We start from the raw sequence: 105,373 nt of genomic DNA, 5'->3' as shown, positions 1-105,373 counted from the left end.
CCCTCGCCAGCGGACTCCACGGCAGGACGCCGACGTTCTCGCGGTCGCACAGCGGGAGCATCTCGCGCTCTTCCTCCCGATACACGAGGTTGTAGTGGTTCTGCATCGTCTGGAACCGCTCGAGGCCTTCGAGGTCGCTGGTCCGGAGCGCCTCGGCGAACTGGTAGGCCCACATCGAACTCGCGCCGACGTGCCGTACCTTCCCGCGCCGCACCGCGTCGTCCAACGCCCGGAGCGTCTGCTCGATGGGCGTGTCGTCGTCCCAGCGGTGAATTTGGTAGAGGTCGACGGCGTCCATCCCGAGGCGGTCGAGCGAGTTCTCGAGTTCCTGCTCGATGGCCTTCCGCGAGAGGCCGCCCGAGTTGGGGTCCTCGTCGTCCATCTGGAAGTAGCACTTCGTCGCGACCACGCTCTCGTCGCGCCGACCCTCAAGCGCGTCGCCCAGTACGCGCTCGCTCTCGCCGTTCGAGTACATGTTCGCGGTGTCGAAGAAGTTGATGCCGAGGTCGATGGCCCGGTCGATGATCTCCTCGGCCTCCTCGGCGTCGAGCACCCACGGCCGCCAGTCGCTCGACCCGAAACTCATGCAACCCAGACAGAGTCGGCTGACCTCGATGCCGGTGTCGCCGAGCGTCGTGTACTCCATGTCGAGTGGTCGCCCGGCGGGGCCAAAAAAGTGTACCGTCGGTCACCCGCCGGGCGATTCGAGCCGTCGATTCGCGGGCAGACGCGGACGGGCCAGCGAACTTTTCCCTCGGGGGTCCTACCGCGAACAGCTATGGGTACCGATTCCGAAGGCCAGTCCATCGAGGTGAACGTCAGCGACGAACCGCCGGGGATGGAGCGCGTGCGCGCCGTCGCCGACCTGCTCGACGAGGCCGTCGAAGTGCCGGTCGTCAACTACAAGATCGGCCTCGACCCCATCCTCGGACTGCTGCCGGTGGGCGGCGACGCCGTCTCGGCGGCCATCTCGCTGTACATCGTCGCCGAGGGCGCGCGGATGGGCGCCTCCCAGGACACCGTGCTCCGGATGCTCGCCAACGTCGTCTTCGACGCGGTCGGCGGGTCGATTCCGATCCTCGGTTCCATCGTCGACGCCGTCTTCAAGGCCAACCAGCGCAACGTGAAGCTCCTCGAAGAGGAGTTCGGCGAGTAACCCCGGCTTCGCGCCGCGGACCACCTGCGATTCAGTTTCAGACTCTTTCTACGCGAGTCCGAGCGCGCCGACCTGCTCGGCGAGCAACACCGCGCCCACGACCGCACTGAGGATGCCCGACCCCGCTTTCAGGTACGTTTCGAGCGACGTGCCGAGCGTCCGGCCCCAGACGGCGGCCGCCGCGGCCATCGTCGCGACCGAGAGGAGGCTGAACGTCCCCAGAAACGAAACCGCCGACTCCGGCGTCGGCGCCGTCGAGACGAGCGCGACGACCAGCGCGCCGCTCCCGGCGAAGCCGTGGACGACGCCGACGACGAACGAGTCGCCGTCGAGGTGGGAGTGGGTGAGTCCGACCGAGAGGCTTCCGATGCCGAGGTGGGAGTGGAGACCGCCGCCGCCGTGGGCGTGTTCGCGGGTGCCGACGTTCGCGTCCGTCCGGCCGACCACCCGCCACAGCGTCCGCGCACCCAGCGCGACCAGGACGACGCCGACCACCGCCTCGAACAGCGTCGTGACGGGGTCCGGAAGTCGAACGCCGAGGAGGACGAACAGGAGGCCGAGCGCCGCGATGGGGACGGAGTGGCCGACGCCCCACGACGCCCCGACCGCGCTCGCCCGCCGGTCGTCGTCCACCAGCGTCGCGACCGCCGCCAGGTGGTCGGCTTCGAGCGCGTGGCGCACGCCGAGGACCACTCCGGCGACGAGTGCCGTGCTGACTGTCATACCTCCCGTTCGATTCGGGGGCGGAAAACCGCGCGGATTCGGTCGACTGGGAGCGTCGCCCGGAACCGTCGACGGGGAGGCGGCGGTCGAGTCGTTCGCGGTCGACCGCCCCCGTCTGGCGCGAATCGGCGAGAACCGACCCGGCCGGGTCAGTTCTCGCCCACGCGAACCCAGCAGTGGCCGTAGCGCCCGAGTTCGAAGCGGTGTCCGTCGGCCGTCTCCTCGACCGTCACCTCGCCGAGGAGGCGGACCGCCACGCCGCCCAGGTCGAGGGTCGCGGTCGTCGGTTCGGTCGAGAGGTTGTGGACCGCGACGACCTCGCCGCCGGGTCGGGACATCCGGTGGGCGAAGACGGTCGGGTCGTCGGTTTCGAGGAGTTCGAAGTCGCCGGTTCCGATTTCGGGACACTCCTTGCGGACCCGAATCAGTCGCGAGAACCACCCCAGCAACGAGTCCGACTCGCCGCGCTGGTCGGCGACGTTGACGCGCTCGTACCGGAACGGTCCCTCCGAGACGACGGGCCGAACCAGGTCCTCGGGGTCGGCCGTCGAGAAGCCGGCGTTTCGCTCGGCCGACCACTGCATCGGCGTCCTGACCGCGTTCCGGCCCGGGAGCGAGAGGTCGTCGCCCATTCCGATCTCGTCGCCGTAGACGAACAGCGGCGCACCCGGGAGCGAGAACAGCAGGTTGTAGGCGAGTTCGAGGCGGTCGCGGTCGGGGTCGCCGTCGTCGGTCGCGAGCATCGGCGCGAGGCGGCGGCGGATGCCCCGGCCGAAGATGCGCATGTCCTCGTCGGGCGCGAACGTCTCGAACACCTCGCGCTGGCGCTCGGTCGGGAGGCGGCCGACGTTGAGTTCGTCGTAGTTCCGGAGGAAGTTGGCCCACTGGCCCTCGTCGGGAATCTCGGGGAGGAGTTCCTCGACCTCACGGAGGGGTTGGGCGCGCTCCTCGGCGAGCGCCGAGACGAGGTACGCCGACACCAGGAAGTTCAACAGGACGTTCATCTCGTCGCCCTCGCCGAAGGCGTCGGCGTCGGGTTCCGCGAGCGGGTCGGCGTTCTCGCCGGGCGCGGTCGGCACGTAGTCGCCGGGAGAACGCCGACCGCTCCCGTTCGTGTTGCCGAAGTAGTGGGCGAGTTTCGACGGTTCGTCGTCGGCCTCCGCCAGCAGGATGGCGTCGTCGCCCCGCCGCTCGACGAACGACCGCATGTCCCGGAGGACGCCGTGGGGGTCGTCGAGTTTCGTGGATTCGAGGCCGCCCTTGTTGTCTATCATCAGCGTCGCGGCGTCGACCCGGAAGCCCGAGACGCCCAGTTCGAGCCAGAACCCCATTATCTTGCGAATCTCCTCGCGGACGTCGGGGTTGGCCGTGTTGAGGTCGGGTTGGAAGTGGTAGAACCGGTGGTAGTAGAACGCCTCGGCCTGCTCGTCGTAGCTCCAGACGCTGTCCTCGACGTCGGGGAACACCGGGCCGCGGTGGGGGTCGGGGTTCTCGGGCGGGTCGTCGCGCCAGACGTAGTAGTCGCGGTACTCCGAGTCGGGGTCCTGGCGAGCCTTCTGGAACCACGGGTGCTGGTCGGAGGTGTGGTTGACCACCAGGTCGACGATGACCTCGATGCCGTGGTGGTCGGCCGCCCGCATGAACTCCACGAAGTCGCCGAACGTGCCGTGGCGCGGGTCGATGCCGTAGTAGTCGGTCACGTCGTAGCCGTTGTCGCGGTTCGGGGAGGGGTAGAACGGCAGGAGCCACAGGCAGTCGACGCCCAGACTGGAGAGGTAGTCGAGGCGGTTCGTCAGTCCCTCGAAGTCGCCGACGCCGTCGCCGTCGGCGTCGGCGAACGCCTCGACGTCGACGGCGTAGAAGACGGCGTTTTCGTACCAGCGGTCTTTGGTCGTCATACGAGAGCACCCACTGCCGGAGTCGTCAACGGGAAGGAGGAAAAGTCTCGGGGCGGAATCGTCGCGCCGACGACAGTATTCGCCTCTACCGGGCTGACACGATGCGGAGTCGTCCGCGCTCCGGGTCGGCTCCCAATGTCGGTGCGACCGCGGCACTCGCTCCCGTCGGAAACCGCGGGATTGCGGGACCGGCGACCGGCGGAGTCGCCCGCTCCCCGGCCGCACTCGAATTTACCGCCGGTCGGCTCGGACCGTCTGAAACCATAAGTGTCGGGCCGCCGTTCCAGTAACCGTTCCGAGTGCGGGGAGATGGACGGGAGTTCCGACGCGGCGACCGGAGGGCCGAACCGACGCGGAAACGGGGCGGAGACGAACGCGAGGGCGGTGGCGCCGGAACTCGAACGGGCCCACCCCGACCCGCCGTTCGTCTTCGGCCTGAACGTCGTCGCCGAGCACGTGGTCGGCTTCGAAGGGCTTGTCCAACTCCAGGCCCGGGCGCTGCTGCTCGGGGCGGCCATCGTGCTGGTCATCGGCACCCTCTCGGCCGTCGTCGCGGGATGGCGGACCGCGAAGACGGTCGGTATCGAGAGTCTGCCGCGGTGACCCGTCACGCCCCGGATGCGCCGACGCGAATCGGTACCACGTCCACCGGTCGGGTAAACTACAAAATCTCGGCCGCCGACGATACCGCCATGCCGGACCGAACCGTCACCACCGCCGCGACCGGCCGGACGAGCGCACCGCCCGACGAGGTGACCGTCCAACTGTCGTCGAACGCGGTCGAACCGGACGTGATGGCCGCCCGCCGCGGGGTCGCGGAGCGGGCCGCCCGACTGCGGAGCGTCCTCGCCGACGCCGGGGTTCCCGGCGACCGGGTCCGGACGATTCGATTCACCGTCACCCAGCGACCGCCCCACCGCACGCCCCACTGCACGCGGGAGTCCGAGGACGACCCCGAATCCCGACCCTACGAGGCGACCGAGACGCTGATCGTCACGCTCGGGGACCTCGACTCGGTCGGCGAGGTGCTGACGGCCGCCGTCGACGACGCGGGCGCGGAGGTCGACACCGTGAACTTCGGCTTCCGGACCGAGACGGAGCGCGAACTCGACCGGGAGGCCGTCGCCGACGCCGCCGAAACCGCCCGGAAGCGGGCCGAGGCCGCCGCCGCGGCCGAGGGCCTGCGCGTCGGCGACGTGCGCTCCATCGCCACCGACCAGGAGGCGATGAACCGACGGACCGCGTCCGGACTCGGCGAGGCGCTACAGGAGTCGGGGTCGCAGGGTCCCGAGAGCGGTCCCATGGACGTGACGGCGCGCGTCGAGGCGACCTACGAACTCTGCGAGGAGTAGCCGACCGAATCAGGGGAGCACGTCCTCGCTGGTGAACGCCCGGTCGCACTCGGTGCAGTAGTAGCGGTCGAGGCCGCGCTTCTCGACCGTCCGCTTCCGACCGCAGTCCGGACAGCCGATGTCGACGAGGAGCGTCATCGGAGGACGGGACGGGCGCGAGCGACTTGAGTCGTGCGCCGGGCGAGCCCGGTCGCCTTCGGCCCAATCGTTAAATGCGGAACGGAACCCGCCTACTCGTTGCTCGTGACGTTTCCCGGTCGGATTCGCACCTCCCTGTTCGCGTGTGTCGGCGACTCTATCTCCGTGTTATCTTACGCCCCCGATTCGACTCTCCGTCCGTTCCAAGGCCGCTTGGGCAGCCTCTTGAACCGACAGGGCGGGGTCGTTCATCGCCGCGTCGCTGAGTCACCCCAGGTCGGAATTCTCGAACCACCAGTAGCCAACGAGGACAGGGACAAGTCCCCAGAGGAGCAGGACGACGACCGAGAACCAGTCCGTGAGGTAGATGGGTACATCGCCTCCGAGCCGGTCCGCGAGCGCCAGTCTCTCGGACGAAATCCCTGCGGGGATGTCTTCGATAGGAAGTTCGGGGACCTCGCTCACCGGGCGGTCGAGGGCAGCGCTCGCAATTACGCGGTACGCCTCCAGCGGATTGAGTCGCTGCAGGAAGACGTACCACCGTTCGACTTCCACCCCCGGAAGCGAGCCGGTAACCGCGTAATAGAGGCCGACGACCACCGGTTTCCAGAAGAACACCATGCCTACGAACGACCCTATCGTGAACGCCATCGCTCGCCCGCGGGTTGCCGCAGCGGCCGAGCCGCCGACTGCTAATCCCGTGAACGTCAGCCCGACCAGCACGCTCGCGGCGATGAACCCGGCAAACGATGTGAGGTTCGGGAACCCGTACAGCACCACGACGAAGACGGTGGCGATAGTGAGTCCCACGGTCAATGCCACGCCGGTAACCAACGTCCGTCCGACGAGTTTGCCTGCCACGATGTCGAACCTGGAGAACGGATAGCTCAATAGTACGCGCAGGCTGCCCGAGCGGCGCTCACTGACGACAGAAAGATAGCTGGCGACCAACGCGACGCCCGGGACGAACAGTTGGGCAAGCATCGCCACGCCTGCCAGCGCCATCGAGGCATCGACGGTTACGGTAGCCGGAAATAGCTGTTCGGCCGATAGCAGGGACATCACCAGAAAGGCCACGAACACGGAACTGATGCCCCACAGCATCCTAGAACGCACGGCGTCCTCGAAGTCTTTCCGGGCAACGTCCATCCAGTTCACCGTCATGGTTTCACCGTTTGGGTTTGACGGAAGTCGTTACGGTCCGCGTCGGAACGACCACCCGTCGTGTACGCTGTGAACACGTCTTCCAACGATGCCTGCTCGGAGTCTACGTCGAGGATTTCGATACCGTCGTTCGTGAGTTTCGTAATGACTCGTGCTTTCGCACGTGAGTCCCCACATCCGATTCGGAGGATGCCGTCCGCAAACTGCGTGGAATCGACACCATCGATGTCGGCCACACTACTATCGAAATCACCGGCTATGCGCAGGTGAAGTTCGGAGCCAGCCCCGACAGTTTTCCGTAGTCCCTCGACGGTATCGACGGCCACTAAGTCGCCCTCGGACAGAATGGCGACGCGATCACACACTGCTTCGACTTGGCCGAGGATGTGGCTAGAGAAGAAGACGGTCGTCCCGTCGGCAGCCTCTTCGCGGACAAGGTCGCGCATCTCCCGGATGCCGTGGGGGTCGAAACCAGACGAGGGTTCGTCGAGGACGAGGAGATCGGGATCACCGACCAGCGCCATTCCTAGCGCCAACCGTTGTTGCATTCCTTTCGAGTAATCGCCGACGGGTCGGGCAGCGTCACCCTCGGCCAGACCGACGCGGTCGAGGACTGCGTCGGAAGTGGTAGTGGCGTCCGTCCAATTGGCGGCGAGTTCGAGGTGACGCCGCCCTGTCAGCCGTTCGTAGAGGCCGAGTCCCTCAGGGAGGACGCCGATGCGCTCTCGAAGCGCCTCCGACTCCTCGTGAACGTTCATCTCCAGTACTGTCGCGGTCCCCTCGGTGGGGCGAACGTAGTCCAGTAGCATGTCGATGGTGGTGGACTTGCCTGCACCGTTCGGCCCGAGGAAGCCGAATACCTCACCTTTCTCGACGGATAAGTCGAGGTCGTCAACGGCTACGACGTCGCCGAAGCGCTTGGTGAGGCCGTGTGTTTCGATGGCTGTCATCGTCGTAGCGTACCAGAAACAGGACAAAAGATTGTCCTCCGGAAATGCTAGGACGCTTTATCTCCGGGAGGTAGTGTCCATTTCGGTCGTGGTCACTGCCCAATATGTTGGGCGCTACGTTTTATTAAATGGCCAGTGGATACCGAGTCGTGCCATGCGCGAGGCCCGCATAACGATCAGCGATTCAGAATACGAAACGATGGGCATCGAGGGGCTCGTTTCGCTCTGCCAAGAGGCGGGACTACAGGACTTCGAGGAACTCGTCTGTCGTGGGTTCGGTGCAGTAGTGCAGGTAGAAGTTGAAACGCGCCTCGATGAGAAACGACTGTCGTCGCTTGAGTGCGTTGATCAGTGGGAACACGTTGCGGAGATAGACGATATACAACTGTATGTCATCGCATTCACTGCGCCGGGACTCCCGGAGAGCCTCGCCGGCGAGATGGAGGACCTTGTCGGCACCTGTAATCCGGTCGTAAACGAGCACGGGGCAACTCTGTCACTCGTCGGCCCACAAGAGGCCATTGCAGGGACCGTCGACAGGTATGAGACTGCCGGGGTATCGCCGGATCTCCGGAAACTTGACGTGTACGAGGGACGTGAGCGACCGATAGACGACCTCACGAATCGTCAGCGTGAGGTGATTCAGACGGCCTACGACAACGGGTACTACGAGGTGCCTCGCGAGGTGACGACTGATGACATTGCTGGAGAATTAGATATTGATTCATCGACGGTCGCCGAACATCTGCAGCGCGCCGAACGAAACCTGTTGCGTCACCACCTCGGACGATGAACTGGCCCGGGGGGTGCTTTCGAAGTACTCGACCAGCCTTTTCTAAAATTACTCGATGAGGCCGGCTGCGATGTCCGTAGCGCCCGGGAGTGGCAACGCAACGGTCGCTGCAGGAACCGTCTTTTCCCAGCGTTCGTATGCTTCTCTATTAGGAAATGCCCTGACGTAGGGACAGACTGCCGCGTAGATGTCTTCGTGCGATAGCGTGCCGTCTACGGGCGAGTCGACTAAATCCTCAATGCCGAACGAGAATACCGCCGTTTCGGGCGTGACCGTCAGGTCAGTCGTTCCGTTTGCGCGCGCTTTAATCACAGTACCGTCTGGACTCTCGGTCCGAATATCGACCGGCGTCTCTGTGAGGGCTGACAGGGCCACCGCATCGTAGAAACAACGGAAGTAGTACGTTTCTCCGTCTAACTCACCTCGGTGGTCCGTCTTCTCGTCTGCGTGGCAGAGGTCATCGATCTGTATGGCTCTACCGACGGTCCGGCGACGGACCTCGATAATCCAGTCGCCCAGCGTCTCTACCGTGTCCACCCCGATCAGTCGTGCCAGTGATGACCGAACGTCAGCGGGGAGTTCCGCAGTAAGAACGGAGTCGTCGGCGAACCATCGCTCAGTCGTCGCGTTGGCGTTCGATCCCTGTCGGTCGCTGCGACAGCCGCACGCACATTCGTGGTCGGACATACACCGGGATACAGCCAGATATCCTATCGGTGTGACTCCCAACTTAGGGGGAATGTTGAAAACACAGTGTTGATTCGTCTGTTTGACTTGCTCCACTTTCTGTTTTCGGCTAGTACCGACTCGACATACAACGGCTCAGTAGTTTGGTGTCTGATATTCCATGCGACCTTCTTCTTTGACCCGATTCGTAAGTCAGTCTGTGATACCGTCCGTGGGAGGACGGTAGCGAGCCACATCTGACATCGCAGGGATTTCGGTCCCGGCGCGCGAACTCGGCCCCATGGGGGAGTACGCACGCGTTCCGGAACTCGACGTGGCGGACGCAGAGACGCTACTCGAACCCGACGATTCGGGTGAGGGCAACTGGGTGGGCGCGCCGTGCGTCCACCGCTACGACGGCGACGCGTACCTCGCCGTGCGAGAGCGCACGTCCGAAGCGCGGGGGAGCGGGGTCAGAATCTTCGAATACGAAGCCGGAAACGGCGGCGACCTCCGAGAGGTCGCCGCCGTCTCCGCCGACGAGTTGGGGGTCGAGAGCGTCGAACGCCCCGCGATGGCGACCGACCCCGGAACGGGGGACCTGCGACTCTACCTGCCGGTGGACCGCGGGACGGGCGACTGGCGCATCGTCTCGCTCGCGCCCGCGGCCGACCCCACGGAGTTCGACTCAACCACGGCCCGGACGGTGCTCGCGCCCCGCGAGGGGACCACCGACCGCGCGACGGTGAAGGACCCGCACGTGGTGGCGCTCGGCGGGCGACTCCACATGTTCTACTCGGGCCACGACGGGGCGTCCGAGCAGGCCCACCTCGCCACCAGCACCGACGGCGAAACCTGGACTCGCTCGCCCGCGAATCCGGTGTTCGAGCGCGGCGGGTGGCACGACCACCACACCAGAGTTTCCTGTGTCTTGCCGGCGCCCGACGCCCCCGTTTGGCAGGTGTTCTACGAGGGGAGCGGCCGGGCCGACTACGGCCGGACCTGGAACCTCCGGACCGGGATGGCGGTCGCCCGCGACTTCGAGACGATTCGGGAGGCGAGCGCGCGGGGGCCTACCTACTGGGCCGACACGACCGACCGACGGGTCGGCGTCGACACCCTCACCGCGTGCCGGTATCTGGACGCGCTCGACCGGGGCGACGAGTGGGAACTGTTCTTCGAGGTCGCCCGCGACGACGGCGCGTTCGAGTTGCGGCGGGCGAGGGTGGACGTCGGGACGAAGAGGTAGCCGAGCGAAAGGAGGATAGGGACGGAGGAGGGCCAAGACGGACGAGAGCAGGGACGGGAGGACAAGGACAGAGGAAGTCGACGGGTGGAGCGACCGTGCCAGCCCGCCGACCTGTCTAACTTGAATTACGGTCCTTTTTTGAACCTCGCCCGAACGCCGACTACCATGAGACGATGGGCCGCGCTCGCGGGACGGTCCCGCGGGGGAGAAACCGACGAGGAGGGAACGGGCGGGCGAGGCGACCGCCCGCCGACGCTGGAGGAGTTCATCGAGGACAACTACCGGCTGTTCACCGTCATCAGCGTCTTCGGGACGCTGGCGGTGTACCTCACCCAGTTCCAGCGGTCGTCGACCGCCGCCACGAAGGGCGGCGTCGGCGCGGTGCTGGTGCTGTTCATGCTCACGGCGGTCGTGGCGCTGCGGAACTCCTACCGGGCCACCGAGCGCGCGCGGGCACACGGGGCGTACGCGTTGCTGTTCGGCTACGCCGTCTTCATGTACGCCTTCGTCACGCTGGTCGTCTCCGTGGTGCTGGTCATCGTCGGCCGGTACGCCCAGGGGGCCGAGAGCGTCCTCGGGTCCAGCGTCGTCTACGCGCTCGTGTTCGTCTACGTTCCGTTCATCGCGCGGGCCGACGCCTTCGCCGAGTTCGACGGCGGACCGCTCACGGCCCGAGCGGTCAGGCGGACCCCGCACCTCGCCGCGCTACTGCTCGCGTCGTGGTACGCGGTGCAGTGGTACCGCGACGCCCTGCCGACCGTCGAGTTCGGGAGCGCGGCCTACTCCATCGGCATCGTGCTCAGCCTGGTGGGCCACCACTTCCTCATCACGGTCGCGGTGTTCGCCGCGCTCCGGGCGCTCGACAGAATCGGTCGGGTCGTCGCCGGCGCGCTCGGGGCCGGCGGCGCTCGGTAGGTCCGGCGCGTCGGGACTCTCTCAGTAGCTTCCGGCCATCCGGTCTATCTTCGGGTCGGTGAACACGTCCTTCTCGTCGAAACTCGGCGAGGAGAACTCCGAGATGACCGCGCCGTCCTCGCCGGCGACGAACCAGTGGCGGGTGTCGGGCGGGATGGTGTACTGCTCGCCGGGTTCGAGGTGGATTTCCTCGCTCGCGGTGTAGTGCTCTTCGCGCATCGGTGGGTCGACCGACCGCGGGGAGTCGGAGTCGGCCGACGATTCGACCGAATCGTCGGCCGACTCGTCCTCGACGTAGAGGTACACCTCGCCCCACCGGACCCGGAACGTTTCGCGCTTGCCGGGGTAGTCGTCGAACGGCGGGTGGCGGTGTTCGGGGCAGGTCTGGCCGCCGAACAGCACCAGTTCCTTCGCGCAGTAGCGGTCGTTGTTCTCGTAGACGACGATTTCGGTGCCGACCCGGTCGAGGTCGCCGAGGCCGTAGTCGACGACCTCCATCTCCTCGCGCTCGGCGTCGGTGAGCACCACGCCCGCCTCCGCGAGCAGGTCTGCGGCGCGCTCGCGGGCGCGTTCGCGTTCCGCCTTCGAGGTGGTCCCGGTTTCGCCGGTCGTCTCGGTCCCGGCCGCGTCGTCGGCGTCGTCGGTCATGCGTCGACGTTCGACGCGGGCGGAAAACCCTTGGCGGTCCCGGAACCTCGGGCCGCGCGAACCCGTCGCGAGTGGCCGTCGCGCCGTCCACTACTTAAGCCGCGTACCCGTAAGGCCGCGCCCTTTTTCTCGCGGACAGAATACCGGACTTCGGAAAACGGGACGACGGCCGAACCGTCGCCCACGTTCCGGGAAGACACAATGGACGCGACGATACGCGACGGGGACGAGAGGGGTACCGAGACGGTGGGCCGGCGACCCGCGGCGGAGGACGGGCGCGCCGACGACGCGCGTTCGACCGACGCGGTGGCGCGGGCGCTCTCGAACGAGCGGCGGCGGTTCGTCTGCCGGCACCTCCTGGAGTCCGACGAACCGACGACGGTGATGGAACTGGCGACGCTCGTCGCCGCCTCGCAGCGCGGCGTCGCGCCCCGGGCGCTGACGACCGACGAAATCGCGCGCGAGCGGGCGGAGTTGACCCACACGCACCTCCCGACGCTCAAGGAAGCGGGCATCGTCGCGGGCGACGAAACCGGACTCGAACTGGCCGAGGACGCGCCGAACGCGCGGACGCTTCGAACCGAGTCGTCGACCGACGACCCCTCGGAAAAGAGTGCCCGACGGCGCTCGGGCGGGCGGTAATCGTGAGACGCTCGCCGCTGCCGTGGATTCGGCGGGACGCCGCGCGCCGGACCGAGCGGGCCGAGCGCGGGACCGCCGCGGACGAACCCCGACGGCGAATCCTGGAGGCGGTGGCCGCCTCCAGTCGACCGGTCCACCTCTCGGAACTGGTCGACGACCTCCTGGTCGGCGTCGAGCGACCGATTTCGCGCGACGAGACGGCCGAGGAGCGCCGGCGCGCGTACGCGGCGCTCCGCACCGAGTACCTCCCGCCGCTCGTCGAAGCGGGCGTGCTCTCGTTCGACCGGGTCGACGACACGGTCGAACTGACGCCGTACGGCGCCCGCGTCGCGAGGAAGCGGGCACAACGACGGTGACGGCCGGCCACTGGCCGGCCGTCACCGTCTACCGCTTTTCGGGTACGCACGCGAACCGGTAGCGGCGTCGTCGCGTGCCTGACTCGTCACGTGGTCAGACTCGCCGCGTGCCCGACGTCGGCGTCGCGGGTCCGTCACTGGTACATCGACGACTCGGCGGTCGAGTGGTCCGGGTCGGACTGTAACTGCTCGAAGTAGCGGGCGACCTGTTCCATCTCGTTCCGGATGGCCTCGGCCTCCTCCTCCAGTTCGCGGGTGTCGATGTCGAACTCGACGAGCGGTTCCAGCGCCTTCTCGATGAGCGCCCGCGCGGCGTTCGGGTCGGGGAGGAACGGGTGGGCCTTCACCACGAGCGCTATCGTGGGGACGTTCGCGTGATAGCAGTCGTTCACCACGGCGCCGCTCGTGCCGCCGATGAAGCCGACGCCGGATTCCAGGGGGACGCCGATCGCTTCGACCTCGCTCGCCATCTCCTCGGAGGTCACGACGGCGGTGACCTCGCCGACCGCCTCCTCGTTCTGGGCCGGGACGCCGGCCAGGACGATGGCCCGCTCGAAGTCGGCCGCCAGGTCGTTGACGATGCAGGCCGCCAGGTCGGCGCTCGCCTCCGGGGGCATGGCGACGTCGCACTGCGGAACCACGACCGACGGGTCGGTGCCGGCGTACACGCGCACCAGGTCGCGAACCCGGCCCTCGCCGAACGTCGTCACCGGCGGGAACGACTCGGAGACGATGTGGCCCTGTCGTTCGAGGTCGAGTTGTTCGGTTACCTGGTTGACCGCGATACTTCCGACCACCCCGTTCTCGGGCATCCCGACCAGGAGCGTCGGCGCCTCGGGCGAGAGTTCGGCGCGTCGTTCGAATCGGGCGGTTGCGTCCGTTCTGGGCATCCCGTACCTGTGCGACTCGTCGGACCGTAACTCTGATTGCCGGGGCCTCGGCCGTCCGGTCGGTCGTCGGCGGGCCGCGCCGACCCCGAACCACCGACAATCATTTCCCGTTCGCCGTCGCCCTATTTCCGTGATGTACAAAGCCCAACTCACCGACGGCGAGCAGATAGAGTGCGAGGAGTACGAGCGCCAGGACGCCGGCATCGAACTGTACGACGGGAGCGGCGAGTTCCTCGCGTTCGTCCCCTACCCCAACCTCCTCTGGGTCGGCAACGTGGACGACGACGGGAAGACCCGCTGGTAGCCGACCGGTTCGGGAGCGCGAAATCGCCACATCCTTGCTCGCGGCCGCCGTGGCCCCGCGCATGGAGTTCACCGTCGTCCGGGGGGATATCGCCGACCAACGCGCGGACGTGGTCGTCAACGCCGCGGGGACAAGCCTGGAGATGGGTAGCGGCGTCGCCGGCGCGCTCCGCCGGAAGGCCGGCCCCGAGTTGAACGAGGCGGCCACCGCGAAGGGACCGGTCGACCTCGGCGAGGTGGCGGTCACCGACGCCTACGACCTCGACGCCGAGCACGTCGTCCACGCCGCCGCGATGCCCCACTACGGGGACGGGAAGGCCACCGAGCGAAGCGTCCGGGACGCGACCCGCAACGCGCTCGCCGCGGCCGACGACCTCGGCGCGACATCGGTGGTGCTCCCGGCGCTCGGATGCGGCGTCGCGGGGTTCGACCTCCGGGAGGGCGCGCGAATCATCTGCGAGGAAATCGCGGCGTTCGAACCGACGTCGCTCGAAGACGTTCGGTTCGTCGGTTACGGCGATGAGTACGAGACGATACGCGACGTCGCCGAGGGCGTTCGGTGAGAGACGGGAGCACGGAGCACTACGCTTAAGTCGGGCGAATCGTATCTGCGTTCAAGGAAAGCGACACGAACGCGTCCGACCGGAGCGCCGGGGCGGCCGCGCCGATTCCAGTCGACGCGGCCGCCGTCGACGTGGCGACCGACCGTTCGTCGGCGAATCGCCCGAGTCGCGCCCGAACGACAGCCCATGAGCGACCAGTTACGAGAGGAAAAGCGAAAGATCGAGGAACTCCACGAGGTCGCCGCCGAGATGGAGGCGTGCACCGCCGAGGACGAGGTGTACCGCCGCGGCGTCGACGCCGCCGAGAGCATTCTGGAGTTCGACATCTGCGGCATCGACGCGGCCGAGGACGGCTACCTAGTCCCGAAGGCGACGTCGACCGAGATGCCCGCCGACGGCTACGACGCCGTCGCGGTCGACGAGGGCATCGCGGGTCGGACCTACCGTGAGGGCGAGTCGTTCGTAATTCCGGACGTCCGGGCGACCGACGCGGCCGAACCGGTCGACACGGAGTACCGGTCCGTCCTCAGCGTCCCGCTCGGCGACCACGGCGTCTTCCAGGCGGGGTCGCGCGAGACGGGCGCGTTCGACGAGGAGGACCTCGAACTCGCGGAACTGCTGCTGTCACACGTCACGCAGGTGCTCGCCCGCATCGACTCCCAGTCGGCGCTCCGGGAGAGCGAGCAGAAGTACCGGACGCTGGTCGAGGGGAGCCACGACGCCATCTTCATCCACAGCGACAGGCGGTTCCGGTTCGTCAACGACCGCGTCGCCGACCTCACCGGCTACGACCGCGAGGAACTGCTCGGGATGGACGTTCGAGAACTCATCCACGAAGGCGACCGCGAGTTCGTCAGGGAACTGGTCGAGCGCCGCGAGCGCGACGAGGGCGCGCCCCACTACGAACTCCGCATCCGCACGAAGGACGGCGAGGTCCGGTACCTGGAGATGAGCGTGCAGGTCATCTCCTACGAGGGCGAAATCGCCCACCTCGGCTCGGCCCGCGACGTGACCGAGCGCCGCGAGCGCAAGCGGACGGTCGAGCGCCAGAACGAGCGTCTGAAGGAGTTCGCCAGCGTGGTCTCCCACGACCTGCGCAACCCGCTGAACGTCGCGCGCGGCCACCTCGAACTCGCCCGCGACACCGGCGGCGACCACCACTTCGAGAAGACCGAGCGCGCGCTCGACCGGATGGAGACGCTCATCGGCGACCTGCTGAGCCTCGCCAGACAGGGCCAGGACGTCCGCGAAACCGAGCGCCTGGACCTCGAAACCGTGGTCGCCCGGGCGTGGTCGACGGTGTCGACCGGCGACGCGACGCTCGTCGTCGACGGCGACCTCGGCGAAATCGAGGCCGACGGCGGCCGACTGCGCGAACTGTTCGAGAACCTGTTTCGGAACAGCGTCGAACACGCCGGCGCCGACGCGACCGTCACCGTCGCCGGGACGCCCGATGGCTTCGCCGTCGCAGACGACGGGCCGGGCGTCCCCGCGGACGAGCGCGAGCGCGTCTTCGACCACGGCTACTCCACCGCCGCCGACGGGTCGGGGCTCGGCCTCACCATCGTCGAGAACATCGTCGACGCCCACGACTGGGAGATACGCGTCGGCGAGAGCGACGCGGGCGGCGCGCGCTTCGAGGTGGACCGGGGGTTCTGAGGGCTTCGTTCCTGGCCGGGGGAATTCCGTTCTCGAACGGAGACGAGGACGACCGGGAATTGTGATGCCGATGGAGGGGGATTTACGCTACAGATGAATCGGGCCAGAGAAACCGTTGCCGACCACCCCAGTAGTTGAGCAAAGGATTCTTCCGAATCAAGACGAGAACCGCCGCCGAGAGCTAGCCTTCCATCCCGCCGAACGAGAGGCCGCCCTCGATGTAGCGCTGGGCGAACAGGTAGACCAGCATGATGGGCGAGGCGAACGTCAGCGCGAACGCCGAGAACCGCGCCCACGGCACCGAGTACTCCGAGACGAGCGAGAACAGCCCGACCGGGAGCGTGTAGTTCTCGGTGCCCAGCAGCGTCTGGGCGACCACGAACTCGGTCCACCCCGTGAGGAAGGTGAAGATGAGCACGGTCGCCAGCCCCGCCTTCGACAGCGGCAGGATGACCTCGACGACCACCCGCCAGGCCGGCGCGCCGTCGACCACCGCGGCCTCCTCGTAGGAGACGGGGATGCCGTCCATGTAGGTTTTCAGCAGCCAGGTGTTGAACGGAACCGCCGTCGCCGCGTAGTAGACCGACAGCGCGAGCTTCGAGTCGTTCAACCCGATCTGGACGAAGACCGTGTAGAGGCCGATGAGCAGCGCGATGCCGAGGCCGCCGCCGACCTGCGTCAACAGCACGTAGCCGAACAGAATCTGGCGGCGGCCGATGAACTTCCGGCGCGAGAGCGCGTACGCGCCCGGGACGACAAGGCACATCGACAGGATGACCGTCGGAATCGCGACGGTGAGGCTGTTCCAGAAGAACCGCTTGAAGCCCGACGGACTGGTGACGCCGTAGTCGGAGGCGTCGAGGAACTCCAGTCGAGGCGTGCCGAACACCAGCGCCGAGTCGGTGAACGGGATGGCAAGCCCGACGCGGTAGCTCGGGACGATGAGGTCGCCGAGCACCCAGACGAACGGCTGGACCGACGGGTTCTCGGGCAGGAGTCGCAGTCCGTTGACGGAGTAGATGGAGCCGCCGGAGCCCGACAGCGCCGAGATGAGGATCCAGTAGATGGGGAACAGCAGCGCGAGCACGACGACGAGCGCGCCCAGCGTGATGCCGAGGGTCTTGAGCGGCCGCACCGGCGATATCTCGCCCTTCCGGACGCCCTCGGCGGTGTAGCGCATCTCCCGGTAGGTGTCGACCGGCGTCGTCGCCAGGCCGACCGCGTCGTCCTTGAGTTCCCGGGCGACGGAGCGAAGCAGGCTCACGCCTCGTTCACCCCGTCTGCGAGCCGTCCCTTCTTGACGTTCAGCCACATGAACGCGCCGATGAACGCGACGGCGATCAGGCTGATGGCGGCGCCCTGACCGTACTCGAAGTAGGTGAACGCCTCGCGGTAGCCGTAGACGACGATGAGTTCGTTCGCCCGCGCGGGTCCGCCCTGATTGAACACGTAGGGGATGAGGAACTGCTGGAACGAGGCGGCCGCGGTCAGTATCGAGGCGAACAGCACCGGTCGCTTGATCGACGGCAGCGTGACGTGGAGGAACCGCGCGACGTAGCCCGCGCCGTCGACCTTCGCGGCCTCGTGGAGCTCTTCGGACACGTCCTGAAGCGCGCTCACGGTGATGATGACCATGAACGGGTAGGCCAACCACGCCTCGGTGACGTTGTACGCGAGGAACGCCATCCAGCGGTCGTTCAGCCACGACACCGACGCGAAGCCCAGCATTCCGAGGACCTGGTTGGCCAGTCCGAACTCGGCCGAACTGAAGATGCCCCGCCACACCGTGATGGTGAAGATGGCGGGCAGGCCCATCGGGATGATGATGAGCGAGCGCATGACGCGCTTGCCTCGGACCCTATCGCCGGTGACGATGAGCGCGACGCCGATGCTCAATGCGATCTTCAGCGTCACGCTGGTGGCGACGAACAGCCACGTGATGCCGAAGGAGTTCCAGAACTGCGGGTCGGTCAGGACCGCGACGTAGTTCCGCAACCCGACGAACGTCGCCTCGCCGAAGGTCAACACCGACAGCGCGCCGTCGCCCGCGAACAGGTTCGAGGGCTCGGCGTTCGTGAAGGAGATGCCGAGCAGGTACAGTATCGGGAACAGCATGAACGCCGAGAAGACGAACAGGCCCGGCAGCACCAGCAACAGCGAGGCGTCGCCCCGTTCGAGGAAGGGGACGTCTTCGATCCGGCGGGTGACGCGAGAGACGGTGCTCATTGGTTCGGTCTACTCCCAGTTCTTCCGGACGGTCTTTTCGGCCTGCTTCATGGCCTTCTCGACGCCGACGTTGCCGTTGAACATCTTCGTCACGGCGTCGGTGAGCGGCTGCCACACCTTCCCCATCTTGGGGTCGGTCGGCATCGGCACGCCCTGCTGGACCGTCTCGGAGAACGCCCTGACGTTCTCGGGCAGCGCGTCGCTCCCGGCCAGACTCTCCAGCACCGGGATGGACCCCTGCTCCTGGGCGGCCGACTTCAGCATCTTCTCGTCGGTGACGTACCACTCGGCGAACGACTGGGCGGCCGCGGCGCTCGCGTCGTCGTTCTGCATCGCCTTCGCGAAGTACCACATCTGGATGCCGGTGTACGGCCGGGGCTGGCCGCCGTCGGGCGTCGGCAGTTTCGTCACGCCGAAGTCGACGCCCTTCTCGTTGAGCGTGGCGAGGTACCACGGTCCGTTGATGGCGAACGCGGCGTTGCCCGACGCGAACGGCGCGGCCTGGGTCTCGTAGCTGGGGTCCTTCGGCATGTAGGGCTTGAACGTGTCGAGCGCGAACTGGAAGCCCTCCAGCGTCTTCGACTGGGTCAGCCCGAGCATCGGGTCCTTCTCGGGGTCGAAGTAGTAGCCGCCGAACGCCTGGCCCCACGCGCTGACGAAGTAGGGGTCGAAGGGGTAGCTGAGCCCGTAGGTGTTGTTGTTCGGGTCGTGGTGCTCTTTCATCGCCGACTTCATGTCGGCGACGGTCTTCGGCGGTTCGTCGACCATCGACTTGTTGTAGATGAGCGACACCGTCTCGGCCGCGTACGGGAGGCCGACGACCTTCCCGTCGAACTGGACCGCCTCCGCGGCGGTGTCGGTGAAGGTGTCGAGCGAGACGTTCAACTGGTCGCTCCGGTCGGCGACGAACCCGCGCTGGTAGTAGTCGCCGACCCAGTCGTGGGCCCAGTCGAACAGTTGCGGTCCCTGGCCGGCCGGAATCGCGCTCGTGGTCTTCTTCTTCAGGTCGGAGATGTCGGCGCCCTCGACGGTGTGCTTCGAGTTACCGTTGAACCGCTTCAGCGCCTGCTTGCGGGCCTGTAGCTCCGTGTCCTGGAGACTGTACCACGCCTTCGCGGTGCCGGCCGGGCCGGACTCGGTGGTCCCGGCCTGCCCGGAGTCCTCGCCGGACGTGGTCCCCCCGCCGCCGTCTCCGCCGTCGCCGCCCTCGGTCGTCCCGCCCTGTTTCTGGACGCTCGCGCAGCCCGCCAGTCCGACGATGCCAGCCACGCCGATGCTCTCGAGAGCTTTTCTGCGATTCACTGTCATGGGGTGAATATGTGTTGAATTAGTTGTTCACAACTTAAATCCTCGGGTTCCAACACGGTCTTTCACGCGGAATAGAAGTCTTCGTTCGGACCGAAAACCGGACGAAACGGCGTTTCGTAGCTCCAGTTCGTCGAATTGGCATAAACGTGTCGGCCTTTGGGCCGACGCCGACCGACGGAACTCGGCGAACGGAGAAAAAAGAGCGACGAAATAATGCATCACATATTCGACGAAGAGGGCAAGAACTAAAGCGTGGGAGACGTACTCACGGGAAAGATGGCGACAGTAACGCTGGACGCGCTCAGGAAGGAGTATACCAACGGTCGGATCGTGGCCGTCGACGACATCCACCTGGACGTCGAAGACGGGGAGTTCATCACCGTCGTCGGACCGTCGGGCTGTGGAAAGTCCACCACGCTCCGGATGATCGCAGGTCTCGAGCGACCGACCGCCGGGCGAATCTTCGTCGACGGCGAGGACGTGACCGCCGTCCACGCCCGCGAGCGCGACGTGGCGATGGTGTTCCAAAACTACGCGCTCTACCCCCACAAGACAGTCGCGCAGAACATGGCGTTCGGCCTGCGGATGTCCACCGACCTCTCGAAGGACGAGCGCCGCGAGAAGGTCCGCGAAACCGCCGAAATGATGGGCATCGAGGACCTGCTCGACCAGAAGCCCGACGAACTCTCTGGCGGCCAGAAACAGCGGGTGGCGCTCGGCCGCGCCATCGTCCGGGACCCCGACGTCTTCCTGTTCGACGAACCGCTCTCGAACCTCGACGCGAAGCTCCGGACCACGATGCGAACCGAGATTCAGCGGCTTCAGGACGAACTCGGCACCACCTCCATCTACGTGACCCACGACCAGGAGGAGGCGATGACGATGGGCGACCGCATCGTCATCCTGGACGGCGGCGAACTCCAGCAGACCGGCGTGCCCACGGAAGTGTACGACGACCCGGCCAACGAGTTCGTCGCCGGGTTCGTCGGCTCGCCGAGCATGAACTTCCTGACGGTGGCCGTCGAGCAGGAGGGCGGGACGACACGGCTCGTCGGCGCGGACGGCTTCGACTACGAACTCGCCGACGAGCGACTCCGGAGCGCCGTCCGGGGCCGCGACCGGGTCCGACTCGGCGTCCGGCCCGAGGACGTCTCGGTCGCCGGACCGGGGCGCGAGGCCGTCGAAACCACCGTCGAGGTCGTCGAACCGGTCGGCTCTGACAACTACCTCCACCTCGGCCTGGGCGAGGACTTCATCGCGCGGGTCGACTCGGGCGTCCAGCCGACGCGGGGCGAGACGGTCCACGTCGCGTTCGACGCGAACGACGTCCACCTCTTCGACGCCGAAGACGGCGAATCGCTGCTGTACGAACCCGAGCGGTCGGCGGCCCCGACCGTCTGAGCGCGGGCGTTTCGAGAAAGGAATTCGGTCGAACGACTCGCTGTTTTCGCTTCGTGAGAGGACGAGCGGCCGAATAGCACCGAGCAGGACCGCGACGACGATTACCCATAGCGTCCGTGTGACGGCGACCGAGGGTGCGGTCCCGAACGCAGAGCGTTCAGCCAGGACTTTGTCGAACGCGGCCGGGTCGGCACTAATCTTCGGCGACCGCCGCCGGCTCCTCGTGTAACATCCCCTCGCGGTCCAGCAGCGCCAGCGTCGCCGTCCGAAGCGCGTGTGGCCACCCCAGCGGCGTGGCGCTGTCGGGCGTCCCGTCGTCGAACACCTGCTCGGGGAGCAGCGCGCCGTTCGGACAGAGCGGCCCGTCGGGCATGACGAGACTCAGCAGGTCCCGCGATTTCTCCGCGAACTCCCCGGCGCGCCGGTCGCCGCGGTCCGAGAGCAGCGCCGCGAGGTTCGCGCACGCGAACGCGCCCCACGCGGTCGAAACCGTCCAGATTTTCTCGCCGTCCTGCGAGCGGGTCCGCCAGTCGTCGCCCTCGTAGCGCGCGAGGCCCCGGACCGGACTCCCCGCGGGGTCGCGGTGGAGTGCGTCCACGACGGTCCGGACGTGCGAAACCAGTCTGTCGAGGCGGCGGTCGTCGACCTCGCTCACCCGGTCGTACGCGAGGTGGGCGCTCGCCAGCGCCAGCGAGGCCGAGTCGCACCGGGGGTCGACGTCGCCGACTTCCCCCTCCTCGCCCTCCACGGTTTCCGCGACGATTCGGTAGCCGTAGACGCCCCTATCGGGGACCCAGAGGTCGTCGAGTGCGTCGTAGACGCGGTCGGCCCCCTCGGCGGCGCGGTCGGCGAACGCCGCGTCGGTCGCGGCCGCCGTCGCGTAGGCTTCGAGGAACGTCGCGGCGGTGTGGCAGAACCGGCCGACGGCGTCCTCCCAGGCGTTCTGGCAGGCCACCGGGAGGCCGTCTCCCTCGACGGTGCGGTCGAGTCCGTCGAGCGCGGCCGCGAGCGTCTCGCGCGCCCGGTCGGCGCGGTCGGCGTCGAGGTCGGCGAGCGCGTCGGCGAGGAACGCGGCGACGCTCGCGGTCTGGTCGGCCTGGTACTCGCTGTAGTCGGTCCCCTCGCCGGCCGCGAGGTGGCTGTTCGCCCACCCGGGCGCGAGCGTCCGGTTGCGCGGCCACACGCGGTGGGGCCACGCCCCGTCGGCGAGTTGGGTCGCGCAGTAGCTGTCGGCGCTCCGGGCGTGCCAGTCGCCGAGGCCGAGGTCGAACCGGCGGTCGGCGCGCAGGAGGAACCGGGCGATCTCGGCGTCGTCGCGGAACCAGGTGTAGCCGTAGCCGCCCGAGTGGGCGTAGTAGGCGTCGAACTCCGGGCCGGCGATGCGGAGGCCGGTGGAAGCCGACAGCGCGCCGACGGCCCGGAGGTCGGCCGTCACCGCGTCGGACTCGGGGAGGCCGTCGGGAACCGCGGGCGCGCGCTCAGCGGCGGCCCGCTTCAGAGAGTCGACGTCGACGTAGTCGTCCAGCACCGCCGCGAGGCGGTCGAGTGCGGCCTCGCGGTCGGTTTCGGTGGCGTCGGTCAACAAGGTCGCGAACGTTGCCGCGCCGTCGGCGAAGCGGAGTTCGCAGAGAACGTCGCCGCTCAGACTGGCCTCCTCCCGGCGGCCGCCCTCGTCGGTCCGGGGGCGCTCGACCGGGTCGGCGTCGAGCAATCGCGCGAAGTCGGCCGGAACGCATCCGCGAGCGTCGAACCCGGCCGCGCCGGCGACGAAGTCGTGTTCGTCGTCGTGGTACACCTCGACGGCGTCGGCGTGGTGGAGTTGTCCGATTCCCGTGTCGCGGCCGTCCGGACCGAAGCCGAGGAAGGCGACGAGTTCGAACTCGTCGCCTTCCTCGACGTCTCGTCCGACCTCTCCACGCTCGACGCGGGTCACGTGCGCGGGTCCGAGCGTGAGGTCGTACTGGACGAGCGTCTCGCCGTCGGGGAGTCGGTGCTCGGTGACGACGAGCGTCGTCGCGCCGTCGTAACGCTGGTCGACTGTCTCGCAGTCGTCGAACCAGGTCACCTCGCCGCCGCGTCGCACGCCCAGTCGGGAGACGTCGAGGCCGTTGCGACCGGTGAGCGGCGACCCGAAGTCTCGGAGTCGGCCGCCGCGGCCGACGTGGACGAGTCTGGCGTCGTCGGCGGCGGGCGTGTATCCGGAGAACAGTCCTGCGGTGGTCCGGCGCTCGCCGGGAAAGCGCGTCTCGTGGCCCTCGTGTCGTTTGAAGTCGTCGAGGGCGTCGCGGAGTTGCATTGGCGGAACGGACGCGGCGCCCCGGTTAATAACCTTTGGTGTAATAGTTGTTCACACGTACACGAATTGCGGAACAGTGAAGTGTGTCGCCACGCCCCGTGGGAGTATGCACGAACCCGGTCCGCCCAGATTCGTCGCCGTCGGCGAATCGGTCGAACTCGCGCCCCGACGTCCGAATCCCGACGCGACGTTCGCCTGGACGCTCGTCGATAGCCCGGAGGACAGCGCGCTGGACGACCGCGCAGTCAGCGACGGCGCGGTCGTCCACCTCGAACCCGACGCGCCCGGCGCGTACGCGCTCGAACTCGACGCTCCCGACGGGACCCACCGCCAGACCGTCCGGGCGTTCCCCGACCCTCGCCGGGAGACTCAGTTCAGTCTCCCCGTCTCGGACCTGCCCCTGCCGGAGGACGAGGTCGGCGACGTCTCTCTTATCGGTCCGTTCAACGAGTACACGCTCGGCCGCGACGCGATGGTCCGTGAGGGCGACGCGTACGTCGCCGACCTCGACCTGCCGCCGGGCGACCACGAGGGCATCTGCGTCTTCGACGACGACTTCGAGCACACCCGGACGGTCGAGGTCTCGGTTCCCGGGACGGGGCGGCCCCGCGTCCACCTGGAGGGTCACGTCGAAGGCGAGACGCTGGTCGTGACCGCACAGGCCGAGGCCGCGCCCGACGGGAGCGACCCGGACGTGGAGTTCTGGCTGGACGACCGCGACGACCTCGCGGAGTCGGCCGTCACCGAGGACGGCGACGAACTCCGCGTCCCGGTCGCCGACCTCCCCGAACTGGCGCGCGTCCACGCCGTCCCGGTCGCCGAGCGCCACGGCGTCGCCGACACCCTGGTCGTCTCCGCCGACGGCGACGTGGCCGTCTCCCGGCCCAACGACCCGCCCGAGTGGGCGCGCCACGCCACCGTCTACCAGATATTCGTCCGGCGGTTCGCGGGCGAGACCGTCGAGACGACCTTCGAGGAGATAGAGCGTCGAGTGCCGTACCTCGAATCGCTCGGCGTCGACTGCCTGTGGCTCACGCCGGTCGTCGAGAGCCCCACCGACCACGGCTACCACGTCACCGACTACTTCGACACCGCGAGCGACCTCGGTACCCGCGAGAAATTCGAATCGCTGGTCGGGCGACTCCGCGAGGCCGGTATCCGGGTCGTCTTCGACCTCGTCGTCAACCACACCTCCCGGGACCACCCCGCGTTCCAGATGCACTCGGCGGGCGTCCCCGAGTACGCCGACCACTACGAGCGGGTGCCTGCCGACCCCGCGGAAGCCGACCGCGACTTCGTCGACACCGACGACGTCGACTGGGCGGGCACGGGCGCGCCGGGCTACTACTTCAACTGGACCCGCATCCCCAACCTAAACTACGACTCGCTAGCGGTGCGGTCGTGGATGCTCGACGTGGTCGACGAGTGGGCGCCGCTCGTCGACGGGTTCCGGGCCGACGTGGCGTGGGGCGTCCCCCACGGCTTCTGGAAGGAGGTCCGCGAGCGAGTGAAGGCCGAGGATTCGGAGTTCTTCCTGCTCGACGAGACCATCCCGCGGGACCCCCAGTTCCACGAGAACGAGTTCGACGCCCACTACGACACCGCGCTCTACGGTGCGCTCCGCGATATCGGCAACGGTGAGGCCCCCGCCGCCGCGCTGTTCGACGCGCTGGACGCCAACCACCGAGAGGGCTTCCCCGAGTCGTCGCTGCTGCTCCGGTACGTCGAGAACCACGACGAGACGCGCTACCTCGAAGAGTGCGGCCGGGCTGCGCTCCCGGCGGCCGCCGCCGCGACGTTCACCCTGCCGGGCGCGCCGATGATCTACTACGGCCAGGAGCGGGGCGTCTCCGAACAGCGCGGCGAGATGAAGTGGCACGACGGCGACGACGCGCTCACCGCGTTTCACCGGCGGCTCTCGCGCCTGCGGCGTCGCCGGTCGGTCCTGCGGACGGGCGACGTCGAGCGCGTCGAGTGGGCGTGTCCGGATAGCTCTGGCGACGACCGAACGGTCGCCTACGCCCGCGACGACGGCGACTCCCGACTCGTGGTCGTCCTCAACTTCGGCGCGGAACCCCGAGACGTGGCGGTCGGCGAACCCGTCGGGACGACCGACCTGCTGACCGGCGAGTCGGTCGCCGCCGGGGCGGGCGCGGGCGGGTCCGACGAAACCGTCGTCGAGGTCGCCGACGCGGTCGTCCTCGAAGGCGAGGTGTGAGCGCGATGCGCGACCGGTCGACCCCGCCGCGCGAATCCTATCGGACTCGCGAGTTGCGCGATACACGGTCCTTAAGTGCCGTCCCGGGCCATCTGTGAACGATGGACGACCCGATGCTCTCTCGACTGCTGCGGGAGTTCGGCTTCTCGGACAAGGAGATAGACATCTATCTGACGGTACTCGACCACGGCGAAGCGAAGGCAAGCGTCGTCGCCGACGACGCCGGCGTCTCCAAGCGGTACGTCTACAGCGTCAGCGAGGAACTGGAGGAACGGGGGTTCGTCTCGGTCAACGACCACGCGGTGCCCGCGACCATCAGGGCCGTCCCGCCCGAGCAGGTCGTCGCTTCGCTCACCGACCACGCCGAGCAGATGCGGCCCGCGCTCGAAGCCCGCTACTCCCGGGTCGCGCCCCAGTCCGACGAGTTCGAGGTCATCAAAGCCCGCGTGACGGTGCTCAAGCGCGTGACCGCGCTCATCCGCGAGGCCGAACAGGAGGTGGCGCTGTCGCTGCCGTACGACCGCCTCTCGGAGGTGGCCGACGAACTGCGCGACGCGGTCGACCGCGGCGTCCTCGTTCTGCTGGTCGTCACCGGCGCCGACCCCGCCGCCGACCTCGGTCTCGACGGGGTCGCCACCGTCGCCCGCGCCTGGCGGGAGTCGATGCCGACGATGATAACCGCCGACCGGACCCGGAGCATCGTCGCCCCGCCCGCGATGATCGCACGGTCGAACAGCGGCGAGCGCGCCATCGCGTTCACCCAGCGCCAGCTCGCCCCGGTCATGATCGGCTCCTTTTTCGGTAACTACTGGCCGATGGCCCAGGAAGTGTACGTCGCCGACCCCCACGACCTGCCCGAGACGTACGACGACTTCCGGCAGGCGGTCCTGCAGGCGACCCTCCACCTCCGGGCGGGCGCCGACGTCGTCGCTACCGTCCGGGGGCGTCCGGTCGACGAGGACGACGACGGCCCCGACGAAATCGAGGGTCGGGTCGTGGCAGTCCGGCAGGGACTGGTCGAACCCGCGAACAACTCGTTTCCGGTCGAAGCGGCGCTCGTCGTCGAGACGGGCGCCGGCCGGTACCTCGTCGGCGGCGAGGGCGCGTTCGTCGAGGACTTCGAAGCGGAGGCGGTCGACCTGGCGTTCGCGGAGTGACCGGGGTCGGCGCTCCCGCTACAGTCGGAGGTCCCCCTTTACGATGCTGTGGGCGAGCATCGACGCGTAGTCGACGTACGGCTCCCAGTCGGACGCCGCGCCCGCTTCCAGTCGGTGGCGGTGGAGGTCCTCCCAGACCGTCGCGAGGAGGAACGCCGCTTGCGCCCGGTAGAACCGCTCGTTCGAGAACGAGCGACCAGTTCGCCGCTCGTACCGAGCGACCAGTTCGCGTCTTCTGGGGCTACCGGCTCTCGCCGTGAACGGGGCGAGTCCCTCTTCGTTCCTCTCCTCCAGGTCCCGTATCGCGTCCTCGTTATCGTACCGCGCCCGGAGTTCGGCCAGCGACGGCGTCAGGTCGCCGTCGTCGCGCCACCGGAGCAGGAGGTAGCCGAGTTCGGTCAGCGGGTCTCCGAGCATCGCCGTCTCCCAGTCGAGTACGCCGGTTATCTCGGGGCGGTCGGCCCCTGCGAACAGCACGTTGCCCGGCCGGAAGTCCCCGTGAACCAGGGTGATTTCCGGGTCGGACGGGGCGTTTTCTAGGAGCCAGTCCCCCACCGAGCGGAGCGTCGGGAGTTCCCGGCCCGTCACGCCCGTCGTCTCGTCGAGTCGCTCCGTCGCGCGAACGACCTGTTCGCGCGGGGTGACGCGGTCGCAGACGCCCTCGAACGGGTCGACGTCCACGGAGTGAATCTCGGCCAGCGTATCGACCAGCAGATCGGCCACGCGACCGCGCGCTTCGGGGTTCTGAAATCGCTCGGGCAGGTCCGAGCCGAGCGGAACCGCCGCGCCGTCGAGGCGGGTGATGACGAAGAAGGGGCCGCCGAGAACCGACTCGTCGGTGCAGAACGCCACCGGCTCCGGGGTTGGAACCTCGGTTTCGGCGAGTCGTTCCAGCACTCGGTACTCCCGCTCTATTCCGTTCATGTAACTGGCGTCTCGCAGCTTCTTCGGCCGTCGAAGGACGTACGCGTCGCCGTCCGCGACGGTCGAGACGGCGACGACGAGGTTGAGTCCGTCGTGGAGCACCTCGGTTCCGTTCACGGCCGCGCCCAGTTCCGCGGAGAGGTACGATTCGAGCGCGGCGGCGTCCACGTCCGTCCCGGTCGCGGTCATAGTCCGACGGAACGCGGGGTGCTCAAAAAAGACTCCCGGAGGTGTGGGATGGTCACCCAAACGGTGCGCGCCGACGCGCGCTTCGCCGGGTTGGATTTATGACAACTCGCCGCGACCGTTCGGTAACATGCCCTCGGAACCGATAGACTACGCCCGACTCGAGGAGGGCCGCGACTGCAACTACTGGGAGATGGACCCGACGCTCCGGTTCGAAGCGCGGCGCGTCTACCCCGACGACGAGTTCGAGTGGGCCGAACCGGTCCTCTCGGCGTTCGGCGAGGCGCTGGGCCACCGGATGGCCGACGCCGCCGACCGCATCGACGAGGCGGGCCACGAACTCCGGTCGTTCGACAAGTACGGCGAGCGACTGAACGAGGTCGAGTACCACCCGCTCCTGCGCGAGCAGGAGGAGATAGCCTACGAGGAGTTCGGGCTGACCCACGACCCCTTCCACGCGCCGCCGGGTCGGGACGAACCCGTCGGCCTGACCCACGCGCTGACGATGCAGGCGCTGCTGTGCTACGTCGACATCGGGTTCTGCTGTCCGGTTTCGATGACGACCGGCGTCGCCATCATCCTGGAGAAGTTCGACGACGGCGCGCTCGCGGAGTACTTCGAGCGCCTGACGTCCCGCAGTCTCGACGACCACATCGAAGGGGCGATGTTCCTCACCGAGGAGCAGGGCGGGTCCGACGTGGGGACCAACGAGGTGCGCGCCGAACCCACCGACGAGGCGGGCGTCTACCGACTGTACGGCGAGAAGTGGTTCTGCTCGAATATCGACGCCGAGGGCGCGCTGGCGCTGGCGCGCACGCCGGACGCTCCCGACGGCGTCGCCGGCCTGTCGCTGTTCCTCGTGCCGCGCACCGGACCCGACGGCGAGGTCAACGAGGCCCACTTCCGGCGACTGAAGGACAAACTCGGGACCGTCTCGGTTCCGACGGGCGAAATCGAGTTCGAGGGCGCCGAGGCGTACCTCGTCGGCGAGCCGGAGTCGGGGTTCCGGTACATGGCCGAGATGATGAACTTCGAGCGGTTGACGAACGCGGCGGGCGCGGTGGGCGTGATGGGCCGGGCGCTCCTGGAGGCGAAGGTGCGGGCCGCCCGGCGGGAGGCGTTCGGCAAGCCCCTCGACGAACACCCGCTGATGCGCCGGGACCTCGTGGACATGACCGTCGACTACGAGGCCGCGGCCGCCTTCACGTTCGAAGCGGCGCGACTGCTCGACGTGCGCGAGCGGGTCGGCGACGACTCCGACGCCTATCGGCTGATGCGACTGTTCGTCCCCGTCGCGAAGTACAGGACCGCGCGGACGGCCGTCGACGCGACCTCCTACGCGATGGAGGTGCTGGGCGGCAACGGCTACGTCCGGGAACACACCGTCGAGCGCCTGCACCGCGACGCCCAGGTGCTGCCCATCTGGGAGGGGCCGTCGAACGTCCTCGCGCTCGACGTGCTCCGCGCGTTGAACCGCGAGGACGCCTACGAGGCGCTGATTCCGTACGTCCGGGAGAAACTCGACGCCGTCGACCTCGACCACTCGCTTCTCGAGGACCTCGCCGCCGACGCCGACGAGAAGTTCCGCGAACTCCAGGCCGGCCTGGGGACGCTGGCGACCGAGGACGCCGACTACGCCCAGTACCACGCGAAACGACTCGCCGACCTGATATTCGACGTCGTCTCGGCCGCGCTGTTGCTCGAGGAAGCGCAACGGCAACTGGACGAGCGAGAGGACGCCCGGAAGGCGCTCGTCGCCCGACGGTTCGTCGAGACGCGGTTCGGCGACGCGGAGGCCTACGGCGTCGCGTCGGGCGACCGCTTCGCGGCGGACGACGACGTCTTCGCGTCTGTCTCTCGGTACGCGTCGGTCGCCCCCGACGCGCTGGTCGAGGTCGGGGCGGCCGACGACTGACGAACCCCAGCGCGGGACGCCCTACCCGTCGCCGGCGTCGCCGAGGAACTCGCGGAGCAGTTCGTTCGTCCGGGACGGACGCTCCAGTTGGACCCAGTGGCCGGCGTCGGGGAAGCGTTCGAGTCGCAGGTCCTCGACCCACCGGTCGACGCCGTCGAACATCGCCGCCGCGTCGAAGTGGTCCCGTTCGCCGTAGAGTATCATCGTGGGAGCCGTAATCCGGCCGGCCTCGAACCCCGTCGACGAGACGCGTCGCCCGAACCGGGGCAACACGAGTTTGCGGAGGAAGCGCTTGCCGAGGTTCGCGCGGTAGTAGTTCACCATCGCGGTGAGCGCCCCGGGTTCGGCGAGCGCGTCTCGATAGCGCTCGAAGTCGGCGGCGTCGAAGGCGTCGTCGCGTCCGACTCCGTCCGAAACCATCCGCTCGTGGGCCGCGTAGTCGTTCGCGCGAAGCGCCCGCTCGGGAAGCCCCGGGAGTCGGAAGAAGTACGTGTACCACGCCCGCCGGAACTGGTCGAATCGGTCGAGTCCGCGGTCGAACGCGACGGGATGGGTGACGCCGACGGAGACGAGTCGGTCCACCACTTCGGGCCGCCGACTCGCCGTCTCCCAGGCGAGGAAACCGCCCCAGTCGTGTCCGACGAGGTGGGCCGTCTCGTGGTCGAGCGCCTCGACGAGTTCCGCCACGTCGGCGACGAGTTCGTCGACGGCGTACCGTTCGACGCCGGTCGGCTTCTCGGTCCCGTTGTAGCCCCGAAGGTCCGGCGCGACGGCCCGATAGCCGGCGTCGGCGAGCGGAGTGAGTTGTTCGCGCCACGAATACCAGAACTCCGGGAAACCGTGGAGTAACAGCACGAGCGGGCCGCGACCCGCTTCGACGTAGTGGAACGAGAGTCCGTTGGCCGCGACGGTGTCGTGGTTCCACGTCGTCCGGTCGTCCATGCGTCGAACGTCTCCTCCGAATCGAATGAGTTCGCTGCCCCGCCACCGGGGTTGCTTTATAACGTCACCGTCCTTCGTGCGGAGGTTTCGACGCCTGCGGCGGGTCGCGCCGGGCGACGTTCGACTCCGGACGCATACGAAGAGTAATTACTTCGTTCGGCAATAAATTTTATATTCCGTAGCTGTCAACCGGTTCGTGGAATGGCGAGCGACCCAGACGAAAACGGGCGAACCGGGCGAGGCGAATCGGGCGGCGCGGAATCGAACGACGACGAGTCGCGGCCGGCCGAGACGCTCGGTCGGCGGGGATTCCTCGGCGGCGCGGCCGGACTGCTTGCCGCCGCGGCCTACTCCGCGTCGGTGCCCGAGACGGTTTCGGGGCGAATCGCGAACGAGCGCGACGGCGACACTCAGCGCGTCACGTCGCCCGACGGCGCCGTCGAGGTGACCGTCGACGCCGCCGACGGCGTGCCGACGTACGCGGTTTCGTTCGACGGGACGACGTACCTCGAGCCGTCGGCGCTGGGCTTCGAGTTCCGTAACCAGTCGACGTTCGGCGCGGCGTCGGACGGCGCCGACGGCGCCGACGTCACGATAACCGGCACCGAGCGCGGCACCGAAACCGAGCGCTGGGAGCCGATATGGGACCAGTACGACCGCATCGAGGCGGAGTACAGCTACCTCCGGGTCGGACTGGCCGAGACGGCCGGCCCGGGCCGGTCGGCGAACCTCGAATTCCGCGTGTTCGACGACGGACTCGGCTTCCGGTTCGTCCTCGGCGAGGACTTCGCGAGCAACGCCGGACGGACCGTCGTCACCGCCGAGAACACGCGGTTCGCGTTCGACGACGACTACGACGCCTGGTGGATTCCGAACGAGTTCGTCAACCCGCGGTTCGAACAGGAGTACCAGCGGACGAAACTCAGCGAGGTCGAGTCGGGCACCCGGACGACCCGCCCGAACGGGAACGCCGTCCGGAACGGCGCCCACACCCCGTTCACGGTCAGGGCCGGCGAGGACGCGTACCTGAGCGTCCACGAGGCCGACCTCACCGACTACGCCACGATGTCGCTCGCACCCCGGTCGACGGAGGGCGGAACCGACTTCTCGGCGGAACTCGCGCCGCTCCCCGACGGGACGAAGGTGTCGGCCGAACCCCCGCTGGCGACGCCCTGGCGGACCGTCCAACTCGGGCGCAACCCCGGCGACCTGATGGAGTCGTCGCTGATTCCGCTACTCAACGACGACCTCGACGAGTCGGTGCTGCCGACCGTCGGCGGCGAACCCGACACGAGTTGGATGACGCCCCGGACGTACGTCGGCATCTGGTGGACGATGATCGCGGGCAACGCCAACTGGGAGTACAAGTCCGACGCCGACATCGAGGCGAACGGCGGCGACCCGGCGGCGTACATCCACGGCGCCCGCACCGAGCGCATGAAGCGGTACATGCGGTTCGCCAGCGAGAACGGCGTCGAGAGCGTGCTCGTCGAGGGCTGGAATCGGGGATGGGATAGCTACCCCGGGTCCGGAGTGTCGATGGACTTCGACGAGTCGTATCCCGACTTCGACCTGCCAGCGGTCACCGACTACGGCCAGTCGCTCGACCCGAGCGTCGAGATGACCGCTCACAACGAAACCGCGGGGAACCTCCCCAACTACGAGGACCAGATACTGAACGACGACATCTTCGCGTTCTACGAGGACAACCACATCCGGAGCATCAAGAACGGCTACGTCAACGACAACGGCCTGGGCCACGAGGGTGACGGCGGGACGGCGACGACCAACCACCACAGCCAGATCGCGGTGAACCACCACGAACTGGTCGCGCGGCGCGCCGCCGGCAACCGGCAGTTGCTCGAACGCCACGAGGCCGACAAGCCCACCGGCAAGCGCCGCACCTACCCCAACCTCGCGTCGACGGAGACGGTCAAGGCCCAGGAGTACGACGGCTTCACCGCGCTCGGGTCGGACGTCGGCACGGACCACCACGTCACGCTGCCGTTCACCCGGATGCTCGCCGGCCCGGCGAGCTATCAGCCCGGCATCTTCGACATCACGTTCCACGACGACACCGGCGGGCAGATACAGACGACGCGGGCGAAACAGCTCGCGATGTACCCCAACTACAACGCCGGATTGCAGATGGCCGCCGACCGCATCGAGGCCTACGTGAACCCCGAGCTTTCGGTCGGCGAACTCCTCCAGGCGGCCAGCGGCGACCTCGGCGCGTTCGTCACCGCCGACAACTGGCGGAACGCCTTCGGGACCAACTACGTCGCGGTCGACCCCAACCGGGTGCCGTCAGGGTCGTCGGCGTCGTGGGCGGTGACCGACGTGCCGGCCGACGGGACCTACGACCTCCACCTCCGGTACGCCAGCGCGCCCAATGAGAACTCCCAGCGCGTCATCGACGCCGGCGGGCCGCGGGCCACGCTCCGGGTCAACGGCGAGACCGGACCCTCGAACCGCCGTTCACCGAGTACTGGGACGACTGGCGGGTGTTCACGACCTCGGTCGAACTCACAGCGGGCGACAACACCGTCGCCGTCGAACTCCACTACGACGATTCGGGCGAGATGTTCACCGGCGACGTCGGCGGGTTCAACCTCAACACGGTCGCGGTCACCGAGCACGGCGCGGAGTCGCCGATTCCCGAGGCGTACGAGGGCTACGCCCCCGAGGCCGAGAACTTCGAAACCGAGCGCGAGTTCGACTTCCTCGCCGTGGTCCCGGCCGGCGGGTGGGACGACACGACCGTCGTCGACGCCGAAATCGGCGAGTACGTCGTCACCGCCCGCCGGAAGGGCGAGGAGTGGTACGTCGGCGCGATGACGAACGGGGCGGGCCGCGCCGTCGACGTCCCGCTCTCGTTCCTCAGCCCCCGTGACGAGAACGCCGACGGCCGCGGCGCGCCGCGAGGCCCGAAGTACGTCGCGGAGATTTACTCGGACGCGGCCGGCACCCGCTACGACGAGAACCCCACCGACGTCCGGGTCGACGAACTGCTGGTCGACCCCGGGACGACCGCCGTCGCCTCGATGGCCGCCAGCGGCGGTCAGGCGATTCGACTCCGGCCCGCCGACGGGGGCGACCGGCGGGACGTCCCCGCCTACGAGGCGCCGGACCAGACCTACACCGGCTTCGAGGCGCCCGACGTCGCCGTCTCCGGCGGGTCGATACGCCTCACGATTTCGGGGCGGAACGCCGGGTCGGTCGTCGGCGGCGAGCGCCTGGGGGTGTTCGTCGACGGCGAGGAGGTGGCCAGCGCGTTCGTCCGGTTGGCCCCCGGCGAGGGCGAGGCCACCGCGCAGGTCGAGTTACCCTACCTCTCGGCGGGCGACCACGAGATACGGGTCGGCCGGTCGGCGGCGGAGGCGCTTCCCGCCCAGACGGTCGAGGTGCTGCCGGCGATGGAACTCTCGCCGACGTGGCTGTTCGAACCCGGCGACGACCCGGCCCGGGCGGCCCCGAACTACGACGATAGCGGCTGGGAGCGGGTCGAACTGCCCGCCAACTGGGAGGACCACTCGGGGTACACCGAGAGCAACGTCTTCGGGTGGTACCGCAAGACCATCACCGTCCCCGAGTCCTGGGCGCAGTACGACGCCGACCTGCTGGTCCCGCTGGGGAAGATAGACGACGTCGACCGGACCTTCTTCAACGGGGAGACGGTCGGCCAGAGCGGAAGCTTCCCCGACGACGGCTTCGCCACCGCGTGGCAGGTCGAGCGGAAGTACCGGGTGCCCTCGGAGAGCGTCAACTACGGCGGCGAGAACGTCATCGCGATTCGGGTCTACGACGCCGGCGGCGGCGGCGGCCTCTACGCGGGACCCATCGGCCCCGTCCGGCCCGATTACGACGTCTGAGCCGAATCGGGCGGCCCGGCCGGTCGCCCGACCGGCCGGGCCGCCGAGAGATAGAGGGACGATTAGAGAACGACGGAAAGCGGGGACGGTCCGCGCCGCGCGGCGCGGACCGTTCCCGTCGGTCGGCGGACTCACGAGTCGGAACAGTGAAGCGACTACGGCGTCGGTCCGATAAACGAGAAAGTTCGTTCGTGCGCCGACCTCAGAGGTCGCGGGGCTGAACGGTCTTGCGGTCGTTCGCACCCGCTCGGGTTCCGGCTTCCTCGAGGAGTTCCGCGACGCGCTCGTCGAGCGCGTCGTAGAAGTCCGAGGAGACGTTCTTGCCTTCGAGTGCGTCCTTGACGGCCGCTTTGACGATTAGGTCTGCCATGCAGAAGATACTCTCAGCTTCGACTAGATAAAACCATCCGTTTCGCGGCCGCGTCCTGCGCTTTGACGGTTCGTACGCGACCGCGCTCCGTTACCGTCGACGAACGCGACCTCGCTGCTTACACCGAACTTCCGACTGAACGCCGTCACGAGGCCGAAAGCGTCCGATTCCGGCCGAGCGCACATCGTCCCGGTCATGGTCGGGAGTGGTTATTACGGCGTCCGATACGAGGTCGAAGATACGATGTCGTTCCACCGAAACCTCGAGTTAGACCGACGGTGTCCGCGCTGCGACGCGGAGACGCGCTGGGTGAACGGTGTCGAGCGCTGTAACGACTGTGCGTGGTGCTACCCGCGGGGGACCGACTGATCGAACCGATGGAACGACGCCTGCTCGAACTGCTGTACCGTCGCGGTCCGGTGCACATCGACGACGTCGTCGCCGAACTCGACGGACATCCCTTCGAGGTGGAGCGGTGCTGTACGCGGTTGTTCCGGGAGGGTCACCTCACGACGACGAGTTGCGGCGTGTACCGCCTCTCTTCGAGGGGGCTACGACGGTGCCGGAGCGACGACGCCGATGCCGATGCCGATGCCGACGCCGACGTCGCTTCAGGCGACTGATTTCGTTCTAATGCGTCGACGGTGCTCGCCCGAGGGCGGACTCGTTCAGACGCCCGCGATGGCGCGCAGCGCGAACAGCGCGTTCTCCTTGCGCTCTCGAATTCGACGGTAGAAGTACAGCATCCACTTGTCGCCGTACGGGACGTACTGGTTGACCTCGCACCCCTCGTCGGCGAGCGTGAACTGAGCGTCGTCGCGCACGCCCATCAGCATCTGCACCTCGAACGGCGTCCCGTACTCGTCGTGAAGCCGCTTCGCGTGGCCGATCATCGCGGGGTCGTGGCTTCCCACGGCGACGCCGTCGTCGAACTCCTCGAACATGAACTCGAGGTGGTCCCTGTACGCCTCGTCGACGCGTTCCTTCTGCTGGTACGCGACCGACTCCGGTTCGTCGTACGCGCCCTTCACGAGGCGGACGCTCCCCGGGAGTTCCGCGAGGCGTTCGAGGTCGTCGCGCGTCCGCTTGAGGTTCGCCTGGATGGCGAGGCCGACGCCGCCGCGGTGCTCGGTCGCGGCCCGTTCGAACGCGTCGAGGGTCGCGTCGGTCGTCGTGTGGTCCTCCATGTCGACCCAGACGAAGACGTCGCGGTCGGCCGCGGCGTCGACGATACGGGCTAGATTTTGGCTGAACGTCTCCGCCCCGACGTCGATTCCGATCTGAGACGGTTTCACGGAGATGCTCGCGTCGACGCCGCTGTCGTCCACCGCTCGAATCAGCTCCCGATAGACCCGCGCGTCTTCGACTGCCGATTCGGCGTCGTGGTAGTGCTCGCCCAGTAGGTTCAGAATTCCACCGACGCCCCGGTCGTTGAGCATCGAGACGTGGTCGATCGCTCCGGCCATCGTCGTTCCAGCCACGAATCGATTCGCGATCGGCGGGATCATCGTTCGACAGTTCGACTGTACCCCCCTATAGCAACACCCTACCAAACGAATCACTGTAGATAGCTATGAAACAAACGGGCGGGACGGACGGTCCCCGTCCCGCCCGTCGCATTCTTACCGCCGCCTCCGCCCGCCGCATCCGACCACCGCCTCCGACCGCCGCGTCGCACCGTCCCCCGACCATATGAGGGAGTGTCTATTACCGCGGTCCGCCGGGACGATAACGCATGAGTCAGCAGACTGGGACTCGACTCGGTCGTCACTACATCGACGGCGAGTGGACCGAAGGAACCGGCGAGAACGAGTTCACGAGCGAGAACCCCGCGACGGGCGATTCGCTGAAGACGTTCTGTCGCAGCACCGAAGACGACGTCGCACGCGCCGTGTCGGCGGCCGAAGACGCGCAAGCGGAGTGGCGTGAACTCTCGTACATCGACCGCGCGGAGTACCTCTGGGACATCTATCACGAACTCAAAGAGCGCACGGACGAACTCGGAGAAATCGTCACCAAGGAGTGCGGCAAGGAGATCTCGGAAGGGAAGGCCGACGTGGTCGAGGCCGCCCACATGGTCGAGTGGGCCGCGGGCAACGCCCGCCACCCCCACGGCGACATCGTCCCCTCCGAAATCGGGAGCAAGGACGCCTACATGCGCCGGCAACCCCGGGGCGTCATCGGCTGTATCACGCCGTGGAACTTCCCGGTCGCCATCCCGTTCTGGCACATGGCCGTCGCGCTGGTCGAGGGCAACACCGTCGTCTGGAAACCCGCCGAACAGACCCCCTGGTGCGGCCAGATTATCGCCGAGATGTTCGACGACGCCGGCATCCCAGAGGGTGTGTTCAACATGGTCCAGGGCTTCGGCGACGTCGGTAACGCAATCGTCGAGGACGACCGCGTCGACACCGTCCTCTTCACGGGGTCGGCGGAGGTCGGCCACCAGGTCGCCCAGAAGGTCGCGGCCCAACCGGGCAAGCTGGCGGCGTGCGAGATGGGCGGCAAGAACGCCGTCGTCGTCACCGAGGAGGCCGACCTCGACGTCGCGGTCCACTCGGCCATCATGTCATCGTTCAAGACGACGGGTCAGCGCTGCGTCTCCTCCGAGCGTCTCATCGTCCACGAGGACGTCTACGACGAGTTCAAGCGACGGTTCGTCGAAACCGCGGAGAACGTCTCGGTCGGCGACCCGCTCGACGAGGAGACGTTCATGGGCCCGCTCATCGAAGCCGAGCACGAAGAGAAGTTCCGCCGGTACAACGAACTGGCGCGCGAGGAGGGCGTCGACGTGCTGGTCGACCGCGAGGAACTCGACGACGACGAGATTCCCGAGGGTCACGAGGGCGGCCACTGGGTCGGTCCGTTCGTCTACGAGACGGAGTACGACGAGGACCTCCGCTGCATCCACGAGGAGGTGTTCGCCCCGCACGTCGCCCTCATCGAGTACTCCGGTAGCATCGAAGACGCCGTCACCCTCCAGAACGACACCGACTACGGACTCGCCGGCGCGATCGTCAGCGAGGACTACCGCCAGATCAACTACTACCGCGACCACGCCGAAATCGGACTCGCGTACGCCAACCTGCCGTGCATCGGCGCAGAGGTCCACCTCCCGTTCGGCGGGGTCAAGAAGTCCGGCAACGGCTATCCGAGCGGGCGCGAGGTCATCGAAGCCGTCACCGAGCGTACGGCGTGGACGCTGAACAACTCCAGGGACATCGAGATGGCTCAGGGGCTGTCGGCCGATATCAAAACGCAGGACGACTGACGGTTTCTTCCCCCGCTCGGTCGTCCGGCGGAACTACTCGGGGTTCAGCAACTTCGCTTCGGCTTTGCGCAGGTGTTCAAGGAGCGTCGTCTTCGAGATGTCGAGTTCGTCGGCGAGTTCCCTGGTGGAGATCTCCCTGGGCCACGTGTAGTAGTCGAGTTCGCACGCCAACTCGAAGACCTCCCGTTGCCGGTCGGACAGCTTGTACAGCCGAGATTCGACGTTCCGTTCCTCGGTTTCGAGCGACGTGATCTTCGTCACTTCGACGTCGGCGTCCTTCTCCTCGCGCAGCGCGTCGATTCGCGGTTGTAGCCCGTCCCGACCCTCGTCGGTGAACACGGGCCAGTACTCCCGGCCGTCGTCGATTCGAACCGGCGCGTAGTGGACGAACCCCTGCGTGACCAGCGCGTCGCTCATGCTGTTCTGCAGGTCGTACTCGACGAACAGTTCGCGCGTCGTGTTCCCCAGCGACGGCACGTTCTGGCGGAAATCGTGGCGCCGTTCCATCACCGCCACGCTGTCCGTTAGCTCGGAGGCCCGCGCCGCCTCGATCAGCGCCTCTACGTCGTCGGTCGTGTCGCCGTACACCGTGAAGTTCGCCTTGACCGTGTCGCCGGTCGTGTTGTACACCGTGTGGGCGAGCAGTCCCGCGTCGGTTTCCTCGGTGACCCTGAGCGTCCAGCAGTGCGGATGCCAGACCTTCAGCGTGATCTTCGAGCCGACTCCCGGCTCCGCCGATAGTTCACTCATAGTATCACGAACACCCCACGTTTGCCACAAGTTAGCAAACAATTCATAAACATCTTCCTATCTCGGTTCGGTTCTCTCGGGAAAGTTGTCCGAATTCCGATGATCGTGAGGCGACGGCCGGTCCTCTGTGAGGTGGCGTCGACCGGTCCCCTCGTCTATCCGTCGGCCTGCCGGAACCGGTTCCGGACGACGCGCCGGAACACGGTTTCCGCGCGGTCGGAAGTCAGTCGGCCGACACGCTGAACCCGTCGAGGGAATCGTGGGGCTGTTTGATGAACGTGTGCTTCCCGATGATTCTCGCCGACCCGGACACCTCCGGCGTCACGACCGTCGTCCCGCGACGGTCCCGAGCGTCCACGAGTCGCCCTTCGAATCGCGTTCCGATGATGCTCTCGTGCAGGTAGGGTTCGCCGACGTCGAGTCGGTCCTTCTCGTGCAGCAGCGTCATCTTCGCGCAGGTGCCGGTGCCGCACGGGGAGCGGTCGACCGACCCTTCGCCGAAGACGACGACGTTCCGGTCGGCCTCCGCGGTGGACTGGTAGAACTCCGCGATGGACACGGAGTCGGCCTCACCGGTGAACGGATCGACGACGTCGAGTTCGTCGTTGACCCGCTCTCGAATCCGGAGACCGTACTCGACGAACCGGTCGGTGTTCGCCGTGTCGACGGCGATTCCGAGTTCGTCGCCGTCGACGAGCGCGAAGAAGTTCCCCGCGTAGACGACGTCGACCGGAATCGCCGTCGGGCCCGCCGGCCCGTCGACGGTGACCGTCGTCCGGTCGTACACGAACGACTCGACGTTCCGTAGCGCGACCGACGTCACGATTCCGTCTTCGACTTCGGGGTGCGTTTCGACCAGCCCTGCCGGCGTCTCGAGGTAGATCGGCGACCGGGGTTCGACCTCCCCGAGTTCGACGAGCGCCGTGACCAGCCCGATGGTCCCGTGTCCGCACATGTCGAGGTAGCCGCCGCTGTCCATGAAGAACGCCCCGACGTCGGCCTTCTCGTGTCGCGGTTCGGCGAGGACCGCGCCGAACATGTCGTCGTGACCGCGAGGCTCCTTCATCAGGAACTCCCGCACCCAGTCGAGCGAGTCGGCGAAGGCGTCGCGCTGGTCGGCGACGGTTCCGCCGGCGAAGGCCGACCGGTCGAGGCCGTCGGTCACGATTCGTGTCGGTTCGCCCTGCGTGTGAGTGTCGACCGTTTCGATGCGAACGTCGGCGTTCATGTTTCGTTGAAGGTTTCGAGGGATTCGATTTCGTCGTCGCTCCAGTCGTAGAACGGTTCGTCGAGTTGGCGGAGCGTCTCGACGCACTCGTCGTGACGTTCCTTCGCCTCGTCGGCGTACGGGTCCGCGGGGTGCTCCTCGACCCACGTTCGGAGGTCGGCGAGCGCTTTCGGTGAGTAGGTGTCGATTTCACCCTGTCGCTGCACGAGCCGGAGTTTTCGCTCCTCGTCGGCGAGCGAGCGCCGAATCGCCACCGAAGCGCTCCCCCACACGACGGTGACGACGACGAGCATCACGACCCAGGTAGCCGTCGTGAGCGCCATCGTCAGTCACCCCGCTGGACGGTCGACGAAGTCGATTCGGTCGGCGTCGGTTCCGAGACGAACTTCATCACGAGGACGCTCCCGAGAGAGAGAACGACCATCAGGGCGATGCCGCCCATCATGAGCGTCTGGTTCTCCGTTCCGATGCTGTTTATCGCGCCGTACCCGAGGATGAAGGCGATCACGACCGGGATGACGTACTTGACGATGCCGTTCCACCACCGGCCCACGTAGAGGTCGGTGCTCCGGTTCACGTCGATGACTCGCGCGCGTTCGGGACCGAACTTCCAGCCCACGAGCAGGATGATCGTCAGCGTCGCGAACGGGAATCCGAAGTTCCCGAACACGTAGTCCATCGCGCCGAGGAACTCCGACGAGTACGCGCTCGGGAGTCCGATCAGCCAGATGGTGGCCACGACGGCCGCCACGGACTGCGTTCGGCTCAGCCGCGTCTCCTCGGCGACCGTCGTCACGCCGACCTCGGTGATCGCGATACCGGACGTGAACGTCGCGGCGAAGAACCCGAGGAAGAACACGATAGCCCACGCCTGTCCGCCCAGGAGCTTCGGGAACACCTTCACCAGCGAGACGAACGTGAGCTGCGCACCCGACGCGGGTTCGAGTCCGAACGCGAACACGACCGGGAACACCGCGAAGATAGCGAGCAGTCCGATGCTCGTGTTCCCGACGGCGGTGAACACGCCGCCGCCGAGCGGAACGTCGTCGTACTTGCGGAGGTAGCTTCCGTACGTCAGCGCGATTCCCCAGCCCAAGCCGGTCGAGAACAGCGCCTGTCCGAGGGCCGCGACCCACGTGTCGCCGCGGAGGAGGTGACTCCAGTCGGGCGTGAACACGAACGCGAGTCCCTTCATCCCGCCGGGAAGCGTGAGTCCGCGGATGGAGACGGCGACGAGCGCGACGATGAGGAACGGAATCAGGTACTTCACGACCCGTTCGATCCCCCGGCGGATGCCGAACGCCAGGACGACCGCGATAGCCGCCATCGTGACCGGGTGCGTCCCGACCGTCAGCACCGGCGAACCCGTGAACGAGTTCCAGAACGCCGCCGCCTCGAACCCGGACTGGAAGAACGTGAGCAGCAGCGAGTTGGCCGCGTAGTACATCGTCCAGCCGATGACGGGTGCGTAGTAGGACATGACCCCGACGTTGACCAGAACGACGACGAGCGAGAGTCCGCTATAGAGGTCGTCTCCGACTATCTCCCTGAACGACCCGACGACACCCTTCTGGGTGTACCGCCCGAGCATCGTCTCGGCCATGAGCCCCGGGATGGCGATCAGGAACAGGAGGAGCACGTACGCGAGCAGAAACACGCCACCTCCGTTCTGCCCGGTGGTGTACGGGAGTCGCCAAATGTTTCCGGCCCCGACCATCGCACCGAGCATGGCCATGAGGAACCCGAACCGGGTGCCCCACTCTTCTCGGGCCGTTCTCGCCTCTGAGTCTGGCATGCTATTACATACACACCATGTTCTGACGGCCGCCTAAAGCCACGGGCTACCATGGTCGGCCCGCGTCGCTCGACGCGGAGTCGCCCGAACCTCCGCACCGAGCCTGCCGGTTGCTGAACCCTTTTCAGCGGGACCTCCGAACACCCATCCGTCAATGAGCGATCTCGAAGCACTCGACCTCGATTTCGTCCAGTTTGGTTCGACCGGCATCCGGACCAGCGAACTCCAGTTCGGCACCTGGCGGTTCGGCAAGGAAACCGAAGAGGGGAACGTCGAAATCGACGAGGAGCGCGCCCACAAACTGCTCGACGCCTACGAGGCGGCCGGCGGCCGGTACATCGACACTGCCGACGTGTACGGCGGCGGCAAGAGCGAGGAGTGGATCGGCGATTGGCTGGCCGAGCGCGACCGCGAACGGTTCACCGTCGCCTCGAAGATATACTGGCAGATTCGCGACGGCGACCCGAACAGTCGCGGGACCAACCGCAAGAACCTCCGGCATCGCACCGACGAGATTCTGGAGCGACTCGGCACCGACTACGTCGACGTGCTCTACATCCACCGCTGGGACGACCGGACGTCGGCCCGCGAGATGATGAAGACGCTCAACGGCCTCGTCGAGGACGGCAAGGTCAACTACCTCGGCGCCTCGACCCTGCGACCCAACGCCTGGAAGGTCGCGAAGGCCAACGAGATCGCCCGCGCGGAGGGCTGGGAGCCGTTCACCGTGCTCCAGCCGCGCTACAACCTCGTCGACCGCGAGATAGAGGGCAACTACCTGGAGATGGCCCGCTCGGAGGGACTCGCGGTCTGCCCGTGGAGTCCGCTGGGCCAGGGCTTCCTGACCGGCAAGTACTCCCGCGAGGACGGCCTGACCGGCGAGTCGCGGGCCGCCGAGTCGAGTCGGTTCGAGGAGGGCTACCTGACCGAGGAGAACTTCGACGTCCACGACGAACTCGACGCGGTGGCCGAGGAGGTCGGCGCCTCGCCCGCCCAGACCGCGCTCGCGTGGGTCGCCCACCGCGAGGGCGTCACCGCGCCCATCGTCGGCGCGCGCACGGTCGACCAACTCGAAGAGAACCTCGCGGCCGCCGAAATCGACCTCACCGACGAGCAGGTCGACCGGCTCACCGAGGCGAAGGGCGGCCCCTACGCCGGACTCTAAGTCCCACGTCGCGGACCGAACTCTCGAAGCGAGAATCAGCGGGGATGTCCCCGTAGCACAACAGACCGAGCGGTCCACGTTTCGCGAACCGCGGCCGATTCCGGCGAGGCGAAAATCGGGCGGTGAAGCCCGGCGACCTGCGTCGGCGCCGTCCGACTCGACCGGTCCTGACCCACCTACCGCACCATTACGGACGGGACGCCCGTCCGTTCGTTACATCCGGCGGATTACACTTGAATCCCGGGAAGCCGCCTGACCGTTCCGAACGTTTCGATTTAAGTCACTGTCGTCACACCGGTCGTCGGGGACGAAGTCGTCACGGCCGGACCGGGGCGTCAGAGGACGCGGAACACTCGGACCGTGTCGCGCTTGCCCGGTTCGCGGAGGAGTTGGGCGAGTCCCAGGTCCGAGAACACCGCCATCCAGTTGCGGTGGTAGAGCGGGAAGTCGTCGCGGACGCAACTCACCTCGGCGCCTTCGCGGCCGCGTTCGGGACTGTTGCCTTCATTCTCGGCGGTTATCACCAGGTCGGAGCTGACGCGGGCGAGTTCCTCGAACACCCAGTCGTTGTCTGGGTGGACGTGCTGGAGCGTCTCGACGGAGTAGACGACGTCGAACGCGTCGTCGGGGAACTCCGGGACGAGGTCCTCTATGGCGCCCGCGTGGAAGGTTCCCGTCTCGGCGAGTCGGGGGTAGTGGTCGGCCATCACGTCGAAGGAGTCGTCGTTGATGTCGATTCCGGTGAGGTTCTCGTACCCGGCGTCCAGCAGGCCGGCGAGGTGCCGGCCGGAGCTACAGCCGACTTCGAGAATTGCGGCGTCGTCGTCGACGTAGTGGTCGAAGACGGCGGCGAGGGTCTCGGTGACCTCGTTCTCGCCGATGTTCGCGTAGTACGCGGGCGAGAACTCCTCGGAGCGCTCGGCCCAGTACCGGTGGTTGTCCGCCGAGTACTGTCGGTCGTCCTCCGGTTCCATGCCCGGCGGTAGGGAGTCGACGGATAAAGGGACCGCGAAGTCCTCGGACGGACCGGCGGTGTCGACCGCACGACCGAGCAACCGCCGACCACACGACCGAATGACCCGTCGTGGGAATCGCCGAAACCCCACTAGTTGAAGTGGGGCGGTGGTAATCGGTCGAACTGTAGACGATGGCTCAACTGATACAGTTCTCCACCCCCTCGTGCGGACAGTGTCCTCAGCAGGAAGAGATTCTCCGGGCGTTCGCGAGCGAGCGGACCGACGTCGAGTTCCAGAAGGTCGACGCGACGACCTCCCCGGAGGAGGCGAACAAGTACGGCGTTCGGTCGGTCCCCTCGACGATAGTCCTCGGCGACGACGAGCGAGTGCTCGCGAAGTTCGACGGCCTCACCCAGTCGTCCGAGATAGAACAGGCGCTGTAGGCGGTGGGTTCTCGGCGGTCCGCGACTCCGTACCCCGACGGGACCGGCGTCGGTCGCGTCGACCGGGCGACGGAGTCCCGGAGCGCCCGCCGACTTTGTTCTCGAAAAGGTGAGTTTCCGCCGCGCCGCCGGGTCGCCGAGCGTGGTATGCCGGATTACTCCGCGTTCGGCGTCCGACGCCCGACGAAACGACGCCGACGGTCGCGAAGTAGTCGACTCGCGCGCCGCCCCGAAACGCCGGCGCGCGCCGACACGCGGCGCCGCGCGTCGGCGCGCGGTTCGTCTCACCGACAGAAATCCGCGATACCCCGGGACCCGGCCGCGCCCGCGTCGAGTGAACGGTGGAAACGCTCTACGGGGTTTATTCACCGACTCGGAGTAGAGTGACCGCGCTTCCCATCGACAGATGAGAGACGACACGGCGAACTCGGTTCGCGACGAGACGCCGCTCGGACCGGCGCTCGAAGCGACCGAGCGCGAACTGGAGTGGTTGGACGAGGAGGTCGAGGCGTTCGAGGCGTTCCTCGACAGCGTGGAGACGATTCGAACGCGGGCCGGCGACGCGGACGGGACGTCCCGCCCGTCTTCGCTGCCGGCCGCCGGCCAGGAGTTCTCCGCCGACCCGGCCCCCTTCGAGGCGGTCCGCGACGCGTTCGAGGAGACGGTGTTCGCGGTCGACCACTGGGAGTCGGCGTACTCGGAGCGAACGGTGCCCGAGGCGATGGAGAGCGAGTTCTCGGCGGAACTCGCCGAGGTGCTCCGTCGCCCGCGCGGGACGGAGTTCTCGCCGTTCGTCGCGAACAAACTCCGGGCGGAGGTCGAGGAGGCGGTGCACGACCGGACCCGGTCGCGCGACTTCGTCGCCGAGGAGGCGACCCACCTGCGGACGCTCGCGGCCGAACTCGGGGAGGTACTCGAACTCGTCCGGTTCGTCGTCGACGGCGACGGGTCGTTCGAGGACCGCCGAGCGGCGGTCGAAACCGCCTACGAGACGCTGGAGGAACTCGCCGAAACCCACCAGGCGTACCTCGCGGGGTGCGAGGACGCCGCCGAGCGCCTCCTCACCGGGATGGTGTACGCCGACCTCGAAACCGAGTATCCGGGGCTGTCCGCCGTCGCGAGCGTGCGACGAACCGTCGACCGGGCGAACGGCCACTTCTGGGCGGGGTTGCTGTAGCGGGCGGACCGACGGTCGGGTGGCCGGACGTCACCGCGTCGCCGCGCCACCGCGTCTCGGCGGCGCGTCCGCCGTTCCTACCGGAAACCGCGCACCTCGCCCATCGACAGCGGACTCGACGGCAGGTCGTCGGCGGGCGTCGCGTCGTTGTACCCCGTCGGCGCCACGTCGTTCGGCGAGTCCGGGTAGAACAGCGAGGCGAGCAACTGGATCTGGCGGCGACCCGGGCCGAGTTCGAACTGGCCGCCGCCGTACATGGAGATGTCCCGTTCCTCGCAGTGCTCGACGGTGTCGAGCAGCGACTCGACCGACCCGAAGCGCGAGGGTTTGACGTTGAGCCAGTCGGGTTCGAACGGCCGGTCGTCGACGCTCTCGACGCCGGTTATCGGGACGTCCCACGAGATTCGGTCGCGGGCGTCGGCCAGGGCGGCCCGCGTCTCGTCGGTCCAGGCCGGGTCTTCGAGGATGGCGTCGGGCAGTTCCGCGACGACGCGCTCGTAGAGGTCCGGACCCGCGTTTCCGGCCACCTCGGGGTCGTCGTAGAGCGCCTTGAAGTCGACCACGCGGACGCCGAAGTCGGCGAGTTCGGCGACCAGGTCGGGCGTCCAGCCCCCGCCGGCGTCGAGTTTGAACTCCAGGTCGGCGTTCCGGTCGCGCCACGTCCGGAGGACGTCGGCGCTCGGCGGGTCGCCCAGCGTCGGACTGACGACGAACCGGACCGGGTCGTACGACCGGTCGAGCGCGGCCCCGAGGTGGGTGTCGGCCCGCCGAAGTGCCAGGTCGAGCGCGGCGCTCTCGAACGCCCACCGGCGGTAGTTGCGCGCGATTTCGTGGTCCGGGTCGGCGTCCGGGAAGAGGTCCAACTCGCCGAGTTCCCGCGAGAACTCCTCGAGCGTGTACTCGCCGGCGAGGTCGAACTCGGGCGCGGGGTGGCGGTCTTCGGCGTAGGTCACGTCCTCGCCGACGCCGACGACCGCGTCGTCGGCGTCGGCGGCGCTCCCGCCGGTTCCCCCGCCGCCCGACGACCCGCCGGACAGCGTGACGACGGTCGTCGCGCGGGTGAACTTCGGCGTCTCGCGCTCGCGGCGCTCGCACTCGACCGACTCCACGGTCAGCGGAAGGTCGGCAACCTGCTCGTAGAGGCCCATGGCGGCGATACGGTCGCGGGGAAGGAAAAGCTACGGCGCGGCGGACGACCGCGACGCGGTCGCCCGCCGCGCGCTCGAAGGTGCCCGGGCGGCGTCTGTCGCGCGTCCGAGGACTACTCGGTGACGACCGTCACCGGGCCGTCGAAGTTGAGGACGATCGACTGGGTGAGGTCGCCGAAGATGGCCTTGCCGGCCGGCGAGCGCTTCTTGCCGGCGATGAACAGGTGGTCGCACTCGCGCTCGTCGGCCACCTGGAGTATCTTGCTCTGCTCGTCGCCGAGCGCGCCGACCGCTTCGTACTCCACGTCGACGCCGTCGAGCGCGTCCCGCCCGACGTCCGCGGCGAACTGCTCCGCTCCCGAGAGCGCCCGGTCGCTAGAGTAGTTCGCCTGGACGGCCGGGACCTTCTCCATCGCCCTGCGCTTGCTGTCGTACTCCTCGTCGGTCGTCACGTGCAACAGTACGAGTTCGGCGTCGACCGCGGCGGCGAGTTCCCCCGCCTCGCGGACGAGCGCTTTCGTCGATTCGTCGGCGTCGACGACTGCGAGTCCTCTGTCCATGCCGAACGTATGACGGATGCGCGCCATAAATGAACCGGCCGGGGACGGAAGGAAAACCGACGGCGAGGGGAAAACGAGACGAACGCGGTCAGCCGTCGAGGACGGGGTCGTCGACGCCGCGGGGGAGCATGTGCCAGACGCCGCTGGCGAACAGCGCCACTCCCACGGCGAGGACGGCCAGCGTGAGTTCGCGGGGAACTACGAGTTGTTCGGAGACGAGCGCGCAGGTCAACATGAGCGAAAAGCCGGAGACGCCCTGGAAGACGGGCGAGCCCAGGGGTCCGGAGAGCGAATCGTCGTCGGCCATCGGTGGGGCCGAGACGCCCATCCGTTATGTAGTTTCCCGTTCGTCGCGAGCGCGGCGGGTCGCCCGGCGCTCACCGCATCTGCGAAACCGTGACGAACGACCCCGACTCGGCGGTTATCCACTCGGTCAGGGGCCGGGACGCCGCGGCGTCCTCGGGGTAGAGCGTGCACTCCTCGCCGCGGGTGCCGGCGAAGGTGGCGAGCAGTTCTTCGGGTCCGGTCAGTCGGTCGTCGACGTCTTCGGAGTTCTGGGATGGCACGGGCTAAATTCGGGGCGGGTCGCGGGGGTCGGTTCCGGTCCGTCGTCCGGGACGCGAGCGCGGCCGCGGAGGGGAGGGCGACGGACGGTTACGGTCGCGTGGTTTCAGAGGTGGCGCTCGACCGTCGCCCGGAGGTCCTCGGCGATTCGGTCGGCGTCGGCGTCGGTCACGCTCAGGGTCGCGCGGCGCTCGTCGGTGTCGGTCATCTCCGAGAGCAGGCCGCCGCGGCGGTCGATCTCGACGTAGATCGTCAGTTCGTCCTCGGTCGGACGAGCGACGAGTTCGAGTTCGTCGAGTTTACCGGCGAACGGCCCCGACCGCGGGCGGAACTCGAACTCCTGGACGAACGACCGCCGGGAGGTGAAGGTGCCGTGGGGGTCGGCCTGACACTCCGCACTGTGCAGCGAGAGGCCGAGCGACTCGGCGGCGTCGAACACCGCCTGAAGCCGGGGTTCGGGTTCTATCTCGACGTAGTCGGTGTCGTCGGGGTCGAGCGCCCAGTCGACGTCGAGACCGGTTTCGACCCAGACGTCGGTGCGGCCGACGGTCACCGGCGTCTCTAAGGGAATCTCGATTTCGACGTCGAACGACCGCTCCTCGTCGGGTTCGATGGTGAACGACTCGGCGAGTTTGAACTTGTCGACGACCGCCGTCTTCCGGCCGTCGTCGGTCCGATAGCTCGTCTCGAGCGCGAAGTATATCTGGTCGACCTCCTGGTCGGTCGATCCGCCGCGGACCTCGACGGTGGCCTGGACGGTTTCGCCCGCTTTCAGGGTGGTCTTGGGGAGGACTGTGTCGACTTCGGCCGCGCCGATGCCGACCCTTGACAGGAATCGTTTCATCTCGGCCGGAGGTGCGCAGTCGGCAATTATATCTTTTGTGGCACAAGCGACACGTCGTCACTCGTCGAGGCGGCGACCCGTCAGGGAGTCGGCCCCCGCCCGCGCCCGTTCGAACGTCTCCTCGGCCCACGCGACCGCGGCGGCGGTGTCGTTGCGGACGAACCCGAGTATCGAACCCCCGACGTGGAGCGCCACCCCGACCTCGGTTCCCTCGCGACCGTCGACGAGGACGAGGCTGAACGGCCGCTCTGTCGGGGTCACGGCCGCGGTGACGCCGTCGGTTTCGAGGAACGCCCTGAACTGCTCGCGCCAGCGCGAAACCAGCCACTCGACGACGCCCTCGGTGAGGACGAACTCGGCGGTCATCCCGCCGTCGAGGACCCGCTCGCTGTAGGCGTCGGCGAACTCGGGGACGACGACGCCGCCGAGCGTCCGCGCCCGGTCGGCGTCGGCGAGCACCGCGTCTATCGCGCCGACCGGTTCACGGGGCGAGTGCGGCGTCGGCAGGACGACCTCCGGGTCCTCGAAGAGCGACCCGTCGAGGGATGCGTCGGCCGGGAGTTCCGCGAGCAGGTCCCGGAAGGACGCGAGTCCCCGCACGCGGTCGGCGTGGCGGTCGTGTTCGGTCAGCGCGAGTTCACCCGCGAGCGTCGTCCGGTAGCCGTCGTCGCCGCGTTCGACGAAGCCGGCGCGTTCGAGTTCCCGCACCGCGCGGTCGATGGTCGAGCGCGACTCGTCGAGTTCGCAGACCAGGTCGCGCTTCTGGCGGGGTTGGCGAAGGTGGCGGAGGTAGTGGCTCCGCCGACGGAGAATCTTCTGGAGGTCGGAGGGCGGACGCATGCGTCAACGTATTCGGCCGCCGCACAAGAGTTTGTATACGCTTTACAGTATAAATGAACGCCAGCTATTTGTGTGAGTAATCAGGCGGCGGGCGGATGCGCCAACGGGTGAGAAAAAGAGGAAGGCCGACCAACGTCGAGTCGCTGGTGTACGGACCGGCTGCGTGCCTCTGACACCGGCATACCATTGTCGAACCGGGGACCCACCCGTCCCCGACCTCTCCGCGCACCGCTGAAGCGACGCGGTCGACGGGGCACCCGCCCCGTCGACCGCGGAACAGCGCCGTTTCCGGCGGCCGAGCGAACCGACTTCGTTCCGTTACTCGATGCCGGTCGTGTGGAACATCTGGCGGCTCGGTCCGGCCGCGCCGAACGTCGGCGGGTTGACGTTGTCGTACCAGAACCGCTGGTCCATCTCGTGGTACGTCGGCAGGAAGCAGACGTCCTCCCAGTTGGCCTCCTCGATCGTGACGTACGCCTCGTTGCGCGCCTGCTGGGCCTGGTCGGTCGGCGCGGTGTTGTTCTGGACCTGCCGCCACGCGTTGATCGCCTGCTGGGCCGCCTCGGTCCCCGACCAGTTGACGTACGACAACGGCGCGGGCTTCGAGGTGTCGGTCTGAGGCGGGTACAGCAGCTGCAGGAAGTTGTCGGGCGCGGGCCAGTCCATGATCCAGCCCAGCGAGTAGGCTTCGAGGTTGCCGTTCCGGCCGCGCTTGAGCAACGTCGAGAACGGCGCCTGCTCGACCGTCATGTCGATGTAGGCGCTGGTTAGCTGGTCGCGCAGGAGCTTCGCCACCTCGACCCAGGTCGGCGAGGACTGGTAGGCCGTGAACGTGAACTGCGCCCGGTTGTTCGGGCCGTACCCGGCGTCCTTCATCACCTGCCGAGCCTTGTCGAGTTGGGTCTGGTTGTACCCGTAGGGGTAGTTCTGCCTGGCGTGTTGCGTGTAGGCCTGCGGCCCACCCGGGTAGATGTTCGGCGGCGTGAAGTGGTACGACGCCTGCCCCCGGCCTTTGAAGATCTGTTCGACTACCTGCTGTTGGTTCATCGCGTAGGCGGCGGCCTGTCGAATCGGCTTGTCGACCGCGCTCGTGTTGAACCCGACGTAGAAGGCGTTGATGGTCGCGACGCCGAGGTAGTTCAGCGTCTCGCCGTTGCGAACCGGCCCGTACTTCCCGCTCTCGCGACCCTGGTCGTCCTCCTGGACGTTCTGGAGCTTGTTCGGGTCGTAGAAGTTCGTCGGGATTGAGAAGTAGTCGGCGTTCTTGTTCATCGCGTACGTCCAGTGGGCGTTGGCGTCCTCGATGATGGCCCAGTTAACGACCGCCGGATTCGCGGTCTGGCCGTGGTAGTCCTCGAACCGCGACACCTGCGCCTCGGTGTTACTCTCCCACCTGTCGAACTTGAACGGCCCCGCGCCGATGGGGTTGCTCGTGGCGAACCGGTTGTAGGGCATCCGGCCCTGATACCCGTCGATGTCGCCGACGATGCCCTCGGGAAGCGCCGCGAACGAGGTGTACGCGAGCATCGGGAGCGTCGCGTGGAACGGCTCCTGCAGCGTCATCTCCAGCGTGTACTTGTCCGGCGCGCGAACCGCCATCGACCCCGGCTTGTACACCTGCTCGCCGTTCTGTTGCTGGGTCTGGTGCTGGATGCCGATGGATTCGAGGATGAAGTAGCTCCGTCGGGAGTTCTCGGAGGCCGCCAGGCGCTCCCAGGAGTAGACGAAGTCCTGGGCGGTGACCTCCTTGCCGTTGTGGAACTTCGCGCCCTGCTTGAGGTTGAACGTGTACGTCTTGAAGTCGTCGGAGACCTGGTAGTCCTTCGCCAGCAGGGTCTTGACCTCGACTTCCCCGAACGGATAGTTCATCAGCGCGTCGAACACCTGCTGAATCACGGTCCCCGAGGCGGTGTCGGTCGCCCTGATAGGGTCCATCGTCGTCATCGAACGGTTGATGAGATTCAGCGTGCCGCCGCCACCCCCCTGTTGACCGGTTGTCGTTCCCTGTCCGGTCGTCGTGCCCTGTCCACCGTCCTGGGCCGCTCCGGTACCCGTAAGCGCTACAGCCGACGCGGTCGCACCGGTGGCCTTGAGGAAGGACCGACGCGACATGTTGGATTTCTCTGACATCCAAATAGGAGGGACTACGGAGAGGCATATGTATCTAATTATTGTTAGTTAGGAATACGCGAGTTGGTAAAAGCGGCCCGCTCGGCACGTGTTTCCACGGCCGGCACCTAAAACAATCGGGGTGGGACGGAATTCCGAAACCGCGGTCGGGCGACGGTCGGATTCGAAACGGCCGAGAGCGGAGTCCGAAGCACTCGGAACGTCGCGGCAGAACGCCGAGTACGGAGTCCGTACCGACCGTCCGGGAGGCCCATCGCGTACGAAGCGTCGGCCTTCTCGAACGCACCTCGTGCATAACGAAGTGAACGAACGCCGTCAGTTCGGCCGAAGCGAATCCCCCATGAAACGGAGCCTCGAACGACTCGCGGCCGGCGTGCGGAGCGAACGCGCCACGTCACCGACCATCGGTTCCGTACTGTTGGTCGGCGTGACGGTGCTGCTGGCGACGACGGCGGGAGCCGGGATGTTCAGCCTCGCCGAGCAAGGTACCCAGGGCGCGTTCGCCACCGCGACGGTCAGCACCGCGCCGAGCGAAGACCGAGTGACGGCGACGTGGGTGGCGAACGCCAACGCCGAGCGACTCCAGGTGACGATCCGGGTCGGCGACCGGAGTCGGACGGTCACCCTACAGTCCGTCGGCGACCGGGTGGTCGCCGACCCCGACGGTGTGTCGGTCCAGACGGGCGACGTCGTCCGCTGGGACCGGCCCGCGATTTCGGACGGCGACCGGATTTCGGTGACCGTCGTGGCCGTGAAGAACGGCGAGAGCGTCGTGGTCGCAGAACAGAGCGCCGCGGTCTGACCTCTCGGCGACGGCGTCGCGGTTGCCGACCGCCGCGGCGGTCGGCAACCGCGTCGGTCGGCCTACTCGACGTACAGCGAGTAGGTGATGACCGCGAACCCGGTCGCGGTCAGCGCGCTCTCGATGATGAGGACGGCCGACCGGTCGATGCCGAGTCCCTGGTCGGCGACGCCCGCCAGGAACGCGCCGAGCGTCACGACGCCGAACCCGACCGAGAGCGCCCGGAGCGACCGCGACCCCGTCCGCCGGTAGGCCTTGTACGTGAAGTAACTGATGAGTCCGCCGAGCAGTAGCGTTATCGTCTTCAGGATGACGACGAGGGTCGTAACGTAATTCATGTTTCTTTGCGCACCTCCGACCACATGTCGGCCAAGCGCTCCTCGGTGCTTCGGGGTGGCCGGTCGATGGCGACGGCGAACTCCCGGTCGTCGGTGAGCGCGAGCGTGACCGACTCGAAGTCGAGCGTGTAGCGGGTCGTGTGGTGACCGTCGCTTCGCACCTCGGTCAGTTCCGCGAGCAGCGACGCCTCGCTGAGCAGGTCCACCTTGCGGTAGACCGTCGAGAGCGGAATGTCGGTCGCGTCGGCGAGTTCGCTCGCCGTCATGGGTTCGTCGAGTTGTCGCACGATGGCTCGACAGTTCGGGTCGTCCAGCGCATCGAGGACGTCCTGCAGGTCGGGTGCGTCCTCGACGATCGCCGGGTCGCGCACCATTCGTCCGTTGGTTTCCGAAGCCGACACATAACTCGTTCGACTCGGATCCGAACCGGCCGGAGTCGGCCCGAAACCCCACCGCGGCGACCGCCGCTGCGTCCGCGACGGTCGACGTGACGACCGCGAACGGTGGTGGTGACCTCGACATCTGGTTCGAGAACACCACCAACTACGACGGCGTCGTCGACGAAACCGGCAAGTCCGAAGTGACGGTGACTGTCGGTGTGACGGCGGTAACGGCGGGTCGTTCGCGTTCGAACCTGCGGCCGTACGCGTCGACCCCGAGACGACGGTCATCTGGAAGTGGTCCGGCGAAGGTGGTAGTCACAACGTCGCCGTCGAAGACGGGTCGTTCGGGAGCGAGATGACCGGCGACGCAGGCCACACCCTCGAGCAGACGTTCGAGGCGGACGGGGTGGCCAAGTACGCCTGCGTCCTCCACGAACCGATGGGGATGAAGGGCGCGGTGGTCGTCGGCGACGTCGGTCGGGAGGCGCAGCCGGATTGCGTTTCGGCGGAACCTCTCGCCCGGGACGGCCGCCGTCGGCGGGAGCGTCCTGCTCGGGGTGCTCTCACCGCTCGCGTTCGTCGCGTTCCTGTTCGGTCGGCGCAGTGGAAAGTCCGACGCCGCGGCCGAGCGACCCGCCGGACACGCGCCCGGACGGGGTGAGGGGACGTCTTTTCGGCGCGCACGGTCGGTTTCGAATCGAGGGCCGAGACGCCGCGCTAGCCGACCGACTCGGATACCGGCGTTCGAACGTGCGTCGAGGCGCCGTCGGTCGCCGTCCGAGACGGTCGACCGACGGTTACGCGGGCCATCACGACCGAGCGAAAGCGCCGATGGAACGCCGCCAACGCACGGTTGCCGGTTCTCGCGTTTCGTCGCAGTCGTCGGCTCGGAGAGCGATCGCTCGTCGAGTCCGTACTGGCGGTCGAGGCGAGCGCGGCGGCGCGTCAGCGCCGGCGCGCGAGCCGTCGGCTCTCCGATATAAATGCAGAAAGCCCCACAGAGCACGGGCTCTGTGGGGCTTTTGATGAAGTATGAGTGGTAGGCGGCGAACCGAATTTCCCAGAGGCTCGCGCACTCCAGTACTCGCCGGAACGCTGGCGGGCTTATCTTCCGTGTTCGGGATGGGTACGGGAGTGACCCCGCCGCTATGGCCGCCTTAACGCCGACATGCGGAATCGAACCGCATTACAGGTACCAACCGTCGGTAGTTCGACGAACGACCGTAATGTAAGTGCAATCCAGTTAACGCCTGGACCCGATTCAATCGGGCGCAGTGCGGTATGAATGTGTGGCGTCGATCGGTTAGTACTCGCGGACTGAACGCCTCGTTGCCTCGGCGCGTACATCCCGAGCCTATCGAACTCGTCTTCTACGAGTGATCTATAGCGGTATCTCTTTTCCAGGTGGGTTTCGAGCTTAGATGCATTCAGCTCTTACCCCGTGTTGCGTGGCTGCCCGGCACATGCCCTCTCGGACAACCGGTACACCAGTGGCAACCAATCGTAGTTCCTCTCGTACTATACGATCGTTCCCGTCAGATACCATGACACCCCCAATAGATAGCAGCCGACCTGTCTCACGACGGTCTAAACCCAGCTCACGACCTCCTTTAATAGGCGAACAACCTCACCCTTGCCCGCTTCTGCACGGGCAGGATGGAGGGAACCGACATCGAGGTAGCAAGCCACCGGGTCGATATGTGCTCTTGCCGGTGACGACTCTGTTATCCCTAAGGTAGCTTTTCTGTCATCTATCGCCCGCATCAAGCGGGCTGATAGGTTCGCTAGACCACGCTTTCGCGTCAGCGTCCCTCGTTGTGTAGGACACTGTCAGACTTCCTTATGCTCTTGCGCTCTGGTCCGGGTTCCCGACCCGGATGAGGAAATCTTGGGGCACGCTCGATATCTTTTCGAGCGTGTACCGCCCCAGTCAAACTGCCCGGCTACCGGTGTCCTCCTCCCGGAGTGAGAGTCACAGTCACTAACGGGTAGTATTTCAATGATGCCTCGGCGGCCCGCTGGCGCGGGTGCCTGCGTAACGGCTCCTACCTATGCTGCACATTAGCGACCGTGTCTCAGCGACAGCCTGCAGTAAAGCTCTATAGGGTCTTCGCTTCCCCTTGGGGGTCTCCAGACTCCGCACTGGAACGTACAGTTCACCGGGCCCAACGTTGGGACAGTGACGCTCTCGTTGATCCATTCATGCAAGCCGCTACTGAAGCGGCAAGGTACTACGCTACCTTAAGAGGGTCATAGTTACCCCCGCCGTTAACGGGTCCTTCGCCTCGTTGTACCGAGTGTTCAGATACCCGCACTGGGCAGGATTCAGTGACCGTACGAGTCCTTTCGGATTTGCGGTCACCTATGTTGTTACTAGACAGTCGGAGCGTCCGAGTCACTGCGACCTGCTCCTCTCCGGAGCAGGCATCCCTTATCGCGAACTTACGGGACTAACTTGCCGAATTCCCTAACGTCGGTTGCTCCCGACAGACCTTGGCTTTCTCCGCCTGAGCACCTGTGTCGGATCTTGGTACGAACTTCATGCTCACCTTTTCACGGGCCCCAGGTTGGGTCGACTTTCGCTGTTCCGCCGTTCGTCCGCTTCGTGCCATTACGGCTTCCACGGATTTGGACGGTTCGACCGGGCGATGGCCCGGCTCGACTTACCCCGAGGCGTCGGCTTTGAGTGCATGAAGGCACTGGAATATTAACCAGTTTCCCTTTTGTCCTGCTCGAATTGCGACAGGACTTAGGATCGGCTAACCCTCGGCTGTTCAGCATTGCCGAGGAACCCTTGCTCGTAAGGTCGTCGGGGGTCTAACCCGACTAACGCTGCTACTATGGCCAGGATTTTCGTCCCCACTCGGTCCACGCGAGCTCTCGCCCGAGCTTCCATCCAAGTGGAGTGCCAGTCTACTGAATCACGGTCTGAACCGTGCCGCCAGGTCTCGGTAATAGGCTTGAGCCCCGATCATTTTCGGCGCCCCGAACCTCGGCCGGTAAGCTGTTACGCTTTTCTTAGAGGGTAGCTGCTTCTAAGCTCACCTCCCGGCTGTCTAGGGCTCGGGACCACCTTCAATCGCACTTAGCCTATATTTTGGGACCTTAACCCGGCTCTGGGTTGTTCCCCTCCTGGTGCACAGGCTTACCCCGCACACCGGATTCCCTGCGTCGACGGCGTTCGTAAGTTCGGAGTTTGACAGAGGGGCCGACTCCTCTCGGAGTCGGCTCCCTCAATCGGTCGCTCTACCTCACGAACTACCTCGACAGAGGTCATGCTTCGACATGTTTCGACTGGAACCAGCTGTTGCCGGATTCGATGGGCCTTTCACCCCTACACATAGGTTACGAGAGGGTATTGTAGGACACCAACTCTAACAGGCCTCCACGTGGCTTTCGCCACGCTTCACCTTACCCATGCGTAGATCATCCGGTTTCGGGTCGCATCCGATTGACTCCCCGCGCTTGAACACGGCGGCCCTCGCACATAGTGCTGCGGCCATGTCGCTTTCGCTATGCCTTCCCCGATGCTCGGGTTAGACTCGCCAATCAAATGCACTCCCTGGCTCGTTTTTCAAAACGTACGACGGAACACCGGCTTCCTGTGAGTCCTACTGCGGGATTGCTCCCGGGTCGTTTATCACAGGACCTTTTGTGCCCCGTCGCTCCATCGCCAACTGATTTCAGGCTCTATTGCACCTCCCTTCTCGGGGTGCTTTTCAGCGTTCGCTCACGCTACTTGTTCGCTATCGGTCTCGAGACGTGTTTAGTCTTGGCCATCGATGCTGGCCGTCTTCACGAGGGATTTCCAACCCCCGATACTCTGGAGCTGACGCACATCGTACTGATTCATGTTACGGGGTTGTCACCCTGTTTCACGCTCCATTCCAGGAGACTTCACATGAACGGTCGGATGCTGAGTGTCAGTCCGAACACCACATTGCCCGTGAGGGCTTCGGTTTGGACTGTGTCGCGTTTACTCGCCGTTACTAACGACATCCCATTCGGTTTCTTTTCCTGTCGATACTAAGATGTTTCAATTCTCGACGTTCCCCATTGCGCAAGGCAATTGCGAGAGGATTCCTATTCGGAGATCCTGAGTTCTTCGCCTCCGTGCGGCTCCCTCAGGCTTATCGCAGCTTGGCACGTCCGTCTTCGGCGCTCGAGCCGAGCCATCCACCAGCTGGCACAGTAGCCACGCTGTTGGAATCACACTGTGACCCGATGAATCGAGTCCAGTGGACGTCTGGATTGCACTTACACACGGTCGTCATCGCCACGTCCCGGAGGTGGCCGGGAGCGTGCGTCGAACCCTTCCCACCCACGCTTTCACGAGGTGGTGCATCGGTTAGTCCGGAACGGCCGTCCCGTCCCGAGTTACGGACCTCTCAGGAGTCGAACCTGAAATCACTGCGTAGCAGCGACGCTCCCGCCGAGCGAGGTCTGTCCTCCCCTTGGGGGAGGAACGTAGCCCTGGTAGTTCAAAGGTGCCTGGTCGGCACCGAATGGGTGTCGTCGAAGTCACCCGGCCGTCGCGAAAGCGACGGCCATTGTGAGCCGGGCGCGTCGGCCCGGTCTCGGTCTTTAGGAGGTGATCCAGCCGCAGATTCCCCTACGGCTACCTTGTTACGACTTAAGCCCCCTTGCGAAGCCCAGATTCGACCACCGGATGGTGGCCTCATCCGGACCTCACTCGGGTGCTTTGACGGGCGGTGTGTGCAAGGAGCAGGGACGTATTCACCGCGCTCTTCTGAAGCGCGATTACTACCGAATCCAGCTTCATGAGGGTGAGTTTCAACCCTCAATCCGAACTACGATCGAGTTTAAGAGATTAGCGCCCTCTTTCGAGGTTGCAACCCGTTGTCTCGACCATTGTAGCCCGCGTGTAGCCCAGCTCATTCGGGGCATGCTGACCTACCGTTGCCCGTTCCTTCCTCCACGTTAGCCGTGGCGGTCTCCGTAATGTACCCAACTACCGCAAGGGTATTGCTGGCAATTACGGATACGGGTCTCGCTCGTTGCCTGACTTAACAGGATGCCTCACGGTACGAGCTGACGGCGGCCATGCACCTCCTCTCAGTAGGTCTGGTAAGCTCATCACACTGACCATCACTCCTACTGTCGGAGCTGGTGAGATGTCCGGCGTTGAGTCCAATTAAACCGCAGGCTCCTCCGGTTGTAGTGCTCCCCCGCCAATTCCTTTAAGTTTCATCCTTGCGGACGTACTTCCCAGGCGGCCCGCTTCACGTCTTCACTGCAGCACAGCGCAGACTCGTAGTCTGCGCCAAACTTAGCGGGCATCGTTTACAGCTAGGACTACCCGGGTATCTAATCCGGTTCGTGACCCTAGCTTTCGTCCCTCACCGTCGGGTCCGTCCTTCTGAGGCGCTTTCGCCACCGGTGGTCCGTCCAGGATTACAGGATTTCACTCCTACCCCGGACGTACCCCTCAGATCTTCCGGCCCCAAGCCAGACAGTTTTCGCCGGACGCCCACTCGTTAAGCGAGTGGATTTCCCGACGAACTTGGCTGGCCGGCTACGGACGCTTTAGGCCCAATAATAGCGGCCATCACTCGAGCTGCCGGTATTACCGCGGCGGCTGGCACCGGTCTTGCCCAGCTCTTGTTCCTGAACCACCTTACGGTTCAGAAAAGCGAGGACTATATGCCCTCGCACTCGGAGTCCCCTTATCGCACTGTCGTGCAGTGTAAAGTTTTCGCGCCTGCTGCGCCCCGTAGGGCCCGGAATCTTGTCTCAGATTCCGTCTCCGGGCTCTTGCTCTCACAACCCGTACCAATTATCGGCACGGTGGGCCGTTACCCCACCGTCTACCTAATCGGCCGCAGCCACATCCTCTAGCGCCGTAGCGTTTGTAGCTCGAACCACTCCAGGTATCGAGCCGTATCCAGCATTAGCCTCAGTTTCCCGAGGTTATTCTGGTCTAGAGGGCAGTTTGGCCACGTGTTACTGAGCTTTCCGCCACGAGTGTGAACTCGTGCGACTAGCATGGCTAAATCGGACTCCGATAGCAATGGCCTCCGGCAGGATCAACCGGAATGGTTGCCGAGCACGTAATGGCTCGGTGGGTTTCTGGCGGAAGGTATAATGCTAATGTCCGTCAGTTCGACGACACCGATCGGAACCGACCAGGTGTCACCGAACTACCAGGGCTAACATCAGATCCCATCGTGTACGGCTGACCGCAGGGGTGGAATCCTCATGTCCTGTCATCGCCGACGACCGGCGATGACTCGTGCGGATATGATCGTAAGGGACGATTCCTACATAAGGCCTTCGAACCGGCCTCGATATCCGCCCACCGTCGCCGACCGACGGTGGTTCTTCGGATATAGTCGTAGGAGACGACCTTACTTAAGGGCGTCGAAGCCCGCCGAGGATGTGCGAGATTCGCACGCCCCGGGCAACTCCGTCCCTTGTCCACTCCGTGGGGGAACGCCCCCGGAGCGCCGCATCCATTCTATCCGATGCACCCGACTAATTAAAGCCTGACGATTGCGAGGCTCATCGACAGCCCTTCTCACCCACGTTACGGCGATGCACGGCGCCGGCATCGAAGCGGTTCGGTACCGAACGGTCCAGACGACGGAAACCGTCTCGAACGAACACACCTGGAACGTCATCGGGAGCAGTTCGTCTTCGGGATACGAACGCTACCGTCGGACGAAGAGTGCCGAATCCGACGGTGGGTATCGCCCGTACCGTACTCGTGAGGTCGAAATCGTAACCACGATGAAACCGATTATTGTGTACGCATTGAATGGAAATCGTGGATAAGTTATTTATGACTGTTTCACATGCGTTCACGTATGACAGCGGGACCACCCATCGACGAACTGCACTACGACGAAGCGCCGAGCGTGGACGCCGTCCCGGGACCGAACTCCCGACGGCTCCTCGAAAAACAGCGCGAAATCGACAGCAGCGCCGTCGCGTACCCGGAGGACATCCCGGTCGCTTTCGACGAGGGGAAGGGAGCGACAGTACGGGACGTCGACGGGAACACGTTCATCGACATGTTCGCCGGCATCGGCGTACTGAACGTGGGTCACGCCAACCCGTACGTGATGGAGGCGGTCCACGAGCAGGCCGACAAACTCGTCCACACCGTCGACTTCCCGACGGAGGCCAGACTCGAACTCATCGAGAAGCTCGACGATATCGCGCCCGAGGGCCTCCGGGGGAACAACAAGGTCGTGTTCGGCGGTCCGACCGGGAGCGACGCCATCGAGGCGGCCATCAAGCTCTCGAAGTACAATTCGGGCGGCGACGGACTCATCGCCTTCCGCGGGGCCTACCACGGCGCGACCAGCGGCGCGATGAGCCTCACCGGCAACAAGAAGTTCAAGGGCCACTACACCCCGCTGCTGTCGGACGTGACCCACGCGCCGTATCCCGATCCCTTCCGTCAGGACAAGAGTCCCCAGGAGGCGGTCGACCGCGCGCTCGAAGAGGTCCAGGCCATCCTCGAAGACCCGTACGGCGGCCTCGCCAACCCGGCGGGCATCGTCGTCGAACCCATCCAGGGCGAGGGCGGCATCGTCACGCCCCCGGAGGGATTCCTCTCGGGCCTGCGCGACCTGGCCGACGACAACGACGTGACGCTGGTCTTCGACGAGATACAGAGCGGATTCGGTCGCACCGGCGAGTGGTGGGCCAGCGAGTGGTACGACGTCACGCCCGACGCGATGACTTCGGCGAAGGCGCTGGGCGGCGTCGGCTTCCCGCTGTCGGCGACGATGTACCACGAGGACCTCGACACGTGGGGGTCGGGCGACCACGCGGGCACGTACCGCGGGCACGTGGTCGCGATGCGCGCGGGGTCGCACGCAATCGAGTACATACAGGACCACGACCTGCTGGCCCACGGCCGGGAACTGGGCGAGTACATCCGCGACCGCCTACGCGAGGTGGGTGAGGAAACCGGCCGAATCGGCGAGGTCCGGGGCAAGGGCTTGTTCGTCGGCGCCGAGTTCGTCGACGAGAACGGCGACCCCGACGGCGACACCGTCGACGAGATCCAGGACTACTGCTTCGAACACGGCGTCCTCGTCTGGAAGGCGGGCCGCCACGGCAACGTCCTGCGACTCCTCCCGCCGCTGGTCATCACCCGCGAACTGACCGAAACCGCGATGGAGGTCATCGCGGAGGCCGTCCGCGAAGCCGGGGCGAGACGGAGCCAGACCGCCTGACCGACGAACGAACGACTCGCGACGAACGACCCACCGACTCACCTTCTATGAGCGAAACCGACAGAATCGTCACGGACGACGCACCGCGCAACGACAACCCCTACTCGCAGGGCGTCCGGGCCGGCGACACCCTCTACGTCTCGGGCTACGGCCCCGTCGACCCCGAGACCGGCGAGGAGGTCGAGGGCGACGTGCGGGCCCAGACCGACCGCGTACTCGACAACGTGGCCGCCGTGGTCTCGGAGGCCGGCGGCGACGGACTCGAGGACGTGGTGAAGGTGAGCGTCTACATCACCGACCTGGACGACTACGACCGGGTCAACGACGCCTACGGCGCGCGGTTCGACGACGACCCGCCCGCCCGGGTCTGCGTCGAGGTTTCGCGGCTTCCTGGCGACGTGCGGGTCGAGATGGACGCCGTGGCCTATCTGGGCTGACGGTCGGCGACCCGGGCTTTTCACACAGTCTTTTCTGCACGGCCGAGTTAGACGGCCCGCGAGCGCCCGTGCGGACCGGGGTGTCGGTCGTTTCGAGTTCCAAAGTTATGGGACGGGGGTCCGTAGGCCACGTATGCGACTCGATGGCAAGACGGTGCTCGTCACGGGTGCCGGCTCGGGAATCGGCGAAGCGACCGCCAAACGCTGCGGCGAGTACGGCGCGCGAGTGATCGTCACGGACGTCGACGCGCCCGGTGCGGAGGAAGTCGCGGAGACGGTCCGCGCCGACGGCGGCGACGCGGAGGCGCACGAACTCGACGTGACTGACCCCGAGCAGGTGGCGAGCGTCGTCGAGGCCGCCCACGAGGAGTACGGACTGGACGGACTCTTCAACAACGCCGGCGTAGGTCACCCCGGCGAGTTCATCGAGGACGTCGACGAGAGCGTCCGCGACTTCGTGGTGGACGTCAACGTCAACGGCGTGTGGAACTGCTGTCACGCCGCCCTGCCGCTACTGAAGGAGCAGGGTCACGGCTCCATCGTCAACATGTCCTCGATAGCGGGCAAACTCGGCCTGCCCCGCCAGTCGGTGTACTCGCTGACGAAGGGCGCGGTGCTGAACTTCACGCGCGCGGCCGCCCAGGAGGCCGGGCCGCGCGGCGTCCGGGTGAACGCCGTCTGTCCGGGCTTCGTGGACACGCCGTTGACCGACCGGTACTTCGCGGAGCGGGAGGACCCCGAGCGGGCCCGCGAGCAGATGGAGAAACAGTACCCGCTCAAGCGACTGGGCGAACCGGAGGAGGTCGCCGACTGCGTCGCCTTCCTCCTCTCGGACCACGCGTCGTGGGTGACCGGCCACGGGCTGGTGGTCGACGGCGGCTACGAGAGCGGGTGAGCCTCGCGACCGAATTTCCGGACTCGGACGGTGGTGAACTGCGACCACGCCTCAGTCGTTGAGTTCCTCGATGCGCTGGTCGCGTTGTTCGGTCGCGGCGTTGACCCGCTCGATGAACTCGGTCATCTGTTCTTTCATCTCCGAGCGGATGGAGGTCGCCGAGAACTCCTCGGACTCCGAGAGCAGGCGGACGAACGCCCGGAGTTCCTCGTCGGTGACCTCCTCGTAGTCGCCGAACTCCAGTTTGTCTATCACCGCGTCGACGTCGATCTGACCGACGGGGTCGACGTTGAAGTCGACGGTCACCATCCGATAGTCCGACCCCGCCAGTTCCTGTTCGGCCTTGTTGACCCCCTGGGCGAGCATGTCCTTGAACGGGGTGTAGTAGCCCATCGTCCCGAGGTGGAGGAACGCGAGCATGTCGGTGATACCCTGGGTGTAGGCGTCCCGGGCGTCGTCATCGGGGTTGAACACGGTTTCGCGGTCCCGGTCCTCCAGATGCTCGAAGATGATCGAGAAGTCGAGGATGGCGTTCCGGATGCGCCGCCGGATTCGGTTTCGCTTCTGCTTCTTGGAGTGTTCGGTGTAGTCGGTCTTGCGTTCGAGGAGGAACTCGCGGTCGCTCGGGGTGAGGATGCCCCTGCCCCGGTCGGGGGAGTAGGTGAGGCTTCGCTCGGATTCGGTGTCGTCACTGGGACTCGCCATACACAGATTGTGTGTACTAAAACGATTAAGAGTTACGGAAGGACACCGTTCGAAAAGAGCGGCCGTCCTCGGAGGCCCCGAGAGTGTCAAAATCCACGTTTCTCTGTATCCGAGACGGTTTCCGCGAAACGACCCATTTACAGATAACGTTGACAGACTATAATTCAAAACGAAATCGGTTATTTTCTCTCGGTATCGTCAGATACGAGACGAGTCCGGCGCTCGACGCGGCCGCGCCCTCCGGCGACTCGCCGACGCGTATTCGTTTTGACCGTACACAGATTACGTACTCGACTCGGTTCTGTAAACGTATTCCGTATCCACCGATTCCAATAATCGTAACGTTTATCACGATATTTCACGACATGCGTGATGTACGACACCGCGAGTCATGGTCAGTGAGGGACTATCCCATGGAATGTAACTCGAACGGCCGTCGTCGGCAAGCACAGACCGCAACGCGAGCGAACGAGCGACTCGGGATGAAGGGTGGGCGGTGGGCGAATCCCGACATGTCGGCCGGGGTGAACAGAAGTGCGACGACTCCGCGGAGCGTCGCGCGCGGTCGCAACGGAGGTGAGCAGGCGTGAGCAACGCCGACCAGGGCGCCGTCGAGGAGTTCCTCGACGAGATAGAGCCGACCATCTTCGCGTTCGGCGCGGGCATCACGCTGTTGTTCGTGGCGGCGTTCGCGCTGAGCCCGGACGCGGCCTACAAGTTCGTCGACAACATCCGCATCTGGATTCTGGCGCACTTCAACTGGTTCTTCCTCCTCGTGATGCTCGGCTTCGTCCTCTTCCTCGCGTTCCTCATCTTCGGTCCGTGGGGACGGCTCAGACTCGGCGACGAGGACCCCGAGTACAGCTTCTTCTCGTACTTCGCGATGATGTACTCGGCCGGACTGGCCGCGGGCATCGTCTTCTGGGGCCCCGCCGAGGCGCTGTTCCACTACTCGACGGTGCCCCCGCTGTACGACGTGCAGGCCAAGACCGCCGCGGCGATGCCCGTCGCGGTGCAGTACTCCATCTTCCACTGGAGTCTGACCCAGTGGTCCTGCTTCACCGTGATGGGGCTGGCCATCGGCTACTTCGTGTACAACTACGACGCGCCGCTGCGCGTCTCGGCAGTGCTGACGCCCATCCTCGGCGCCGACAACGTCGACGGCGCGATCGGCAAGATCGTCGACATCATGGCGGTGTTCGCGACCCTGGGCGGGGTCGCCACCTCGCTGGGCTTCATCGGGAGCCAGTTCATCACCGGCCTGAACTTCCAGTGGGGCATCCAACTGGGCGACATCGGGACCATCCTCGTCATCACCGGGATGACGGTCATCTTCACCGTCTCGCTGGTGCTGGGCGTCGACAAGGGCATCCGTCGGCTGTCGAACTTCAACATGACCGTCTTCCTGTTGCTGATGGTCGCCACGCTGATATTCGGCCCGACGTTCCGCATCCTCGAACTCGCGACCCAGGCGACCGGCCGGTTCGTCTCCGACTTCTTCGTGACGAGCCTGTACGCGCAGGCGACCGCCACCGAGGCGAACAAGTGGGTCAACATCTGGACCGTCTTCTACTGGCTCTGGCCGCTGGCGTGGTCGCCGTTCGCCGGCCTGTTCATCGCCCGCATCTCGCGGGGTCGAAGCGTCCGCGAGGTGGCGTTCGCCGGCATCGGCGCGACGTCGCTGGCGACCATCCCGTGGTTCGCCATCGTCGGCGGGTCGGCGGTGCTGATGCAGAACTCGGGCGCCGCGAACATCCTCGGCCCCATCAACCAGTACAGCGAAGCGGTGTCGGGCTACGTGCTGTTCGGCGCGCTCCCCATCGTCGGCACCGTCCTGCTGTTCGCGTTCCTGGTGCTCGTGACGACGTTCTTCGTCACGTCGGCCGACTCCTCGACGCTGGCCGTCTCGATGATGACGACCGGCGGCAAGGAACATCCCTCCTCGCTCAACCGCGTCTTCTGGGCGGTGCTCCAGGGCGCGGTCGCGTCCATCCTGATGGTGGTCGGCGGGGTGAACGCGCTCCAGTCGGCGGCCATCATCACCGGCGCGCCGTTCGCCATCGTCTGTCTGGTCGCGATGCTGGGCCTCATCAGGACGTTCCAGTCCGAAACCGGCGGAGTCCTCCTCCAGGACCGGACGACGATATTCGGCAAGCCGAGCGAACCCGACGGCGCGGCCGGTCGCGCGAAGATCGCCCAGGACGACGACTGAACGTCGGAGGGCGACGCGTCGTTCGGACGACTCGTCCGAACGGCCGACCGACCCGACTTCCACCCGGCGGGCGGCTCCACGCCACCCGTTTGATAACAAGTTTTAATTGACGGTGCATACATTTTCTGTGTATGGACAGGGATACCGCGGAGCCCGACGTGGGCGCGTTTCCCGGCCCGAACGCCAAAAAGTGGATTTCGTTTCACAAGGAGCACGCCGCCCCGAGCGAGTACTCCCACGAGTTCGTCTGGGACGTGACAGGCGACGCCGACGGCCCGTTCGTCACCGACGTGGACGGCAACGTCCTGCTTGATTTCACCTGCCACATCGGCGCCGCCCCGCTCGGTTACGACAACGAGAAGGTGCTCTCGAAGCTCCGGGAGTTCGACCTGGTCGAACCGATGAAGATCGCGGGCCAGGACATGTACTTCGGCGCGGGCGCCGACCCCGAGGAGACCGAGTTCCCGGGGTCGAGCCACCTGATGGAGAAACTGGTCGACGTCTCGAGTCAGTACGGGATGGACACCGTCTTCCTCAGCAACTCCGGCGCGGAGGCGGTCGAGAACTCGATGAAGATCACCTACGACCGCAACCCGGCCGCCAAGTACGGCTTCGCGTTCACCGGGAGTTTCCACGGCCGGACGCTCGGCACCCTCTCGGTCACCCGGTCGAGCGAGGTCTACACCCGCCACTACCCCGAAATCGGCGGCGTCCGGACGGTGCCGTTCTGCGACGACCGCGAGTACGACCCCGCGAGCGCCGACGGCTCCTGCGACTGCGGCTTCTTCACCGCCGACGGCTCGCAACTCAGGAACGCCCTCTCGCCCGAGGGCGGCCACATCAACCCCGAGGAGGTCGGCTTCCTCGTGGTCGAGCCGATTCAGGGCGTCGGCGGCTACCGCTTCCCGAACGAGGCGTTCGCGACCGAGGTCAACGACGTCTGTGAGGAGTACGACATCCCGCTGGTCGTCGACGAGATTCAGTCGGGGATCGGCCGGACCGGCGAGATGTGGGCGTCGGACCACTACGACTTCGAACCCGACGTCATCGCCAGCGCGAAGGCGCTCCGGGTCGGCGCGACCATCTCCCGGTCGGACGTGTTCCCCGAGGAGAAGAACCGCCTCGGCTCGACGTTCGGCGGCGGCGACCTGCTCTCGTCGATGCAGGGCGCGTTCACCCTGGAAGCCATTGAGGAGCACGACCTGCTCGACAACGCCACGGGACGGGGCCGCCAGGCCAGGGAGCTGCTCGCCGACGGCGCGCCCGACCACGTCGAGGACGTCCGGGGCAAGGGCCTGATGCTCGCGGTGGAGTTCGACACCAAGGAGCGCCGCGACGCGGTGGTCGCGGAGGCGCTGAAGCGCGGCCTGCTCACCCTGGGCTGTGGCGCCAAGACCATCCGCCTGCTCCCGCCGCTCGACTCGACCGAGCGCGAGATCGAACTCGGCGTCGGTATCTTCAACGAGGCCGTCGAGGCGGCCGGCAAGACGCCGTCGGTGGTGTAGGGGCACCGTTCTCTCGCCGTCCCTCCTCGCGAACTGCTGGGGAAGTGAGAGCGAGCAGCCGGAGGTTACCGCGCGAGGTCGTCGTCGACGACCGCCACGCCGTCGAGGTCGTCCAGGGCGGCTATCGCCCCGGCGAGGTGGTCCGGCCCGCTCCCCGCCAGACTGGCGGTCACGGGCGTGCGATTGGGGTCGTCGGCTGCGGTCCGGCGGGCGCGTTCCACCGCGTCCAACTGCGCGCCCTCGTCTTCGAGCGTCTCGGTGACCGCCGCGAGGTCCCCCGGCCAGCCCTCAACCGCCAGCCGAACCGTCGCGTACCGGCCGAGTTCCGCGAGGCCGGCGCGCGCGAGTTCGCCGTGTTCGGTGAGGTCGACGTTTCCTCCCGAGACGACGACGCCGACGCGCTCTCCTTCGACGTCCACCTCGCCCGAGAGGAGCGCGGCGAGCGGGGCCGCGCCGGCCGACTCGGCGACGGTCTTGGCGCGTTCCGCGAGGAGCGCGACGGCCGCGGCGATGTCGCGGTCGCTCACCGCGACGGCGTCGTCGACGCGCTCGCGGACGACCGCGAACGTCTTCGGGAGTAGACGGGTGTCGGCGATGCCCTCCGCCACCGTGTCGACGCCCGGCAGTTCGTGGATCTCGTCGCGGTCGAGCGACGGTTTGGCGTGGGCCGCGCCCTCTGGCTGGACGCCCACGACCCGGACGTCCGGGTCGTGGGCCTTCAGCGCGGTGGCGACACCCGAGATGAGGCCGCCGCCGCCGATGGCGACCAGCACGGTGTCGAGGTCGGGCAGCTGTTCGCGGAGTTCGAGGCCGACCGTCCCCTGGCCCGCGACGATGGCCTCGTCGTCGAAGGGGTGGACGAACGTCAGACCCGTCTCGTCGGCGAGTTCGAGCGCGTACTGGTAAGATTTCTCGTAGATGTCGCCCTCGACGACGACCTCCGCACTGTACCCCCGGGTGGCCTCGATCTTCGCCGCAGGGGTGACCTCCGGCACCACGATGGTGGTCTCGATGTCCAGCAGGTCGCCCGCGAGCGCGACCCCCTGGGCGTGGTTGCCGGCGCTGGACGCGACGACCCCGCGCTCGCGCTCGGCGTCCGAAAGCTGGGCCATCTTGTTGTACGCGCCGCGAATCTTGAACGACCCCGTCCGCTGGACGTTCTCCAGTTTGAGGCCGACCGCGGCCGCGCCGCTCAGTTCGGCGAAGGTGGACGAGCGGTCGAGCGGCGTCCGGTGGACCACGTCGGCGAGGCGCTCGCGGGCGTCCTCCACGTCCGCGAGCGCGACCACCTCGTCGGCGCTCGGGACGGCGTCGGCTTCCCCCGATTCGGAGCTCATGGCTCGCTTCCCGCGCCGGCGTCCGTCTCCGCGGTCGGGTCGTCTCGGGCGGCCGACCCGCCGCCGTCGGTCGCGCGGGACGACCTGACCGCGTCGTCCCGCGCGACGGGGCCGTCCTCGGCCACCCGTAGAATCGAGTCGGTCAGCACCTCGACGCCGATTTCGAGGCTCCGCTCGTCGACGTCGAACGTCGGCGTGTGGTGGCTCGTCGGGTGGTCGGTGCCGACGATGAGGTAGGACGCCAGCCCACCCTCCTCCTGGACGCGCTCCATCAGGAAGGTGGCGTCCTCGCTCGCGCCGAAGTCGGCGGTCGGCACCACCGTCTCGACGCCCGAGACGCCGCGGGCCGCGTCGGCGACGACCTCGACGAGTTCGGGGTCGCTGTCGGCGCGGGGCGACTCGCTCACCACGTCGACGTCGGCGGTACAGCCGTGCATCTCCGCGGCGTTCTCGAACACACGCAGGAGCCTGTCCTTCACGTACTCCTTGAGTTCGGTCGTCTCGCCGCGGGCCTCCGCCACCACGTCCGCGTGCTCGGCGATGATGTTGCTCGAAGTGCCGGCCTCGGCCTTTCCGACGTTGACCCGGGTCATCCCGTCCTCGTGGCGGGGGATGCCGTAGGCGTTCTCGATGAGCGTCCCGAGCGCCTGCATCGCGTTGTTCCCGTCCTGGGGCGCCTTGCCCGCGTGCGAGGAGGTCCCCCGGATGGTGGCGTCGACGTGGCACATCGCCAGCGGTTTCTCGATGCCCGCAACCACCTCGCCGGTCGGGTGGTCGAGGCCGACGTGGACCGCGAAGAGGTAGTCGAGGTCGTCGGCGTACCGGCTCTCGGCCATCGGGTGGCCGCCGCCGGAGGTCTCCTCGGCCGGCTGGAAGAAGACGACGAGCCGACCCGAGAAGTTGCTGTCCTTGATCGCTTCGAGCGTCGCGAGCCCCCAGGTCATGTGGGCGTCGTGGCCGCAGGCGTGCATCGTCTCGCCGGACTCCGACCGGAAGCCCTCGGCCGTGGGCGCGTGGTCGTCGTCCTCCGACTCCTCGATGAACAGACCGTCGATGTCGACCCGCAGACCGACGGCGGGACCGTCGGTCCCGCCGTCGGGGTCTGCACCCCCGGCGTCCGCGTCGGCGGCGTCAGTGCGGTCGAGCACGGCGACGACGCCCGTGTTCCCACCGTCCATCTTCTCCAGCAGGTCGGGGTCGGCGCCGCGGTCGCGCGCCCGTTCGCGCCACTCGTCTACGCTCTCGGCCTTCGGGACGGCCATCCGGTCGTCGGGGTCGTAGACCTCGGTGCCGACGGCGAGTTCGTCCACGCCGATGGCCCGCAGTTCCTCGACCAGTCGGTGGGTGGTGTAGAACTCGCGCCAGGCGGGTTCGGGGTAGCGGTGGAACTCGCGTCGCACGTCTGAGAGTCTCTGGCGTATCGGTTCCGGCATGAGCGACCCTAACGCGCTCCAGCCACTTATTAGTAAACGGTTTTCGTTGATAGCGACTACACAAAAGGACTAAGTTAGATTGTCGCAATACGTAGCTTAACGGACCGCAGTCACACAGAAGTTACTATGAGCGACCATTCGGACATCGTCGTCCTCCGCGAGGGGACCGAAGGGCTGTCGATGGAATCGTACGCCGAGGAGTTGCGCGAGCGCCTGCCCGACCGGTCGGTCGCGCTCGCCCGGACGCCGGGCCAGGAGCGCGAACTCGTCGCCGGCGCGCGAATCGTCACCGGCATCACCGTCGACGCCGACCTCCTCGACCGGGCCGACCGCCTCGAACTGTTCGCCTGCACGTTCGCGGGCACCGACCACGTCCCGATGGACGCGCTGGCCGAGCGCGGCGTCGGCGTCACGAACGCGGGCGGTATCCACGCACCGGGCATCGCCGAGCAGGCCGTCGGCAACATCCTGACGTTCTCCCGGCGACTCCACGAGGGGTGGCGGCGCAAGCAGAACCGCGAGTGGCGACACTTCCAGTCGGGCGAACTCACCGACAAGACCGTCACCGTCGTCGGCCTCGGCTCCATCGGCCAAGAGGTCGTCGAGCGTCTGCAGGGCTTCGGCGTCGACACCATAGGCGTGCGCTACACCCCCGAGAAGGGCGGGCCGACCGACGAGGTGGTCGGCTTCGAGGAGGAGGCCATCCACGACGCCTTCTCCCGGAGCGAGTACGTCGTCGTCGCCTGCCCTCTCAACGACATGACCCGCGGCCTCGTCGGCGAAGAGGAGTTCAAGACCCTGCCGCCGGAGGCGGTCGTGGTCAACACCGCCCGCGGCCCCATCGTCGACACCGACGCGCTGGTCGCGGCGCTGCGCTCGAACAAGATTCGCGGGGCGGCCCTGGACGTGACCGACCCCGAACCGCTCCCGGAGGACCACCCGCTCTGGAACCTCGAAAACTGCCTCATCACGCCCCACACCGGCGGTCACACGCCCAAGCACTGGGAGCGACTCGCCGACATCGTGGCGACCAACGTCGAACGCCTCGACACCGGCGAGCGACTGGAGAACGAGGTGCTCGCGCCGGAACCGTCGACGTCGGAGTCGCACTGAACGACGATGGCCACGAACGACACCACCGACGACGCGTCACGCGACGCCGTCGACGGCGCGTCCCGAAACCCCGACGAATCGACCCGTGACCCGGCCGCCGACCCCCGCGCCGACTACGACTACGTCGGCGGCGACGAGGTCCGAACGGACCTCGTCGCCGACCTCGTCGAGCGCGTCGACGGCGAAGTCCGGTTCGACGAGTACAGCAGACAGCTGTACGCGACCGACGCCAGCGCCTACGAGGTCACGCCGGTCGGCGTCGTGATGCCGGAATCGACCGACGACGTGGCGGCGGTGATGGCCTACTGCGCCGACCGCGGGATTCCGGTGCTACCGCGGGGCGGCGGCACCAGCCTCGCCGGCCAGGCCGTCAACGAGGCAGTCGTCCTCGACTTCACGGCACACATGGGCGACCTGCTGGAGGTCGACCCCGAGGACCGCCGGGCGCGCGCGCAGGCCGGCGCGGTCCTCGCCGACCTCAACGCCGAACTCGCGCCCCACGACCTGAAGTTCGCGCCCGACCCCGCCGCCGGCAACCGAAGTACCATCGGCGGGGCCATCGGGAACAACTCGACGGGCGCTCACTCGCTGAAGTACGGCAAGACCGACGCCTACGTCGAGGAGGTCGAAGTCGTCCTCGCCGACGGCACCGTGACGACCTTCGGCGCGGTGACGCTCGACGAACTCCGGGACGGCGCCGACCCCGACGGCGACCTCGAAGCGCGAATCTACGCCGAGGTTCGCCGAATCGTCGAGGAGGAAGCCGACGCCGTCGAGGAGGTCTACCCGCAGCTCAAGCGCAACGTCTCGGGATACAACCTCGACAGGCTCGTAACCGAGGCCCGCGAGGCGCAGGGCGCCGCGGAGGGCGCGAGCGGCTCGGGGACCGTCAACCTCGCGCGCCTGTTCGCCGGGAGCGAGGGGACGCTCGGCATCGTCACCGAGGCGACCGTCTCGCTCGAACCCGTCCCCGAAACCAAGTCGGTCGCGCTGTTGACCTACCGCGACCTGCTCGACGCGATGGCCGACGTCGACGCCATCGTCACTCGTCACGACCCCGCCGCGGTCGAGGCCATCGACGACGTCCTGCTCGACCTCGCGCGCGATACCGAGGAGTTCGCCGACGTGGTCGCGATGCTCCCCGAGGGCACCGAAACCGCCCTACTGGTGGAGTTCTACGCCGAGGACGACGCCCACGGCCGCGAGCAGGTCGCGGCTCTGCTCGAAGACCGGGTGGGCGAGGCGACCGGCGAAGCCGGCGCGGCCGCGCCGGACGCCGAGGGAGGCGACGAATCGGACGCCCAGCCCCGCCGCGCGTTCGACGCGCTGGAGGCCTACGACGACGCCGACCGTGCGAAGCTCTGGAAGCTCCGGAAGTCCGGGATGCCCATCCTGCTGTCGCGGACCTCTGACGCCAAGCACATCTCGTTCATCGAGGACACCGCGGTGCCGACCGAGAACCTCGCCGACTACGTCGCCGACTTCCAGCGGGTGTTAGAGGACAACGACACCTTCGCCAGCTTCTACGCCCACGCCGGGCCCGGCTGTATGCACATGCGCCCGCTGGTCGACACCAAGAGCCCCGCGGGCGTCAACCAGATGGAATCCATCTCGGACGCGGTGACCGACCTGGTGGTCGAGTACGGCGGGTCGGTGTCTGGCGAACACGGCGACGGCCGGGCGCGCACCCAGTGGAACCGCAAACTGTACGGCGAGCACGTCTGGCAGGTGTTCCGCGACCTCAAGACCGCGTTCGACCCCGACTGGCTGCTGAATCCGGGGCAGGTCTGCGGCGACGTCGACATGACCGAGAACCTCCGGTTCGACCCCGACTACGAGTTCGACGCGGGCCTCGACCCCGCGCTGAACTGGGAGAACGAGAACGGCTTCCAGGGCATGGTCGAACTCTGTCACGGCTGCGGGGGCTGTCGCGGCCAGCAGGACACCACCGGCGGAGTGATGTGTCCGACCTACCGCGCCGCCGACGAGGAGATCACCGCGACCCGCGGCCGGGCGAACGCGCTTCGACAGGCGATGTCGGGCGACCTGCCCGACGACGAGCAACTCGACACCGAGTTCATGGCCGAGGTGATGGACCTCTGCATCGGCTGCAAGGGCTGTGCCCGCGACTGTCCCTCGGAGGTCGACATGGCGAAACTGAAGGCCGAGGTCGAGCACGCCCACCACGAGGAGCACGGCGCCAGCCTCCGCGACCACGTGTTCGCGCACGTCGACCGTCTCAACGCCGCGGGGTCGGCGCTCGCGCCGGTGTCGAACTTGGCGGAGAAGGTGCCCGGCGCCCGGACCGTCATGGAGAAGACGCTGGGCATCGCCCGCGAGCGCAGTCTCCCCAACTTCCACCGCGAGAGCTTCGTCGACTGGTTCGAGGCCCGCGGCGGCCCGCAGGTCCCCGCCGACGAAGCGACCCGGAAGGTCGCGTTGCTCCCCGACACCTACACCAACTACAACCACCCCGAGGCCGGCAAGGCCGCGGTCCGGGTCCTCGAAGCCGCGGGGGTGCGGGTCCGCATCCCGGCCGACGTGACCGCCACGGGCCGGTCGGCCCACTCGAAGGGCTTTCTCGACGTCTCGCGGGCGTGCGCCGAGACGAACGTGCGGGCGCTCGCGCCGAAGGTCCGCGACGGCTGGGACGTGGTCGTGGTCGAACCCTCCGACGCCGTGATGGTCCAGTCGGACTACCTCGACCTCCTGGCCGACGACGAGACTCCGGAGGCCAGTCGCTCGGGCGAGCAGTACACCGAACCCCGGACCGCCGACCCCGAGGCCGGACTGGAAGCGTCGGACTCGGCGGGCGAGGGCGGAGCGCCGAACTCGGCGCCCGAGGGTCGCCCGCGGGCGACCCTCGGGCGCGAAACCGAACGGGTCGCCGCCAACACCTACGGCGTGATGGAGTACCTCGACGCCTTCGACCTGACCGACGCGCTCGCGCCGTCCGATTCGGACGACTCCGCGGGCGACGCGCCCGCGGAGTCGCTGACCTACCACGGCCACTGCCACCAGAAGGCCACCAAGAAGGACGGCCACGCCGCCGTCGTCCTGCGGGCCGTCGGCTACGAGGTCGACAGGCTCGATTCGGGCTGTTGCGGGATGGCGGGAAGCTTCGGCTACGAGGCCGAACACTACTCGATGAGCCGAGCCATCGGCGATATCCTCTTCGAGCAGGTCGAGGAGAGCGACGGCGAGACGGTGGTCGCGCCCGGCGCGTCCTGCCGGACCCAACTCGGCGACTGGGAGGGGACCGACGACGAACCGCCCCACCCCGTCGAGAAGGTCGCCGAAGCGCTCGACCGGTAGCGAGTCGCGCCGTTGGCACTCTTCTAAAACCGATTTCCGATTCTCGTTTTCGGTCGCGCTCTCGCACGGACTACGCGTCGCAGAAAAGCGAAATCGACGGGCGTCGGCGGGGCCGACCCTACGGCCAGAGGCCGCGGGTCGCCTTCGCCTCGGCGATGCGCGAGAGCGCGACGACGTAGGCGGCGTCGCGCCAGCCCAGGTCGCGCGCCTCGACCTCCTCGCGGACGGCGTTCCAGGCCTTGAGCATCTCCTCTTCGAGTTCGGTGTTGACGCGCTCGAGCGACCACGACCGGCGGTTGATGTCCTGAAGCCACTCGAAGTACGACACCGTCACCCCGCCCGCGTTCGCCAGGATGTCCGGAATCACCGGAATCCCGCGCTCCTCCAGGGCCGCGTCGGCGGCGAAGGTGGTCGGGCCGTTCGCGCCCTCGACCACGACATCGGCCTGGATGTCGTGGGCGTTGTCGGCGGTGATGACGTTGCCGATGGCGGCCGGAATCAAGACGTCGACGTCGAGTTCGAGAATCTCCTCGTTCGAGAGCTTCTCGGGCGCGTCGTGGGTCATCACGGCCTCGGGCTCTTCCTCGTGAGTCGGCACGTCGCGGGTGTCCAGACCCGAGGGGTCGTAGATGGCGCCGTTGACGTCCGAAACCGCCACCACGGTCGCGCCCCAGTCGTCGAGAAGTCGGGCGGCGTTCGCGCCCACGCTCCCGTAGCCCTGCACCGCGACGCTGGTGTTCCCGATGTCCCAGTCGTAGTAGTCGATGGCCTCACGGGTGATGATGGCCACCGACCGGCCGGGGGCCTCCTCGCGGCCCTCGCTCCCGCCGACGACCGGCGGTTTGCCCGTCACGACGCCGGGGACCGTCTCGCCTTCCTGCATCGAGTAGGCGTCCATGAACCACGCCATCGTCTGGGCGTCGGTCCCCATGTCGGGGGCCGGCACGTCCTTCTTCGGGCCGATGGCGTTGCGGAGTTCCTCGGCGAACCGGCGAGTGAGTCGCTCACGCTCGCCTTCGCTCAGTTCCTTGGGGTTGACCGCGACGCCGCCCTTGCCGCCGCCGAACGGGAGGTCCATCACCGCGCACTTCCAGGTCATCCACATCGACAGCCCGATGCACTCCTCGGTGTCGACCTCGGGGTGGTAGCGCAGGCCGCCCTTGTACGGTCCCCGCACGTCGTCGTGCTGGGCGCGGAAGCCCGCGAACACCTCGACTTCGCCGCTGTCGCGCTTCAGCGGCACGGCGACCCGCTGGACCCGCGTCGGGTGTTTGAGCCGCTCGATGACGCCGGGGTCGACGTCGACGTGGGCGGCCGCCTGCTCCAGTTGCCGCCGCGCGGTCACCAGCGCGGAGGCCGGTTCGGTCGACCCGCCGTCGGCGACCGTCCGGTCTTGCCGATTCGCTTCGATTTCGGTTCGATCTGATTCGTCCGTTCCCATGTTACGCGGTAAAGAGTTCGCGCGGGAAGTTTGCCAGGGTTTCGGCTCCGGTCGAGGTCACCCGGAACGTCTCGCTCAACTCGACGCCGAAGTCGTCGAACCAGAGGCCCGGAATCATGTGGAAGGTCATGTTCTCCTCCAGGACGGTCTCGTCGCCGGGTCGGATGCTGGCGGTGTGCTCGCCCCAGTCCGGCGGGTAGCCCAGTCCCATCGAGTAGCCGATGCGGTCCTCCTTCTCGACGTCGTACTTCGCGATGGTGTCGCGCCAGGCCTTCTCGACCGACTCGGCGGTGACGCCCGGTTCCGCGGCGTCGAGCGCCGCCTCGATGCCCTCGACCACGATGTCGGCGGTCTCCCGAATCTCCTCGGGCGGGTCGCCGACGAACGTCGTCCGGGCGAGCGGCGAGTGGTAGCGGTGCCGACAGCCCGACAGTTCGATGATGACCGGGTCGCCGTCCTCGAACGGTCGGTCGGTCCAGGTGAGGTGGGGCGTGCCGGTGTGGTCGCCAGAGGGCATCAGCGGGACGATGGAGGGGTAGTCGCCACCGTAGTCATCGGTGCCGTCGATGAGCGCCGAGTAGATGGCCTCGGCGGCCTCGTACTCGGGGACGCCCTCGCCGATAGCATCCAGGCCCGCCTCCATCGCGTTCTCGGAGATGCGGGCGGCCTGCTCCATGTACTCCAACTCCCGGTCGGACTTCTTGACCCGGACCCAGTTGACCAGCAGGGTGTGGTCCTCGAAGGACGCCTCGGGGAGGTTCTCCTGCAGTCGGGTGTAGGACTTGGCGGTGAAGTAGTAGGCGTCCATCTCCAGGCCGATTCGGCCGTCGTCGACGCCGAGGTCCTCGATGACGCCCGCGACGAAGTCCATCGGGTGGAGGTCGTACGGCGAGTGGACGTGGTCGTCGCTGTAGGCGCGGATGCTTTCCTCGGCGAGCGTCGTGGTGGCTCGCGCGCCGTTGGCGTCCATCTCGCGGCCGACCCACACCGGTTCGTCGCGGTCCGGCGTGACGACGACGCCCTGGTGGACGTAGAACGACCACCCGTCGTACCCGGTGAGGTAGTTCATGTTCGACGGGTCGGTGACGACGAGGGCGTCGAGTTCCTCCTCGCGCATCCGCTCTTTCGTTCGGGCTATGCGGCGGTCGTACTCGCTCTGGTCGAAGACAGCTTGTGACATGGCAACGCAGTTCGTCAAGGGGTTCACCGAGGAGCCGTTTAACTTTTTTGTGTACATTGGAAACGGATTGTGTGTATAGCCCGGGCGACGACCGCCGCGAAGACGCCCGGGTCCCGGTCCTCCGAAGGGTCGCCGCGAGCGACGGTGTTCGCCGTCGCTCGCGGCGATTACTCCCGAATCAGCGAAGCGGTGAACAGCGCGAGAAAGGCGAGTCCCGACAGCGTTTCCAGGTCGGCGAGGTAGGTGCTCGCCCCGACCGGCGCGAGATTCGTCGGGCCGCCCAACGCGAAGGTCTGAACGCTCAAATGCAGGCTTTTCTGCCAGACGATAATCAAGTACCACTCCGGATGCGCGATGGGGTCCGAAAGCTGATACGTGATGGTGTTCCCCCCGACCGTCGAGGTGAACCCCGTGAACGGGTACACGAGTGAGAACAGCAGTATCGTGGCGACCGCTCCGCCGGCGAGGATGAGCGGACTCGCCACCGAGCGTCGTCGAACGTCCATGGAAGAACGTTCCTCGTCCGCCCACTTTAAATTCAACTCAGTGGCGGCTTCTATCGCAGGCGGAGGACGAGCGCACGGGAGTGCGCTCAGAGGGGACCGCCCCGGACGCACTCGGCGAACACCGGCACCGTCCGGGAGAACTCGTCTCCCGCCAGCGAGACGGTCGCGTCGACCGACCGGGGCGCGGCTTCGACCAGCCGCGAGAGTTCCACCGCGTCCGTCTCGACCGTCGTCCCGTCTTCGACGCGGACCGGCGCTACCAGCCGAACGACGAGCGAGTTCCGCAGCGAGAGTCCCGGCGGTTGACCGACGCCCGAGCCGAACCGGTCGGTGCCGAGGCGGGCTTCGGTGACCTCGCGCACGCGCTCGACGGCCGCCTCGGCCGCTTCCATCGACGCCCACTTCCGGAAGCGGAACGTCCCGAACGAAACCGGGCCGTCGGCGTTCTCCATCGCGACGTACCGAACCGTCGCGTTCCTCGGAAAGTACTCGATGCCGTCGTCGTACCCCGGTTCGTCGGCGAGCGTCCGTTCGACCGCGACCGGGTCGCCGCGACAGCGAACCGACTTCGAGGGTGGCGATTCGGTCGACGGGGTCGTTCGCCCGAGGACGGTTCCGGAGGTGAGACGGTCGAGACAGCCGGCGGTGCCGGCGGTCGTCGCCGCCAGCGTCGCGAGGAGGGCGCGTCGGCGCATCGGTCGGAGTCGTCGCCGAAACGACAAAAGTCTCGCGGTGGGGCCGGTCGGTCGGGCTACTCGTCGGCGCGACCAGACCGCTCGCCGGTGACGTCGCAGTCGACGTTCGTGAACTCGAAGCGCGCGCCGCCCGACTCGCTCTCGGTCACCCGACAGTCCCACCCGTACACCCCGGCCAACTTCTCGATGAACGCGAGTCCCAGGCCGGTGCCGCCGTTCCCCGCCGCGGTCGTGTAGCCCGCCTCGAAGACGGTTTCGCGCTCGTCCGCAGGGATGCCGGGACCGTCGTCGGCGACGTAGAAGCCGTCAGGCAGGTCGCCGACCGTGACGTCGACCCCGGGGCCGCCGTGTTCCACCGCGTTCTCCAGCAGGTTTCGGAACAGGTGGCGGACGTACGTCCCGTCGGCCCGAATCGTCCGGTCGACCGCGATGGAGACGGTCGCATCCGGGGCTTCGACGTCGGCCCAGGCTTCGCGGGCCGCGTCGGCGAGGACGACCGGCGCTCGCTCGCTGACCACGTCGCGGCCGCGGGTCAACACCAGCATCACGTCGATCATGTCCTCGATGCGGTCGAACGACTCGGTGACGTACTCGACCGCGTCGGGGGCCACCTCGGCCGGGAGTTGGCGCCCGTATATCTGGCCGATGGCGACGGGGTTGCGGAGTTCGTGGGCGAGCATGCTCGCGAACGATTCGAGGCGCTCGTTGGACTCTTCGAGTTTCTCGACCGTGCGTTCGAGTTTGCGCTCGCGCTCGACGTGTCGGGTGACGTCCTGGGTGAAACTCAGTCCGGCGAAGACGTCGCCGTCGGCGTCGCGCAGCGGCGTCGCCCAGACGCGCCAGTGCCGGCCGGCGAACGCCGTGTCGATGCTCGCCGTCTCGCCGTCCTCGACCGCCGCCCGGAACAGCGGTTCGATGTCGTCGACCGGTCCCTCGGGGAACACCTCGCGGAGCCGACTGTCTTCGAGTCGGTCCCGACCGGGGAGTTTCTCGCCCAGGACCGCGCCCCGGGTCAGCGTGAACCGGAGGTCGGGGTCGTAGACGCCGACCGCACCGTTCGGGAAGTGCTCTGCCAGCGTCCGGTAGCGCCGTTCGGACGCCTCCAGTTGGCGCTGGTACTCCCGGCGCTCGGTGATGTCGGTCAGCGTGGCGACGCCGCGGGTGACCTCACCGGACTCGCCGTAAATCGGCATCCCGTGGACCATGATTACCCTGCGCTCGCCGTCGGCGGTTTCGATCTCGAAGACGTCGGGGTCGGTCACCTCCTCGCCCCGGAGAACGCGGGCCAGCGTCCACTCGTCGGGGGCGACGGCCTCGCCGGTGTCGGCCCACCACCCGCGGTACCGCTCGTAGTCGGCGACGCCCGTCGCGTCGAACGTGTCGACGTCCCAGACGTCCTTGGCGGCCTCGTTCGCCTCGATGACGGTGCCGTCGGCGTCCGTGACCACCACGCCGACCGGGAGCACCTCGAACAGCGTTTCGAGCTGTCTCCGGTGTTCCTGAAGCTCCTGCTCGGCCCGCTTTCGCTCCGTGATGTCGGCGAGCGCGCCGGGGAAGTTGACGGGGTCGCCCGCCTCGTCGCTCTCGACGTGGCCGCGGGCGACGACCCACCGCAGTTCGCCGTCGGCGTTCCAGACGCGGTACTCCTCCTCGTACTCGCCGCAGGTTTCGATTGCCGCCTCTATCTCGCGTTCGACTCGCTCGCGGTCGGCCTCGTGGATGGCCGAGACGATTCGGTCGAGTTCCACGCCCTCCCGGGCCGCCTCGGGGTCGACGCCGAACGTCTTGGCGAACGACGCGCCGGTGACGAACCGGTCGTCGGGGATGTTCCACTCCCAGGTTCCGACGGCGCCGGCCTCGGTCGCCGCCTCGAGTTGAGACTTGGCGTCGTCGAGGTACCGCTCGCGCTCCTTCTGCTCGGTGACGTCCTGGGACATGCCGAACGCGGCGAAGATGTCGCCGTCCTCGTCCCGGACCGGCAGAACCCAGATTCGGTAGGACGACCCCTCGTACTCGATTTCGAACGTGCTCGATTCGCCTTCGAACGCGGCCTCGTAGCGCGGGGCGAGTTCGTCCGCCAGTTCCGACGGCAGGGCGTCCGTGAGCCGACGCCCCTCCGGTTCATCGGTGGTGCTCCCGAGGGGATTACCGCCGACGGTCCGGTACCGGAGGTCCTCGTCGACCAGCGCGACGGCGCCGTTCGGGAAGTGTTCGACCAGCGTCCGGTACCGGCGCTCCGATTCGACGAGTTCGCGCTCGCGGTCGCGGCGCTCGGTCACGTCCTGGAAGTAGACCGACAGCCCCGACTCGGAGGGGTAGGCGTGGACCTCGTACCACGCGTCGAGCGGTTCGGGGTAGTAGAACTCGAAGGCGGTCGGCTCGCCGGTTTCCATCGCTTCGCGGTACTCCTCGCCCAGTTTCGAGTCGGTCGCCCACTCGAAGGTCTCCCAGAGGTTCTCGCCGACGAGGCCCTCACCGCGGTAGTCGATGAGTTCCTCGGCGCGCTCGTTGACGTGCGTGAACCGCCACTCGTCGTCGAGCGCGTAGAACGCGTCCGAGATACGTCCGAACACCTCCGCCAGTTCGGTTTCGAACTGCTCGCGCGCCGCCTCGTCGGCGAACGCGCCGTCGAGCGCCACCTCGTCCGCTAACGCGTCGGCGACTGGAGTTCGGTCCTCGGGAGACGCGCGGTCGGCGGGGAGCCACCACACGCGACTCCGCGCGCCGACCTTCTTGGACCGAACCTCGTCCCGGTCGGCCAGTTCGGCGAGCTTGTTATAGGCGGTTCGCCGACTGCAGTCGAGCTCCGCCGCGACTTCGCTCGCCGTCACGGGTTCGTGGGCCGTCGGCGTCCCGCCGCAGGCGGCGAGCACGTCGTCGGGCGAGATTCGGCCAGCGTCCATTGGCGGTTACTCCACAGGAGCGAGCCAAAAGGATTTCCCTCGAAGGAAAGAGTGGGGCCGGTTCGGGACGGCCGTCCCGAACCGGCCCCCGACCGCAGAAACGATACTTTGACCGCAGAAGCGACACTCCGACCGCAGAAACGACGCTCCGGCGGTAGACGGGCGGACCGGGCCGCCAGCGACCGCGACCGCCTCAGGCGGCGGCGCGGTCGCGGCGGGCGCGGTCGTCGGCTTCGAGTTCCCGCAGGCGGGCGATGCGCTCCTCTGTCGGCGGGTGAGTTTCGACGGCCAGCGGGACGGTCGCGCCCGGCGGCGCCGCGTCCTCGGCTTCGGCCTCGCCGCCGGCCAGTCCGTGTGGGAGGAAGCAGAGTTCGCGGACGCCGCCGACGCGCGCGTCGGCGGCCGGCGTCGGGGGCGCCCCGGCGTCGAGCGTTTCGAGCGCGCCGGCCATCGCCGCGGGCGACCCCGCCAACAGCGCGCCCGCGCGGTCGGCGACGAACTCCCGGTCGCGCGAGAGACGGGCGCTCAGGTAGACGACCGGGGTCGCCAGCGCGCCGACGGCGACCCCGCCGAACAGGACAGTGAACGCCACGAATCCGCCGAACGCGACGAACGACGCGGGGCTGAACGGCGCGACGCCCGCGAGCGCGGTGCTGACGCCGTAGCCGACGACGGCCGCGAGGCCGACGAGGAGCGGCCGGGCGCTCCCGAGCGAGAGCACCGAGTAGTCGTCGCTGGCCAGCGCCGGGAGGAAGGTCGCGAGGGTCAGTACCGTGGCGTCGCGGTTCTTGACGTGCGCGAGTTCATGGGCGAGGACCGCGTCGAGTTCCTCGCCGTCCAGCGCGTCGAGCAGGCCCGTCGAGACGACCACCGTCGCGTCCCGGACGCCGCCGACGGTGAAGCAGTTGGCGCGGTCGGTCTCGACCACCGCGAGGTCGGGTTTCGCGAGGTCGGCCGCCTGGGCGAGGCGTGAGAGGCGGGCGTGGAGGTCGGAGTACTCGGCGGCGTCGGCGGGCCGGGCGTCGGTCTCGGCCAGCGTCTCGCGGCGGGTGTAGCGCAGTTGCGCCCACGCGAGGGCGAGCGTGACCGCGCCGACGAGGGCGAACCAGCCGATTCCGGGCGTGCCGGACGCGGTCGGTGCGAGCGCGCCGGGCGCGAGCGGCGCGAGCCACGGTCGGAGCAGTGACGCGACGACGCCGACGAGCAGGGCGTCGAGCGCGAGCACGACCGCGAGCGTCGCGGCGATGCGAGCGGTGAGGTCTGTATCTCGTATCATCGTGGAGGTCGTGTCGGGGACCGGTCGTCTACACCTTGGCGGAGAGGGAAAATATATTTGACTGAAAGGATTACGGTTTCTTGACGTGGGACACAATCGCCGCCACGCCGCCCTCGCCGCCCTCTGCGTCCTCGCAGTACTGCTGGCCGCGTCGCTGCTCCCCGCGAGCGGCTTCGGAACCTACCCCGCCGGGTTCTGGAGCGACCGGGGAGCCGGCGCGCCCGGCGGTACCGCCGGTTCGGGAGCCGGGTTCGACGGCCCCGACCGACCGGTCCCGACTTCGACACGGACGACGCAGGAGACGACGGACGGCACGACGACGGAGACGACGACCGCCCGGGAAACCGAAACGACCACCGCGACGACCGCCGCGAGCGACGGAGACGATGGCGGCGGAGACGCGTCGGGCGCCGCGTTCGCGGTCCTCGGACTGTTCGCCGCCGTCGTCATCGCCGGCCTCGGCTTCGGCACGGGGATGCTCTCGGTCGCGGCGGCGGCCGGCGCGCTCCCGTTCACCATCACGGTCCGGGGGACGCCCATCGGGAAACTGGTCGGCGGCCTCCCCGAGCGCACGATGACGCTCGTCGTCGGCTTCTCGTCGGCCGCGCCGCAGTTGCTCGACGACGCCGGCACCCTCCTCCGCGAGGTCGGCGGCGGCCTCTCGATGGTCGTCGGCGGCCTGGGCACCGCGCTCGGTCGGACCGCCCGCTTCGGCTTCGGCGGTCTCGGCGCGGCGTTCGTCGCCGTGCCGCGCGCGCTCTCGGGACTCGGGTCCGGACCGGGCCTGCTCTCGGGGGTCACGAACAACCTGAGCGTGCCGAGTTTCGGCGGGAAGTCGAACTCCCGCCGGAGTTCGGGCGGCGGCGGGTCGAGCGCCGACGCCGACCCGACCGAACCCGCCCCGCCCTCCGTCGAGGAGGCCTGGGAGACGCTGGCCGACCGCGTCCCCGGCCGTCGCCGCCGGTCGCGCACCCCGGGCGAAATCGCCCGCGCGGCCGTCGAGCGGGGCTATCCCGACGACGCGGTCCGACAGTTGACCCGGGCGTTCGAGGAGGTCCGCTACGGCGGGAAACCCCGCGACGACCGCACATCGGTCGCGCGGTCGGCGCTCGACCGCCTCCGGCGCTACTGGGAGGGCGACGAATGATTCGCGTCCTCCTCGAGACGGTCCGCGGCCTGCTGACCGACCGGAATCTCGCGCTCGTCGGATCGACCGCGCTCGTCCTCGCGCTGGGCGTCGCGCTCTCGCCGACCGTCGCGGCCGTCCTCCGACCGGCGGCCGGTTTCGCGGGACCGGGGACGGTCCTGCTGTTCGGCGGCCTCGCGGGACTACTCGGCCTCTGGTCGCTCAAGCGGACCGTGGGCGAGGGCTCCGAGGACGCGGGACTGTGGACGCCCGCGACGACCCCCGAGCGCGCCCACTACGACGAACAGCGGACGACGGGCACCGCGGTGGACGCGGTCCTCGACGGCGAGGACGACGAGCAGGGCGTGCGCCAGCGCGCCTGGAAACGGATTCGTCGAACCGCGGTGACGGTCCTGGCCGACGCCGAGAACTGCAGCCGTCAGGTCGCCCGCGGGAGAATCGACGACGGGTCGTGGACCGACGACCCCCGGGCGGCCGCGTTCCTCGCGAGGAGTCCGTCGCTCCTCCCGCTTCGAACCCGGGTCCGCGACTGGGCCAGCGGCGAGGCCTACGAGCGCCGGGCGCGGCGCGCGGTCGCCGAAATCGAGGTGCTGACGTCGACCGACCCGACCCCCGCGACGGCGGGCGCGAGCGAGCGCGGCGACTCGCCGCGCTCGCTCGCCGACGCGGCCGGCCTGGACGGCGCCGACGAGTCCGACCCGACGATTGCGAAGGGCGAGACGTCCGGACAGCGAGCGCGCGAGGACCGCCGCGCCGGCGTCGAAACCGACGCTGACGCCGAAACCGACGTCGGTGCAGCGGCCGACGCCGACGCGGCGGCCGATACCGACTCGGAGGGAGATGCCGAGGCAGAGCGCGCGAAAACCGTCCCCGCCGAAGCGGACGGCAGTCCGACCGCCGTCCCGCACTACACGGCCGACGAACTGGAGGGCCACCGATGAACGAACAGACGACCGCCGCCCTCCTCGGCGGCCTGCTCGTCGCGGCGCTCTACCTCGTCGTCTTCCGCGAAACCGCGTCGAGCAGGGGTGCGGCCGACCGCCGCCGCCGGACCGACGACTCGCTCTCGGACGTCCTCGACGCGGGACCGCGCTGGGACGCCGGCCTCACCGTCGCGCTGCTCTGTGGCGCCGCGGGCATCCTGCTGGAGAACGCCGCGGTGTTCCTCGCGGCGGTCGTCGGGTTCTGCTACGCCGCCTACCGTTACGGGGCGCGACCGCCGGACCTCGACGTGTCGGTCGAGCGCGCCGTCGCCGACCGCTCGCCCGCGCCGAGCGACGAGTTCGAGGTGGCGGTGACCGTGACCAACGAGGGCGACCGGTCGCTCGCCGACCTCCGGGTGGTCGACGGCGTCCCCGAGCGTCTCGCGGTCGCCTCGGGGTCGCCCCGCCACTGTACGGGACTCCGACCCGGCGAGAGCGAGACGTACACCTACACCCTGCGGGCGCGCCGGGGAACCCACGAGTTCGGCGAGACGACGCTGATAGCGCGCAACGTCAGCGGGTCGGTCGAGCGCCGCGAGGCGGTTTCCCTCGACGCGACCGTGACCTGCGAGACGCACGCCGACGAGGTCCCCCTGCCCGCCCGGACCTCAGCGTACCCGGGCCACGTCACGACCGACTCGGGCGGCGAGGGCGTGGAGTTCTACGCCACTCGGGGGTACCAGCCAGGCGACCCGCTCTCGCGGGTCGACTGGAAGCGCTACGCCCGGACCCGCGAACTCACGACCGTCGAATTCCGCGAAACTCGGGCCGCGACGGTGGTCGTCGTCGTGGACGTGCGCGCGCCCTCCCACGTCGCCCGGCGCGAGGGTGAACCCGACGCGGTGGAACTCGGCGGATACGCCGCCGAGCGCCTCGCCGACGCGCTGCTGGGGCGGAACAACCGGGTCGGCCTCTCGATATTCGGCCCGCCCGAGGAGTACCTCGCACCCGCCGGCGGCGACGAACAGGCCGCCCGCATCAGGGCCGCGCTCGAAGCGGCCCCCGGCGCGCCCGAGGGCGCGACGAACCTGTTCAGCGACCGCCGGCGCAACCGCGCGACCGAGTCGCGCTTCGACACGCTCCGCAAGCGCCTGCCCGACGCGGCCCAGGTGCTGTTCCTCTCGCCGATGCTCGACGAGATGGCGGTCGAACTCGTCCGGCGGTTCGCGGCCTACGGCCACCCGGTCACGGTCGTGAGCCCGGACGTCACCGGCACGGGAACGCCCGGCGGCACCGTCGAGGGAATCGAGCGCGCCGACCGCCTCGCCGAGGTCCGGGGCGGCGGCGTCGAGGTGATAGACTGGTCGCCCGACGAACCCATCCGGGCGGCCGTCGACGCGGCCGCGGCGGCAAGGAGGTCACGATGACGACGAACGGATTCGACGCCGACGGCACGAGCAGAACCGAGAACGAAGGCGAGTTCGAGCGGGGCGCGACGCGGTTCAGCGCGACGCTCGCGGCGACCGTCGCGGTGGCGGCCGCGCTCGCGCTGGGCGTCGCCGCCGGCGACGCCCTCGGCGTCGTCGCCACCCTCGCCGGCGCGGTCGCGGTGGCGCTCGGCGTCCGGGCGCTGACGATCGAGACGAACGACCGCCGGGCGGCCGGCAGCGTCGGCGTCGTCCTCGGCACCGTCGCGTTCGCGGCCGCCGCGCTGTTCGGACGCTACCTCGCGTTCGTCGTGGGACTGGCGGCGACCGCCGCCATCGTCAACGCCGTGGTCGACTTCGACGACGACCTGGCGTGGCCGGTCGCCAGGGCGACCTGGCGCTCGGCGACCGTGCTCGGGGTCGCGTCCGTCCTCGCGGTCTGTCTCCACGCCGACGTGTTCGTCGGCACCGCCCGCGTGACGGCGGACGGACTGGTCGCCGTCGCCACCGCCCACGACCTCGCGCGCCTCATCGCGCTCCAGGTCGAGGTGCTCGCGGTCGCCGAACTCCTCTACTGGGCGGTGCCGGTGCTCGACCGCTGGCTCCCCGCCGACCGCGACGTGCGGGCGTCGATACTCGGCTACGTCGACTTCCGACTCGAAGACGTGCCCCGCACGTACTGGGCGTTCCTCGGCGGGCAACTGCTGTTCGCGCTCACGGGCGGGGGACCGCGGTGGTTCGCGGGCCTGCTCGCGTCGATGTCTGCCTTCGGCGACGCCGTGGCGCTGTTGTTGCGCTCGGGCGTCCTCCACCTGCCGCTGGCGGCGGTCGCGGGCTTCCTGTTGGTCGTCCTGGTCGGTCGCGCAATCCAGTTGACGTTCGTGAGCTGGGCCGGGACGAATCCCCCGCGGTCGCTCGCGTTCGCGGCGGGCGGCCTGGTGACGGTCGCCGCGACCGCGCTGCTGGCGGCGTCGCCGCTCGGCGACGCCTTCGTCGCCGCGGCCGCCGAGACGGTCTGGAAGGAAGAGATCGCGCTGTTCGGCGTCGTGGGGACGCTGCTGGGCTCGGTGGCGCTGACGCTGCTGGCGGCGGCCGCGCTCCGGGAGTTCGGCTTCGCGTTCGTCGAACCGTTCGTCACGACCGACACCGCGGGCGGGTTCGCGCTCTCGGCCGGCCTCCTGCTCGCCGGGTCGATCGCCGCCGCCGAACTGGGGGCCGCGCCGCTCGCTGTGTTCGCCGGTGTCGCCGGGGCGCTGGTCGTCCACGACCTCGGGTCGAACGCGTCCGAACTGGGGACCCAGGTCGGCCGGTTCGCCGAAACCCGAACCGGCGAGGTCGCCCACGCCGTCGGCGGTCTACTGGTCGCGGGCGTCGGCGTGGCGCTCGCGGCCGCCAGCGCCTACGTCCTCGGACCGATAACCACGTCGGTGCCGGCGTGGCGGGCGCGACTGGCGCTGGCGCTGGTGCTGCTGGCGGTGTTGTCGTTCGTGGCGTTGATTCGGGAGACGTAGCGGTCGGCGCGGCGAGTCGTCAGTCGGCCCCCAGCACCATCACGGTCACCCGGGCCACCGCGTCGAAGTCCCGAAGGCGGTACACCAGTTCTCTGACTTCCTCGGCCGGCCCCTGACAGAAGGCCGTCTCCAGGCACCACTCGCCGCGGTGGACGTGGCTGGTCGCCGTGATGACGTCCTCGAAGTCGTGCTGGACGTGGTGGAGGTCGCCGATGACGGCGTCGTGTTCGTAGTCGTAGGCCAGCACCGCGACCACCTCGCCCGCGGCGGATTCGAGTTCGGCGTGGGACTCGACGTACTCGGCCATCGCCTCCCGGACCGCCCGCGACCGGGAGTCCAGACCCTCTGCCTGCCACGTGGCGTCGAACTCTGCGAGCACGTCCTCGGGGACGTTGAGGCTCGTTCGCATGTCCCCGTGGTTGTCCGCGCCGGGGGATGGCTGTTGCGGGTTCGGACGGCGTCGGGGTGGCGTCGAAGCGCGGGACGGGGGAGAGGAGAGGAGAGGAGAGGAGAGGAGAGGAGAGGAGAGGACACGGCCAGGTCGGCCACCGCCATCGGGACGTCCGCCGCTTCGAGACGGCCGAGGACGTGTCGGCGGCGCGAGTGCGAGAGGGCGTCGAATACTGCGTCGGCGACTCCGGCAGTCTGCGTACCTGTTGCCATTATCGGAGGATAGTCGCTTGTCGGGTATGAGTCGTAGGGTTGTATATTCCACTGGCGGGCGGAGCGGTCGTCACTCGTCGGGTTGGCCGACGCTCAGCGTGCTGGTGACGAGGTTGTGGTGGCCGTGGTGCAACCGCTTCGAGAGCGCCTGCTGGGAGACGCCGAGGTCCTCCGCGAGTTCGCGCATGGTGACCTTCTGCGGGACGCTGTAGTAGCCCGCGTCGCGCGCGGCCACGAGCGTCTCGCGCTGTTTCGGCGTCAGTCCGTACTGGGTGCTCGCCATCGGTTGGTCCTGTTCGGAGAGACGGACGAGTTCGAAGGAGACGTCGTTGTCGTCGCAGTACTCCCGAAAGTCGGCGAGTTTGTCGTGGTCGTCGAAGCGCATCTTCAGTTCCCACCGGTCGTCCTGCCCGGTCGCCTGGAGGATCGTCGCGCCGATGGTCACGTAGGCGTAGACGACCGTCTGGATGTTCTCGGTCCACTCGGCGCGGTAGAGCACGGCGTTTTCGAGTTCGTCGACCTGCGTGACGTTCCGGACGGACACGTCGTCGTTCAGCGCGGCCTCGAACGCCGACTGGTCGCCGCCGCTGACCCAGAAGTACGGCATGACCCTATCCTCCTGGGTCGCGACGACCTCCTCGACCTCGACCACCATCTCGGGTGCGGCCGTCAGCGCGTCGCTCAATGCAAAATCGTCGGCCTCGACGGTGAACTCCGCGATCAGACTCACGTCTCGCTCCTTGACGTTCGACGCGGAATAACCTCGCGGTGGAGACGCAAGGTGCACCCGACGGCTGGGCGGTCGTTATTACGCGACCTCGAAATCGGTAATAACAACCCGTTTAGGTGTCCTCCGACAATCGGAGGACGACCACGGATGATACCAAGCGACGCGGTCGGGTTGTTCGCCGGGGCGGTCGTGCTCGGACTCGTCCACGGCGTCGAACCGGGCCACGGCTGGCCGGTCGCTGCCAGCTACGCGCTCGACCGGTCGAACAAGTGGCTCTCGGGCTTCGCCGCCAGCTTCCTGCTCGGGGTCGGCCACCTCGTCAGCAGCATCGCGATGGTGGTCGCGTTCTTCTTCTTCAAGCGGTACTTCGAACTCGCGCGAATCAACGAACCGCTGTCGGTCGCGGGGTTCGAAATCGGCGGCCCGGTGGGAATCGCCGCGGGGGTCCTGCTGATACTGCTCGGCGTGCGAGAGTACGTCCACGGGCACGACCACGACCACGGCGGGCACGAGCACGGACACGGCCACGACGAACACCACACGCACGGCCACAGCCACGAACACACGGAGGACGACGGCCACGACCACCACGGCCACGACGAACACCACGACCATCACCACCACGACGAAAGCGACGGCCTCCTCGGAAAAATGAAACTGGCCCTCCCATTCGTCGGCGGCCACAGCCACGGGTCGGCCGACGACGCGGCCGAACGCGGCCTCTGGGGTATCGCGGGGTTCGCGTTCGTCCTCGGGTTCGCCCACGAGGAGGAGTTCGAGATCATCGCCATGTGCGCCGGGTCCGAGCACTGCCTGTCGCTGATGACCACCTACGCGGTCACCGTCGTCGCGAGCATCGTCGCACTCACGCTCTTGCTCATCGCGGGGTACGAGCGCTACGAGGAGCGCGTGGAGCGCTACACCGACTACCTCCCGGCGTTCTCGGCCGCCGTGCTGGTGCTGATGGGCGTTGGGTTCGTGACGGGGCTGTTCTGACCCGTCTCACCGGGACCGCTGGCTCAGACGCCGCGAGAGGAGACGGACGACCCGCCAGCACGCCATAACCGCGAGGAGGACCGCCAGTGACCAGCGAAGGGAGAGCGAACCGCCGTCGGGAACGAAGAGCGGAACTGACAGCACGACGGGCGGTGGGACGCGTCGGATTGTCAACTTTTCCGGACGGCCGCGTGTCCGCAGGTCGAACCGCCTCGGACTCCGGTTCGACCGCCTCAGACCGTCCCTGCCTCGCGCTCCTCGGCCCCGCGGCGGAACTCGACCTCCAGCACGTCGAGGCGTTCGCCGACCAGCAGTCGGAGTTCGTCGCCGTCGCACTCGACGCACGCCCGGACGCGCCACGGGTCGCGAGACTCGACGGTCAACCGGTCGTTGTTGACGACGAAGCGGTGCGACCAGAACGGCCGGTCCCGAACGTCAACGCCTCGCTCGTAGAAGAACGCGACCACGGCGGCGTGGTCGAGCAGGGAGACGCCGAGCGTCGTCCAGAACTGGTTCTCACAGCTCCGACACCGGTAGTGGGCGAGCACCTCGTGACCTTGGTACTCCCAATGGTCGGGCGAGTCGCCGGTGAGTTCGGCGTCCATCTCTCCGCGACACTCCGGACAGACGCCGGCGTCGAGGAGCGCGAACTTCGCCCGGACGTGGCGGTCGACCGTGCGCTCTATCTCGACCGGCGAACGGCCCGCCAACCCGTTCGGCGGGAACGGGGCGTACAGGCCGGTTTCGTCGCACTCGGTGCATTCGATTGCGACGCGCTCGCGGTCGTCGTAGCCGATTTCGACGGGCGCGCCGCAAGCCGGGCAGGGGTCCCGGGCCTCGAACGGGTCGAGGTCGGCGCGGTCGGTGAGCGCGCCCTCCACGACCGCCCGGACGACCTTCCGGCCCGCGTACCGGAGTTGATAGCCCTCGTCGGTCTTGCGGACGAACCGCCCGGTCAGTTTCTTCAGGTGGTAGTTGAACAGGCCGCTGTCGTCGGTCGCGACCCGGTCGAACAGCGACGAGAACGACACGGGGTTGCGTGCGCTCGCCTCCCGTTCGGTCGCCGCGAGCGCCCGGAGGATGTCGATTCGCGTCTCGTCGGCGACGACCGAGAACGCCTCCCCGGGCGTGAGTCGGCCGTCGGTTCCACCGCCCGTCGCCCCGGTGGGTCCGGTCCCGTCGTCCGTTTCGTCGGGAGTTCCGGGACCGACACCGGTTTCGTCGTCGGTCATGCGAGTCGCTACGCGGTCCGGCCCAAAGGTGCCGGGGGTCGGCGCCCGCATAAAGGTAAATTATTCTACATAACTGTCGTTCTGCGAGCGTTTTAGTCGGAGCCGACCGACCGGAACACTGACGCGATTCGGCCCTCCGAGCCGGCGAGTCAGAGAGAAAGAGATGACGACGTCGAACGACACGGATTCGAGCGCGAGCGTGGTCCTCAAGTACTACCTCTACCGGGCGGTCGGCAACCCCGGGTTCATCATGCCGATATACACGCTGTACCTGCTGGCCAACGGCGTCAGCTTCGCCCAGATCGGCGTCATCGGCACGATTCAGGCCGTAATCGTCGTCGGCGGGGAACTGCCGACCGGCTACGTCGGCGACCGCATCGGCCGGCGCAACAGTCTGCTCGTCGCCCAGGTGCTGTTCACGGGGTCGAACGTCTGTATGGTGCTGGCCGAGGGGTTCGTCGGCTTCACCGTCGCGTTCTCGATGCTGTCGTTCGCCAACACGTTCGTCTCGGGGAGCGCCGACGCCTGGCTGTACGACATCCTCGAAGAGCGCCTCGGCGAGGACACGTTCACCTACGTCAAGGGTCGGGGCACCGCGGTCGGCCAGTGGGTGATGGCCGGAACGATGATCGCCGGCAGTCTACTCTACGTGGTCGACCACCTCTACCCCTACTACGCCGCGCTGGCGATGAACGTCGTCTCGTTCGCTATCGTCGCCTCGCTGCCCAAGACCGCCCAGTACGCCGGTTCCGGCGGTGACGGCGAGGAGGACGAAGAGGACGAAGACGGAAACGACCGCCTGACGGTGCTCGAAGCCTGGCCCATCGTCCGCGACCAGCTATCCTCGCCGACGCTCCGGCCGTTCGTCGTCTACGTGGCGCTGTTCTTCGGCACCACGCTCACCGTGAGCGCCTACGTCCAACCGGTGGCCGTCGACGCGCTGGAGGCGAGCGCGGGGCCGTTCCTCGCCGAAATCGGCGTGCCGGAGGCCGCCTCGCTCGGGGTGCTGTACGCCTCGTTCACCGTCGTCTCGGCGGTCGCCAGCGACCGGGCGAGCGACCTCGAAGCCGCCCTCGGGGTTCGGGGCGCGCTGCTGGTCGTCCCGTTCGTCGCGGCCGCCGCATTCGTGGTCCCGGCGTTCGTCGCCGTCGCGGCGTTCCCGATGTTCTTCGTGATGCGGGCCGCCCGGTCGGTGCTGAGTCCCATCGTGGGCCAGTACCTGAACGACCGCATCGAGTCGGTCGGCCGGGCGACGGTGCTGAGCGCCGTCTCGATGGTGTACGCCGTCGCCCGGATTCCGTTCGCGCTCGCCAGCGGCTTCGTCGCCGACTGGTTCACGCCGATGGTCTCGGTGGCCGCACTCGGGGCCGCGTTCGCCGTCGCCGGCGCGGCGATGCAGGTCTGGCGGCCGCCGGTCGCGCGGGAAACCGATTCCTCGGTGCCCGAGAACGCGACACCGGAGTGAGACGAGCGCGGAAGATGACGTCTCGGTAGATAGCAGCGCGATTTCTCTGTTCTGAGCATCCGAGGGAATCCCGAAGAGTACCGAGCGCGTCCGCAACGAGTCCCCGTTCTGGGCTACGGGCGAAGGCTTCAAAAGAAACCGCGCTCTCGACGACCGCTAACGAAGCGCGATAGCCAGCAGGAGGACGCTCACGACGGCGCCGGGGAGCGCGACGGCGAGCGCCGACCCCGCGGCGAGTCCGGCCGAGGGAATCGCGACGGTTCCGAGCGCGCCCGCGGTCAGCGCCGCCAGGACGCCGACGCCGAGCGTCCCGGCGGCGTGGAGGAGTTCGACCCGGCGCGTCGGCGCGACCCGTCCGACTTCGCGACCCATCGTCGCCGCGAACTCCCCCGTATCCCAGACCAGCAGACTCGCGACGAGGCCGCCGAGGACGACCGGCAGCGGAGCGCCGACCGTCCCGGCGAACGCGACGGCGACGAAGAGCCCGCCGCTCGCGATGGACGCGCCCGCAACCCGGTCGGAGACGAACCCGAGGGCGAACGCGAGCCAGAGGACCAGCAGCGCGGCCGCCGTCAGGACCAGCACGCCGGCCAGGAGGCCGAGGACCACGGTGTGGGAGCCGTAGAACTCGACGACCGAGCCGGCAAGCCGGTCGAAGCGCCCGGAGAGCGGTGAGGAGAGTCGACCGACGACGAAGGAGACGAGAGCCCGGAGGACGGGTCGGTGGACCGCGAATGCGGCCGCGACGATAGCCAGGCCGGCGAGCAACGGCGCGTAGCCGACGAGAACGGTTTCGGCGTCGGTCCGCGCCGACGTCCGTACCCCACGGACGACCAGGAGCGCGCCCGCGGCGACGACCGCGAGCCAGACGAAGACGTGGCGAATCGCCGACGCCGTGGTGACCGCCACGAGGACGCCGTAGAGCGAAGCGGGCAGCGTCGCCCGCAGGAGGCCGGCCGGGAGCACGAACGCCACGAAGAGCGCGACCGGCACGCCGAGGAGTCCGACCGCCGCGGCGGCGTCGAAGCCGCGTTCGACGCGCCGCCGGAGTCGGTCGAGCGAGACGTCGCCGACCGTCGCGCCGCCGGCGAGTTCCGCGGTCGGGAGCGCGCCGAGCGCCCGGTTGATCAGGTAGGCCGCGGCGAACCCGAGCAGCCAGAACGTGAGGAGTCGCGGACGCTCGGGCGTCGGGGACGTCACGAAGAGCCAGTCGCGGGCCGCCGCGACGGCCCTCGCGACGAGCGAGTCGACGCCCGAGAGCCCCGGACCGAAGTTCGTCACGAGCGCGTACAGGAGGAAGACGACGGCGAACCCGACGGGGAGCGCCGCGGCCCGGGCGAGAACGTCGAAGCCGTCCTCGACCGTCGCCTGCGTCACGACGTTCCGAACGGCCATCAGCGCGCCGAACAGCGAGGCGGTCACGCCGCCGGCGACCGTCACGACTCCCAGGATGCGGAGCGTCTGGCCGACGACCTGCGTCGAGTTCGCGGCGGGGAACGAGGCGGCGAACTCCACGAGAAGCACGTAGCCCAGGCCGACGGTGACGCCGACGCCCGCCGGGACGAACAGGAGACTCGCCGCGACCGTCGCCGGAACCCGCCAGCGCTCCCAAGTCAGTAGCCAGAACGCGCCCGCGAGACAGCCCGCCCCGAGCGCGCTCGCGACGAGGCCCTTCCCCACGCTCGCGCCGAGCAGACCCGCCAGCGGAAGGCTCACCGCGAGCGTCCCGAGGACGACGAGGAGCGTGCTGACTCGCGCCGGACTCCACGTTCTCGCGTCGATTCGTGAGCGTTCGGCGGTCGGGGAGTGGTCGTCGGTCGTCATGCGTTCGAGAGCAGCGTTCGGAGCGAGCGGTTCAGCGCGAGTTCGAGCGGGTCGTCGAGGGTCCAGTCGACGACGCTCGCGCCGGTCAGTTCGACGTCCCGGAGTCGCAGTTCCCGGCGAGTCCCCGCGACGAACTGGCCGGGCGAGTCGCCGGGCGCGACGTCGGGGCTCAGGAGGAGGAACTCGCGGTCGCGGGCCGCCAGCGTCCGGGCGAACGCCACCGGCCAGCCGTCGAGCGCCGGCGAGACGAGTATCACGTGGGCGTCCTGCGGGAGTCGCGCGAGCAGCGTCTCGGTCAGTTCGCCGGTACTGCTCGTCACCCCATCGATTGCGTCGGTCGTCTCGCCCGCGTCTTCCGTCGACTCGTCGGGTTCTCCGGACGACTCGGCGATGCCGCCGTCGGTCTTCGCCCGCGGCGGGGCGTTCGACTCGGGCGGTGCGGTTCCCGGGGCGTCCGCGTCGGCGGCACGCTGGGCGGCGTCGAAGACCGCGCTCGCGGCCGCGACCGTCCCCGTGCCGGACGCCGACGCCCACGGCAGTCCGTCGACGACTCCGGCGTCGGCTCTGTCTGTCGCGTCTAGGCCGACGGCGGTGACGCTCGTTTCGACGTTCGCGTCGACGAGCGCGTCGTAGAGTCGTTCGCCGGCGTAGGTGCAACTGCTCGCGCCGTTCGGATAGCCGGGCCGGGGCGCGACGCGCGTCGGCGGTCGAACGTCGACGACCACCACGGCGCTGGTCGCTCGTTCCTCCCGGAACCGGACGGTCGTGAGTTCGCCGGTCTTCGCCAGACGGCGCCAGTCGAGTCGGCTGAGCGGGTCGCCCGGTCGGTACTCGCGGGTCGAGTGGAACTCCACCCCGCTCCCGCCCGAGTCGGTCGGCGTCGGCCCGACCCGGTAGTTCGACGGCCGGTTCGCCGGCGCGTCGGCGACGGCCCGGGCACACGAGAGGGTTTCCTCGCCGTCGGGGGCGACGACGGTCGTCTGCTCGCGGGTCGCGCCGAGCGAGCGGAGTCGGACGACGGGGTCGTCGAACGCGAAGTCGCCGCGCTTGGCGACGACGGCGTAGGTGACGGCGCGGGACTCGCCGGGCCGCAGGGCGACCGCGGCGCGCGGGGACCCCTCGACGACCGCGAGCGGGTCGGGGACGCCGTCGACGAGTCGCAGGTCCGTCAGCGCGACGTCGCCCGCGTTGCGCACCGCGAGCGTCACCGTCACCCGGTCGCCCGGCGCGGGGTCGGTCGGCTCGAGCGACCGTTCGAGTTCGACGGCCGCCGCCGGCGACAGTCGGGAGACGCTACCGACGACGACGTACGCGAGGGGGACGAGCGCCGCCGCGAACAGCGTCGGCTCCGCGTAGAGCAACCCGAGCGTCACGAGCGCGAGCGTTCCTGCGAGCGCACCGTTCCAGCGGCGGACGCGCCGGGTCATCGCGACTCGCCCTCCGGCGTCCGGAGCGGTCGAAGCGCGGCTATCGTCCGACGAATCCGTCGGTCGCGCTCGGCCGACGGGTCGAGCCAACCCCGGAGCCGCGCCCACAGCGGGTACCGCGGCCCCTCCTCACCGCCGAGGAACGCGGCGGCCACGGGGTCGTCGGTCCACGCGCCGGCGGTGATCGACCGCCGGGCAGTTTCGGGCGAGCACTCCTCGGCGCGGGCGTACGCTTCCACGGCCGTCTCGACCAACTCCTCGGAGACGCGTTCGAGGGCGGGTTCGCGGCCCGCGACGGCGGCCTCGACCGTCGCGTCGAAGTCGGCGCCGGTCAGCGTCCCCGCCGCGAGGGTGACGGTCTCGGGCGGCCGTCTGCGCGCCCGCTCGAACCGTTTCGCGGCCGCGTCTTCGGGCGCCGCGGGCGAGCGGCGGCGCCGGGCCGACCAGACGGCGTACGCGCCGACGAGGCCGCCGAGGAGGAGCAGTTGCCGTTCGGGGTCGCGCTGTCCGAGCGCGGCGACGAGGGGCGCGAAGCGGTCGGGCGCCAGCAGGACGCCGGCCGTCGCGATAGTGAAGACGACGCCGACGCCGCCGACGACCGTGGTTCTGAACCGCATTAGTCGTCACCTCCGGCGTCCGGCCGGGAACCGCCGGCACTGTCGACACCGTCGACATCGGACGCCCCATCGGGGTCGAGCGTGTCGACCGCCCGCTCGACGTACGGAAGCCGCTCCGTCGGGTCGCGGGCGCCGTACTCGACGTCCCGGAAGACGTCGCGGAGCGTGCGAACCGGCTTCGGGGGCAGGCCGTCCTCCTCGATGGCGTGCGCGGCGAGTTCGCCGGGCGTCTTTGCCGACGGGTCGCGAACCGAGGTCCGACCGAGGAACCGCTCCCAGGCGTCCCGAACCGTCAGGTACGACTCGTCGGGGACGTGCTCGGATTCGGCCGGCGCGTCGGCGGCCGCCGACGCGCCGGGCGAACGCGTCACGGCGAGTCGCGCCCGAATCCAGTCGAAACGGGAGGCGAACCACTCGCGGAGGCGCTCGAGCGCCTCCGCGCGCGTCAGGTCACCGCAGTAGAGCGCGGCGAGCGACGCGAGCACCGCTCTGAGCCGTCGGTCGGCTCGTATCAGCGCGCGCTCGACCAGGTCGACGGCCGCGAACAGCCCCGCGACCAAGAGCGCCGGCGCTCGGCGGAGAACGCTCGCGACACGGGCCGCGAGCGAGCGAAGCGAGATTCCGCGCCGGCGGGCGACGACGACGATACCGCCGACGACGACGCCCAGACCGACGAGGACGCCGCCGAGGTTGACGAGGAGGCCCGAGACGGTCGTACGTCGGGTCTGGCCGTCTCGCGCGACCTCGATTCGAGCGTCGTTGGCGAACGGTAGCGACGCCGTGAGCGTCCCGTCGACGCCCGTCGTCCCGACGCGTCGGCCGGCGACCCGGACCGGCACGCCGGCGACGGGGTCGTCGCCGTAGGAGGCGGAAACTTCGACCGACCCGCCGGGGAGCGCGAGCGGGAGGGTCGGCTCCGCGGAGACGGCAAGGGTCGGCAGCGTGAGCGTCCGCTCGCCCGTCGCGGGGCCGCGGCTCGCAGTCAGCGACACGTTGCCGGGCGACTCCGGAAGCCGAACGCGGATTCGCCCCCGGGCGTCGGTACGCCCGACCCTCCGGTCGTTCAGTCGAACGAGCGCGTCTCGCACGGGGACGCCTCGTATCGTCGCCGTGACGACGACGGTGTTCCCGGTGACGGCGTCGCCGGAGACGGTGAGCGTGACGTTCGTCGCGAGCGAGTACGACGCCGAGCCGTTCGCGGAACGGTTCGCGCTCGCGTCCTGGATCAGAAGCGGCGGCGGGTCGGCCGCCGCCGCGACGATGCCGGAGCCCAGCGGCGGAAGACCGACGCGCGCGTTCGTCGGCGACGTCGCGGTCCCGCCCACGGTGATGGTGAGGTTCCGCGCGTACGGAACGCGCGCGACGACTCGGCCGTCCGCGTCGGTAGTCCCCACCGCCCGCCCGTTGAACCGGACCGTCTCGCCCGTCACCGGCGACCCGCTCCGGACGACCGAGACGGTCACCGTCGCACCGGGAACCGGCGTTCGGTTCAGTTCGATTCTCGTGGAAGGCGTCGACCGGTCGGTCGTCTCGTCCCGCGACGCGTTCGGGGTCGTAGTGGACGGCGACGAGCGCGTGCTGGTCGTGGTCGAGAGCGTCGTCGCGGTCGTCGCGGGCGACGTCTCCGGACCGGTCGCGGATGTCGTCGCGTCCCGGGGCCGAGAAGTGCCGCTCGCGGTCGGCCGGGGTCCGGAGGTGGACGGCGTTCCGGACGCAGACGGGGTCCCTGACACGGACGAAGTTCCGGAGGTTCCGGGCGCCGAAGGGGACTCGACGCTCCCGTTCGCCGAGAACGTCTCGTTCGGACTCCCCCGCTCGGTCGGCGAGTACGTGCCGCGGTCGCGCTGGCGTTCGAAGGCTCGCCGTTCGGACCGGAGGCGTTCCGCGCCGGGGGTCGGGTCGAAGCGGACCCAGCCGACGTCGGGGAAGTACACTTCGACCCAGGCGTGGGCGTTCAGCCCCCGAACGCGGTAGGCGTTCTCGCCGACCCGCTGGCCGGTCGAGTAGCCGACGACGTAGCGCGCGGGCACCCCCTGCGACCGCAGCATCGCGGTCATCGCGGTCGCGAAGTACTCGCAGTAGCCCGCGTCCATCTCGAAGACGAACTGGGAGGCGACGTCGCCGTCCGGCGGTTGGCTCACGTTCAGCGAGTAGCGCTTGTTCGATTCGAGCCACGACTCGACCCGGACGGCCGTCTCGTACGGGGAGGTCGCGTCGCGGGTGAGGTTTCGGGTGAACCGGCCGAGGCGTCGGTCCGTCTCCGCCGGCAGTTGCGTGTACTCGGACCGGATTCGGTCGGGGTAGTCCCGCCCCGCGGCGCGCAGAACGGCGGGGTCGCGGGGCGGGACGTGGCTGACGCCGGTGTAGGTCGTCCCGGCCGGGACCGACTCGTCCGTCTCGAAGGCTCGCTGGTCGGTGACGTACAGGTCGGCCGAACTCGGCCGGGAGAGGCTCGTGGCCCGCCAGACGCTCGGGAGCGCGGTGGCGGGGCGGTCGAGCGTCACTCGGTAGCGGACCCGCCGACCCGGGATGCCGCCGTCCGTCAGCGGTCCCGCGTACGGTTTCCGACCGCCGGTCCGTTTCCATCCGTCGCCGGTGTACGTGTCATACGCGCCGGTGCGCCAGTACGAGGCGACGGAACTCCGGACGGTGAAGTGGGTTTCGGCGTTCCGGGACCGGAAGGCCGACGAATCGTTCGCGCCGGCGAGCGACCCGCCGACACCGGTCCGACTGCCGGGGTTCAACGCACCGAGTCGGCCACCATCCCCGAGTCCGCCGCTCTGACCGCCGTCCCCGGACTGGCCGAACGGCTGGACGCTCGGTTGCGGGACAAGAGAGCCGAGCGGCGAGCGGCCGAGGTCGGCGGTGGAGACGGCGGGAACGAGGGTCGCCGCAAGCAGAATCGCGAGCGCACAGCAGACGGTCAGGAGCAACCGGAGGCGGTCGCGAGACTGTTCTTCGGGCGAGACGAGCGGCGTAGATTTATCGGACATCGATGAGCGGGTCGTGGGTCGGTGACTGCTTGCGGCGGCGAACGCACGCGGAGACGTTTGACTGATAACTGAGAGGATACCTATAAAAAGATTGGCGTGCGGGAGCCGAGGTCGAGACGTCCGGCGGTCGTCCGTCCCTTCGGTCGCGTTGCGGTTCGGGAAGAACGCGGGTTACTCGGCGTCGACGGACGAAGACGTGAGTCAGCGCAAGAACGCAGTCCGAGAACGAGCAACCGTCGGAAGAGCCCTGCAGTTTCCGATAGGAAACGTTACATGATGTGAATACGAAACATTCATTTATCGCGTTCGAATAGAGGAATGTAATGGTGTCTCACGACGAGGGGAGCGGACTCACCGACACCGAGCGCCAGCGATTCGTCTCGACGCTTCAGAATCTGAAGCAGAACGGGTCCTCCCTCCTCGTCGTGGGCAGCGTCCCCGACTCCGCCGCAACGCAGGCGTGCCACCGGATGCTCGGTGACGTCACCGCGAGAGACAGACGCCGACTGTTCGTCTCGACGGACCCCGCCCTCCCGACGGTCACCGACCGCCTCTCGGCGTCCCACGAGCGGCTTCGGTCCGACAGGACGACGCTCGTCACCTGGACCGCCAAATCGCGGAGCGCCGCGACGGCGTCGCCGTCCCACCAATCGAGTGACGGAATCCCGACGGTGAGCGTCGAGAGCGACCGGTTGGCCGACCTCGGCATCGCCATCTCCCGCGAGATCGAAGCGTTCGAGGAGATCGCCGTGGAGCTCGCGCCCTCCGAGCTTCGCGTCTGCTTCGACTCGCTCTCGGCGCTGGTCGCGGATTACGAGCGCGAGGAGGTGTTCCGTTTCCTCCACGTCCTCGTCGGCCGCATCCGGAGCGTGCAGGCGATGGCCCACTTCCACCTGCCCGTCGACTACGATTCGGAACTGGTCGCGCAGTTCGCCCCGCTGTTCGACGCGATCATCGAACTCCGCATCGTCGACGACCGGGCCCAACAGCGGTGGCACCTGCGAGACGAGAACATCACGTCTCAGTGGCTCACCCCCTCGACAGTATGATGACGCACCGACAGTCACGTGACGAGTCGCGTACCGGTATCCGCGGTGTTTTTCCCCACTATCCGATGGGTTTTTGCCGCTGCTTCGAGAGGGGACAGCTACTATGAACAGTCTGGGTACCGAACCGGCCGAGTACGCCGACGACCGGCGAGTCGGCAACATCTCGTTCGAGGCCGCCGCCGACGGCGACGGTGTCACCGTCATCGATTCCATCGAGCGACACCGGTACTCGGTCGCTACCTCCCGCCCGGTCACCCCCACGCCGGTGGACACCGGCGAGTTTCTCTTCCCCGCCGACGCGGGCGTCGCGGTCACCACGGAGACGCTGACGCTCCCGACGGTCGTCGCGGTCTACGTCCGCGACCGGACGGGCGAGATGCTCGCCGAGGCCGAGCACTTCGCCTACGAGGAGTTCCCAGACGGAGTCTACAGCATCGAACTCAGCGCCCCCATCAAGCTCTATCTGCAGGTACGCGGCTCGCTGACCGTCGCGTCCGACGCCGAACGGACCCGCCTCGAATTCGACGGGGAGACGGAGGTGCTCCTGGGTGCCCGCTCGCACCACGAACATCCGGCGGCGACCGTCACGACGACGACCGACCCGACCGACATGATGGCCGCCGTCTCGACGTTCGGCTCCGCGCTCAAGACGACGACCTGCGAGCGGTCCTTCCCGTCGCTGCGCGGCCATCCGCCGACCATCGAACTCGGAGATACCCTCGACATCCCCGACGGGTTGGCGGCTCCCGACACCGGCGTCCGCATCGAGATTCCGCCGACGTACCACGCGGTCTACGTCGCCGCGCCGCTGGCCTACTACCTCGGTGCCACGCTGGTCGAGGGCGACCGCCCGCGAATCGTCACCGACGCCGAATTCGAGTATCCGCTCGCCGCGGGCCGTCGGTTCGAGGAGGACGTCGAACGCGTCCTCAAGCAGACGTTCTTCCTCGACTGCCTGACGCGGACGGAAGGGTACTATCAGGTCGAACTCCACGAGCGGCAGGCCGTCGAATCGAAGGTCGACCTCGACTTCGCGGCGCTGTACGACGCGCCGCTGGCCGAGCAACTCGAAGCGTACCTCGCGGTGCCGTTCGCCGTCGTCGAGGACGAGATTCCGGAGTGGAAGCTGACCTCCCACGTCGAACCGACTCCGACGAGCATCGAGACGCTGCCGTTCATCGTCGAGGACCTGGCGGTCGTCCGGACCCCGGAGGCGACGACGGTGACCGGCGGGACCGAGGAGGCGGACGCCGTCGGGGAGTTCCTTCGGACCCAGACAGAGGTGGAGGCGGACGCGGAGACGTTCACGCGCAGCACCAGTCAGGCACCGGCGACCGAGGAGACGTTCGTACAGCCGACGTCGGCGAACTCTCGCGAGCAGACGTGGATCGGCGAGGGGACGCCCGTCGGCGCGAACAAGGTGACGACCACGGCGTTCCGCAACCGCCTGGGTCGGACACCGACGGAGGGCGACATCGACATCACGGTCGTCTGCAACGACGCCCAGATGGGCGAGGAGAGCGACGCGGTGTACGCCGACTACGGCTCTCGCGAGGAACTCCCGTTCGACGTCACGGTCCACCACGATTTGACCACCGACGAACTCCGGGATGTCCTGACCTCCCCGACAGATTTCCTCCACTACATCGGGCACATCGACCGCGAGGGGTTCGAGTGCGCCGACGGGAAGTTCGACGCGACGAGCCTCGACGCGGTGGCCGTCGACGCGTTCCTGCTCAACGCGTGTCAGTCGTACACCCAGGGGATGGAACTGCTCGAAGCGGGGAGCATCGGCGGCGTCGTCACGCTGAGCGACGTCATCAACAGCGGCGCGGTGCGCATCGGCCGGACGATGGCCCGACTCCTCAACGCCGGGTTCCCGCTCCAGGCGGCGCTCAACATCGCCCGCGGGGAGAGTATCGTCGGCGGTCAGTACATCGTGGTCGGCGACGGCGGGTTGTCCATCGCCCAACCGGAGAGCGGGACGCCGAACCTCTGTGAGATCGAGCGCGAGGGGGACGGATTCGTGCTTCGGATGAATACCTATCCTACGAGTCAGTGTGGGCTGGGAAGTTTAGTGATGCCCCATATCGAGCAGAATAACTCTTATTTCCTGAGCGCGGGAGTCAATAAGGAGTTCTCGATGCAGAAGGACGAACTCACTCGTTTCCTGAATCTTGAAGAGATTCCAGTCCGGCTCAACGGAGAACTACGTTGGAGCACGGAACTTGCCGTCGAAGACTTATAGTTAGGGGCCAGCGTTCGTCGAAAGATTCGCAGCGGCCGCATTACTAGCTTGGGTGAGGAGCAAGCAGATGGTGAAGAGGACGCCGGCCATTCTCGGATTCTGTGCGATGTAGTCTGCGACGGTGGTGTCGGACATTTCGCTTCATCCTTTCACTGCCAACATCGTGAAACTTTTCGAAGGATATTGACAGTAATTATAGGTATTTTAGTTGGTAACTGAACTAATCTAAGTCGGAGTCGGAACTGGTTTCTGAGCGACGGGGTGGCCCTAGGTGCAAGAATTACGAATCGGAGCTTCGACGGACCGGCGAGAAGACGAATCCGACGAGATGCTCGGTCGCGTTCGGCCGGGCGCGGTCGCCGCGGCGACCGCGCCCGGCCGAACGCGCTCCCGCGGGCGGTTTCAGTACTGTTCGGCTTCGAGGTCTTCGAGGTGCTCGCGGAGGTCGGGGTACTCGTCGAGGACGACGAAGCCGTAGTCGCCGCCGCCGTAGAACGACTCCGGAATCTCGCGTTCGACCAGCATCAGGTCGGGGTCGGCGTCGACGTGGTTCACCTTGTCGAGCGGAATCACGCGGGCGCTGTCGGTGCCGTCGAGGCAGACGACGGTGCGCTCACGCACGAGCACGGCGTCGAACGCCATCGACTCGTATTCGTCCACCGCGAAGACCGTCGGGCGCGACGATGCCATATTGGATGACTCGGTCCGGACGGGAAGAGACTGTCGGCCGCCGCCGTCGGAGCGATACCCCCGTAGCGAATCCGCTGGAATCGCCCGTATATCGACGTCTCGACGCGCTGTTCGGGACTCGTCGAAGGGTCGTGCAGAAATTGCCGGTACTCTCCGAGGGTTTATCTACCAATGACTCCTACTATCTCAAACTTATGACTGGGTCCACTCGCCAGCGCGAGCGTGAACAGACCGAAGAGACCGGGGCGTCCGAAGGCGAGCGGATGTGTCCCGAGTGCGAATCCGAGGCGGTCGTCTCCGACGCTGGCGGGAGCGAACTCGTGTGCGAGGAGTGCGGACTGGTGGTCGAGGAACGCAACGTGGACCGCGGACCCGAGTGGCGCGCGTTCAACACGGCCGAGCGCAACAAGAAGTCCCGGGTGGGCGCGCCGACCACGAACACGATGCACGACAAGGGGCTGACCACGACCATCGACTGGAAGGACAAGGACGCCTACGGCCGTTCTATCTCCTCGAAGAAGCGGAGCCAGATGCACCGTCTGCGCAAATGGCAGGAGCGCATCCGGACGAAGGACGCGGGCGAGCGCAATCTCCAGTTCGCGCTCAGCGAACTCAACCGGATGGCCTCGGCGCTCGGCGTCCCCCGGTCTGTACAGGAGATAGCCAGCGTCATCTACCGGCGGGCGCTCAAGGAGGACCTCATCCGGGGGCGCTCCATCGAGGGCGTCGCCACCAGCGCGCTCTACGCCGCCTGTCGGAAGGAGGGCATCCCGCGAAGCCTCGAAGAGGTCGCGGAAGTCAGCCGGGTCGAGCGCAAGGAGATCGGCCGGACGTATCGGTACGTCTCCCAGCAACTCGGCCTGGAGATGGAACCGGTCGACCCGAAGAAGTACGTCCCGCGGTTCAGTTCCGAACTCGACCTCTCCGAGGAGGTACAGTCGAAGGCCAACGAGATCATCGACGTGACCACCGAGCAGGGCCTGTTGTCGGGCAAGTCGCCGACGGGGTACGCGGCGGCGGCCATCTACGCCGCATCGCTACTCTGCAACGAGAAGAAGACCCAGCGCGAGGTCGCCGACGTCGCGCAGGTCACCGAGGTCACCATCCGCAACCGCTACCAGGAGCAGATCAAGGCCATCGGACTTTACAACTGAGCGCCCGTAGGGTATCCCGTGACGTCGTCGGAGGTCGACCGGGCGTTTCGTCGACCTCCGGCGAGCGGGGGAAAAACGACGGCACGACACCTCGCGAGACGCGCGTGCCGTCCGAGAACCGAAGCGACGCGGGACCGAGGGACAATACAAGATGATGGCCGACCAGCAATTCGAGCGGAAACTCGGCGACGAGTTCGACGGGGACGCCGGGGCGCGGCGCGTCGTCGCGCGACAGGCGCGCGACCTCGCGGATTCGGGACAGTTCGAAACCGACATGGGCCGGGAGCTAACGGTTTCGGTCGTCCTCGAGAACCTCGAAGCCGCGCCGGAGCACCTGGCGCTCCCCGAGAAGTGGAACTGGTGGATAGGCGCGCTCGAACTCGCCTACGGGGGGTACGACCGCTTTCGGGTGCTTCGGTGGTCGCGTTCCGAGTGAGCGGGTGAGCGCTCTAGGGAATTTTTCGGCGAAGTTCAGACGCCGGCCGACGGGAGTCCGCCCGTCGCGGTCAGGTACGCGACGTAGAACTGGACGGCGTTGAACGCGCCGTGTATCAGCGACGGCACGACGAGGTTGTCGGTTCGCTCGTAGGCGAACCCGAGGATCGGCGAGAGGACGAACAGGATGGCGAGGTAGGTGAGTTTCCCCGCGCCCTGGAGCGAGAAGACGTGGATCACCGCGAAGATGAAACTCGCGAGTAGAATCGCGACGGTCGGGGTGAACCGCTCGCGGAGGCGCCCCTGAACGACGCCGCGGTACAGCAGTTCCTCGCCGGGACCGATGAACAGGAACGACAGCGGTATCAACAGCAGGAACACCGTCGGGTCCTGTTCGCCGAACTG

At 67.7% G+C, this 105,373-nt stretch carries 87 protein-coding genes, 3 rRNA genes and 3 pseudogenes (1 of these 93 running past the window's edge); 40 read left to right on the top strand and 53 right to left on the bottom strand.

Annotated features, from left to right (window positions below):
* Position 1 precedes the first annotated feature (1 nt).
* Positions 2–646 (bottom strand): annotated as a pseudogene (locus NGM07_RS20160) (aldo/keto reductase); the annotation flags it as partial.
* A gap of 132 nt (positions 647–778) precedes the next feature.
* Between NGM07_RS20160 and NGM07_RS22680 the strand changes: the two are divergent.
* Positions 779–1,156 (top strand): DUF4112 domain-containing protein, encoded by a 378-nt coding sequence (locus NGM07_RS22680; protein ID WP_253520717.1) that lies wholly within the window; start codon positions 779–781, stop codon positions 1,154–1,156.
* A 48-nt stretch (positions 1,157–1,204) separates the two neighbouring features.
* Here NGM07_RS22680 and NGM07_RS22675 read toward each other — a convergent pair whose 3' ends face one another.
* Both NGM07_RS22675 and NGM07_RS22670 read right to left on the bottom strand, forming a co-directional pair.
* Positions 1,205–1,879 (bottom strand): HoxN/HupN/NixA family nickel/cobalt transporter, encoded by a 675-nt coding sequence (locus NGM07_RS22675; RefSeq protein WP_253520715.1) that lies wholly within the window; start codon positions 1,877–1,879, stop codon positions 1,205–1,207.
* Positions 1,880–2,028: 149 nt separating this feature from the next.
* Positions 2,029–3,777 carry an alpha-amylase family protein gene (locus NGM07_RS22670; RefSeq protein ID WP_253520713.1) on the bottom strand — a complete coding sequence of 583 codons (1,749 nt, stop codon included), beginning with the start codon at positions 3,775–3,777 and terminating at the stop codon, positions 2,029–2,031.
* 309 nt (positions 3,778–4,086) lie between these two features.
* Between NGM07_RS22670 and NGM07_RS22665 the strand changes: the two genes are divergently transcribed.
* Together NGM07_RS22665 and NGM07_RS22660 are read left to right on the top strand one after the other, a co-directional pair.
* Positions 4,087–4,380, top strand: a complete 294-nt coding sequence (locus NGM07_RS22665; protein ID WP_253520711.1) for a hypothetical protein — start codon at positions 4,087–4,089, stop codon at positions 4,378–4,380.
* An 89-nt stretch (positions 4,381–4,469) separates the two neighbouring features.
* Positions 4,470–5,129: an SIMPL domain-containing protein gene (locus tag NGM07_RS22660; RefSeq protein WP_253520710.1), complete on the top strand. Its 660-nt coding sequence runs from the start codon at positions 4,470–4,472 to the stop codon at positions 5,127–5,129.
* A 9-nt stretch (positions 5,130–5,138) separates the two neighbouring features.
* Here NGM07_RS22660 and NGM07_RS25400 read toward each other — a convergent pair whose 3' ends face one another.
* The 3 genes from NGM07_RS25400 to NGM07_RS22650 all read right to left on the bottom strand — a co-directional run bounded on the left by NGM07_RS25400 (position 5,139) and on the right by NGM07_RS22650 (position 7,381).
* Positions 5,139–5,267: a hypothetical protein gene (locus tag NGM07_RS25400; protein WP_256525454.1), complete on the bottom strand. Its 129-nt coding sequence runs from the start codon at positions 5,265–5,267 to the stop codon at positions 5,139–5,141.
* 267 nt (positions 5,268–5,534) lie between these two features.
* The gene (locus NGM07_RS22655) at positions 5,535–6,431 is read right to left on the bottom strand and encodes an ABC transporter permease subunit (protein WP_253520708.1); all 897 of its coding nucleotides are present in this window, start codon (positions 6,429–6,431) and stop codon (positions 5,535–5,537) included.
* Positions 6,428–7,381 (bottom strand): ABC transporter ATP-binding protein, encoded by a 954-nt coding sequence (locus tag NGM07_RS22650; protein WP_253520706.1) that lies wholly within the window; start codon positions 7,379–7,381, stop codon positions 6,428–6,430. The genes NGM07_RS22655 and NGM07_RS22650 overlap by 4 nt, the downstream gene beginning before the upstream one ends.
* A gap of 154 nt (positions 7,382–7,535) precedes the next feature.
* On the opposite strand from NGM07_RS22650, the gene NGM07_RS22645 reads away from it, so the two are divergent.
* The gene (locus tag NGM07_RS22645; RefSeq protein ID WP_253520704.1) at positions 7,536–8,174 is read left to right on the top strand and encodes a helix-turn-helix domain-containing protein; all 639 of its coding nucleotides are present in this window, start codon (positions 7,536–7,538) and stop codon (positions 8,172–8,174) included.
* A 48-nt stretch (positions 8,175–8,222) separates the two neighbouring features.
* Here the strand turns inward: NGM07_RS22645 and merB are convergent, their stop codons facing one another.
* Positions 8,223–8,861, bottom strand: coding sequence for an organomercurial lyase (gene merB, locus NGM07_RS22640; protein WP_253520702.1), 639 nt, complete (start codon positions 8,859–8,861; stop codon positions 8,223–8,225).
* A gap of 280 nt (positions 8,862–9,141) precedes the next feature.
* Between merB and NGM07_RS22635 the strand changes: the two genes are divergently transcribed.
* Both NGM07_RS22635 and NGM07_RS22630 read left to right on the top strand, forming a co-directional pair.
* Positions 9,142–10,089, top strand: coding sequence for a hypothetical protein (locus NGM07_RS22635; RefSeq protein ID WP_253520701.1), 948 nt, complete (start codon positions 9,142–9,144; stop codon positions 10,087–10,089).
* A gap of 165 nt (positions 10,090–10,254) precedes the next feature.
* The gene (locus NGM07_RS22630) at positions 10,255–11,004 is read left to right on the top strand and encodes a hypothetical protein (RefSeq protein ID WP_253520699.1); all 750 of its coding nucleotides are present in this window, start codon (positions 10,255–10,257) and stop codon (positions 11,002–11,004) included.
* 21 nt (positions 11,005–11,025) lie between these two features.
* On the opposite strand, the gene NGM07_RS22625 is transcribed toward NGM07_RS22630, so the two are convergent.
* Positions 11,026–11,502, bottom strand: a complete 477-nt coding sequence (locus NGM07_RS22625; RefSeq protein WP_253521182.1) for a D-lyxose/D-mannose family sugar isomerase — start codon at positions 11,500–11,502, stop codon at positions 11,026–11,028.
* 351 nt (positions 11,503–11,853) lie between these two features.
* Here NGM07_RS22625 and NGM07_RS22620 point away from each other — a divergent pair, with 351 nt between their 5' ends.
* Entirely contained in the window at positions 11,854–12,294 is a 441-nt protein-coding gene (locus tag NGM07_RS22620) for a DUF7344 domain-containing protein (protein ID WP_253520697.1), read from the top strand.
* A 2-nt stretch (positions 12,295–12,296) separates the two neighbouring features.
* Positions 12,297–12,650 carry a DUF7344 domain-containing protein gene (locus NGM07_RS22615; RefSeq protein ID WP_253520695.1) on the top strand — a complete coding sequence of 118 codons (354 nt, stop codon included), beginning with the start codon at positions 12,297–12,299 and terminating at the stop codon, positions 12,648–12,650.
* A 134-nt stretch (positions 12,651–12,784) separates the two neighbouring features.
* On the opposite strand, the gene NGM07_RS22610 is transcribed toward NGM07_RS22615, so the two are convergent.
* Positions 12,785–13,540: a proteasome assembly chaperone family protein gene (locus tag NGM07_RS22610; RefSeq protein WP_253520693.1), complete on the bottom strand. Its 756-nt coding sequence runs from the start codon at positions 13,538–13,540 to the stop codon at positions 12,785–12,787.
* 133 nt (positions 13,541–13,673) lie between these two features.
* On the opposite strand from NGM07_RS22610, the gene NGM07_RS22605 reads away from it, so the two are divergent.
* The 3 genes from NGM07_RS22605 (at position 13,674) to NGM07_RS22595 (ending at position 16,065) form a co-directional block, all read left to right on the top strand.
* The gene (locus tag NGM07_RS22605) at positions 13,674–13,844 is read left to right on the top strand and encodes a hypothetical protein (protein WP_253520691.1); all 171 of its coding nucleotides are present in this window, start codon (positions 13,674–13,676) and stop codon (positions 13,842–13,844) included.
* A 61-nt stretch (positions 13,845–13,905) separates the two neighbouring features.
* A complete protein-coding gene (locus NGM07_RS22600; protein WP_253520690.1) occupies positions 13,906–14,406 on the top strand; it encodes a macro domain-containing protein in 501 nt (166 codons plus the stop codon).
* Between the two features lie 186 nt (positions 14,407–14,592).
* Positions 14,593–16,065 (top strand): PAS domain S-box protein, encoded by a 1,473-nt coding sequence (locus NGM07_RS22595; protein WP_253520688.1) that lies wholly within the window; start codon positions 14,593–14,595, stop codon positions 16,063–16,065.
* Between the two features lie 181 nt (positions 16,066–16,246).
* Here the strand turns inward: NGM07_RS22595 and NGM07_RS22590 are convergent, their stop codons facing one another.
* Genes NGM07_RS22590 through NGM07_RS22580 form a run of 3 tightly spaced genes read right to left on the bottom strand, consistent with a single transcriptional unit; the run spans position 16,247 to position 19,599 of the window.
* A complete protein-coding gene (locus NGM07_RS22590) occupies positions 16,247–17,329 on the bottom strand; it encodes a sugar ABC transporter permease (protein WP_253520686.1) in 1,083 nt (360 codons plus the stop codon).
* Positions 17,326–18,291, bottom strand: coding sequence for a carbohydrate ABC transporter permease (locus NGM07_RS22585; RefSeq protein ID WP_253520684.1), 966 nt, complete (start codon positions 18,289–18,291; stop codon positions 17,326–17,328). Before NGM07_RS22585 ends, NGM07_RS22590 begins: the two co-directional genes overlap by 4 nt.
* 9 nt (positions 18,292–18,300) lie before the next feature.
* Positions 18,301–19,599: an extracellular solute-binding protein gene (locus NGM07_RS22580; protein WP_253520682.1), complete on the bottom strand. Its 1,299-nt coding sequence runs from the start codon at positions 19,597–19,599 to the stop codon at positions 18,301–18,303.
* Positions 19,600–19,875: 276 nt separating this feature from the next.
* On the opposite strand from NGM07_RS22580, the gene NGM07_RS22575 reads away from it, so the two are divergent.
* Positions 19,876–21,000, top strand: coding sequence for an ABC transporter ATP-binding protein (locus NGM07_RS22575; protein WP_253520680.1), 1,125 nt, complete (start codon positions 19,876–19,878; stop codon positions 20,998–21,000).
* Positions 21,001–21,193: 193 nt separating this feature from the next.
* On the opposite strand, the gene NGM07_RS22570 is transcribed toward NGM07_RS22575, so the two are convergent.
* The gene (locus NGM07_RS22570) at positions 21,194–23,296 is read right to left on the bottom strand and encodes a DUF7997 domain-containing protein (protein ID WP_253520679.1); all 2,103 of its coding nucleotides are present in this window, start codon (positions 23,294–23,296) and stop codon (positions 21,194–21,196) included.
* A 106-nt stretch (positions 23,297–23,402) separates the two neighbouring features.
* Here NGM07_RS22570 and NGM07_RS22565 point away from each other — a divergent pair, with 106 nt between their 5' ends.
* Positions 23,403–25,514 carry an alpha-amylase family glycosyl hydrolase gene (locus NGM07_RS22565; RefSeq protein WP_253520677.1) on the top strand — a complete coding sequence of 704 codons (2,112 nt, stop codon included), beginning with the start codon at positions 23,403–23,405 and terminating at the stop codon, positions 25,512–25,514.
* A gap of 101 nt (positions 25,515–25,615) precedes the next feature.
* Positions 25,616–26,671 (top strand): TrmB family transcriptional regulator, encoded by a 1,056-nt coding sequence (locus NGM07_RS22560; RefSeq protein ID WP_253520675.1) that lies wholly within the window; start codon positions 25,616–25,618, stop codon positions 26,669–26,671.
* Between the two features lie 18 nt (positions 26,672–26,689).
* On the opposite strand, the gene NGM07_RS22555 is transcribed toward NGM07_RS22560, so the two are convergent.
* Positions 26,690–27,784 (bottom strand): phosphotransferase family protein, encoded by a 1,095-nt coding sequence (locus tag NGM07_RS22555; RefSeq protein WP_253520673.1) that lies wholly within the window; start codon positions 27,782–27,784, stop codon positions 26,690–26,692.
* Positions 27,785–27,911: 127 nt separating this feature from the next.
* Here NGM07_RS22555 and NGM07_RS22550 point away from each other — a divergent pair, with 127 nt between their 5' ends.
* Positions 27,912–29,696 carry an acyl-CoA dehydrogenase family protein gene (locus NGM07_RS22550; RefSeq protein WP_253520671.1) on the top strand — a complete coding sequence of 595 codons (1,785 nt, stop codon included), beginning with the start codon at positions 27,912–27,914 and terminating at the stop codon, positions 29,694–29,696.
* A gap of 21 nt (positions 29,697–29,717) precedes the next feature.
* Here NGM07_RS22550 and NGM07_RS22545 read toward each other — a convergent pair whose 3' ends face one another.
* Positions 29,718–30,638 carry an alpha/beta fold hydrolase gene (locus NGM07_RS22545; RefSeq protein ID WP_253520670.1) on the bottom strand — a complete coding sequence of 307 codons (921 nt, stop codon included), beginning with the start codon at positions 30,636–30,638 and terminating at the stop codon, positions 29,718–29,720.
* Between the two features lie 201 nt (positions 30,639–30,839).
* Between NGM07_RS22545 and NGM07_RS22540 the strand changes: the two are divergent.
* Positions 30,840–33,779 (top strand): annotated as a pseudogene (locus NGM07_RS22540) (glycoside hydrolase family 97 N-terminal domain-containing protein); the annotation flags it as partial.
* Between the two features lie 933 nt (positions 33,780–34,712).
* Here the strand turns inward: NGM07_RS22540 and NGM07_RS22535 are convergent.
* Positions 34,713–34,880 (bottom strand): DUF1931 domain-containing protein, encoded by a 168-nt coding sequence (locus NGM07_RS22535; RefSeq protein ID WP_253520668.1) that lies wholly within the window; start codon positions 34,878–34,880, stop codon positions 34,713–34,715.
* A gap of 377 nt (positions 34,881–35,257) precedes the next feature.
* On the opposite strand from NGM07_RS22535, the gene NGM07_RS22530 reads away from it, so the two are divergent.
* Entirely contained in the window at positions 35,258–35,503 is a 246-nt protein-coding gene (locus NGM07_RS22530; protein ID WP_253520666.1) for a hypothetical protein, read from the top strand.
* A 45-nt stretch (positions 35,504–35,548) separates the two neighbouring features.
* Here NGM07_RS22530 and NGM07_RS22525 read toward each other — a convergent pair whose 3' ends face one another.
* Positions 35,549–36,388 (bottom strand): proline dehydrogenase family protein, encoded by an 840-nt coding sequence (locus NGM07_RS22525; RefSeq protein ID WP_253520665.1) that lies wholly within the window; start codon positions 36,386–36,388, stop codon positions 35,549–35,551.
* A 227-nt stretch (positions 36,389–36,615) separates the two neighbouring features.
* Here NGM07_RS22525 and NGM07_RS22520 point away from each other — a divergent pair, with 227 nt between their 5' ends.
* A complete protein-coding gene (locus NGM07_RS22520) occupies positions 36,616–38,151 on the top strand; it encodes an aldehyde dehydrogenase family protein (RefSeq protein ID WP_253520663.1) in 1,536 nt (511 codons plus the stop codon).
* Between the two features lie 33 nt (positions 38,152–38,184).
* Here NGM07_RS22520 and NGM07_RS22515 read toward each other — a convergent pair whose 3' ends face one another.
* The 4 genes from NGM07_RS22515 to NGM07_RS22500 form a co-directional block, all read right to left on the bottom strand.
* On the bottom strand, positions 38,185–38,901 hold the full coding sequence (locus tag NGM07_RS22515; RefSeq protein ID WP_253520662.1) for a helix-turn-helix domain-containing protein: 717 nt from the start codon (positions 38,899–38,901) through the stop codon (positions 38,185–38,187).
* A 223-nt stretch (positions 38,902–39,124) separates the two neighbouring features.
* Positions 39,125–40,129, bottom strand: coding sequence for a proline racemase family protein (locus NGM07_RS22510; RefSeq protein ID WP_253520660.1), 1,005 nt, complete (start codon positions 40,127–40,129; stop codon positions 39,125–39,127).
* Positions 40,126–40,452 carry a DUF8026 family protein gene (locus tag NGM07_RS22505; protein ID WP_253520658.1) on the bottom strand — a complete coding sequence of 109 codons (327 nt, stop codon included), beginning with the start codon at positions 40,450–40,452 and terminating at the stop codon, positions 40,126–40,128. Before NGM07_RS22505 ends, NGM07_RS22510 begins: the two co-directional genes overlap by 4 nt.
* Before the next feature lie 2 nt (positions 40,453–40,454).
* The gene (locus tag NGM07_RS22500) at positions 40,455–41,924 is read right to left on the bottom strand and encodes a sodium-dependent transporter (RefSeq protein ID WP_382194627.1); all 1,470 of its coding nucleotides are present in this window, start codon (positions 41,922–41,924) and stop codon (positions 40,455–40,457) included.
* Positions 41,925–42,078: 154 nt separating this feature from the next.
* Here NGM07_RS22500 and NGM07_RS22495 point away from each other — a divergent pair, with 154 nt between their 5' ends.
* Positions 42,079–43,089 carry an aldo/keto reductase gene (locus tag NGM07_RS22495; RefSeq protein ID WP_253520656.1) on the top strand — a complete coding sequence of 337 codons (1,011 nt, stop codon included), beginning with the start codon at positions 42,079–42,081 and terminating at the stop codon, positions 43,087–43,089.
* 335 nt (positions 43,090–43,424) lie between these two features.
* On the opposite strand, the gene NGM07_RS22490 is transcribed toward NGM07_RS22495, so the two are convergent.
* Positions 43,425–44,063, bottom strand: coding sequence for a class I SAM-dependent methyltransferase (locus tag NGM07_RS22490; RefSeq protein ID WP_253520655.1), 639 nt, complete (start codon positions 44,061–44,063; stop codon positions 43,425–43,427).
* 173 nt (positions 44,064–44,236) lie between these two features.
* Here NGM07_RS22490 and NGM07_RS22485 point away from each other — a divergent pair, with 173 nt between their 5' ends.
* Positions 44,237–44,488: a thioredoxin family protein gene (locus NGM07_RS22485; RefSeq protein WP_253520653.1), complete on the top strand. Its 252-nt coding sequence runs from the start codon at positions 44,237–44,239 to the stop codon at positions 44,486–44,488.
* A 406-nt stretch (positions 44,489–44,894) separates the two neighbouring features.
* Positions 44,895–45,665 (top strand): DUF7260 family protein, encoded by a 771-nt coding sequence (locus NGM07_RS22480; RefSeq protein ID WP_253520652.1) that lies wholly within the window; start codon positions 44,895–44,897, stop codon positions 45,663–45,665.
* A 77-nt stretch (positions 45,666–45,742) separates the two neighbouring features.
* Here NGM07_RS22480 and NGM07_RS22475 read toward each other — a convergent pair whose 3' ends face one another.
* From NGM07_RS22475 to NGM07_RS22445, 7 genes are all read right to left on the bottom strand, one after another.
* On the bottom strand, positions 45,743–46,813 hold the full coding sequence (locus NGM07_RS22475; RefSeq protein ID WP_253520650.1) for an enolase-like domain-containing protein: 1,071 nt from the start codon (positions 46,811–46,813) through the stop codon (positions 45,743–45,745).
* A gap of 113 nt (positions 46,814–46,926) precedes the next feature.
* Entirely contained in the window at positions 46,927–47,373 is a 447-nt protein-coding gene (locus tag NGM07_RS22470; protein ID WP_253520648.1) for a universal stress protein, read from the bottom strand.
* Positions 47,374–47,461: 88 nt separating this feature from the next.
* Positions 47,462–47,680 (bottom strand): hypothetical protein, encoded by a 219-nt coding sequence (locus NGM07_RS22465; protein WP_253520646.1) that lies wholly within the window; start codon positions 47,678–47,680, stop codon positions 47,462–47,464.
* Between the two features lie 70 nt (positions 47,681–47,750).
* The gene (locus NGM07_RS22460; RefSeq protein ID WP_253520645.1) at positions 47,751–47,939 is read right to left on the bottom strand and encodes a DUF7511 domain-containing protein; all 189 of its coding nucleotides are present in this window, start codon (positions 47,937–47,939) and stop codon (positions 47,751–47,753) included.
* 104 nt (positions 47,940–48,043) lie between these two features.
* The gene (locus NGM07_RS22455) at positions 48,044–48,781 is read right to left on the bottom strand and encodes a sporulation protein (RefSeq protein ID WP_253520643.1); all 738 of its coding nucleotides are present in this window, start codon (positions 48,779–48,781) and stop codon (positions 48,044–48,046) included.
* A gap of 57 nt (positions 48,782–48,838) precedes the next feature.
* Positions 48,839–49,621 carry a helix-turn-helix transcriptional regulator gene (locus tag NGM07_RS22450; protein ID WP_253520641.1) on the bottom strand — a complete coding sequence of 261 codons (783 nt, stop codon included), beginning with the start codon at positions 49,619–49,621 and terminating at the stop codon, positions 48,839–48,841.
* Positions 49,622–49,939: 318 nt separating this feature from the next.
* The gene (locus NGM07_RS22445; RefSeq protein ID WP_253520639.1) at positions 49,940–51,751 is read right to left on the bottom strand and encodes an ABC transporter substrate-binding protein; all 1,812 of its coding nucleotides are present in this window, start codon (positions 51,749–51,751) and stop codon (positions 49,940–49,942) included.
* Between the two features lie 340 nt (positions 51,752–52,091).
* On the opposite strand from NGM07_RS22445, the gene NGM07_RS22440 reads away from it, so the two are divergent.
* Positions 52,092–52,553: a type IV pilin domain-containing protein gene (locus NGM07_RS22440; protein ID WP_253520638.1), complete on the top strand. Its 462-nt coding sequence runs from the start codon at positions 52,092–52,094 to the stop codon at positions 52,551–52,553.
* Positions 52,554–52,615: 62 nt separating this feature from the next.
* Here NGM07_RS22440 and NGM07_RS22435 read toward each other — a convergent pair whose 3' ends face one another.
* Positions 52,616–52,891, bottom strand: a complete 276-nt coding sequence (locus tag NGM07_RS22435; protein WP_253520636.1) for a DUF7521 family protein — start codon at positions 52,889–52,891, stop codon at positions 52,616–52,618.
* On the bottom strand, positions 52,888–53,265 hold the full coding sequence (locus tag NGM07_RS22430; protein WP_253520634.1) for a winged helix-turn-helix domain-containing protein: 378 nt from the start codon (positions 53,263–53,265) through the stop codon (positions 52,888–52,890). Before NGM07_RS22430 ends, NGM07_RS22435 begins: the two co-directional genes overlap by 4 nt.
* Before the next feature lie 80 nt (positions 53,266–53,345).
* Between NGM07_RS22430 and NGM07_RS22425 the strand changes: the two are divergent.
* Positions 53,346–53,752 (top strand): annotated as a pseudogene (locus NGM07_RS22425) (halocyanin domain-containing protein); the annotation flags it as partial.
* A 560-nt stretch (positions 53,753–54,312) separates the two neighbouring features.
* Here the strand turns inward: NGM07_RS22425 and rrf are convergent.
* From rrf to NGM07_RS22410, 3 genes are all read right to left on the bottom strand, one after another.
* Positions 54,313–54,434 (bottom strand): 5S ribosomal RNA (gene rrf, locus NGM07_RS22420).
* A 124-nt stretch (positions 54,435–54,558) separates the two neighbouring features.
* Positions 54,559–57,478, bottom strand: a 23S ribosomal RNA gene (locus tag NGM07_RS22415).
* Between the two features lie 382 nt (positions 57,479–57,860).
* Positions 57,861–59,332: ribosomal RNA gene (locus NGM07_RS22410) — 16S ribosomal RNA — on the bottom strand.
* Together the 16S, 23S and 5S rRNA genes form the textbook arrangement of a ribosomal RNA operon.
* Positions 59,333–60,101: 769 nt before the next feature.
* On the opposite strand from NGM07_RS22410, the gene NGM07_RS22405 reads away from it, so the two are divergent.
* From NGM07_RS22405 to NGM07_RS22395, 3 genes are all read left to right on the top strand, one after another.
* Complete coding sequence (locus NGM07_RS22405; protein WP_253520632.1) at positions 60,102–61,484, top strand: aspartate aminotransferase family protein; 1,383 nt, start codon at positions 60,102–60,104, stop codon at positions 61,482–61,484.
* A gap of 47 nt (positions 61,485–61,531) precedes the next feature.
* Positions 61,532–61,921, top strand: a complete 390-nt coding sequence (locus tag NGM07_RS22400) for a Rid family detoxifying hydrolase (protein WP_253520631.1) — start codon at positions 61,532–61,534, stop codon at positions 61,919–61,921.
* 133 nt (positions 61,922–62,054) lie between these two features.
* A complete protein-coding gene (locus tag NGM07_RS22395; protein WP_253520629.1) occupies positions 62,055–62,816 on the top strand; it encodes an SDR family NAD(P)-dependent oxidoreductase in 762 nt (253 codons plus the stop codon).
* Positions 62,817–62,867: 51 nt separating this feature from the next.
* Here the strand turns inward: NGM07_RS22395 and NGM07_RS22390 are convergent, their stop codons facing one another.
* The gene (locus tag NGM07_RS22390; protein WP_253520627.1) at positions 62,868–63,521 is read right to left on the bottom strand and encodes a DUF8102 family protein; all 654 of its coding nucleotides are present in this window, start codon (positions 63,519–63,521) and stop codon (positions 62,868–62,870) included.
* 586 nt (positions 63,522–64,107) lie between these two features.
* On the opposite strand from NGM07_RS22390, the gene NGM07_RS22385 reads away from it, so the two are divergent.
* Both NGM07_RS22385 and NGM07_RS22380 read left to right on the top strand, forming a co-directional pair.
* The gene (locus tag NGM07_RS22385; RefSeq protein ID WP_253520626.1) at positions 64,108–65,733 is read left to right on the top strand and encodes a BCCT family transporter; all 1,626 of its coding nucleotides are present in this window, start codon (positions 64,108–64,110) and stop codon (positions 65,731–65,733) included.
* 131 nt (positions 65,734–65,864) lie between these two features.
* Positions 65,865–67,238 carry an aminotransferase class III-fold pyridoxal phosphate-dependent enzyme gene (locus NGM07_RS22380; protein WP_253520624.1) on the top strand — a complete coding sequence of 458 codons (1,374 nt, stop codon included), beginning with the start codon at positions 65,865–65,867 and terminating at the stop codon, positions 67,236–67,238.
* Positions 67,239–67,303: 65 nt separating this feature from the next.
* On the opposite strand, the gene ilvA is transcribed toward NGM07_RS22380, so the two are convergent.
* Positions 67,304–68,575, bottom strand: coding sequence for a threonine ammonia-lyase (ilvA, locus tag NGM07_RS22375; protein ID WP_253520622.1), 1,272 nt, complete (start codon positions 68,573–68,575; stop codon positions 67,304–67,306).
* Complete coding sequence (locus tag NGM07_RS22370) at positions 68,572–70,008, bottom strand: amidohydrolase (protein WP_253520620.1); 1,437 nt, start codon at positions 70,006–70,008, stop codon at positions 68,572–68,574. The genes ilvA and NGM07_RS22370 overlap by 4 nt, the downstream gene beginning before the upstream one ends.
* 126 nt (positions 70,009–70,134) lie before the next feature.
* Here NGM07_RS22370 and NGM07_RS22365 point away from each other — a divergent pair, with 126 nt between their 5' ends.
* Positions 70,135–71,121, top strand: coding sequence for an NAD(P)-dependent oxidoreductase (locus tag NGM07_RS22365; RefSeq protein ID WP_253520618.1), 987 nt, complete (start codon positions 70,135–70,137; stop codon positions 71,119–71,121).
* A gap of 6 nt (positions 71,122–71,127) precedes the next feature.
* Positions 71,128–74,436: an FAD-binding and (Fe-S)-binding domain-containing protein gene (locus NGM07_RS22360; RefSeq protein WP_253520616.1), complete on the top strand. Its 3,309-nt coding sequence runs from the start codon at positions 71,128–71,130 to the stop codon at positions 74,434–74,436.
* A gap of 118 nt (positions 74,437–74,554) precedes the next feature.
* On the opposite strand, the gene gdhB is transcribed toward NGM07_RS22360, so the two are convergent.
* The 6 genes from gdhB to NGM07_RS22330 form a co-directional block, all read right to left on the bottom strand.
* Positions 74,555–75,877, bottom strand: coding sequence for a glutamate dehydrogenase GdhB (gene gdhB, locus NGM07_RS22355; protein ID WP_253520614.1), 1,323 nt, complete (start codon positions 75,875–75,877; stop codon positions 74,555–74,557).
* Between the two features lies 1 nt (position 75,878).
* On the bottom strand, positions 75,879–77,057 hold the full coding sequence (locus tag NGM07_RS22350) for a M24 family metallopeptidase (protein ID WP_253520612.1): 1,179 nt from the start codon (positions 77,055–77,057) through the stop codon (positions 75,879–75,881).
* A 167-nt stretch (positions 77,058–77,224) separates the two neighbouring features.
* Positions 77,225–77,563 carry a hypothetical protein gene (locus NGM07_RS22345; protein WP_253520610.1) on the bottom strand — a complete coding sequence of 113 codons (339 nt, stop codon included), beginning with the start codon at positions 77,561–77,563 and terminating at the stop codon, positions 77,225–77,227.
* Between the two features lie 86 nt (positions 77,564–77,649).
* Positions 77,650–78,258, bottom strand: a complete 609-nt coding sequence (locus NGM07_RS22340; RefSeq protein ID WP_253520608.1) for a hypothetical protein — start codon at positions 78,256–78,258, stop codon at positions 77,650–77,652.
* A 56-nt stretch (positions 78,259–78,314) separates the two neighbouring features.
* Entirely contained in the window at positions 78,315–81,161 is a 2,847-nt protein-coding gene (locus NGM07_RS22335; RefSeq protein ID WP_253520606.1) for a PAS domain-containing protein, read from the bottom strand.
* 193 nt (positions 81,162–81,354) lie between these two features.
* Positions 81,355–82,437, bottom strand: coding sequence for a M48 family metalloprotease (locus tag NGM07_RS22330; protein WP_253520604.1), 1,083 nt, complete (start codon positions 82,435–82,437; stop codon positions 81,355–81,357).
* Between the two features lie 85 nt (positions 82,438–82,522).
* Here NGM07_RS22330 and NGM07_RS22325 point away from each other — a divergent pair, with 85 nt between their 5' ends.
* From NGM07_RS22325 to NGM07_RS22310, 4 genes are read left to right on the top strand one after another with little or no spacing between them, the layout of a single operon-like run.
* Positions 82,523–83,584, top strand: a complete 1,062-nt coding sequence (locus NGM07_RS22325; RefSeq protein ID WP_253520603.1) for a DUF4129 domain-containing protein — start codon at positions 82,523–82,525, stop codon at positions 83,582–83,584.
* Positions 83,581–84,525: a DUF7269 family protein gene (locus NGM07_RS22320; protein ID WP_253520601.1), complete on the top strand. Its 945-nt coding sequence runs from the start codon at positions 83,581–83,583 to the stop codon at positions 84,523–84,525. The genes NGM07_RS22325 and NGM07_RS22320 overlap by 4 nt, the downstream gene beginning before the upstream one ends.
* Positions 84,522–85,934 (top strand): DUF58 domain-containing protein, encoded by a 1,413-nt coding sequence (locus NGM07_RS22315; RefSeq protein WP_253520599.1) that lies wholly within the window; start codon positions 84,522–84,524, stop codon positions 85,932–85,934. Before NGM07_RS22320 ends, NGM07_RS22315 begins: the two co-directional genes overlap by 4 nt.
* Positions 85,931–87,445, top strand: coding sequence for a DUF7519 family protein (locus tag NGM07_RS22310; protein WP_253520598.1), 1,515 nt, complete (start codon positions 85,931–85,933; stop codon positions 87,443–87,445). The genes NGM07_RS22315 and NGM07_RS22310 overlap by 4 nt, the downstream gene beginning before the upstream one ends.
* Before the next feature lie 19 nt (positions 87,446–87,464).
* Here NGM07_RS22310 and NGM07_RS22305 read toward each other — a convergent pair whose 3' ends face one another.
* A complete protein-coding gene (locus NGM07_RS22305; protein ID WP_253520596.1) occupies positions 87,465–87,854 on the bottom strand; it encodes a CopG family ribbon-helix-helix protein in 390 nt (129 codons plus the stop codon).
* Between the two features lie 324 nt (positions 87,855–88,178).
* On the bottom strand, positions 88,179–88,838 hold the full coding sequence (locus NGM07_RS22300; protein ID WP_253520594.1) for a helix-turn-helix domain-containing protein: 660 nt from the start codon (positions 88,836–88,838) through the stop codon (positions 88,179–88,181).
* Between the two features lie 147 nt (positions 88,839–88,985).
* Between NGM07_RS22300 and NGM07_RS22295 the strand changes: the two genes are divergently transcribed.
* A complete protein-coding gene (locus tag NGM07_RS22295; protein WP_253520593.1) occupies positions 88,986–89,834 on the top strand; it encodes a HoxN/HupN/NixA family nickel/cobalt transporter in 849 nt (282 codons plus the stop codon).
* Between the two features lie 233 nt (positions 89,835–90,067).
* Here the strand turns inward: NGM07_RS22295 and NGM07_RS22290 are convergent, their stop codons facing one another.
* Complete coding sequence (locus NGM07_RS22290; protein WP_253520591.1) at positions 90,068–91,066, bottom strand: winged helix-turn-helix domain-containing protein; 999 nt, start codon at positions 91,064–91,066, stop codon at positions 90,068–90,070.
* A 163-nt stretch (positions 91,067–91,229) separates the two neighbouring features.
* Between NGM07_RS22290 and NGM07_RS22285 the strand changes: the two genes are divergently transcribed.
* Positions 91,230–92,531 (top strand): MFS transporter, encoded by a 1,302-nt coding sequence (locus NGM07_RS22285; protein ID WP_253520589.1) that lies wholly within the window; start codon positions 91,230–91,232, stop codon positions 92,529–92,531.
* 156 nt (positions 92,532–92,687) lie between these two features.
* Here NGM07_RS22285 and NGM07_RS22280 read toward each other — a convergent pair whose 3' ends face one another.
* The 4 genes from NGM07_RS22280 to NGM07_RS22265 are packed head-to-tail and all read right to left on the bottom strand — an operon-like array spanning position 92,688 to position 99,392.
* Entirely contained in the window at positions 92,688–94,355 is a 1,668-nt protein-coding gene (locus tag NGM07_RS22280; protein WP_253520587.1) for a DUF7519 family protein, read from the bottom strand.
* A complete protein-coding gene (locus NGM07_RS22275) occupies positions 94,352–95,782 on the bottom strand; it encodes a DUF58 domain-containing protein (protein WP_253520585.1) in 1,431 nt (476 codons plus the stop codon). The genes NGM07_RS22280 and NGM07_RS22275 overlap by 4 nt, the downstream gene beginning before the upstream one ends.
* On the bottom strand, positions 95,779–96,399 hold the full coding sequence (locus NGM07_RS22270; protein WP_253520584.1) for a DUF7269 family protein: 621 nt from the start codon (positions 96,397–96,399) through the stop codon (positions 95,779–95,781). The genes NGM07_RS22275 and NGM07_RS22270 overlap by 4 nt, the downstream gene beginning before the upstream one ends.
* Positions 96,399–99,392, bottom strand: coding sequence for a transglutaminaseTgpA domain-containing protein (locus tag NGM07_RS22265; protein WP_253520582.1), 2,994 nt, complete (start codon positions 99,390–99,392; stop codon positions 96,399–96,401). The genes NGM07_RS22270 and NGM07_RS22265 overlap by 1 nt, the downstream gene beginning before the upstream one ends.
* A gap of 323 nt (positions 99,393–99,715) precedes the next feature.
* Between NGM07_RS22265 and NGM07_RS22260 the strand changes: the two genes are divergently transcribed.
* The gene (locus NGM07_RS22260; protein ID WP_253520580.1) at positions 99,716–100,441 is read left to right on the top strand and encodes a DUF7504 family protein; all 726 of its coding nucleotides are present in this window, start codon (positions 99,716–99,718) and stop codon (positions 100,439–100,441) included.
* Positions 100,442–100,544: 103 nt separating this feature from the next.
* Complete coding sequence (locus NGM07_RS22255; RefSeq protein WP_253520578.1) at positions 100,545–102,689, top strand: hypothetical protein; 2,145 nt, start codon at positions 100,545–100,547, stop codon at positions 102,687–102,689.
* On the opposite strand, the gene NGM07_RS25570 is transcribed toward NGM07_RS22255, so the two are convergent.
* Positions 102,690–102,824: a DUF7503 family protein gene (locus tag NGM07_RS25570; RefSeq protein ID WP_438267720.1), complete on the bottom strand. Its 135-nt coding sequence runs from the start codon at positions 102,822–102,824 to the stop codon at positions 102,690–102,692. It lies immediately after the preceding gene.
* 267 nt (positions 102,825–103,091) lie between these two features.
* Complete coding sequence (locus NGM07_RS22250; protein WP_253520576.1) at positions 103,092–103,379, bottom strand: hypothetical protein; 288 nt, start codon at positions 103,377–103,379, stop codon at positions 103,092–103,094.
* A gap of 194 nt (positions 103,380–103,573) precedes the next feature.
* On the opposite strand from NGM07_RS22250, the gene NGM07_RS22245 reads away from it, so the two are divergent.
* Both NGM07_RS22245 and NGM07_RS22240 read left to right on the top strand, forming a co-directional pair.
* Complete coding sequence (locus NGM07_RS22245) at positions 103,574–104,533, top strand: transcription initiation factor IIB (protein ID WP_253520574.1); 960 nt, start codon at positions 103,574–103,576, stop codon at positions 104,531–104,533.
* A gap of 154 nt (positions 104,534–104,687) precedes the next feature.
* Positions 104,688–104,969, top strand: coding sequence for a WNWW family protein (locus NGM07_RS22240; RefSeq protein WP_253520572.1), 282 nt, complete (start codon positions 104,688–104,690; stop codon positions 104,967–104,969).
* A gap of 35 nt (positions 104,970–105,004) precedes the next feature.
* On the opposite strand, the gene NGM07_RS22235 is transcribed toward NGM07_RS22240, so the two are convergent.
* Positions 105,005–105,373, bottom strand: the 3' end of a protein-coding gene (locus tag NGM07_RS22235) for a CPBP family intramembrane glutamic endopeptidase (RefSeq protein WP_253520570.1). Its footprint extends 378 nt past the window's final position; the window shows 369 of its 747 coding nt (coding positions 379–747); the start codon falls outside the window, past its right edge; it ends in the stop codon at positions 105,005–105,007.

This window comes from Halorussus vallis, assembly GCF_024138165.1.
In the GTDB taxonomy this organism is placed as follows: domain Archaea; phylum Halobacteriota; class Halobacteria; order Halobacteriales; family Haladaptataceae; genus Halorussus; species Halorussus vallis.
The sequence above is the reverse complement of the archived record's forward strand: the minus strand, read 5'-3'. Positions and strand labels throughout refer to the sequence as shown.

Bases quoted from the DNA above. Each gene is read 5' to 3' on its own strand.
- NGM07_RS22515 (WP_253520662.1), bottom strand. From the start codon at position 38,901: ATGAGTGAACTATCGGCGGAGCCGGGAGTCGGCTCGAAGATCACGCTG.
- NGM07_RS22560 (WP_253520675.1), top strand. From the start codon at position 25,616: ATGGACGACCCGATGCTCTCTCGACTGCTGCGGGAGTTCGGCTTCTCG.
- NGM07_RS22260 (WP_253520580.1), top strand. From the start codon at position 99,716: ATGGTGTCTCACGACGAGGGGAGCGGACTCACCGACACCGAGCGCCAG.
- NGM07_RS22555 (WP_253520673.1), bottom strand. From the start codon at position 27,784: ATGACCGCGACCGGGACGGACGTGGACGCCGCCGCGCTCGAATCGTAC.
- NGM07_RS22525 (WP_253520665.1), bottom strand. From the start codon at position 36,388: ATGATCCCGCCGATCGCGAATCGATTCGTGGCTGGAACGACGATGGCC.
- NGM07_RS22645 (WP_253520704.1), top strand. From the start codon at position 7,536: ATGCGCGAGGCCCGCATAACGATCAGCGATTCAGAATACGAAACGATG.
- NGM07_RS22345 (WP_253520610.1), bottom strand. From the start codon at position 77,563: ATGGACGTTCGACGACGCTCGGTGGCGAGTCCGCTCATCCTCGCCGGC.
- NGM07_RS22255 (WP_253520578.1), top strand. From the start codon at position 100,545: ATGAACAGTCTGGGTACCGAACCGGCCGAGTACGCCGACGACCGGCGA.
- NGM07_RS22250 (WP_253520576.1), bottom strand. From the start codon at position 103,379: ATGGCATCGTCGCGCCCGACGGTCTTCGCGGTGGACGAATACGAGTCG.
- gdhB (WP_253520614.1), bottom strand. From the start codon at position 75,877: ATGGGAACGGACGAATCAGATCGAACCGAAATCGAAGCGAATCGGCAA.
- NGM07_RS22280 (WP_253520587.1), bottom strand. From the start codon at position 94,355: ATGACGACCGACGACCACTCCCCGACCGCCGAACGCTCACGAATCGAC.
- NGM07_RS22430 (WP_253520634.1), bottom strand. From the start codon at position 53,265: ATGGTGCGCGACCCGGCGATCGTCGAGGACGCACCCGACCTGCAGGAC.
- NGM07_RS22610 (WP_253520693.1), bottom strand. From the start codon at position 13,540: ATGCCCAGAACGGACGCAACCGCCCGATTCGAACGACGCGCCGAACTC.
- NGM07_RS22400 (WP_253520631.1), top strand. From the start codon at position 61,532: ATGAGCGAAACCGACAGAATCGTCACGGACGACGCACCGCGCAACGAC.
- NGM07_RS22585 (WP_253520684.1), bottom strand. From the start codon at position 18,291: ATGAGCACCGTCTCTCGCGTCACCCGCCGGATCGAAGACGTCCCCTTC.
- NGM07_RS22675 (WP_253520715.1), bottom strand. From the start codon at position 1,879: ATGACAGTCAGCACGGCACTCGTCGCCGGAGTGGTCCTCGGCGTGCGC.
- NGM07_RS22595 (WP_253520688.1), top strand. From the start codon at position 14,593: ATGAGCGACCAGTTACGAGAGGAAAAGCGAAAGATCGAGGAACTCCAC.
- NGM07_RS22600 (WP_253520690.1), top strand. From the start codon at position 13,906: ATGGAGTTCACCGTCGTCCGGGGGGATATCGCCGACCAACGCGCGGAC.
- NGM07_RS22335 (WP_253520606.1), bottom strand. From the start codon at position 81,161: ATGGACGCTGGCCGAATCTCGCCCGACGACGTGCTCGCCGCCTGCGGC.
- NGM07_RS22570 (WP_253520679.1), bottom strand. From the start codon at position 23,296: ATGCAACTCCGCGACGCCCTCGACGACTTCAAACGACACGAGGGCCAC.
- NGM07_RS25400 (WP_256525454.1), bottom strand. From the start codon at position 5,267: ATGACGCTCCTCGTCGACATCGGCTGTCCGGACTGCGGTCGGAAGCGG.
- NGM07_RS22650 (WP_253520706.1), bottom strand. From the start codon at position 7,381: ATGACAGCCATCGAAACACACGGCCTCACCAAGCGCTTCGGCGACGTC.
- NGM07_RS22360 (WP_253520616.1), top strand. From the start codon at position 71,128: ATGGCCACGAACGACACCACCGACGACGCGTCACGCGACGCCGTCGAC.
- NGM07_RS22390 (WP_253520627.1), bottom strand. From the start codon at position 63,521: ATGGCGAGTCCCAGTGACGACACCGAATCCGAGCGAAGCCTCACCTAC.
- NGM07_RS22240 (WP_253520572.1), top strand. From the start codon at position 104,688: ATGGCCGACCAGCAATTCGAGCGGAAACTCGGCGACGAGTTCGACGGG.
- NGM07_RS22485 (WP_253520653.1), top strand. From the start codon at position 44,237: ATGGCTCAACTGATACAGTTCTCCACCCCCTCGTGCGGACAGTGTCCT.
- NGM07_RS22295 (WP_253520593.1), top strand. From the start codon at position 88,986: ATGATACCAAGCGACGCGGTCGGGTTGTTCGCCGGGGCGGTCGTGCTC.
- NGM07_RS22395 (WP_253520629.1), top strand. From the start codon at position 62,055: ATGCGACTCGATGGCAAGACGGTGCTCGTCACGGGTGCCGGCTCGGGA.
- NGM07_RS22505 (WP_253520658.1), bottom strand. From the start codon at position 40,452: ATGGCGCTCACGACGGCTACCTGGGTCGTGATGCTCGTCGTCGTCACC.
- NGM07_RS22630 (WP_253520699.1), top strand. From the start codon at position 10,255: ATGAGACGATGGGCCGCGCTCGCGGGACGGTCCCGCGGGGGAGAAACC.
- NGM07_RS22310 (WP_253520598.1), top strand. From the start codon at position 85,931: ATGACGACGAACGGATTCGACGCCGACGGCACGAGCAGAACCGAGAAC.
- NGM07_RS22380 (WP_253520624.1), top strand. From the start codon at position 65,865: ATGGACAGGGATACCGCGGAGCCCGACGTGGGCGCGTTTCCCGGCCCG.
- NGM07_RS22265 (WP_253520582.1), bottom strand. From the start codon at position 99,392: ATGTCCGATAAATCTACGCCGCTCGTCTCGCCCGAAGAACAGTCTCGC.
- NGM07_RS22465 (WP_253520646.1), bottom strand. From the start codon at position 47,680: ATGGCCGACGACGATTCGCTCTCCGGACCCCTGGGCTCGCCCGTCTTC.
- NGM07_RS22350 (WP_253520612.1), bottom strand. From the start codon at position 77,057: ATGTCACAAGCTGTCTTCGACCAGAGCGAGTACGACCGCCGCATAGCC.
- NGM07_RS22655 (WP_253520708.1), bottom strand. From the start codon at position 6,431: ATGACGGTGAACTGGATGGACGTTGCCCGGAAAGACTTCGAGGACGCC.
- NGM07_RS22510 (WP_253520660.1), bottom strand. From the start codon at position 40,129: ATGAACGCCGACGTTCGCATCGAAACGGTCGACACTCACACGCAGGGC.
- NGM07_RS22470 (WP_253520648.1), bottom strand. From the start codon at position 47,373: ATGGACAGAGGACTCGCAGTCGTCGACGCCGACGAATCGACGAAAGCG.
- NGM07_RS22565 (WP_253520677.1), top strand. From the start codon at position 23,403: ATGCACGAACCCGGTCCGCCCAGATTCGTCGCCGTCGGCGAATCGGTC.
- NGM07_RS22315 (WP_253520599.1), top strand. From the start codon at position 84,522: ATGAACGAACAGACGACCGCCGCCCTCCTCGGCGGCCTGCTCGTCGCG.
- NGM07_RS22305 (WP_253520596.1), bottom strand. From the start codon at position 87,854: ATGCGAACGAGCCTCAACGTCCCCGAGGACGTGCTCGCAGAGTTCGAC.
- NGM07_RS22285 (WP_253520589.1), top strand. From the start codon at position 91,230: ATGACGACGTCGAACGACACGGATTCGAGCGCGAGCGTGGTCCTCAAG.
- NGM07_RS22405 (WP_253520632.1), top strand. From the start codon at position 60,102: ATGACAGCGGGACCACCCATCGACGAACTGCACTACGACGAAGCGCCG.
- NGM07_RS22275 (WP_253520585.1), bottom strand. From the start codon at position 95,782: ATGACCCGGCGCGTCCGCCGCTGGAACGGTGCGCTCGCAGGAACGCTC.
- NGM07_RS22500 (WP_382194627.1), bottom strand. From the start codon at position 41,924: ATGCCAGACTCAGAGGCGAGAACGGCCCGAGAAGAGTGGGGCACCCGG.
- NGM07_RS22475 (WP_253520650.1), bottom strand. From the start codon at position 46,813: ATGGGCCTCTACGAGCAGGTTGCCGACCTTCCGCTGACCGTGGAGTCG.
- NGM07_RS22450 (WP_253520641.1), bottom strand. From the start codon at position 49,621: ATGCGTCCGCCCTCCGACCTCCAGAAGATTCTCCGTCGGCGGAGCCAC.
- NGM07_RS22670 (WP_253520713.1), bottom strand. From the start codon at position 3,777: ATGACGACCAAAGACCGCTGGTACGAAAACGCCGTCTTCTACGCCGTC.
- NGM07_RS22440 (WP_253520638.1), top strand. From the start codon at position 52,092: ATGAAACGGAGCCTCGAACGACTCGCGGCCGGCGTGCGGAGCGAACGC.
- NGM07_RS22575 (WP_253520680.1), top strand. From the start codon at position 19,876: ATGGCGACAGTAACGCTGGACGCGCTCAGGAAGGAGTATACCAACGGT.
- NGM07_RS22635 (WP_253520701.1), top strand. From the start codon at position 9,142: ATGGGGGAGTACGCACGCGTTCCGGAACTCGACGTGGCGGACGCAGAG.
- NGM07_RS22370 (WP_253520620.1), bottom strand. From the start codon at position 70,008: ATGCCGGAACCGATACGCCAGAGACTCTCAGACGTGCGACGCGAGTTC.
- NGM07_RS22620 (WP_253520697.1), top strand. From the start codon at position 11,854: ATGGACGCGACGATACGCGACGGGGACGAGAGGGGTACCGAGACGGTG.
- NGM07_RS22550 (WP_253520671.1), top strand. From the start codon at position 27,912: ATGCCCTCGGAACCGATAGACTACGCCCGACTCGAGGAGGGCCGCGAC.
- NGM07_RS22545 (WP_253520670.1), bottom strand. From the start codon at position 30,638: ATGGACGACCGGACGACGTGGAACCACGACACCGTCGCGGCCAACGGA.
- NGM07_RS22290 (WP_253520591.1), bottom strand. From the start codon at position 91,066: ATGACCGACGACGAAACCGGTGTCGGTCCCGGAACTCCCGACGAAACG.
- NGM07_RS22495 (WP_253520656.1), top strand. From the start codon at position 42,079: ATGAGCGATCTCGAAGCACTCGACCTCGATTTCGTCCAGTTTGGTTCG.
- NGM07_RS22520 (WP_253520663.1), top strand. From the start codon at position 36,616: ATGAGTCAGCAGACTGGGACTCGACTCGGTCGTCACTACATCGACGGC.
- NGM07_RS22535 (WP_253520668.1), bottom strand. From the start codon at position 34,880: ATGGCAGACCTAATCGTCAAAGCGGCCGTCAAGGACGCACTCGAAGGC.
- NGM07_RS22330 (WP_253520604.1), bottom strand. From the start codon at position 82,437: ATGATACGAGATACAGACCTCACCGCTCGCATCGCCGCGACGCTCGCG.
- NGM07_RS22530 (WP_253520666.1), top strand. From the start codon at position 35,258: ATGGAACGACGCCTGCTCGAACTGCTGTACCGTCGCGGTCCGGTGCAC.
- NGM07_RS22605 (WP_253520691.1), top strand. From the start codon at position 13,674: ATGTACAAAGCCCAACTCACCGACGGCGAGCAGATAGAGTGCGAGGAG.
- NGM07_RS22445 (WP_253520639.1), bottom strand. From the start codon at position 51,751: ATGTCAGAGAAATCCAACATGTCGCGTCGGTCCTTCCTCAAGGCCACC.
- NGM07_RS22270 (WP_253520584.1), bottom strand. From the start codon at position 96,399: ATGCGGTTCAGAACCACGGTCGTCGGCGGCGTCGGCGTCGTCTTCACT.
- NGM07_RS22580 (WP_253520682.1), bottom strand. From the start codon at position 19,599: ATGACAGTGAATCGCAGAAAAGCTCTCGAGAGCATCGGCGTGGCTGGC.
- NGM07_RS22340 (WP_253520608.1), bottom strand. From the start codon at position 78,258: ATGCGCCGACGCGCCCTCCTCGCGACGCTGGCGGCGACGACCGCCGGC.
- NGM07_RS22665 (WP_253520711.1), top strand. From the start codon at position 4,087: ATGGACGGGAGTTCCGACGCGGCGACCGGAGGGCCGAACCGACGCGGA.
- NGM07_RS22660 (WP_253520710.1), top strand. From the start codon at position 4,470: ATGCCGGACCGAACCGTCACCACCGCCGCGACCGGCCGGACGAGCGCA.
- NGM07_RS25570 (WP_438267720.1), bottom strand. From the start codon at position 102,824: ATGTCCGACACCACCGTCGCAGACTACATCGCACAGAATCCGAGAATG.
- NGM07_RS22490 (WP_253520655.1), bottom strand. From the start codon at position 44,063: ATGGAACCGGAGGACGACCGACAGTACTCGGCGGACAACCACCGGTAC.
- NGM07_RS22435 (WP_253520636.1), bottom strand. From the start codon at position 52,891: ATGAATTACGTTACGACCCTCGTCGTCATCCTGAAGACGATAACGCTA.
- merB (WP_253520702.1), bottom strand. From the start codon at position 8,861: ATGTCCGACCACGAATGTGCGTGCGGCTGTCGCAGCGACCGACAGGGA.
- NGM07_RS22320 (WP_253520601.1), top strand. From the start codon at position 83,581: ATGATTCGCGTCCTCCTCGAGACGGTCCGCGGCCTGCTGACCGACCGG.
- NGM07_RS22480 (WP_253520652.1), top strand. From the start codon at position 44,895: ATGAGAGACGACACGGCGAACTCGGTTCGCGACGAGACGCCGCTCGGA.
- NGM07_RS22245 (WP_253520574.1), top strand. From the start codon at position 103,574: ATGACTGGGTCCACTCGCCAGCGCGAGCGTGAACAGACCGAAGAGACC.
- NGM07_RS22365 (WP_253520618.1), top strand. From the start codon at position 70,135: ATGAGCGACCATTCGGACATCGTCGTCCTCCGCGAGGGGACCGAAGGG.
- ilvA (WP_253520622.1), bottom strand. From the start codon at position 68,575: ATGAGCTCCGAATCGGGGGAAGCCGACGCCGTCCCGAGCGCCGACGAG.
- NGM07_RS22625 (WP_253521182.1), bottom strand. From the start codon at position 11,502: ATGGAGGTCGTCGACTACGGCCTCGGCGACCTCGACCGGGTCGGCACC.
- NGM07_RS22455 (WP_253520643.1), bottom strand. From the start codon at position 48,781: ATGAAACGATTCCTGTCAAGGGTCGGCATCGGCGCGGCCGAAGTCGAC.
- NGM07_RS22680 (WP_253520717.1), top strand. From the start codon at position 779: ATGGGTACCGATTCCGAAGGCCAGTCCATCGAGGTGAACGTCAGCGAC.